The 113887-nt window shown below is 45.6% G+C and carries 114 protein-coding genes, 1 rRNA gene and 1 riboswitch (1 of these 116 cut by a window edge); of the genes, 63 read left to right on the forward strand and 52 right to left on the reverse strand.

Annotation, left to right across the window (positions count from 1 at the left end):
* Positions 1-67: ribosomal RNA gene (locus R7P72_RS04105) — 16S ribosomal RNA — on the reverse strand; the annotation flags it as partial.
* A 483-nt stretch (positions 68-550) separates the two neighbouring features.
* Positions 551-1075 carry a DUF3087 domain-containing protein gene (locus R7P72_RS04110; RefSeq protein ID WP_025768782.1) on the reverse strand — a complete coding sequence of 175 codons (525 nt, stop codon included), beginning with the start codon at positions 1073-1075 and terminating at the stop codon, positions 551-553.
* A gap of 160 nt (positions 1076-1235) precedes the next feature.
* Here R7P72_RS04110 and trmY point away from each other — a divergent pair, with 160 nt between their 5' ends.
* Entirely contained in the window at positions 1236-1835 is a 600-nt protein-coding gene (gene trmY / locus R7P72_RS04115) for a tRNA (pseudouridine(54)-N(1))-methyltransferase TrmY (protein ID WP_017634347.1), read from the forward strand.
* A gap of 77 nt (positions 1836-1912) precedes the next feature.
* Here trmY and R7P72_RS04120 read toward each other — a convergent pair whose 3' ends face one another.
* On the reverse strand, positions 1913-3256 hold the full coding sequence (locus tag R7P72_RS04120) for a TldD/PmbA family protein (RefSeq protein WP_025768781.1): 1344 nt from the start codon (positions 3254-3256) through the stop codon (positions 1913-1915).
* On the reverse strand, positions 3256-4641 hold the full coding sequence (locus R7P72_RS04125; protein ID WP_318110381.1) for a TldD/PmbA family protein: 1386 nt from the start codon (positions 4639-4641) through the stop codon (positions 3256-3258). The genes R7P72_RS04120 and R7P72_RS04125 overlap by 1 nt, the downstream gene beginning before the upstream one ends.
* 311 nt (positions 4642-4952) lie before the next feature.
* A riboswitch (TPP riboswitch) is annotated at positions 4953-5060 on the forward strand.
* A gap of 97 nt (positions 5061-5157) precedes the next feature.
* Between R7P72_RS04125 and thiD the strand changes: the two genes are divergently transcribed.
* The 8 genes from thiD (at position 5158) to R7P72_RS04165 (ending at position 11690) form a co-directional block, all read left to right on the forward strand.
* Positions 5158-6015, forward strand: coding sequence for a bifunctional hydroxymethylpyrimidine kinase/phosphomethylpyrimidine kinase (thiD, locus tag R7P72_RS04130; RefSeq protein WP_005383329.1), 858 nt, complete (start codon positions 5158-5160; stop codon positions 6013-6015).
* Positions 6005-6760, forward strand: coding sequence for an ABC transporter ATP-binding protein (locus R7P72_RS04135; RefSeq protein WP_318110382.1), 756 nt, complete (start codon positions 6005-6007; stop codon positions 6758-6760). The genes thiD and R7P72_RS04135 overlap by 11 nt, the downstream gene beginning before the upstream one ends.
* Positions 6753-7553, forward strand: a complete 801-nt coding sequence (locus R7P72_RS04140; RefSeq protein ID WP_009706843.1) for an ABC transporter permease — start codon at positions 6753-6755, stop codon at positions 7551-7553. The genes R7P72_RS04135 and R7P72_RS04140 overlap by 8 nt, the downstream gene beginning before the upstream one ends.
* Before the next feature lie 47 nt (positions 7554-7600).
* Positions 7601-8551, forward strand: coding sequence for an ABC transporter substrate-binding protein (locus R7P72_RS04145; protein ID WP_005374293.1), 951 nt, complete (start codon positions 7601-7603; stop codon positions 8549-8551).
* 54 nt (positions 8552-8605) lie between these two features.
* Complete coding sequence (tenA, locus tag R7P72_RS04150) at positions 8606-9274, forward strand: thiaminase II (RefSeq protein WP_005374294.1); 669 nt, start codon at positions 8606-8608, stop codon at positions 9272-9274.
* Positions 9275-9286: 12 nt separating this feature from the next.
* Complete coding sequence (thiM, locus tag R7P72_RS04155) at positions 9287-10078, forward strand: hydroxyethylthiazole kinase (protein ID WP_005374295.1); 792 nt, start codon at positions 9287-9289, stop codon at positions 10076-10078.
* Positions 10079-10139: 61 nt separating this feature from the next.
* Positions 10140-10754: a thiamine phosphate synthase gene (gene thiE, locus R7P72_RS04160; protein ID WP_238972335.1), complete on the forward strand. Its 615-nt coding sequence runs from the start codon at positions 10140-10142 to the stop codon at positions 10752-10754.
* 210 nt (positions 10755-10964) lie between these two features.
* A complete protein-coding gene (locus tag R7P72_RS04165) occupies positions 10965-11690 on the forward strand; it encodes a phosphatase PAP2 family protein (RefSeq protein WP_005374297.1) in 726 nt (241 codons plus the stop codon).
* 70 nt (positions 11691-11760) lie between these two features.
* On the opposite strand, the gene R7P72_RS04170 is transcribed toward R7P72_RS04165, so the two are convergent.
* Positions 11761-14208: a molybdopterin guanine dinucleotide-containing S/N-oxide reductase gene (locus R7P72_RS04170; RefSeq protein WP_005374299.1), complete on the reverse strand. Its 2448-nt coding sequence runs from the start codon at positions 14206-14208 to the stop codon at positions 11761-11763.
* 22 nt (positions 14209-14230) lie between these two features.
* Positions 14231-15325 carry a NapC/NirT family cytochrome c gene (locus R7P72_RS04175; protein ID WP_005374302.1) on the reverse strand — a complete coding sequence of 365 codons (1095 nt, stop codon included), beginning with the start codon at positions 15323-15325 and terminating at the stop codon, positions 14231-14233.
* A 270-nt stretch (positions 15326-15595) separates the two neighbouring features.
* Between R7P72_RS04175 and R7P72_RS04180 the strand changes: the two genes are divergently transcribed.
* The 5 genes from R7P72_RS04180 (at position 15596) to R7P72_RS04200 (ending at position 18472) form a co-directional block, all read left to right on the forward strand.
* Positions 15596-16111: a GNAT family N-acetyltransferase gene (locus R7P72_RS04180; RefSeq protein ID WP_005374306.1), complete on the forward strand. Its 516-nt coding sequence runs from the start codon at positions 15596-15598 to the stop codon at positions 16109-16111.
* A 9-nt stretch (positions 16112-16120) separates the two neighbouring features.
* The gene (locus tag R7P72_RS04185; RefSeq protein ID WP_005374308.1) at positions 16121-16852 is read left to right on the forward strand and encodes a glucose 1-dehydrogenase; all 732 of its coding nucleotides are present in this window, start codon (positions 16121-16123) and stop codon (positions 16850-16852) included.
* A gap of 1 nt (position 16853) precedes the next feature.
* Positions 16854-17324 (forward strand): GNAT family N-acetyltransferase, encoded by a 471-nt coding sequence (locus tag R7P72_RS04190; RefSeq protein ID WP_005374310.1) that lies wholly within the window; start codon positions 16854-16856, stop codon positions 17322-17324.
* Positions 17325-17443: 119 nt separating this feature from the next.
* Positions 17444-17911: an HAD family hydrolase gene (locus R7P72_RS04195; protein WP_005374312.1), complete on the forward strand. Its 468-nt coding sequence runs from the start codon at positions 17444-17446 to the stop codon at positions 17909-17911.
* Positions 17912-17944: 33 nt separating this feature from the next.
* The gene (locus R7P72_RS04200) at positions 17945-18472 is read left to right on the forward strand and encodes a GNAT family N-acetyltransferase (RefSeq protein WP_005374314.1); all 528 of its coding nucleotides are present in this window, start codon (positions 17945-17947) and stop codon (positions 18470-18472) included.
* A gap of 37 nt (positions 18473-18509) precedes the next feature.
* Here the strand turns inward: R7P72_RS04200 and R7P72_RS04205 are convergent, their stop codons facing one another.
* From R7P72_RS04205 to R7P72_RS04215, 3 genes are all read right to left on the reverse strand, one after another.
* The gene (locus R7P72_RS04205) at positions 18510-19100 is read right to left on the reverse strand and encodes a type II secretion system protein (RefSeq protein WP_225455765.1); all 591 of its coding nucleotides are present in this window, start codon (positions 19098-19100) and stop codon (positions 18510-18512) included.
* 153 nt (positions 19101-19253) lie between these two features.
* Complete coding sequence (locus tag R7P72_RS04210; RefSeq protein WP_005374318.1) at positions 19254-19541, reverse strand: hypothetical protein; 288 nt, start codon at positions 19539-19541, stop codon at positions 19254-19256.
* A gap of 66 nt (positions 19542-19607) precedes the next feature.
* The gene (locus tag R7P72_RS04215) at positions 19608-20507 is read right to left on the reverse strand and encodes a DMT family transporter (protein ID WP_138939344.1); all 900 of its coding nucleotides are present in this window, start codon (positions 20505-20507) and stop codon (positions 19608-19610) included.
* A gap of 92 nt (positions 20508-20599) precedes the next feature.
* Between R7P72_RS04215 and R7P72_RS04220 the strand changes: the two genes are divergently transcribed.
* Complete coding sequence (locus tag R7P72_RS04220; RefSeq protein WP_203345501.1) at positions 20600-22036, forward strand: PLP-dependent aminotransferase family protein; 1437 nt, start codon at positions 20600-20602, stop codon at positions 22034-22036.
* Positions 22037-22131: 95 nt separating this feature from the next.
* On the opposite strand, the gene R7P72_RS04225 is transcribed toward R7P72_RS04220, so the two are convergent.
* The 3 genes from R7P72_RS04225 to R7P72_RS04235 all read right to left on the reverse strand — a co-directional run bounded on the left by R7P72_RS04225 (position 22132) and on the right by R7P72_RS04235 (position 25938).
* Positions 22132-23268, reverse strand: a complete 1137-nt coding sequence (locus R7P72_RS04225; protein ID WP_042522351.1) for a glycerate kinase — start codon at positions 23266-23268, stop codon at positions 22132-22134.
* A gap of 16 nt (positions 23269-23284) precedes the next feature.
* Positions 23285-24637 carry a GntP family permease gene (locus R7P72_RS04230; protein ID WP_017634362.1) on the reverse strand — a complete coding sequence of 451 codons (1353 nt, stop codon included), beginning with the start codon at positions 24635-24637 and terminating at the stop codon, positions 23285-23287.
* 158 nt (positions 24638-24795) lie between these two features.
* The gene (locus R7P72_RS04235) at positions 24796-25938 is read right to left on the reverse strand and encodes a sugar diacid recognition domain-containing protein (RefSeq protein ID WP_005374330.1); all 1143 of its coding nucleotides are present in this window, start codon (positions 25936-25938) and stop codon (positions 24796-24798) included.
* Positions 25939-26172: 234 nt separating this feature from the next.
* On the opposite strand from R7P72_RS04235, the gene R7P72_RS04240 reads away from it, so the two are divergent.
* Entirely contained in the window at positions 26173-26346 is a 174-nt protein-coding gene (locus R7P72_RS04240) for a hypothetical protein (RefSeq protein WP_005374332.1), read from the forward strand.
* 70 nt (positions 26347-26416) lie between these two features.
* On the opposite strand, the gene R7P72_RS04245 is transcribed toward R7P72_RS04240, so the two are convergent.
* Entirely contained in the window at positions 26417-26779 is a 363-nt protein-coding gene (locus R7P72_RS04245; protein ID WP_213906986.1) for a hypothetical protein, read from the reverse strand.
* A gap of 276 nt (positions 26780-27055) precedes the next feature.
* Between R7P72_RS04245 and R7P72_RS04250 the strand changes: the two genes are divergently transcribed.
* The 5 genes from R7P72_RS04250 to R7P72_RS04270 all read left to right on the forward strand — a co-directional run bounded on the left by R7P72_RS04250 (position 27056) and on the right by R7P72_RS04270 (position 31087).
* Positions 27056-28903 (forward strand): M3 family metallopeptidase, encoded by a 1848-nt coding sequence (locus R7P72_RS04250; RefSeq protein WP_005374337.1) that lies wholly within the window; start codon positions 27056-27058, stop codon positions 28901-28903.
* Between the two features lie 69 nt (positions 28904-28972).
* Positions 28973-29509 carry a DUF924 family protein gene (locus R7P72_RS04255; RefSeq protein ID WP_005374339.1) on the forward strand — a complete coding sequence of 179 codons (537 nt, stop codon included), beginning with the start codon at positions 28973-28975 and terminating at the stop codon, positions 29507-29509.
* Between the two features lie 24 nt (positions 29510-29533).
* Positions 29534-29863 carry a DUF4144 domain-containing protein gene (locus R7P72_RS04260; RefSeq protein WP_005374342.1) on the forward strand — a complete coding sequence of 110 codons (330 nt, stop codon included), beginning with the start codon at positions 29534-29536 and terminating at the stop codon, positions 29861-29863.
* Positions 29864-30002: 139 nt separating this feature from the next.
* Positions 30003-30488, forward strand: coding sequence for a VOC family protein (locus R7P72_RS04265; RefSeq protein ID WP_005374344.1), 486 nt, complete (start codon positions 30003-30005; stop codon positions 30486-30488).
* Positions 30489-30661: 173 nt separating this feature from the next.
* A complete protein-coding gene (locus R7P72_RS04270) occupies positions 30662-31087 on the forward strand; it encodes a VOC family protein (RefSeq protein WP_005374346.1) in 426 nt (141 codons plus the stop codon).
* A gap of 77 nt (positions 31088-31164) precedes the next feature.
* Here R7P72_RS04270 and R7P72_RS04275 read toward each other — a convergent pair whose 3' ends face one another.
* Complete coding sequence (locus tag R7P72_RS04275; protein ID WP_031778856.1) at positions 31165-32301, reverse strand: MBL fold metallo-hydrolase; 1137 nt, start codon at positions 32299-32301, stop codon at positions 31165-31167.
* Between the two features lie 181 nt (positions 32302-32482).
* On the opposite strand from R7P72_RS04275, the gene R7P72_RS04280 reads away from it, so the two are divergent.
* The gene (locus R7P72_RS04280) at positions 32483-32728 is read left to right on the forward strand and encodes a Rho-binding antiterminator (RefSeq protein WP_005374351.1); all 246 of its coding nucleotides are present in this window, start codon (positions 32483-32485) and stop codon (positions 32726-32728) included.
* Positions 32729-32824: 96 nt separating this feature from the next.
* Here the strand turns inward: R7P72_RS04280 and R7P72_RS04285 are convergent, their stop codons facing one another.
* The 3 genes from R7P72_RS04285 to ompW form a co-directional block, all read right to left on the reverse strand.
* Positions 32825-34315, reverse strand: a complete 1491-nt coding sequence (locus R7P72_RS04285) for an MDR family MFS transporter (RefSeq protein WP_213904679.1) — start codon at positions 34313-34315, stop codon at positions 32825-32827.
* Positions 34312-35337, reverse strand: coding sequence for an HlyD family secretion protein (locus tag R7P72_RS04290; RefSeq protein ID WP_005374355.1), 1026 nt, complete (start codon positions 35335-35337; stop codon positions 34312-34314). The genes R7P72_RS04285 and R7P72_RS04290 overlap by 4 nt, the downstream gene beginning before the upstream one ends.
* A gap of 214 nt (positions 35338-35551) precedes the next feature.
* Positions 35552-36196, reverse strand: a complete 645-nt coding sequence (ompW, locus tag R7P72_RS04295) for an outer membrane protein OmpW (RefSeq protein ID WP_005374357.1) — start codon at positions 36194-36196, stop codon at positions 35552-35554.
* A 495-nt stretch (positions 36197-36691) separates the two neighbouring features.
* Between ompW and R7P72_RS04300 the strand changes: the two genes are divergently transcribed.
* From R7P72_RS04300 to R7P72_RS04310, 3 genes are read left to right on the forward strand one after another with little or no spacing between them, the layout of a single operon-like run.
* Positions 36692-37342: a Qnr family pentapeptide repeat protein gene (locus R7P72_RS04300; RefSeq protein ID WP_005374358.1), complete on the forward strand. Its 651-nt coding sequence runs from the start codon at positions 36692-36694 to the stop codon at positions 37340-37342.
* Between the two features lie 9 nt (positions 37343-37351).
* Positions 37352-37663 (forward strand): cupin domain-containing protein, encoded by a 312-nt coding sequence (locus R7P72_RS04305; protein WP_005374359.1) that lies wholly within the window; start codon positions 37352-37354, stop codon positions 37661-37663.
* A gap of 38 nt (positions 37664-37701) precedes the next feature.
* On the forward strand, positions 37702-38322 hold the full coding sequence (locus tag R7P72_RS04310) for an HAD-IB family hydrolase (RefSeq protein ID WP_031778857.1): 621 nt from the start codon (positions 37702-37704) through the stop codon (positions 38320-38322).
* 116 nt (positions 38323-38438) lie between these two features.
* On the opposite strand, the gene R7P72_RS04315 is transcribed toward R7P72_RS04310, so the two are convergent.
* Positions 38439-39617 (reverse strand): lytic polysaccharide monooxygenase, encoded by a 1179-nt coding sequence (locus tag R7P72_RS04315; protein ID WP_005374361.1) that lies wholly within the window; start codon positions 39615-39617, stop codon positions 38439-38441.
* 214 nt (positions 39618-39831) lie between these two features.
* Entirely contained in the window at positions 39832-40272 is a 441-nt protein-coding gene (locus tag R7P72_RS04320) for an Lrp/AsnC family transcriptional regulator (protein ID WP_005374369.1), read from the reverse strand.
* 114 nt (positions 40273-40386) lie between these two features.
* On the opposite strand from R7P72_RS04320, the gene R7P72_RS04325 reads away from it, so the two are divergent.
* Both R7P72_RS04325 and R7P72_RS04330 read left to right on the forward strand, forming a co-directional pair.
* The gene (locus R7P72_RS04325) at positions 40387-40971 is read left to right on the forward strand and encodes a LysE family translocator (protein ID WP_005374377.1); all 585 of its coding nucleotides are present in this window, start codon (positions 40387-40389) and stop codon (positions 40969-40971) included.
* Positions 40972-41149: 178 nt separating this feature from the next.
* A complete protein-coding gene (locus R7P72_RS04330; RefSeq protein ID WP_005374378.1) occupies positions 41150-41923 on the forward strand; it encodes a siderophore-interacting protein in 774 nt (257 codons plus the stop codon).
* A 99-nt stretch (positions 41924-42022) separates the two neighbouring features.
* Here the strand turns inward: R7P72_RS04330 and R7P72_RS04335 are convergent, their stop codons facing one another.
* Positions 42023-42895, reverse strand: coding sequence for a LysR family transcriptional regulator (locus tag R7P72_RS04335; protein WP_017633836.1), 873 nt, complete (start codon positions 42893-42895; stop codon positions 42023-42025).
* A gap of 80 nt (positions 42896-42975) precedes the next feature.
* Positions 42976-43782 (reverse strand): arylamine N-acetyltransferase family protein, encoded by an 807-nt coding sequence (locus R7P72_RS04340; protein ID WP_005374380.1) that lies wholly within the window; start codon positions 43780-43782, stop codon positions 42976-42978.
* Positions 43783-44075: 293 nt separating this feature from the next.
* Between R7P72_RS04340 and R7P72_RS04345 the strand changes: the two genes are divergently transcribed.
* From R7P72_RS04345 to R7P72_RS04365, 5 genes are all read left to right on the forward strand, one after another.
* The gene (locus R7P72_RS04345; RefSeq protein ID WP_005374381.1) at positions 44076-45224 is read left to right on the forward strand and encodes an S-(hydroxymethyl)glutathione dehydrogenase/class III alcohol dehydrogenase; all 1149 of its coding nucleotides are present in this window, start codon (positions 44076-44078) and stop codon (positions 45222-45224) included.
* A gap of 62 nt (positions 45225-45286) precedes the next feature.
* Positions 45287-46126: an S-formylglutathione hydrolase gene (gene fghA / locus R7P72_RS04350; protein WP_005374382.1), complete on the forward strand. Its 840-nt coding sequence runs from the start codon at positions 45287-45289 to the stop codon at positions 46124-46126.
* A 444-nt stretch (positions 46127-46570) separates the two neighbouring features.
* Entirely contained in the window at positions 46571-47026 is a 456-nt protein-coding gene (locus tag R7P72_RS04355; RefSeq protein WP_005374384.1) for a hypothetical protein, read from the forward strand.
* A 5-nt stretch (positions 47027-47031) separates the two neighbouring features.
* Entirely contained in the window at positions 47032-48129 is a 1098-nt protein-coding gene (locus R7P72_RS04360; RefSeq protein ID WP_053303994.1) for a GGDEF domain-containing protein, read from the forward strand.
* Positions 48130-48153: 24 nt separating this feature from the next.
* A complete protein-coding gene (locus R7P72_RS04365; protein ID WP_017633832.1) occupies positions 48154-48543 on the forward strand; it encodes a hypothetical protein in 390 nt (129 codons plus the stop codon).
* Positions 48544-48636: 93 nt separating this feature from the next.
* Here the strand turns inward: R7P72_RS04365 and R7P72_RS04370 are convergent, their stop codons facing one another.
* Both R7P72_RS04370 and R7P72_RS04375 read right to left on the reverse strand, forming a co-directional pair.
* Entirely contained in the window at positions 48637-49440 is an 804-nt protein-coding gene (locus R7P72_RS04370; protein WP_053303993.1) for a Cof-type HAD-IIB family hydrolase, read from the reverse strand.
* Positions 49441-49534: 94 nt separating this feature from the next.
* Positions 49535-50422 carry a LysR family transcriptional regulator gene (locus R7P72_RS04375; RefSeq protein WP_054702100.1) on the reverse strand — a complete coding sequence of 296 codons (888 nt, stop codon included), beginning with the start codon at positions 50420-50422 and terminating at the stop codon, positions 49535-49537.
* Positions 50423-50548: 126 nt separating this feature from the next.
* Between R7P72_RS04375 and R7P72_RS04380 the strand changes: the two genes are divergently transcribed.
* The 3 genes from R7P72_RS04380 to R7P72_RS04390 all read left to right on the forward strand — a co-directional run bounded on the left by R7P72_RS04380 (position 50549) and on the right by R7P72_RS04390 (position 53826).
* Positions 50549-51415 (forward strand): MBL fold metallo-hydrolase, encoded by an 867-nt coding sequence (locus R7P72_RS04380; protein WP_017633829.1) that lies wholly within the window; start codon positions 50549-50551, stop codon positions 51413-51415.
* Positions 51409-52029 (forward strand): DsbA family protein, encoded by a 621-nt coding sequence (locus R7P72_RS04385; RefSeq protein WP_017633828.1) that lies wholly within the window; start codon positions 51409-51411, stop codon positions 52027-52029. Before R7P72_RS04380 ends, R7P72_RS04385 begins: the two co-directional genes overlap by 7 nt.
* Positions 52030-52146: 117 nt before the next feature.
* A complete protein-coding gene (locus tag R7P72_RS04390) occupies positions 52147-53826 on the forward strand; it encodes an RluA family pseudouridine synthase (protein ID WP_215810138.1) in 1680 nt (559 codons plus the stop codon).
* A 97-nt stretch (positions 53827-53923) separates the two neighbouring features.
* Here R7P72_RS04390 and R7P72_RS04395 read toward each other — a convergent pair whose 3' ends face one another.
* Positions 53924-55264 carry an MATE family efflux transporter gene (locus R7P72_RS04395; RefSeq protein ID WP_025768746.1) on the reverse strand — a complete coding sequence of 447 codons (1341 nt, stop codon included), beginning with the start codon at positions 55262-55264 and terminating at the stop codon, positions 53924-53926.
* Between the two features lie 507 nt (positions 55265-55771).
* Here R7P72_RS04395 and R7P72_RS04400 point away from each other — a divergent pair.
* Complete coding sequence (locus R7P72_RS04400; protein WP_318110383.1) at positions 55772-56920, forward strand: GGDEF domain-containing protein; 1149 nt, start codon at positions 55772-55774, stop codon at positions 56918-56920.
* 3 nt (positions 56921-56923) lie between these two features.
* Here the strand turns inward: R7P72_RS04400 and R7P72_RS04405 are convergent, their stop codons facing one another.
* Entirely contained in the window at positions 56924-57205 is a 282-nt protein-coding gene (locus R7P72_RS04405) for a hypothetical protein (protein WP_005374405.1), read from the reverse strand.
* 132 nt (positions 57206-57337) lie between these two features.
* On the reverse strand, positions 57338-57622 hold the full coding sequence (locus R7P72_RS04410; protein ID WP_005383244.1) for a pyrimidine/purine nucleoside phosphorylase: 285 nt from the start codon (positions 57620-57622) through the stop codon (positions 57338-57340).
* 328 nt (positions 57623-57950) lie between these two features.
* Here R7P72_RS04410 and R7P72_RS04415 point away from each other — a divergent pair, with 328 nt between their 5' ends.
* Together R7P72_RS04415 and R7P72_RS04420 are read left to right on the forward strand one after the other, a co-directional pair.
* The gene (locus R7P72_RS04415; RefSeq protein WP_005374408.1) at positions 57951-58454 is read left to right on the forward strand and encodes a DUF2850 domain-containing protein; all 504 of its coding nucleotides are present in this window, start codon (positions 57951-57953) and stop codon (positions 58452-58454) included.
* 369 nt (positions 58455-58823) lie between these two features.
* Positions 58824-61370: a glycosyl hydrolase family 18 protein gene (locus tag R7P72_RS04420; RefSeq protein ID WP_213906981.1), complete on the forward strand. Its 2547-nt coding sequence runs from the start codon at positions 58824-58826 to the stop codon at positions 61368-61370.
* Between the two features lie 168 nt (positions 61371-61538).
* On the opposite strand, the gene R7P72_RS04425 is transcribed toward R7P72_RS04420, so the two are convergent.
* Both R7P72_RS04425 and R7P72_RS04430 read right to left on the reverse strand, forming a co-directional pair.
* Positions 61539-62396: an alpha/beta hydrolase gene (locus R7P72_RS04425; protein ID WP_017633823.1), complete on the reverse strand. Its 858-nt coding sequence runs from the start codon at positions 62394-62396 to the stop codon at positions 61539-61541.
* Positions 62397-62524: 128 nt separating this feature from the next.
* Positions 62525-63115, reverse strand: a complete 591-nt coding sequence (locus R7P72_RS04430; protein WP_005374416.1) for a TetR/AcrR family transcriptional regulator — start codon at positions 63113-63115, stop codon at positions 62525-62527.
* A 250-nt stretch (positions 63116-63365) separates the two neighbouring features.
* On the opposite strand from R7P72_RS04430, the gene R7P72_RS04435 reads away from it, so the two are divergent.
* The gene (locus tag R7P72_RS04435; RefSeq protein ID WP_005374418.1) at positions 63366-64391 is read left to right on the forward strand and encodes an acyltransferase; all 1026 of its coding nucleotides are present in this window, start codon (positions 63366-63368) and stop codon (positions 64389-64391) included.
* Positions 64392-64811: 420 nt separating this feature from the next.
* On the forward strand, positions 64812-66242 hold the full coding sequence (gene nhaD, locus R7P72_RS04440; protein ID WP_318110384.1) for a sodium:proton antiporter NhaD: 1431 nt from the start codon (positions 64812-64814) through the stop codon (positions 66240-66242).
* A 37-nt stretch (positions 66243-66279) separates the two neighbouring features.
* On the opposite strand, the gene R7P72_RS04445 is transcribed toward nhaD, so the two are convergent.
* Positions 66280-66675: a GFA family protein gene (locus R7P72_RS04445; RefSeq protein ID WP_005374424.1), complete on the reverse strand. Its 396-nt coding sequence runs from the start codon at positions 66673-66675 to the stop codon at positions 66280-66282.
* A gap of 201 nt (positions 66676-66876) precedes the next feature.
* Here R7P72_RS04445 and R7P72_RS04450 point away from each other — a divergent pair, with 201 nt between their 5' ends.
* Positions 66877-67485, forward strand: coding sequence for a YitT family protein (locus R7P72_RS04450; protein WP_005374427.1), 609 nt, complete (start codon positions 66877-66879; stop codon positions 67483-67485).
* A 72-nt stretch (positions 67486-67557) separates the two neighbouring features.
* Here the strand turns inward: R7P72_RS04450 and R7P72_RS04455 are convergent, their stop codons facing one another.
* From R7P72_RS04455 to R7P72_RS04465, 3 genes are all read right to left on the reverse strand, one after another.
* Positions 67558-68376 (reverse strand): hypothetical protein, encoded by an 819-nt coding sequence (locus tag R7P72_RS04455; protein WP_005374429.1) that lies wholly within the window; start codon positions 68374-68376, stop codon positions 67558-67560.
* A 100-nt stretch (positions 68377-68476) separates the two neighbouring features.
* Complete coding sequence (locus R7P72_RS04460) at positions 68477-68959, reverse strand: methylated-DNA--[protein]-cysteine S-methyltransferase (RefSeq protein ID WP_005374431.1); 483 nt, start codon at positions 68957-68959, stop codon at positions 68477-68479.
* Positions 68956-70323 carry an AlkA N-terminal domain-containing protein gene (locus R7P72_RS04465; protein WP_031780807.1) on the reverse strand — a complete coding sequence of 456 codons (1368 nt, stop codon included), beginning with the start codon at positions 70321-70323 and terminating at the stop codon, positions 68956-68958. Before R7P72_RS04465 ends, R7P72_RS04460 begins: the two co-directional genes overlap by 4 nt.
* Before the next feature lie 194 nt (positions 70324-70517).
* Between R7P72_RS04465 and R7P72_RS04470 the strand changes: the two genes are divergently transcribed.
* The 3 genes from R7P72_RS04470 (at position 70518) to R7P72_RS04480 (ending at position 72198) form a co-directional block, all read left to right on the forward strand.
* The gene (locus R7P72_RS04470) at positions 70518-70721 is read left to right on the forward strand and encodes a hypothetical protein (RefSeq protein ID WP_017633816.1); all 204 of its coding nucleotides are present in this window, start codon (positions 70518-70520) and stop codon (positions 70719-70721) included.
* A gap of 328 nt (positions 70722-71049) precedes the next feature.
* The gene (locus R7P72_RS04475; protein WP_005374434.1) at positions 71050-71493 is read left to right on the forward strand and encodes a DoxX family protein; all 444 of its coding nucleotides are present in this window, start codon (positions 71050-71052) and stop codon (positions 71491-71493) included.
* A 9-nt stretch (positions 71494-71502) separates the two neighbouring features.
* Positions 71503-72198 (forward strand): pirin family protein, encoded by a 696-nt coding sequence (locus R7P72_RS04480; RefSeq protein ID WP_213906980.1) that lies wholly within the window; start codon positions 71503-71505, stop codon positions 72196-72198.
* Between the two features lie 81 nt (positions 72199-72279).
* Here the strand turns inward: R7P72_RS04480 and R7P72_RS04485 are convergent, their stop codons facing one another.
* Positions 72280-73173 (reverse strand): LysR family transcriptional regulator, encoded by an 894-nt coding sequence (locus tag R7P72_RS04485; RefSeq protein WP_005374436.1) that lies wholly within the window; start codon positions 73171-73173, stop codon positions 72280-72282.
* 149 nt (positions 73174-73322) lie between these two features.
* Here R7P72_RS04485 and R7P72_RS04490 point away from each other — a divergent pair, with 149 nt between their 5' ends.
* A complete protein-coding gene (locus R7P72_RS04490; RefSeq protein ID WP_005374439.1) occupies positions 73323-73676 on the forward strand; it encodes a DUF413 domain-containing protein in 354 nt (117 codons plus the stop codon).
* A 147-nt stretch (positions 73677-73823) separates the two neighbouring features.
* Here R7P72_RS04490 and R7P72_RS04495 read toward each other — a convergent pair whose 3' ends face one another.
* Entirely contained in the window at positions 73824-74075 is a 252-nt protein-coding gene (locus R7P72_RS04495) for a DUF3081 domain-containing protein (RefSeq protein ID WP_005374440.1), read from the reverse strand.
* A gap of 374 nt (positions 74076-74449) precedes the next feature.
* Between R7P72_RS04495 and nagB the strand changes: the two genes are divergently transcribed.
* On the forward strand, positions 74450-75250 hold the full coding sequence (gene nagB / locus R7P72_RS04500) for a glucosamine-6-phosphate deaminase (RefSeq protein ID WP_005374441.1): 801 nt from the start codon (positions 74450-74452) through the stop codon (positions 75248-75250).
* Between the two features lie 90 nt (positions 75251-75340).
* Here the strand turns inward: nagB and R7P72_RS04505 are convergent, their stop codons facing one another.
* Together R7P72_RS04505 and gltS (R7P72_RS04510) are read right to left on the reverse strand one after the other, a co-directional pair.
* Positions 75341-76207 (reverse strand): hypothetical protein, encoded by an 867-nt coding sequence (locus tag R7P72_RS04505; RefSeq protein WP_005374442.1) that lies wholly within the window; start codon positions 76205-76207, stop codon positions 75341-75343.
* A 154-nt stretch (positions 76208-76361) separates the two neighbouring features.
* Complete coding sequence (gene gltS / locus R7P72_RS04510; RefSeq protein ID WP_213906979.1) at positions 76362-77588, reverse strand: sodium/glutamate symporter; 1227 nt, start codon at positions 77586-77588, stop codon at positions 76362-76364.
* A gap of 413 nt (positions 77589-78001) precedes the next feature.
* Here gltS (R7P72_RS04510) and R7P72_RS04515 point away from each other — a divergent pair, with 413 nt between their 5' ends.
* From R7P72_RS04515 to R7P72_RS04525, 3 genes are read left to right on the forward strand one after another with little or no spacing between them, the layout of a single operon-like run.
* Positions 78002-78373 carry a GntR family transcriptional regulator gene (locus tag R7P72_RS04515; RefSeq protein ID WP_005374444.1) on the forward strand — a complete coding sequence of 124 codons (372 nt, stop codon included), beginning with the start codon at positions 78002-78004 and terminating at the stop codon, positions 78371-78373.
* On the forward strand, positions 78370-79227 hold the full coding sequence (locus R7P72_RS04520) for an ABC transporter ATP-binding protein (protein WP_005374445.1): 858 nt from the start codon (positions 78370-78372) through the stop codon (positions 79225-79227). Before R7P72_RS04515 ends, R7P72_RS04520 begins: the two co-directional genes overlap by 4 nt.
* Positions 79227-80057: a hypothetical protein gene (locus tag R7P72_RS04525; RefSeq protein WP_005374446.1), complete on the forward strand. Its 831-nt coding sequence runs from the start codon at positions 79227-79229 to the stop codon at positions 80055-80057. The genes R7P72_RS04520 and R7P72_RS04525 overlap by 1 nt, the downstream gene beginning before the upstream one ends.
* A 99-nt stretch (positions 80058-80156) precedes the next feature.
* On the opposite strand, the gene gltS (R7P72_RS04530) is transcribed toward R7P72_RS04525, so the two are convergent.
* Positions 80157-81392 carry a sodium/glutamate symporter gene (gene gltS, locus R7P72_RS04530; RefSeq protein ID WP_005374448.1) on the reverse strand — a complete coding sequence of 412 codons (1236 nt, stop codon included), beginning with the start codon at positions 81390-81392 and terminating at the stop codon, positions 80157-80159.
* An 862-nt stretch (positions 81393-82254) separates the two neighbouring features.
* On the opposite strand from gltS (R7P72_RS04530), the gene R7P72_RS04535 reads away from it, so the two are divergent.
* The 4 genes from R7P72_RS04535 to R7P72_RS04550 all read left to right on the forward strand — a co-directional run bounded on the left by R7P72_RS04535 (position 82255) and on the right by R7P72_RS04550 (position 85913).
* Positions 82255-83049 carry a DUF4344 domain-containing metallopeptidase gene (locus tag R7P72_RS04535; protein WP_005374451.1) on the forward strand — a complete coding sequence of 265 codons (795 nt, stop codon included), beginning with the start codon at positions 82255-82257 and terminating at the stop codon, positions 83047-83049.
* A gap of 24 nt (positions 83050-83073) precedes the next feature.
* Positions 83074-83460, forward strand: coding sequence for a thiol-disulfide oxidoreductase DCC family protein (locus tag R7P72_RS04540; RefSeq protein WP_005374453.1), 387 nt, complete (start codon positions 83074-83076; stop codon positions 83458-83460).
* A 175-nt stretch (positions 83461-83635) separates the two neighbouring features.
* On the forward strand, positions 83636-85297 hold the full coding sequence (locus R7P72_RS04545) for a methyl-accepting chemotaxis protein (protein WP_025768726.1): 1662 nt from the start codon (positions 83636-83638) through the stop codon (positions 85295-85297).
* Between the two features lie 121 nt (positions 85298-85418).
* Positions 85419-85913 (forward strand): peptidylprolyl isomerase, encoded by a 495-nt coding sequence (locus R7P72_RS04550; RefSeq protein WP_005374458.1) that lies wholly within the window; start codon positions 85419-85421, stop codon positions 85911-85913.
* A 117-nt stretch (positions 85914-86030) separates the two neighbouring features.
* Here R7P72_RS04550 and R7P72_RS04555 read toward each other — a convergent pair whose 3' ends face one another.
* The 8 genes from R7P72_RS04555 to R7P72_RS04590 all read right to left on the reverse strand — a co-directional run bounded on the left by R7P72_RS04555 (position 86031) and on the right by R7P72_RS04590 (position 93367).
* The gene (locus R7P72_RS04555) at positions 86031-86666 is read right to left on the reverse strand and encodes a DUF2268 domain-containing putative Zn-dependent protease (RefSeq protein WP_005374466.1); all 636 of its coding nucleotides are present in this window, start codon (positions 86664-86666) and stop codon (positions 86031-86033) included.
* Between the two features lie 68 nt (positions 86667-86734).
* Complete coding sequence (locus R7P72_RS04560) at positions 86735-87526, reverse strand: LytR/AlgR family response regulator transcription factor (RefSeq protein WP_176311385.1); 792 nt, start codon at positions 87524-87526, stop codon at positions 86735-86737.
* 15 nt (positions 87527-87541) lie between these two features.
* Entirely contained in the window at positions 87542-88564 is a 1023-nt protein-coding gene (locus R7P72_RS04565; protein WP_005374473.1) for a sensor histidine kinase, read from the reverse strand.
* Positions 88565-89911 carry a hypothetical protein gene (locus R7P72_RS04570; RefSeq protein ID WP_318110385.1) on the reverse strand — a complete coding sequence of 449 codons (1347 nt, stop codon included), beginning with the start codon at positions 89909-89911 and terminating at the stop codon, positions 88565-88567.
* Between the two features lie 45 nt (positions 89912-89956).
* On the reverse strand, positions 89957-90742 hold the full coding sequence (locus R7P72_RS04575) for an outer membrane lipoprotein-sorting protein (protein ID WP_213906977.1): 786 nt from the start codon (positions 90740-90742) through the stop codon (positions 89957-89959).
* Complete coding sequence (locus R7P72_RS04580) at positions 90735-92003, reverse strand: ABC transporter permease (RefSeq protein WP_102388726.1); 1269 nt, start codon at positions 92001-92003, stop codon at positions 90735-90737. The genes R7P72_RS04575 and R7P72_RS04580 overlap by 8 nt, the downstream gene beginning before the upstream one ends.
* Entirely contained in the window at positions 91991-92689 is a 699-nt protein-coding gene (locus tag R7P72_RS04585) for an ABC transporter ATP-binding protein (RefSeq protein ID WP_213906976.1), read from the reverse strand. The genes R7P72_RS04580 and R7P72_RS04585 overlap by 13 nt, the downstream gene beginning before the upstream one ends.
* A 9-nt stretch (positions 92690-92698) precedes the next feature.
* Positions 92699-93367 carry a hypothetical protein gene (locus tag R7P72_RS04590; RefSeq protein WP_171345560.1) on the reverse strand — a complete coding sequence of 223 codons (669 nt, stop codon included), beginning with the start codon at positions 93365-93367 and terminating at the stop codon, positions 92699-92701.
* A gap of 392 nt (positions 93368-93759) precedes the next feature.
* On the opposite strand from R7P72_RS04590, the gene rodA reads away from it, so the two are divergent.
* Positions 93760-94842, forward strand: a complete 1083-nt coding sequence (rodA, locus tag R7P72_RS04595) for a rod shape-determining protein RodA (RefSeq protein WP_065275570.1) — start codon at positions 93760-93762, stop codon at positions 94840-94842.
* Positions 94843-94914: 72 nt separating this feature from the next.
* On the opposite strand, the gene R7P72_RS04600 is transcribed toward rodA, so the two are convergent.
* The 3 genes from R7P72_RS04600 to R7P72_RS04610 all read right to left on the reverse strand — a co-directional run bounded on the left by R7P72_RS04600 (position 94915) and on the right by R7P72_RS04610 (position 97975).
* Positions 94915-95631: a YebC/PmpR family DNA-binding transcriptional regulator gene (locus R7P72_RS04600; protein ID WP_005374482.1), complete on the reverse strand. Its 717-nt coding sequence runs from the start codon at positions 95629-95631 to the stop codon at positions 94915-94917.
* 135 nt (positions 95632-95766) lie between these two features.
* Positions 95767-95976 (reverse strand): DUF3283 family protein, encoded by a 210-nt coding sequence (locus R7P72_RS04605; RefSeq protein ID WP_005374484.1) that lies wholly within the window; start codon positions 95974-95976, stop codon positions 95767-95769.
* A gap of 100 nt (positions 95977-96076) precedes the next feature.
* A complete protein-coding gene (locus R7P72_RS04610) occupies positions 96077-97975 on the reverse strand; it encodes an ATP-binding protein (RefSeq protein WP_042522309.1) in 1899 nt (632 codons plus the stop codon).
* A gap of 68 nt (positions 97976-98043) precedes the next feature.
* Between R7P72_RS04610 and R7P72_RS04615 the strand changes: the two genes are divergently transcribed.
* Positions 98044-98799 carry a substrate-binding periplasmic protein gene (locus R7P72_RS04615; protein ID WP_213903355.1) on the forward strand — a complete coding sequence of 252 codons (756 nt, stop codon included), beginning with the start codon at positions 98044-98046 and terminating at the stop codon, positions 98797-98799.
* Positions 98800-98867: 68 nt separating this feature from the next.
* Here the strand turns inward: R7P72_RS04615 and ribA are convergent, their stop codons facing one another.
* Both ribA and R7P72_RS04625 read right to left on the reverse strand, forming a co-directional pair.
* Positions 98868-99929, reverse strand: a complete 1062-nt coding sequence (ribA, locus tag R7P72_RS04620; RefSeq protein WP_017635221.1) for a GTP cyclohydrolase II — start codon at positions 99927-99929, stop codon at positions 98868-98870.
* Positions 99930-100167: 238 nt separating this feature from the next.
* Complete coding sequence (locus R7P72_RS04625; RefSeq protein WP_005374493.1) at positions 100168-100365, reverse strand: PA3496 family putative envelope integrity protein; 198 nt, start codon at positions 100363-100365, stop codon at positions 100168-100170.
* 361 nt (positions 100366-100726) lie between these two features.
* On the opposite strand from R7P72_RS04625, the gene R7P72_RS04630 reads away from it, so the two are divergent.
* The 3 genes from R7P72_RS04630 to R7P72_RS04640 are packed head-to-tail and all read left to right on the forward strand — an operon-like array spanning position 100727 to position 102977.
* Positions 100727-101575 carry an ABC transporter ATP-binding protein gene (locus tag R7P72_RS04630; RefSeq protein WP_005374497.1) on the forward strand — a complete coding sequence of 283 codons (849 nt, stop codon included), beginning with the start codon at positions 100727-100729 and terminating at the stop codon, positions 101573-101575.
* 2 nt (positions 101576-101577) lie between these two features.
* Entirely contained in the window at positions 101578-102510 is a 933-nt protein-coding gene (locus R7P72_RS04635; protein WP_176311381.1) for an ATP-binding cassette domain-containing protein, read from the forward strand.
* Positions 102510-102977, forward strand: a complete 468-nt coding sequence (locus tag R7P72_RS04640; protein ID WP_047102478.1) for a hypothetical protein — start codon at positions 102510-102512, stop codon at positions 102975-102977. The genes R7P72_RS04635 and R7P72_RS04640 overlap by 1 nt, the downstream gene beginning before the upstream one ends.
* A 290-nt stretch (positions 102978-103267) precedes the next feature.
* Here R7P72_RS04640 and R7P72_RS04645 read toward each other — a convergent pair whose 3' ends face one another.
* Positions 103268-105238 carry a replication initiator protein RctB domain-containing protein gene (locus R7P72_RS04645; protein ID WP_017635223.1) on the reverse strand — a complete coding sequence of 657 codons (1971 nt, stop codon included), beginning with the start codon at positions 105236-105238 and terminating at the stop codon, positions 103268-103270.
* 1238 nt (positions 105239-106476) lie between these two features.
* Between R7P72_RS04645 and R7P72_RS04650 the strand changes: the two genes are divergently transcribed.
* The 4 genes from R7P72_RS04650 (at position 106477) to R7P72_RS04665 (ending at position 112740) form a co-directional block, all read left to right on the forward strand.
* The gene (locus R7P72_RS04650) at positions 106477-107694 is read left to right on the forward strand and encodes an AAA family ATPase (RefSeq protein WP_005374503.1); all 1218 of its coding nucleotides are present in this window, start codon (positions 106477-106479) and stop codon (positions 107692-107694) included.
* 7 nt (positions 107695-107701) lie between these two features.
* Entirely contained in the window at positions 107702-108676 is a 975-nt protein-coding gene (locus R7P72_RS04655) for a ParB/RepB/Spo0J family partition protein (RefSeq protein ID WP_005374504.1), read from the forward strand.
* A gap of 105 nt (positions 108677-108781) precedes the next feature.
* Positions 108782-110809, forward strand: a complete 2028-nt coding sequence (locus R7P72_RS04660) for a tRNA(Met) cytidine acetyltransferase TmcA (RefSeq protein WP_213906975.1) — start codon at positions 108782-108784, stop codon at positions 110807-110809.
* Positions 110810-111060: 251 nt separating this feature from the next.
* Positions 111061-112740 (forward strand): DUF342 domain-containing protein, encoded by a 1680-nt coding sequence (locus R7P72_RS04665; protein WP_213906974.1) that lies wholly within the window; start codon positions 111061-111063, stop codon positions 112738-112740.
* A 55-nt stretch (positions 112741-112795) separates the two neighbouring features.
* On the opposite strand, the gene catC is transcribed toward R7P72_RS04665, so the two are convergent.
* Complete coding sequence (gene catC, locus R7P72_RS04670) at positions 112796-113455, reverse strand: type C chloramphenicol O-acetyltransferase (protein WP_054575282.1); 660 nt, start codon at positions 113453-113455, stop codon at positions 112796-112798.
* 88 nt (positions 113456-113543) lie between these two features.
* On the opposite strand from catC, the gene R7P72_RS04675 reads away from it, so the two are divergent.
* On the forward strand, positions 113544-113887 hold the 5' end (the start) of the coding sequence (locus R7P72_RS04675) for a LysR family transcriptional regulator (protein WP_017635661.1). Its footprint extends 568 nt past the window's final position; only the first 344 of its 912 coding nucleotides appear in the window; the start codon lies at positions 113544-113546; its stop codon lies off the right edge, out of view.

The following is a 113887-nucleotide window of genomic DNA, read 5'->3' on the forward strand; positions in this document are numbered from 1 at the left end:
GCTCGACTTGCATGTGTTAGGCCTGCCGCCAGCGTTCAATCTGAGCCATGATCAAACTCTTCAATTTAAGATTTTGTTCGGCTCAATGAATACTGAACATTACATAAGTAATGTTTGAATTGACTGTGCTGAATCTTTCGATTCAATGGTCACTTCGTTTCATTGAAACCTAATTTGATACCGCTTTCCGTTAAGAAAGAAATATCTAATTGGATTATCATCAACGAGTGCCCACACAGATTGATAGGTCTATATTGTTAAAGAGCTTGCTTCGTAAGCTTTGCTATCGAAGCGGAGGCGTATTCTAAGGAATTAATTTTCAGTGTCAAACACTTTTTTAAATTAATTTTTAGAAGTTTTCTTTCGCCTTCTTGCCAACCGCTTTTGCGTTTCCGCTTTGCCCTGACAACGGAGGCGCATTATAGGGAGATGATTTTTCTTGGCAACCCCTTTTCAGAAAAAAAATCAAAAAAAAGCGTCGAATGATTAAATCTCACTCAAACGCTTATTTTTAGCACTCAGTTGTTAACTTCAAGTAGCAAATAGGCAATCAATATGTGTCTAGCCAAGACTCTTCAAAGCCTGTGATATCGAGACTCATTGATTGCGCCGCTTCGATTTGCTCGATAGCCTCCAATTCTTTATTTACACTGCTCATCGTCAGTGTGTTGTTGTCTAGCTCAAACACCTGACTTTGAGTCGTATAGTAGAACTTAAGGATCGTCAGCGCTTTTACATCGCCATTGTTCGCGGCTACTTTAATGCTTTTTAGTTTACGAAAGATCTTGTTGTGCAGCTGCTTGAGTTTCCAAACGTACAGCACTTCTTCCATGTATGGTCGAGTTTTAATTTGATTCAATAAAGAGAGGGAAGTTGCAACTGCGAGAACGACACCAATCAAATTCCAATGGAAATTGCCCGTTGATTGTTCTGGTACGACTTCAGTGTTGCCAAACAAAACAATCAACAAGGTACTAAAGGCAAGAGAGGAGATGGCGAGCAACGCAACAAAACCGCCAATCACAAGGTTTACTTTCTTTTTATAAATGTCTTTATTTATCTGTTTGATTTCCATATACCACTCCTAACAGGGTTGCCTCCTATTCTAGCCAGCACACCCAGCTCCACAATCGAAGCTTTGTAAGTAAGTTCACATTTGCTATTAAACTCGCATCCCTTCCCTGCTTGGGTATATACTTCCGCGCATTCACTCTTCCTATATAGAGGCTAAATTCATGCGCTCTTTTGTTTTACGAGCTCGCGCGGCGCCAACCACCAGCAAAGCACTGTTAGAAGGTGTTGGTAATGAAGCGCATACAGAGATTCTTGCTCATACCATGATGAACACGATGTTCGTTGCTCAATCACACCGTGAAGATGTGGTTGTTCACTTGGTTTTAGAAAGCACAAAAGATTTCTCACGCACCATTACTATTCGCTCCAACGACATCACCAACATTGGCGGCTTCCATGAGTCAACCTTGATTGCAGCAGTGGCTCGCGCTTTGGATGCTTCGGTTGGTATGGGTAAAGAGCAACTTCGTGAAGTCGAACCTGGTATTACCGTTCGTACAGTGAGCTTTGAACGCCTAGTACAAGAACTGGCAGAAGATCACCAACTATATATGCTGGATAAGAAAGGCGAATTTGTTCGTGATGCAGAAATTGGTGAAAATCCATGTTTCTTGCTAACTGACCATATACCGATGCCGAAAAAGTCTTTTAACAGCTTAAAGCGCCTTGGCACAGAGAAGATCAGCTTAGGTCCTAAGATGCTTTTCGCTTCTCAGTGTGTAGTATTGATCCACAATGAGTTGGACATACGCGAATTCTAGTTATTCGCGCACACGTTGCTAGATAATGAAAGAGGACTCTATTGAGTCCTCTTTTTGTTTCTATAGTAATGCTAAGTTTACTTACCACCAATGCTCAAACGAGCAAAACGAACGTCTGGCGAGAAGAAAGTTCGGCTATCGTTAATTAGCTGAGTATCACCTACTGCCTCAACTTCTTGCAGCATATTGTAGAAGTTACCCGCTACCGTGATCCCACGAACTGGTTGAATGCGCTTACCATCACGGCACAAGAAACCACTCGCGCCAAATGAGAAATCACCACTCACTGCATCCGCACCAGAATGGACACCTTGAAGTTCGACTAACTCTAGGTACTCACCCGCTTTTACTTCTGACGCACTGCTGTTACCCGTCGCAATAACTTTGTGATTCGCTGATACGTCTAGGCTCGATTTTGCACCGCGAGCGGCACTTGCTGTCGAGACTGCGCCCAAGTAACTTGCGGTCTGGCTGTTGTGTAGCAAGGTTTTCAACTCACCATTAGCAATCATGACATTATCTTGAGTAGCGAAGCCTTCACTATCAAAACTCGCGATTGCCATACCATTTGGCATGTAAGCCGTATCAGTAAAGGTAATTAAATCACTCGCAACACGTTGACCAAGCTTGTCACCCAGTGGCGTAATGCCTTTCATCGCGCTTACGCCAGAGAAAGCACTGCCGAAAGCACCGAATAAACTTGCTAGCGCATTGATGTGGAAAATAGCAGGGTAGTTACCTGTCGCAACCGGAGCGCCTTCCAGAAGATCACGAGCAAGGTTGTAGCCACCTTCTATACAGTAAGCTGGATTCAACTCATCAAAACGGCGACCAAGTGACATTCTACCCGCCATTGACTGTTTGCCGTCTTTTTCAAACAAGGTATACGCGTAACAAGTGAACGAGCGCTCGAAGTGTTGACACAATGTGCCTTGAGTATTGGCAATGATCAGTTGTGTTTCGCCATCGCTATAACCATTGTAAGGTGCGCTAGAAGCGTGAGGCAGAGCCACTACGCCTTGCTCAAGTGCGAGAGACAGTTCAATTTTTTCATCAACCGAAGTTGTGTCTTCTTGAGCAATCTCAGCCACGTCAGTCGTGATTTGGCTGTTCACACAACTAATGGTCTGATGTTCATCTTGCTTGGAAAAACGAGCGCTTTGCAGTGCATTAGTCAGCATCAAATCTAAGCTTGGTTGTTCTAACGACTCAGAGTAGCTTGTCGCAACGCGCGCATCTTTCACAACACGAACACCCAGAACTTGGCTTGAGCTTACTTTGTACTCATCCAGCTTTCCTTGGTACGCTTTCAAAGAAAAGCTACTGTTGCGGTTTACAATGACGTCCGCTTCTGCACCTTGGCGTTTTGCTTCTGATAGGACGTAATCAACCGCATTGAGAAGTTGTTGTTCTTGGCTCATTAGTTACCGCCTCCTACCAGAATGTTATCGACTTTCAGCGTTGGCTGACCGACTGTTGTTGGTACTGAACCACTTACTGAACCACACATGCCCGGCGCAAGCGCCATGTCTCTGCCGACCATGCTGATTTCTTTCAACACTTTTGGACCCGTGCTGATCAGCGTTGCTGTTTTCAGAGGTTTGGTGATTTTGCCATTTTCAATGAGGTAAGCTTCACGAACAGCAAAGTTAAACTCACCCGTACCCGGTTGAACCGAACCACCACCCATCTTCTTCGCATAGATACCACGCTCGATGCCTGCCAGCATGTCATCAAGTGAATGCTCGCCTTCTTCGATAAAGGTGTTACGCATACGCGAGGTTGGTGCAAACTTGTAGTTTTGACGACGACCAGACCCCGTAGGTTCGTAACCTGTCTTCATGCCACCCATTTTATCGACCATAAAGCTGGTTAGCTTACCGTCTTTGATCAACTGAGTGCGCTGAGTCTTCATACCTTCATCATCAACGTGAATCGAGCCCCATTCGTTGGTCATGGTGCCATCATCGACTGCGTTCACCGCGGTGTGAGCAACCATTTCGCCCATCTTGTCGTGGAATACTGAAGCTTTCTTCGCAACTGAAGTGGTTTCTAGCAAGTGACCACACGCTTCGTGGAAGATTACGCCGCCAAAGCCGTTACCAATTACCACTGGCATTTCACCCGATGGACAAGCATCCGTGCCAAGTTTTACCAACGCTTGTTGCGCGATAGTTTGACCTAGCTCTTTGGCATCAAGCTGTTCACTGAATTCCCAACCAGCAAGAGCGCCAGGACCTTCCATACCAGAAGACTGCTCATTACCTTTTTGAGCGACGGTATTACCAGCAACTCGGATGTAATGACGAGTATCGTCAACGTGTAGACCTTCTGAGTTGAAGATAGACACTTGTTGTTCACGCTGAAGCACGCTGCCAATAAACTGGCTGATATGCTCACTCTCAGCACGTGCGGCTTGGTCAACTTTCAATAGAAACGCGATTTTTGAATCTAGGTTAGCATCCTTACTTAGTGGCATGCGGCAACCATGTTGGATTGGGTAGCGGTTCAAATTCAAAGAACCCGCTGACGCGATTTGCTCACGCTTGTCTTTTGCAGCAAGCAGCGAGGTTACGCGCTTTAGTTCGGCTTCATCTGTGCTGTTGGTGTAACCGTAAAGCACCTTATGACCGAAAAAAAGACGAATACCGATACCAAAATCGATACCCGAGTTAACCTTATCCACTTCACCAGATGCGATCTGGACAGTGTTGGTTTGGTGATGTTCAACGAATAGTTCAGCGAAATCAGCCCCCAAAAAGAGCGCATGATCGATCACTGACTTCGCTGTTACAGAATTAAGCATGAAGTCTCCTTGCTCGATGATCGTCTTAGCCATCCTAATTAACTGTGAAAAAGTTCAACAAAGTTAAATTGGCAACACGTTAAATTTTAACAGTTTTTTAACCTTGTTTTGTGCTAATCCTTGCTTAACGAGACCACGATTATTTATTAAATATTCCAGGTTCTGCTCATTCACCAGAGCGTTGCACTAGTAAATTCCACCCAGCAAACCATTTAGGTGCTTACTTTATCACTCACCTCGCATAATTGAATACTCATTATAATTACGCTCAAAAAACGTATCCCTTCCGCAATGGTCCTGCTATCATCCGAACGAAATAGTCGGGGGGCCACACGACAAGTGTTGGCTGAGATCGAAATTCGAGACCCGTTGAACCTGATTCAGTTAGCACTGACGTAGGGAACTATGCACACTTTGCCTTTCGTCGCCCCTCTTAGGTAAGCGATAGCGATCGAAAAATCGATCTATCTGCAACGGTCAAAGTCAGTTCCTATACGTCTTGTAGTAGGAGCGACCATGACGCAGCAATCACAACCTCATTCACATCACACGCCAGCCTTGCCTACCCCTATCGTATTGACCATCGCGGGCTCAGACAGTGGTGGCGGTGCAGGTATTCAAGCCGACATCAAAGCGATGTCCGCAACCGGCAGTTTTGCTTGCTCGGTAATCACGGCGATTACTTCGCAAAATACCCAAGGCGTTTCTGCGATTTTCCCCATTCCTCTCGACCATGTAGAGAGCCAACTTGATGCAGTATTTACCGACCTCAACATCGTTGCAGTCAAAGTGGGCATGCTGGCAGATTCCAACATCATCAAAGTCGTTGCAGACAAAATTAAACAATACCAGCCAAAACACCTCGTGATTGACCCTGTGATGGTGGCCACCAGCGGCGATCTATTACTGGAACAGTCGGCAATCAGCACTTTAAAAGAAGAATTGATTCCGCTCGCAGACATCATTACCCCTAACCTACCCGAAGGCGCAGCATTGACGGGTAAGCCAATGCCTCAATCAGAATCTGAAATGAACGATATGATTACCGACCTTCGTGCGCTTGGCGCCAAAGCTATTCTGCTCAAAGGCGGTCACCTTGAAGAAAATGAAAACAGCAACGATCTGCTTATCATGCAAGACAGTGCCGAGTTAATTAGCGCCAAGCGATTTCCAACCAAAAACACTCATGGCACAGGCTGTACACTTTCTTCCGCCATTGCGTCTTATCTTGGCCAAGGCAACAACCTACACAAAGCGGTGCACCTGGGTAAGCAGTACATCAGCCAAGCTATCGCACACGCTGATGAATTGGATGTAGGTAAAGGCCATGGCCCTGTGAACCACTTTTTTGCGGGTCATACTTATGTTCGCTAACGCGATTGGCATTCAGCTTTCCGATGCTAGTCTGCGATACAAAGACAGCCAAACACCAACGCTAGCAGGGTTGAGTATGACTATTCATGCTAATCAATGGACAGTGTTACTTGGTCGCAGTGGCTGCGGGAAAACCACAATATTGCGTTACTTAGCTGGCCTACTGGATGACCAAGTTGACTGGCATGGCGAACTCATCACAACGGATGGCGCTGCACTGCATGACCGTATCGCTTACATGGCTCAGCAGGATTTATTGCTACCGTGGTTGAATGTGTTAGACAACGTCTGCCTCAGTTCTCGATTTTCTCAAGTGCAAGCACCAGAGCAAAATAGACAACGTGCACTGACTTTACTAAGCCAAGTGGGACTCGCCGATTACGCGGATGCTAAGCCAGCTCAGCTCTCTGGCGGCATGAGACAACGTGTTGCCCTTGCTCGCACTCTGATGCAAGACAAGCCTCTAGTTCTGATGGATGAGCCTTTCTCTGCACTGGACGCGGTTACTCGTCATAAGTTGCAAACCTTGTCTGCCGAATTGCTGAAAGATAAGACGGTTGTTCTGATTACCCACGACCCACAAGAAGCGGTGCGATTAGCTCACCAACTCTATGTGTTGCAAGGCACACCTGCGCAAGCTCAGCACTTGGTCGTTCCAGACTCCAAGCCGCCCCGAGTTCTCGATGGAGAGTGCGCGGCGTTACAACAAGCGATTTTGGATCAACTGGAGAAAGACTATGAGTGATATGACTCAGTACAACTCCGTTTCGGCACGCATTAGTAAAAAAGAACGCGTGACCCATCCGGCTCTGCGCTTGGTCATTAGCACAGCGGTGATCTTGGGATTGTGGCAGTTGGTTGTTGTGGTATTCGACATGCCAAGCTTCATCTTACCTTCACCAATTGAAGTGCTGGATAGATTGGTCACTCGTTACGATGTCTTGCTCAAACATACTTGGGTTACCGCGCAAGAGATTTTACTTGGTTTGGCGCTTGGATTATCAATGGGTTTGCTGTTCGCATTGCAAATGCTGATGTTCGAACCGCTGAAGCGTTGGTTACTGCCCATTCTGATTGCTAGCCAAGCGATCCCTGTGTTCGCCATCGCGCCAGTGCTCATGCTTTGGTTGGGTTACGGCATTGCTTCAAAAGTTGTTATGGCGGCAATCATCATCTTTTTCCCCGTCACGACATGTTGCTACGACGGCTTACGCAATACACCAACAGGTTACCTCGATCTTGCCAAGACCATGGGCGCGTCTAAATGGCAGCTACTTCGTCATATTCAATTGCCAGCCGCGCTACCAACGTTAGCTTCAGGTATTCGTGTTGCCGTCGTTATTGCGCCAATTGGAGCAGTGGTCGGTGAGTGGGTAGGTTCAAGTGAAGGCTTGGGTTATCTGATGCTCCAAGCTAACGCTCGCATGATCATTGACGAGATGTTTGCGGCGCTGTTTATCCTCGCCGTGCTGTCTATCTCACTCTACTTCATCACCGATAAATTATTGAAAAAAGCCATCCCTTGGGAAAGCAAGTAATTACAGAAAATAACCAAAGAAAATTGGGAAAGAAAAGGAAGAACCCCGTGAATAAAAACAAACTTATGAGCGCTGCTGCTCTACTCGCTTCAGTGGTATCAACCAACGTGCTTGCTGCTGAAAAAGAGATGACACTGATGTTGGATTGGTTCGTCAATCCAAACCATGGTCCTATCGTGATTGCCAAAGAGCGTGGTTACTTCAAAGAGCAAGGTTTGAAGGTCAACATTCAAGAGCCGGCAGATCCAAGTACACCTCCTAAGTTGGTCGCTGCTGGCAAGGTCGACATGGCGATTTCTTACCAACCAAGCCTAACTATCGATGTCGCGGCTGGTTTGCCACTAATCCGCTCTGCGACTCTGATTGCTACGCCACTCAACACGCTGATGGTGTTGGACAACGGTAAGAATGAAAACCTTGGCGACTTAAAAGGCAAGAAGATCGGTATTGCGATCGCAGGCAACGAAGAAGCGACAATCGGCACCATGCTTGCGCAAGAGAACGTGAAGTTTTCTGACGTACAAATCATCAACGTAGGTTGGGCGCTGTCTTCGTCTCTTGCGTCTGGCAAGGTGGATGCGATTTGGGGCGGTCTACGTAACTTCGAAACCAACCAACTGGCACTAGAAGGTTATAAAGCTAAGGCCTTCTTCCCTGAAGAACACGGCGTGCCAGCGTATGACGAGTTAGTCTTCGTAGCCAATGCAAAAAACTACGACAAAGAAGCCATCAAGGCATTCAACAAAGCACTAGAGCAAGCGACCACTTACATCGTTAACCATCCAAAAGAGTCGTGGAAAGAGTTCGTGGCTTATTCACCAGACACGCTCAACAACGAGCTTAACCAACGCGCTTGGAACGACACGCTAACTCGTTTCGCTCTTCGTCCATCCGCAGTAGATCTGAAACGCTACGATGATTATGCGCAGTTCATGTATTCACAAAACATCATCGAAACACTGCCAAAAGCGAAAGATTACGTACCGAGCTTTGACTAATTCTACTGACCTTAGGATCTAAGCCTAGGGTCTTTTGATAACGAGATACTCATAATGAAATACCAAGATTTGATCGACGCTTGCCGCCAAGATTGGCAAGAATACACTGAGCATGCTTTCGTGCAGCAATTGGCGCAAGGCACTCTGGCTCAGCCTTGTTTTCTGCATTACCTAAAGCAGGATTTTCTTTTCCTAAAGCAGTACGCACGAGCTTACGCATTAGCGATCTACAAAGCACGTACTTTGGATGACATGCGCCGTGCCCTACCAAGCGTACACGCATTGCTCGATTCTGAAATCGCCCACCACGTGACTTACTGTGAGCAATGGGGACTGACAGAATCCGACTTAGAAAACGAGCCAGAAGATTTCGGCACTGTGGCTTACACCCGTTACGTATTAGATGCTGGCATGACGGGCGATCTTGTTGATCTATACGCGGCACTAGCGCCATGCTCCATCGGTTATGCCGTAATCGGTAAGGTGCTGATTGAAGATGAAAAGACCGTAATCGAAGGCAACCCATATGCAAGTTGGATCAACCTCTACGGTGGTGAGGAATTCCAATCTGGTGTCGCAAAAGGGGCAGAACACTTTAATCAGTTGCTAGCAGAAATTGATATCAACAGCCAGCGCGGTCAAAACCTGATTCAGGTATTCAAAACCGCAACGCGTATGGAAGTAGCATTCTGGCAACAAGGTCTGAACGCTCAGCAAGATTAATCGGAGAGTCTCATGTTAATTGAACAAATCACCCAAGCATTAACCGCAGTACGCCAGCAAAAGCCGTTAGTCGTCAACATCACTAACTACGTGGTGATGAATAACACAGCAAACGCACTATTAGCGATCGGCGCTTCTCCAATCATGGCGCACTCCAAACAAGAGATGGCAGAGATGATGTCGTTCGCTGGCGCACTGGTTATCAACATCGGTACCCTAGACAGCGTTTGGACACCGCGCATGAGCTATGCCGTAGAGCAAGCCAATGCCAACGGTAAAATCGTTGTACTCGACCCTGTCGGTTGCGGAGCAAGCTCACTACGTACCGAGACATCACGTGAGATCGCACGCCTTGCCGACAAGTTGATCATTCGTGGTAACGCCTCAGAAATCATCGGTCTCGCTGGCGAACAAGCACAAAGCAAAGGCGTCGATGCGTTAGACAGCAGCGACGCAGCACTTGGCGCAGCGAACTTCTTAGTTTCAGAGTATGGTGCAAGTGTGGTGATTTCTGGCGAGACTGATTACATCATCACGAAAGAGCAAACTGTGCAGCTAAACAACGGTCACGAGATGATGCCATACGTAACCGGAATGGGCTGCACACTAACGGCACTGACGGGTGCTTTCGCTGCTGTTGGTGATCACTCCGGACTTGCTGCCGCGGCGGTACTGGGCGTTGTGGGTGAAATTGCGGCTGAGCAAGCGCGAGGGCCAGGCAGTCTGCAAATGAACCTGTTGGATGAGCTTTACCAACTGGATGAAGAAACACTGGCAAAACGCCTAAAACTCCAAGTGAGTTAAGCTTTCTCTAACAAATACCGGCCTCTCACTCCCTGTAGATGAGAGGCCCAAAGGAAACAAAATGAACGCCTATCGTTTATATTTGGTCACCGATGACCAACAAGATTTAACCACACTAAAGCGTGTTGTGAGAAAAGCCGTGGAAGGTGGCGTGACCATGGTACAAGTCCGCGAAAAACACGGCGATGTGCGTGCGTTTATCGAACGTGCTCAAGCCGTGAAAGACATCCTTAAAGATACCAATGTGCCTTTGATCATCAATGACCGCGTTGATGTTGCACTGGCAGTTGATGCCGATGGGGTTCACCTCGGGCAATCAGACATGCCCGCAACTATCGCTCGTGAGTTGATTGGACCAAACAAAATCCTCGGCTTATCCATCGAAAATGAAGAGCAGCTTGCAGAAGCGGACTCTCTTCCGATTGATTACATCGGCTTGAGCGCAATCTTCGCGACGCCGACCAAAACCAACACCAAGAAGTTCTGGGGTATTGATGGCTTGAAGATGGCGTTAGAGACGACTTCACTGCCGATTGTTGCCATTGGCGGCATTAACGAAAGTAACATTCCGCAACTCAGCGCCACTGGTGTTCATGGCTTAGCTTTGGTTTCAGCGATTTGCCACGCAGAAGATCCAAAAGCCGCATCGGAATATTTATTAGGGTTGATGAGCTAACCTTGCTCACGCCTGAACAAAGCGCTTATGGATGAGCGCGTTTGCCTTTCAGTACTTTCAACAACCTCTCCTTTCACAACGAAGAGCTGCAATGTCACTTTCACGCTCGAATTGACAGAGCGTTGATAAGTTTTTCACGCCAGATAACGTAAGATAAGCCCCTTATTTTCACGTGGTTGAATAACCCTCAATAAAAACAAAACGCTCTCAATGAAAACCAAAAAATATGGATTGATGATGCTCGCCTTGTTTGTTCTTGGCATCATCCCAATGTCGCTGTTTGGCTCTTATCACAATCTCACTTCACAGGTGCCGGAAAGTCTGGGTATTACTTTTACTTTGCTCACAGATTCTGCTGGTAGCAAAGGCTTTTTAATTACGTTAACACTGCTACTGCTTTCTTTATTTCGCTTTAAACCAAGTCGCATTGAGTGGATACAAAAACTCTCAATGTTAGGGTTGTTACTGGTGATTGGTTTTGCCAGCAAAACGGGGCTAAAACTGATGACAGAAAGCCCGCGTCCCTACACGGAATTGCTCGCAGCAGAACAATTGATTGAGCACCCAGACGCGTTTTATCAGTTGGATACAAAGCAGCAAGCCAACGTAATTAACCAGATTTCTGAACACGTCAGTGATTGGCGAACGCGCCATTGGCAAGGCGAGAAAGACTATTCTTTCCCATCCGGCCATACGATTTTCGTTTCGATTTGTTTGGCTTTCTTTGGCGGGTTGTTCTTACAGAACAAGTGCTATATCTCTGCACTGTCATTATGGATGTGGGGAATGAGCGTCGCATATAGCCGCTTATGGCTGGGGATGCATCGCCCTGAAGATTTAATAGGCTCAGTCTTGTTTGTCGCGATTGTATTTACTTTACTCCCGACATTTCAAATTAAGAAACAGATGCCATTTGTTTCTCTTGCTTCGCGCTAATGTGAACGATTACTAGATAAAAAAGAAGCCAGCGATTCGCTGGCTTCTTGCTTTAAAGCGCTACTTTTGTCTAGCCATTTTTTGGTGGTTCAAACGCTGTTAGTTCTAATTCTGGGCCAGTGTATTTTTCAATACGAACCAGTGCGGAGTTTGCCGCACAGCCGTTTGCAAGTCGAGAGGTCGGAATATCCAACGTTAACACGTTACAACCGCCGTTCTTACAAATGCCGCTTTTCGGATCCAGATCCGGCCAACCGCCTTCATGAACACACACTGAACCTTGCTTGATTCGGTCAGTCACTTCTGCGCCGACCAATACTTGGCCACGGTTGTTAAACGCACGAACTAGATCGCCCGTTTTAATACCACGCGCTTTCGCATCTTCAGGGTGAATCCAAATAGGTTCACGGTTTGCAATTGCGTACTCTTCGCGAATCTTCGCGTAGTTAAACTGGCTGTGTAGACGATGCGCGGCGTGCGCGGTCATTAGCTGCAACTCGCCATCTTTTGCATTGCCAGTGTACTCGGTTGGTGCCATCCACGTTGGGTGTGGAGGACAGTCTTCCAACTGATAACCTTCAATGGTTTTCGAGAAGATTTCGATCTTACCACTTGGTGTACCGAGTGGATTCATGATCGGGTCTTCACGGAAATCCGCGTAACGAACAAACTGTGCGTTCTTCTCGTTCCACTTCATCTCGATCAGTTGGTTATCTTCCCAGAACTTGCTGAAGTTCGGCATTGCTACGCGAGAGCCACGGCCACCTTGTTGCGCCGCCTTGTAGAAGCCGTACAGCCATTCCATTTCGGTTTTGCCTTCGGTGTATACGTCACGGCCACCCGGAGCTAGCATCTCTGCCATGTCCGCGAATACATCGAAATCATTACGCGCTTCACCTTGCGGCTCAACCACTTGCTTCATTGGCACCAAGTGTTGGTTACTGTAGTCACCCGTCATCGTTAAGTCGTTACGCTCGAACGATGTGGTGATTGGCAGAACAATGTCCGCATGCTTCGCAGCCGCCGTCCAGTAAGGCTCTGAAATCACGATCAGTTCAGGCTTTTGCCACGCTTTAATCAAACGGTTGGTGTCTTGGTGGTGAGTAAAGTTCGCACCACCGGCCCACCAAATCATCTTGATGTCCGGGAACGTCAGTTCATGACCGTTATGATGGTAGGATTGACCTGGGTTTTCCAACGCCTCAACAATACGTGCCACAGGGAAGCTTTGCACCGCGCCAGACACCGCCCAGTCGTTCCCCGCAGAAGAGCCGCCACCTAGCGATGCCGAAATCGCAGGAAGTACTCCAGCATCACGAGCAGGGTTACCACCGTTTGAGTAGTGGTAAGAGAAACCAAAACCACCGCCCGGTAAACCGATTTGACCCAACATCGTTGCCAGTGTAACCAGCATCCAGTGACGTTGCTCACCGTATTGTTGGCGCTGCATGCCCCAACCCGCCATCAGCATGGTGCGGTTTTTACTGAAGATGTCAGCCAGTAGCTCAAGTTGCTTCACAGGTACGCCACAGATTTGTGATGCCCATTCTGCTGATTTTTCTACGCCGTCTTCTTCGCCCATCAGGTACGCTTCAAACTTGTCGTAACCTGCGGTGTATTTATCGAGGAAGGCTTTATCGTGCTTACCTTGTTTCACCAAGGTGTGTGCGATACCCATCATCATTGCCACGTCGGTCATTGGGTGAGGAGCAATCCACTCCGCATTCTCGCCAAAGAACTCGATGGTTTCAGAACGAATTGGGTCAATCGCAATAACCGTCTTGCCTGATTTTTTCAATTGATGGAAGAATTCAAGACCAGCACAGTCTGTTGAGCTCCACGCGATTTTTAGAGTGTTGATTGGGTTTAAGCCCCAAAGCACAACCACATCGCTGTGCTCTAATACCACTGGGTACGTGGTTTGTTGCTCGTACACTTCGATAGAGCCCACAACGTGCGGCATGATGATCTGCGCAGCACCCGTTGAGTAGTCACCCAAGTGGCCTGAATAGCCACCCGCCATGCTCATGTAACGTTGCAGCAAGGTTTGTGCTTTGTGCAGCACGCCACTTGAACGCCAGCCGTAAGAGCCTGCAAACACAGAAGCCGGGCCATATTCTTTACGAATTCGCATGTGCTGTTTGTGGATTAGCTTGTAAGCTTCATCCCAAGACACCCGTACAAATTCATCGCTGCCGCGAACGCCTTCGGGAGCTAATGGGTTTGCCAAGTAACCTTTGCGAACCATTGGGTACTTAACACGCGCTTTAGTATGCACTTGGTCAGGACCGGTGCTTTGTAGGCTGTTTGATACCGTTTGTGGCAATGCATTCGTGGTTGAAACCAGCTTACCGTCTTGCACTTCACACAGCATTGGGCCCATGCGGCCCGCCGTTAGAATGCCTTTGCCGCGAGCATTAGAAGACGCAACAGACATAGGTGCAAATGAAGTGAATGCCATTGCACCAGCCGCCATACCAGTGCCTTTTAGAAATCCGCGACGGGTCATATTAGTCATAATCTTATCCTTCTATTTATCGTTAGTGACCAACCACATCTTTCGCGTGGTGCTGGAAGAACTTGGTTAGAATTTCTAGGTTCTCGGCTGAAATATCAGTTCGATCACCCATACTTTTCGCTACCGGTCCCCATGCATTCACTGTGAAGTGATTTGAAGGAATTTTCGCGTGACAAGTTGCACAGTAAACGTTGTCCAACTCTTCTGCGTATGACCATACTGGTTCAAGCGTGTCAACAACTGGAGAATCAATAGCGCCAGTTAGAGAAACCGCGCGCCATTCGTTGCCGTAAACATCTGCCTCAAATTCACCAGTTTCAAGCGCTTGTTGGCCTTGCTCTGTTAGCGTTGCAACGATGGCACGTTGACCTTCTCCCATGTAAAGCACTTGCTCTGCGCCTTTCATTTGGAATGCGTTCAACTTAACAGTGCGGTTGTCGCCTTCAGAGCTGATTACTTCCAACTTCGTCGTTGGGTTAATTTTACCCATCTCACCCATTGCGATTTCAGTCACAGGGTAAACAACCTTGGCATTAGGTGATGTTTTTGTGGTGAAGCTCATCAACGTTTCAAATGCCTTGCTGTCTAGCTCTGCTTCTGGTGCAAAGTGCGCCACACCTTTATGACAATCGATACACGTTTGATCGTTTGCTTTCGCGTAAGCGTGCATCTTCGCCGCATCACGTGATTGCTCAAACTCTTCCATTGCATCGAAATCATGACACGAACGACACGTCGCTGAATCATTTTCACGGAACTGAGCCCATACCGTTTCAGCCATATCTTTACGATGTGCTTCATATTTCTCTGGCGTGTCGATCTTACCTGTCACAAATTCATGGTAGATGTCTTTCGACGCGCGAATTTTGGTGATCAGGTAATCCATTGGTTCTTGAGGAATATGACAGTCAGAACATTCCGCGCGAATGCCTTTCGCATTACTGAAGTGCACTGAGCCTTGGTACTCTTTGTAAGGGGTTTCCATAGAGTGGCACGAGAGACAAAATTCAGTATCTGAGGTGTAATGCATTACTGCCGCACTCCCCCCCAAAGTTAACCAGCCCACACCAATGCCGGCAGCAACCAGCAGTGCAACATATCGTTTTTTTATTGACATAATTAGCAACACTTCCAAATAAAATGTAATTATAGGTCGCAAATTACTACTTTATGGGTAGTCCTCTCTTGATCCACATCATTTCCGTGTTGCTCTGTATGCCTCAAGTATGAAATTTTGTTATTTACATCTCAAAGATGAATATATGGCAATAATCCATTACCTAGCCAACTATTCACCACATAAATCACTTTTATGGATGCAACTATTTGATTAAACAGGTAAGAGGATGAGAGACTGAATCTCCACATTGATGCAGTAAGGACACGCATGTCCGTTTATATCGAGACGCACAGAAGCCAATTAAGACCCATCAAAGCCAGTGACTGGGAACTCTTTCAACGATTACTCTCCGAACAAGAGGTTATTGCGCTCTGTTTCGATCGTCCCAGCGAAACAGAAATAAGAGAAAAATTTGCTTCGCGATTATTACCATGGACCCCAAATTGCCAGCATTGGCTTTGCCTTGTAATACTCGATAAGCAATCTGAACAACCCATCGGCATCACTGGCTTTGCTATTGAAAACGGTAAGGCAGAGGTAGGTTACTTACTTTTGCCGGAATTTCATGGCCAACAGTTTGGAACAGAAACTCTTCAAGCGCTTCTATATTGGGCAACCTCGACACATAACATCAACCACTTTTCCGCGACGGTCACTGAAGGCAATATTGCGTCAGAGCGTGTCCTGATAAAATGTGGTTTCGAACTCATTGAGGTCATTCCAGACGCATACCAAATTGGTGGCAAACCCTACGCCGATAAAATCTACTCACTACATAAATAAGGACGTATTTTGAATAAAGTAGTCATCATTACCGGCGCAAGCCGAGGTATTGGAGCCGCAGCGGCGAAAAAGCTGGCCGAGCAAGGCTATCGCGTTTGCGTTAATTACCGCACTCAGCAAGAGGCCGCCGACCAAGTTGTGGCAGAAATACAAGCAAACGGTGGCAAAGCGATTGCCATCGCCGCAGACGTAGCCGATGAGAAGCAAGTGCTCTCCTTGTTTGATGAAACAGAACGTGAATTTGGTGCAGTGACGCACTTGGTCAACAACGTTGGCATCCTATTTACTCAATCGCCTTTGTCAGAAATTAGCTTGGAACGCTTTCAGAAAGTAATGAACACCAATGTGAATAGCTGTTTTCTCTGCTGTCGAGAAGCGGCGAGGCGATTCAGTGCAGGCGGTGCAATTGTGAATGTCTCCTCTGGAGCGTCGCGCTCAGGCGCGCCATTTGAGTATGTCGATTACGCCACATCAAAAGGCGCGATGGATACCTTAACTAAAGGGCTCTCGCTAGAGTTGGCAGAGCGCAATATTCGCGTCAATGGCGTTCGACCTGGTTTCATTTACACTGATATGCATGCCGACGGCGGAGAACCAAACCGAGTAGATAGACTCAGCCCTCAAATTCCTCTTAAACGCGGTGGCACGGTAGAAGAAGTAGCAAATGCGATCGCTTGGCTATTAAATGACGAAGCCTCTTATGTCACAGGATCATTTATCGATATTGCAGGGGGCAGATAGAATGCAAGTCCATATCCGACAAGCGATTCCCGATGATTTAGACGGAATTTTTCAGCTTAATTTTCAAATTAATTCACTGCATTTTGCGAATGCGCCAGAAGCCTTTGTTGCGCCATCAGAAGCTGATCGAGAATTTCTTGCACAAGCACTAGAGAACAAAGAGCGACTCTTTTTGATTGCCGAACGCGAACAGCAAATTCTCGGCTTCTTAACCGCGATGATCACCCAAAACGACACCGTCAGTTTTCTGATCAAAGACCCAATTTGTCGCGTGGGAACAATTGTTGTCGATGAAGCGCAAAAGCAGCAAGGAATCGGCCGCCAACTGCTCCAAGCCTGTGAGCAATGGGCGCGCGATGCCAATGCCACACAAGTTCGATTGGAAGTGATGGAATTCAATCAGCCAGCACAGCGCTTTTACGATAATCAAGGTTTTAAAACTAACTCACGCATTATGCTGAAACATTTGTAACGATAACGACAATTAAGCGCTTTTCACGACTAAACCCACCTAAATCGCATTTATCGATGCAATTTACCCCCCTGATTTTAGAAAAAGACGATATGATGTGCGGATAAGGAGATTCGAACATGATTTATCTTTTCGATTGGGGGAACACCTTGATGGTAGATTTCCCTCACGCACAAGGAAAAATGTGCGATTGGGAACACGTAGAAGCAGTTCCTCAAGCCAGAGAAACACTGGCAATACTTTCCCAAAATCATCCCATCTACATTGCGACCAGTGCATCTGATTCCAACATGGAAGAGGTTCAGCGTGCATTTGTTCGCGTCGACTTAGACCAATACTTAAATGGCTATTTTTGTTTTGCCAACCTCGGTATCGCTAAAAACCAACCTGAGTTTTATCTCGCCATCGCAAAACAGTTAGGGGTTAACGTGAGTGGAATAACCATGGTTGGCGATTTACCTCACAAAGATATTTACCCTGCGATGAAAGCGGGCGTAAACACAATTTGGTTTAACCCAACGGGCGCTGATGCACCAGCCGAAGCCATTCCTAACCAAATTCGTTGTTTATCTGAGCTTATCCCCTAACCGTTACTAACCTGCACTAATCAAGGAAGATGAATGCAAATCAGATCCATCAAGGTGAGCGATATCGCGCGCTTCACCGCGCTGTGGAATCGAGTGTACTCCGAAGGGGAATTTTTGATTTCTCCTGCACCCGATAACGCAACGCTTCGCAGAATCCTGCAACGTGTGGAAAACGAGTCCATCCCTCAGTTTGTCGCGTTTGACCGCCAAAAACTTATCGGTAGTGTTGAAATCTACCCAGCTGAGATGTGCGGTTACGAAAGAGGGCAACGCCTTCGCGTCGGTATTCTTGGTATTCACATCGACAAAAACTACCGAGGCAAAGGATTGGGGCGGAAACTATTGGCAGTCGCGATCGCACGTGGTTGGGAATTTGGTTACGACCAAATCGCACTCTACGTATACACAACCAACACACCAGCGATTGCTTTATATGAACGGTTTGGATTTGAACATCAGGGGGAACTTGGGGAAGTGACCTTGCCAAATGGTAAAGTCTTGATGAGTCAAAAAATGGTATTGTATAAAGCGCAAAGCCCTTCGAAAAACCCAGATTTGTAGAGTCACGATAACCGTTGTTCGCAACACTTATTCGGGGTTAACACCCTTGCGTCACATGCCCTCGAACAATTGAATCGTTAGAGGCTTGATTCACGTAGTAGAAATAGCATGCTTCTTCTGCCAGTGTGTAACCTTGCGGCCAAATGTACACCACGCGATCAACACCCGATTTATCTAAGAACTGATAATCAGGAATAGCGACAAAATGAGCACTGTTTGGGTGCTGCTGACCGATGATGCAAAAATCACTGCCTTTGCACGGCACGTCAATTTTCGAATAACCTCTGGCTGGTAGATCGATTTCTAACAAAGCTCGAATACTATCGGCACTCGCTTCTGGCATGCCTTTGCGTGTTTTGACATGTCGGTCAATGTAGTGAACGTGCTCTTGGCCGTAAGCGTTATCAATCACTGATTGAGCATGAAAGAATTTGAGAGCCGTACCCAAAGAAGACTGAGAACTGTGCAGCATCGCAGCGTATGCTTGGCGATGAATATCGAGTAGTACTGGTAAAGCAGCTAATGCGATGAAAGCCAAAGTGGTAAGCACTATGGTGATTTCCATCAGCGTAAATCCCTTTGATTTCACGTTTCTTATCTCAACTAGCCCAAGACAATAGCCCCACATCCATGTGAGACCGAGCCAATATATCGCCAATTTCTTACGATTAAAGGCTTAAGGGGTAAGAAGAGACAAACACCACTCAAACTTGAGAACAGCAGCCAAAGAGCAGTGTAACAAAACGACGCTATGTGTCAGATATTAGACGGTTTTTACTCTCTAGTTACTGAGTAAAGGCACATTATTTCGCACCAGACCACGACGAACATTCGTGCACATTTTGCCAAAACGACGAATCTCATCGAACTGCGGAACAATGCCGCGCTCCATGGCTGACTCCCAATAAGTGACTTCTGAATCGACCATTTCCAACAATTTCTTCGGACAGCCAATGCACTGCCCTTCTGGTCCACATACAAACGTTTCTGGTTCATAAATTGGTAGTTCCGCTTTTACTTGCTCGATGATGCTACGCATGGCGGTCATTCGATCTGGCTTTACCTTCATCATTCTGCTCCACGGATTAAGATGAAGCAGATTGTACCCACTGATACGCAAATGTCCCTACCCAATTTAGGTATATTCTGTTTGAATCGATTTCTTTATCGTCAGATCCGGCTTTTTAACCACCAAATACACCGCCGTAGCTGCCAGTACGAAACCAGAAATCCCCATCCAATCAAATGACTCTCCAAACGCGAGCCAAGCCTGAATCGCCGTCGTTGGCGGCACCAGGTAGAATACAGAAGCTACGCTCGATGCAGCACCGTTCTTAACCATGTACAGCAGCAGTAGAATAGCTACACAAGAGAGCACGACGACCAACCACAACACGGTCAAAATAAACTCCAGTTCCCACTGCACTTGCATGGTTTCAAACTGCATCGCAACGGGCAGAAACATGACGAGCGCGGCCAAATATTGCACCGTCGCACCACCCACCATATCCACTTTTTGGCAATGTTTTTTCTGATAAAGTGTCCCTAGCGTGATACCAACCAAAGCCAACAAACACAAACCAATGGCCAACACTTTATGCTGCTCGGATTGCCACTCCATTTTGCCCATCAACACCATAGCGATACCGACAAAACCAAGAGCCAAACCCAGCCATTGCGAGGGCTTAAACTCCTCACGAACAAACGCCACCAGCAAAGCCGCGGTTAAAATCGGTTGAATACCCACCAGCAACGAACTCAACCCAGCAGGCATACCCAAGGCGATAGCGAAATAAGTACCGCCCAGATAGAAACCGTGGATCAACGCACCAACCACACAGCTGTGCCAAAAATCTTTTCCTGTCGGCAACCTTCTACGCAATACCGCCACAAGAACCAAAAACAATAAGACATTGAATGCCATACGGATAGAAAGTAGTGTCGCTGGCTCGGCATATTGCAAACCAAAACGCGCACCAACGAATCCAGAAGCCCAAAGGATGACAAATACAAAAGGGATGGCTCGGATTAACATGATCGCCTCACTCACGCTTGTTTTATGTTTTGAGATACTGCTAATGTAATTAGGTACAGTGTTTTCAAAAAGTGACAGATGGAAGTGTTTTTATGGGTACAGATTTATTGGGAAGCGGTGAAGGGAATAAGTACCTCGTGGTGGAAAAACACCTCAAACAAGCCATCAATGGTGGCGTTTATCAGGCGGATGATCGACTGCCCTCCATTCGCTCGTTGAGCCAAGAATTAAACGTCAGTAAAAATACAGTGATTCGTGCGTATCAAGAGCTGGAAGCACAAAACTTGGTTTACTCGGTACCCAAATCGGGTTATCGAGTTAAAGTCGCCTTGCCGACCTCTCGCTCAATTCCGGATCCGACTCGCGTGGATTTGCTCTCGATCTGCAAAGAAATCCTTACTTATCCTGAATACCAAGAGCGTTTGCCTACCGGTTCTGCCCACCCAAACATTGACTCCCCCGCGATCAAAAGCTTGTACGCCGAGATCGGCCGCCACAGCCGCCAGCAAACGCATGTACCGAGCCATTACCAATTACCCCCCGGTGATCACCTCTTAATCAAACAACTGGCGAAAATCACGCAAGATTTGGGCACGCCAGCCAAGTTGGATGAGATCATGGTGACGCACGGCGCGCAACAAGCCATTAGCCTAGCGCTGCGCGCAACGACACAAAAAGGCGATATCGTCGCGGTGGAGTCCCCTTGCTATTTTGGCAACTTATTGATGCTCGAATCACTCGGCCTCAAAGCGGTGGAAATTCCGAGTTGCCCGCGCGACGGCATGTACCCCGAAGCCTTAGCAAAAGCAATGGCGACATGGGACATAAAAGCGATCATCGTAACGCCAAACTTCACCAATCCAACTGGTGCCATGATGCCGCTAGAAAAGCGCCAGCGATTGCTCTTGGCATCTGGCAATATTCCTATTATCGAAGACGATGTGTTTGGCGGGTTAAGCTATGACAAGCCGTTACCAAGCTTGAGATTGCTCGATGACAAGCAACGCGTAATTTACGTGAATTCGTTATCCAAAACGCTCGATTCGCGTTTGAGAATTGGTTGGATGTTGGCGGGGCGATATCGAGATCAAATTGAGCAATATCTACTGTGTGAGAACATGGGCAGTTTGAACCTGATGCAATCCGCCGTGGCAACGTTTCTAACGTCAGGCAAGTATCGAACGCATACTGCGCGAATGGGTCGGGTTTATCAAAACAACATGCGCCGATTTATCCAGATGCTTCATCAATACTTGGATGAATACGAACCTCTAAAAAATCGATACCAGATCAACGCCGTGCAAGGTTCGTTCTTGCTTTGGTTGCGACTGCCCGAAGACACGGACAGCTATGCGTTGTATCAAGCATGCAATAAGCACAGAATCAGCCTACTTCCCGGCACCGTATTTGGCACTCAAGGGCAATATCGGCATTGCGTACGCCTCAGCGTGGCAAACTTTGGTCATGAAACCGATTGGAGTCAAGCGATGCAAACACTGGCAAAATTGATAGCAAAGCATGCCTGTTAACTCGCTCTTGCTAAATGAACTTATGCCTACACACGCAAACAGGTAACAACAAAAAACTCCACGCAAAGGTGGAGTTTTTCATATCGTCATCGCCTTCAGTGCGACTTAATTTGCCACATTCTCGCGACGTTTTCGGCTAAGTTAGCAACGTTGACGTCGGCCTCTTTCATGGCCTCAGGTAAGCTCATCGCCCTTGGTACACAAGCAAACACCGCATCAATGCCGCACTCATAAACCGCCTGATAGTTGTCGCCCACACAGCCTGCTAATGCAATGACTGGTAAATTACACTGCTTGGCGACCTGAGCAACGCCCATCGGCGTTTTGCCATGTGCGGTTTGATGATCGATTCGACCCTCGCCTGTAAATACGATATCCGCATCCGCAACATGCTGAGCAAGTTTGACCGTTTCAAGCACAATCTCAATTCCCGGTTGCAAACGTGCTGGCGTGTACCCGAGCAAGGCCGCGCCCATACCACCAGCAGCACCCGCCCCTTCACGAGTCAGTACATGCTTACCCGTCGCTTGTTCCGTCAACTCGCCAAACTTGCGCAATGCGTTATCGAGCAGAGTGACGTCTGATACGGTCGCTCCCTTTTGCGGGCCAAAGATAGCCGACGCGCCTTTGTCACCACAGAGTGGGTTATCAACATCGCACGCTACCAACACTTCGCAAGTTGCTAAACGAGGGTCAAGACCAGAAATATCGATGGACGCAAGCGCCGCTAACCCGCCTCCATTTGGGGTAATTGCATGACCAGACTCATCAAGAAACGCCACCCCCAACGCGGTCAACATGCCCACGCCACCATCATTGGTAGCGCTGCCGCCCAAACCAATGATTAAGCGTTGAATGCCTCTGTCTAGCGCGTGTTTGATCAGCTGTCCAGTACCAATGCTACTGGTCAGTTTTGGGTCGCGAGCGTCACTCGGCACAAGGTGCAGCCCACTGGCCTCCGCCATTTCAATAACTGCGGTTTCGCCGTCGCCGAGGATGCCATAAAACGCTTCAACATCATTCCCTAATGGCGCGGTCACTGTTGTGAAGACTTGTTCGCCTTGAGTTGCATCTATCAAAGATTGAACCGTGCCTTCGCCACCGTCTGCGACCGGAACCGTAACAAACTCAGCATCATGCCATACGCGAGCAAGACCCGTTTTGATCGCCTCGCTCACTTGTTTGGCGGTTAAGCTTTCTTTAAATGAATCAGGTGCAATTACCACTTTCATACGTACTTCCAGAGACTTATAAGAGAACGAGGCTCAAAATGTACACCAATGCCATTGCCGTGACACCTTGAACGAGCGTAGCCATGGTTTGCGCGCGGTACGCTAAGCCCACCGACATGCGGCTAAACTGCGAAACTACCCAGAAGAAACTGTCGTTTGCATGAGAAACCGTCATCGCACCTGCACCGATCGCCATCACCGTTAATACGCGGCCCATTTCTGAATCGAGCCCCAATTGCGTAAGCATAGGCGCAACCAAAGCCGATGTGGTCACCAGTGCAACCGTTGACGAACCTTGCGCCGATTTTAGCGCAGCCGCAACGATAAATGGCATGAAAATACCCACGCCCAGCGCCGATAGCGTCGTACCCAAGTATTCACCTAGCGGCGTTGCTTTTAATACCGCGCCAAATGCGCCACCCGCACCGGTAATCAAAAGAATAGGCGCAGCAGCCGTAATACCTTGGCTGATTCGCTCGCCAAATTCTTCAATCTTGTTGTCTGACTTGAGTAGGCGAACAGAAAGGAACAGGCCAATCACCAATGCCGTTAGTGGCTGTCCTAAGAAAGTCAGAACATCAAACACAAAACCTTCGCCCAGCGGTAGGCTTGGGAATTTCGCGATAGAGCCAAAACAGATCAATAAGATAGGAACAAAAATAGGAGCGAATGCTTGGCTCGCCGTTGGCAATTTGCCGTAAGACGCTTTGAGTGCTTGCCAGTCTTGCTGAATTTCTTCTGCGGCTTCAATGCCATCTGGTTCAACATGTTGGAATCGGTTCGCCCACAACATCCCCGCTAACGCCGCAACCGCTGCAACAAACACACCCACACCAATCACTAAACCAAGGTTAGATTCCAGGCCTAAGTTACCCGCAGCGGCAATCGGGCCAGGAGTTGGCGGCACAAACGTGTGCGTTGCGTATAGGCCAGTTGCCAACGCCACACTCATCGCAACGCTTGAGGTTTTTAAACGCTTCGCGAGTGATTCTTTGAGCGAGTTCAGAATGACAAAGCCTGAATCACAAAATACCGGAACAGAAACGATGTAACCTATGATACTCATGGTCAATGTTGGGAAACGCTCACCCAACACTTTGATGACCGTATCGGCCATGGTGATCGCCGCACCACTTTTTTCCAAAATAACACCAATGATAGTACCTAAAACGATAACCAAACCAATGTAACCAAGGATGCCGCCAAAGCCAGAAGCAATGGTTTTGGCAATGCTATCTGCCGGTAAGCCGTAAGCAAATGCCGCAAGGAACGCCGCGATGATCAGCGCTAAAAAGGGATGTAATTTGAATTTGGTGGTCGTGAGCACAATAAATGCGATCACCCCGAGCAGGATTAATATAAGGTTCATGATAACTCCATTTATTCTTATTTTGCTGAGCGAGTCCGTGTTGGCTCACTCAACATGTAGGGACGCATGAATTATTAATCGTTTGCTTTAGAATTCCTTTAGGCGGAGTGACAAATGATGTGGTCAAAAAATGACGCGTATTGTGCAGATGCACAATATCACGACATTTTTGAGAGCCGAGTCGCAATATAAAGCTCCGCTAACCCCACAAAATTGGTAGTTGGTAGCCCTGTTATCTCGGTGATTTTCTCTAACCGATAGCGCAGAGTGTTCCGGTGAATAAACAGCATTTTAGAGCATTCTGTTACATTGCCATTGCATTCAAACAGTGCATCTAGGGTTTTCAATAATTGCCCAGATTTGTCTTTCTCTTTCAACCGTTTCACACCATCAATAATTTGTTCACCTTGCCAAATATCCGCCAACGGCGCTAACAAAACAGGCAAACGAAGTTCATCGAACAGGTACTTACGTTTCTCTGGGTAGAACTGCTTGCCAATGGCTAATACCTGCTTCGCGCTTTGGTATGACAACGCGACATCTTTAGGCTCATTAAACAGCTGCCCTAGCGCAATGTGAAACGTATGCGAATCGTGATCGCTTAAACGCGACATCAACTTATCAATGCGCTCACTTTCAACTTGGCTATCCCACTGCTTGGCGGAATGACACGGTTTCAACACCACAATTTCATTCACCGAGACAATCGCAACTAGGTTGTTACGCTCTGGGTATTCAAGCAGTTCAACAATATTGCGCACACTCTTCATGCTTTTTGAGGCCGACGGCGTCGAGACTTCAATCACCGTTGCCACCCGTGGTTGAGTAACATCGATAGAAAGACGCATCGCCCAATCTTTCAGCTCTTCATCGGTCAATTTCCCATTGATCCAAGCCAGAATAAACTCTTCGCGATGACGTCTGTCCCACTGAAATTTTTCCACCAGCGCGGCTTGCTCGATTGTCAATTCAGCGGTCATTTTAACCAGTTTGGCAAAATCTCGGATTTTCTCCGGCTCGCCTGTGACACCAACAATACCGACCACGTCACCATGCAATTTCAACAGCATATTGATACCGGGTTTGACACCCTGCAACGTCAAACATTGCTGCTCATTAAGCTCTAGCGAATCGCCATGATTCAGCGCCAGTACCGCGCCATCATGCACTTGCCCAACACGTTTAGGGTCGCCACTGCCAATGATGATGCCTGCCGAGTTCATCACATTCACATTGTGACCAATGATGGACATGGTTCGATCAACAATTTGTTGTGCTAAAGCGTGGTCGAGAATCACCATTTCGAGTTTCCAAATTGACCGTTTAATCACTCAATAAATCACAAATGGCAAACTATCGCGATGCTGCGGTTCTAAATAACGGAAGCAGCTCAAAGCATTATCCAATTACCCATATTTAAAAAGTGGATTAAACCTTCATTTTTAGCAGCGGGTTATATACTTAGAACAAAGGTTACCAATGCATTCTTCACTGTGCATTGATGCCACTCGTCTACCTACAGAGGAGAGATCAACATGGAGTTACGGAATAAATCGGGGGAAGTTGCAAATATTGCTGATAACCTCACTTTGAAGGAAATCACAGAAATGGGCTACACCGTAGATTTATGCGATGAAGCATTTGCTCCTGGAGAGCATTGGAAAGCGGAAGGTAAAACGCAAGGTATGGGCGAGTATCCAGAGGAGTAAACGTCCTGACGAACCAGCGTACAAAAGCGTTCCACAAACAGAAAAGCCGAGCGACTTAACGCTCGGTTTTTTACTTTTGAACTTCTTGAATAAACAAGCTCATCTCTTCAAGATAATTGCCGTTTGAGCATCCCCAGTCGGTGACCTCAATCAACTCTGTAACTAACTGTCCAGACTCATCATCTTGCACTCTCTGCATAAACGCTTCAAAACGTTCCAGTTGTACCTGACTCTTAACGCCATGCACGGCATATTCTACAAGCAAGCCGTTGTACGTCTGCCAGCGCTGATCGCCCGCAACATCATTGCTTAAAATCACAGAACACTTTTGTTGAATGCTTTCAACCGCATCATTTCTTGGTGGCGCGACTGTGGAACATCCAACTAAAATCGTACCTACCGCCAATAACGTAACTTTTGTCTTATTTATCATATCGTTTCCAACTGTATCGCCACGATATGGAAATCTTATTACACCTGATAAGGATCATCGATAGCGCACCGCAGATTAATTACTTAATAAACTGTAAACTCCATACCAGTCTTAACACTGCAAGCTCATAACTCCTATTAACTCACCCAAATGTAAACAAATAGTAAAATCACCTTTACGCGATGCAAAATCGACATATGAGATTAGCGTTCCTTTCTCGCGACCAAGCGTGCAATAATCAACTGTCTACATAACGAAACCATTTGAAGGATCAAAATGACCGCAACGGATTATCTCAACGACCTCAATCAACGTTACCTTGCGATTCACCGCACCAAAGAAGATTTCTTTTGGGAAACTTACATGGGGATCAGCGATGACCATGATGGCTCGACGCAAGCACAAACGGCATGGACAAGCTTTTTAAGCAACGCCGAGCAAATTACTGCCATCAAACAACAGCTTGAAGCCGCGGACTCAATTACCGACCCACAAGAGAAACAACAAACCATTACGGGTCTATCTGGTTGGCTGGCGATGTTTGAATCTCACGCTATCGAGGGCGAAAAAGCACAAGCGTTGAAAAATCAGCTCATTGCCTTTGAAGCTGAGCTCTTCGAGAAAAAACAGAACCACGTACAAACATTTACCGATGAGAACGGCGAGCAAGTAGAAGGTTCACTACCCGTATTAAGCTCAACCATTCGCACCAGCAATCATGAAGAAGTTCGCCAATCGGCTCATCAAGCGTTGCTGAACCTTGAACAATGGCTACTGCAAAACGGCTTTATAGAGCTGATCAAACTGCGCAACCAGTTCGCTCGCTCACTCGGTTATGCGACTTTCTTTGATTACTCCGTGCAAAAAACGGAAAAGATGAGCTCTGAACAGCTATTCGAGATTTTGGAAGATTTCGAACAACGCACGCGAGATGCGCATCTAAACAGCTTAGAAAACTTGGCGAAAGAGAAAGGCGCAAGCGCACTAGCAGGCTACAACTTTGTTTACTCATTCGCGGGTGACGTTATGCGTGACCTTGACCCATACGTGCCGTTCTCAAAATCTCTGAGACGCTGGGTAGAATCATTTGGTCGCCTAAATATTGATTACTCTGGTGCGACGCTAACGCTGGATTTACTAGATCGCAAAGGTAAGTACCCGAATGGGTTCTGCCACGGCCCTATTCCTTCTTTCTATAATCAAGGCGAGTGGGTCGCAGCGCAGGTGAACTTCACCAGTAATGCCAAACCAGACCAAGTGGGCAGCGGCTACGATGGCATTAACACGCTGTTCCACGAAGGCGGCCACGCAGCACACTTTGCGAACGTAAAAATGAACGCGCCTTGTTTCTCGCAGGAGTTTGCGCCGACGTCAATGGCTTATGCAGAAACTCAGTCGATGTTCTGTGATAGCCTGTTAACCGATGCCGATTGGCTAAAACAGTACGCACTGGATGATGAAGGGAATTCTGTGCCTGATGAGATTATTCAAGCAATGATCAACAGCCGTCAGCCATTCAAAGCTTATGAAGAACGTAGCATCTTGGTTGTGCCATATTTTGAGCGCGCGTTGTATCAATTGAGCGATGACGAGTTAACGCCAGAGCGCATCACTAAGCTCGCTCGCGATTGTGAAAAACAGATCCTTGGTTTGGAATGCAGCCCTCGCCCACTGATGGCGATTCCACATTTGCTATCCGACGAAGCGGCTTGTGCGTATCAAGGTTATCTACTCGCGCACATGGCGGTGTATCAGACCCGTGCATACTTCCTTGAGAAGTTTGGTTACCTGACGGATAACCCAGAAATTGGCCCACTGCTGGCAAAACACTACTGGCACGCAGGCAATCACTTGTCGCACAACGAAACCATTGTCAGCCTGACTGGCGAAGGCTTCAATGCCAAATACCTTGCAGACGTGTGTAACCTGTCGCCAGAACAGGCATGGGAAGTGCAGCAGAAGAAAATCGACTCACTTGCGACGCGAGAACGAGCATCAGTCGCTTCACTGAACGCCGCGATTAAAGTCGTCGACGGCAGTAAAGAGCTGGCAAGCAACACCATCTCTGACGAACAAATGTGTGACGATTTTGAACGTTACATCGTAGAGACTTACGGTCGATAACACGCAGAAAGCCAGGAGCTCGCCTTCTGGCTTTTTATTCTTTAGCTAATGCAATAGGAAGGAAGATCCATGTACCAAGAAGTCATCAAATTTTGGTTCGAGGAGCTATCGCCCCAAAATTGGTTTGAAAACAACCCAGAACTGGACAAGCGTATTGCATCGCGATTTGCCTCGGTATTAGAACAAGCCGCTCGTTGTGAACTGTTTAATTGGCGTGACAGCGCACAAGGACGATTGGCCGAAATCATCGTCCTCGACCAGTTTTCACGTAATGTGTATCGCAACACCCCAAAAGCGTTTGCACAAGACCCACTCGCATTAGCATTGGCTCAAGAGGCAATTCGGTTAGGTCACGACAAAGAATTAGCGCCTGAGCAGCTAAGTTTTTTGTACATGCCATTTATGCATAGCGAATCTCGCCTCATTCATGTCGAAGCTGAAAAATTGTTTCGCGCATCAGGGCTTGAAAATAACTACGATTTTGAGCTAAAACACAAAGCCATCATCGACCAGTTTGGGCGCTATCCTCATCGCAATGCGATACTGGGAAGAGAGAGCACTCCCGAAGAGTTAGCGTTTTTGCAACAACCTGGGTCAAGTTTCTAAATAACAATGAATAATGAGTTAACCATGAGAGACCACGCAGTATGCTGGCCATGCTTGCTAAAACTAGACGGCGACGATGAGCTGATCTATACGCATTCCCAGTCCGACTTAGACTCTGAATGCGAAGCCCTCATTTTTGGGCAAGATGATTACGTTATTGACTCAAATGGCAACACGTTCGAATTGAAAAACAATGGTTCGAACACCACTCTTTTACACCCAAAAGAACTAACGCTGTCCGTAGAAGAGGTTACGTCATTAATCCAATCGCATGAATTCAGCCTCGCGCAACGGTGCATTATCAAGATTCATTTCACCTCGGTGAGGCAAGCTGTTGAGGCCTTAGCTCACTAACTCAATCCCAACATGCATATCATTAAATAAAATTATCATTTTTATAATTTATGATAATTTCATGTAATCAACATCACGCCATATACTCTCCCACATCGAAACAAGACAACGTTCAAACACACATGTTGGGAGCAAACAAATGAAAATGAATCATGTCGGTATTATGGTCGGAGATATGGACAAAGCGGTTGAGTTTTACACGCAAGCGCTAGGTCTAAAAGTCGTTATGGGCAACACGAAAGTGATTGAAGAACGCGAAACGGCAATTGGCAGAATGTGTATTGCGGTCTTTGGGGAAGGCTTTAAAGGCTTCAACATTGCGCACCTTGTGACAAGTGATGGCATCGGCCTTGAGTTATTCGAAATGAAAGAGCGTCAAGAGCGCCATGAAGTGGATTTTTCTCGCATCGGTATCTTCCATTTCTGTTTGCAGACAGACGATTTTGAAGGTGCTATCAAACGCACCGAAGCACTAGGTGGCAAAGTTCGCATGGACATCATGCGTTACCACCCAGAAGACGATAATAAGCCTGCGAAAATGGTTTACCTAGAAGACCCATTCGGCAACCTATTCGAGCTTTACTCACACACTTACGAAGAAACTTACGCTTCTGATTACGAGTAATAGCCCCATCCATATTCCAAAAGGCTAGCAATACGCTAGCCTTTTTGTTTGCTTTGAGTTGCAGTGTTTCTGCACTCGCTCTAGCAAAAAAACATCTTGAATTTGATCATTTCTCTCACCACTTTTAAGGTCACTTTATACTTACCTCAACACAATGCAAAAAGGAGTGAAGCATGCCCACCAAAAATCCAATCGCCATCAAAGCGCTTGATCATGTTGTATTAAGGACCTGTAACCTCGATGCTATGTTGCATTTCTATCGAGACATTTTGGGCTGCCCTGTCGAACGCAAAGTAACGGAACTTGGTTTAACTCAACTTAGGGCAGGTAACGCATTGATTGATGTAGTGACGGTAGACAGCGAATTAGGCCAACTCGGCGGTAAGCCACCAGTTCAAAATGGTCGTAATATTGACCATTTTTGCCTGCAATTGGCGCCTTTTTCCGAGGATGAATTACTGGAATATTTGCGTTCGAACGGCATTGAAACCGAAGAGTTTGCGAAACGCTACGGCGCACAAGGATTCGGTCGCTCACTCTATATTCATGATCCGGAAGGAAATGTAGTCGAGTTAAAGCCTCAAGTGATTGATGAGTAAGCGAGTAAAAAACCTTGTTATATTCTGAAAATAACAAGGTTAATTTCTAAAATAATTATTGAAGTAAGATCATATTATTAAGTCAAAATTCTAGCTGGTTCACCTATTTCTTTTTCTCGCCACCATTGTTTATTTATATGTTCTTGATGAACGTAAAAACTCTCCCCCGGCATTGGCGTCAGCAGCGTTATATGTTCTTTTTGACAATGGGCAAGCAAATCTAAAATCGGTTCGTCCCAACGGTGAGTAAATAGCTCGTATGTAGCCCAATGTACGGGCAACAGTTTTTTCGCATTTAAATCGTGAAACGCTTGCACGGTATGGTGAGCCTGCATGTGTCCCCAGTTTTCGACCGGATAACCTTGGCCTTTCACATCGGCAGCCACTTCCAAACAGGCAATGTCGATTGGTCCACATCGCTTTGCGATCTCGGAAAAGTGCGAATCGTAAGCTGAATCGCCACTAAAATAGAGCGTCTCTTCTTTACCTTTGATGACCCAAGAAGCCCACAAGGTCGAGTTTTTATCGAAATAAGTACGACCAGAATTATGGTTAGCGGGCGTACAAATCAGTTCGATTCCGGCATAGTGCACGCTATCCCACCAATCGAATTCCACGATGTTGTCTGCGCAAACGCCCCACTTTATCAGATGCTTGCCAACCCCTAAGGGCACATAAAACGTCACGGATTTATCAGCGTAGAAACGTATGGTCGATGCTTCTAAGTGGTCGTAATGATCGTGCGAAATCACGATCATTTCAGGAATCGGCAAACAATCTCTGGCATGGGTATTGGGAATATTGCGTTCAAACCACGCTTTTGCGATGAACGGAGAAGCGTAATCAAATACCGGATCAGTCAGAATTCGAATGCCATCGACCTCCACCAGCATGGTGGAATGGCCCAGCCAAGTAACGCGCATCGATTCACTTCTCTGCGCAAACTGCGTAGGTTGAATTGGGAAATGTGGCAGATGTTCGTTAGGACTCAATGGCGTTCTACCACCAAGATAGCTCCAACACACCTGCCAGAATGATTGCGGGCTAGGGATATTTGGCATCTCGTTTTTAACGCGGCCGTTTTCAAATTGAGGCGAGTGGTGAACACGGTGCGCCAACTGCGCATGGTAGGTTTGAGGGGAAATCAGTGAACTTGGCTTTTGTGTCTTTTGTTCACTCGTTAGGTATGTGCGCTTAAGTATCGTTTCAGACATATCGTAGTTTTGTCTCGCTTGCGAACGCTCAACAGTAGGTTTATTAAAACGTGCGTGTATGTCTATTTCGTGACCAAAATGAGGTGTAAGATGAAGATTCAGTTTCAATCAAACGTTTTCTATATTAAGGAAGCGGTTCTCAAACCTTCTGAATACTGCGTCGGTTTGAAAGGAGAAAGCTATGGTGACTTGCAGCCAATACGATTTTATTGAAATCGCCTGTATGTTTAAGCTCCCTATCGAGATCACACTAAAAAATGGTGAAACTCATCAGGGCAACGCGTTCGACACAGGCTACGACATGCAGCGACAAGAGTGCTTGTTTTTAGATATGGATGGTGAGCACACCGCCTTCCCGACTGAACAATTAGTCGCAATGCGCGCGCTCAAAACCAATCCGCATTTTGACGAAGTGACATTTGAGTAAACGTCCTTCTTTCACTGGCACTGTCCAATAAAAAACGCCTCTCAAGCTGACACAACTTGAGAGGCGTTCTCTTACACTATTCACCGGAACTTCATGTTATTCACGCGACCGAATGAAAACCAGCATCGGCATCATGATCACGAACATCACTCCCACAAGCTGGAAGGTGTGCACAAACGCGACCATTTGCGATTGCTGCTGCAACATCTGTTGGTATTGGTCTAACGCAACCGGGTCGGTAATAGAAAGCCCCTGATTGGCCGCCCAGTCATGCAAGTTAGGATTATAAGGATTAATACCCTCTCCCAGCGCATGCCATTGCTGCTGACTATCACGATATTGGAACGTGGTTGCGATAGAGATACCAAACGAACTACCAATGGTACGGAACAGATTGTAAATACTCGCCGCCGCAACAGATTGCTCTTTCGGAATCGTTAAATACGCCAAGGTGGATAGCGTCGAGAAAGTTAAACCAAGCCCCATCCCCTGAATCATACTCGGCATCACAATCCAAAATGTATCGATCTGCAGTGAGTACTGCGTCATCAAATAGCTACCAATCCCGATGCAGCTCAAGCCAAAGACTATTTTGATTCTGGGATCGAATTGCGGATTGAGCTTAATCACCAAAATCAACATCGCCGCTGACGCCAACCCACGAGGTGCCATTAATAAGCCAGTGGTTGAGACCGGATAATCCAGCAAGCTTTCCAACAGCATTGGTTGTTGAGTCGTCAGACCAAACATCGCCATCGACACCACGGCAATCATCAATGACGAGACCATAAGGTTTCGGTCTTTCAGTAGCCACAATGGCGCTATTGGACTTTTGGTTTTCCAACTGCGATATATCCACATCACCAATCCCATGACTGCGAGCAATATCGCCGTCTGAATCATACGTGAGTCGAGCCAGTCGTCTTCATTCCCTTTATCCAACACAAACTGCAACGCGCCCACACCTAACGCCATGTAACCGATGATCCACCAGTCAAAGTTAGGTTTGGATTTGCTGTCGATATGGATATAGCGATAAATCAAAGAGGTACAGATCAAACCGAATGGCAAGTTGATGTAAAAAATCCAGCGCCAGTTAATGTTGTCGGTGATCACACCACCCACAACTGGGCCCAAAATAGGACCAAGCAAAATGCCGATGGAGAAAATCGCCATCGCTTTGCCTTTTTGCTCATACGGATAAATCTGCACTAACGTCGACTGCGCCAATGGAATCACCGACGCGCCGAAAGCGCCTTGGATAATGCGAAATAGCACCATCTCTTCAAGAGACTGTGCTTGCCCACAAAGCGCACTGGCAATCACAAAACCGATCACAGCAACCAACATGACTTTGCGTTCACCAAAACGCGACACCCAGAAACTGGTCATCGGAATGAAGATCGCTTCCGCCATGCTGTAACCCGTCAACACCCACGTAATTTGGTCTGCCGTTGCGCCCAACGCGCCCATCATGTGCGATAGCGACACGTTCGCAACGGTCATATCGATTAACACCATGATGGCAGAAAGCATCACGGCGACGGTGGCAATCCCCCGTTTGTCTGCCGTAATTTGATGGCTCATTGCACGCTACTTTGCAAATCAATGGTGACTTCTGAGCTCGCACCCACGCGAAGTTGCGGCGCATCGGCCGGTACTTCTAATGCCAAACGTACAGGGAAACGCTGTTTGATTTTAACCCAGTTACCCGTTGCGTTTTCTGGTGGCATCAAGGAGAACGATGTACCACTCGCAGGCGATAGTTGTTCTACCGTTGCTTTCCACACCACGTCTGGGTACATATCAATCACCACATCCGCATGCATGCCAGGTTTAATATGAGTAAGATCGGTTTCTTTAAAGTTCGCGCGTACCCAATAGCTGTCTTTTAAAATCACAGGGAACAACGTTTGACCCACGCTAACGACCGAGCCTACGTGCGTATTGATCTCACCGGCAATGCCATCCACTGGTGACGTAATGTCGGTGTAGCTCAAGTTCAGCTCTGCTTGCGCTAACTGTGCTCCCGCTTGTTGAACAACCGCAGCCTCTGCGCCTTCTTCACCACGGTTCGCAATGGCTTTTTCTACCGTCGCGCGCGCTTGCTCCAGGCTCGCTTGGGCATTGGCTAGTTTGTTTTTTGCCGTATCTAAATCTTGGTTCGACGCCAGTTTGCGTTTCACCAAGGAATCCGTACGTTTGTACTCCACTTGCGCTTCTATCAGGTTAGAGCGCGCCGCATCTAAGCCCGCAACAGCTTCAGTTACCTGCTTATCGGCAACGTCATGTTGCTGGACCGCCAATTGGTATGCCGCTTTTGCTTGCTTCACTGCCAACAAATATGGGCGTGAATCTATCTTCAGCAGTAGGTCACCTTTGTTAACAGATTGGAAGTCTTTGACATCCGCGGAAACCACTTGGCCTTTTACCTGAGGCGCTACCGACAAAATTTTTGCCCTAACGTAGGCATCTTCCGTGCTTGGATGACTGTCAGAATACTGCCAAGACCAATACATCGCACTAAATGCAATAACACAGAGAGTGAAGAAAAGAGTTTTTACCAGCTTAGATCTGGCGGAAGAATGCTTCGCGATGTCGTCGCTCATTTATATTGTCCACTTGTTCAATTATGTGATCAGTGTAGGACTTTTCGATCTTCGGACAATAAAATGATCTGCAAGGTAAAGATCCAATTTTGCATGTTGCTAAGTTGAGTAAATGATGTGCAATCAAAACGAGGATAAAAAAGAGGGGCAGTCCCCGTAACCGCCCCCAAAGTCATGCCAATAATAGTAATGTGCGTGTAACTACTGGTTTTTCTTAGAACTTGTAACCGCCGCTGATCATAAATACCCAAGGGTTAATTTTGACGTCGGTTTTTTGCTTCTCTCCACCTGCTTTGTAAGTTGCTTCTGTTTCAATGTTTGCGTACCACGCAGCAGCGTTGAGGAACCATTGATCGTTGATCATGTAGTCCACACCAATATTCGCTGCTAGACCGAATGAATCATCCAACTTAAGATCTGAAAGACCAGCGCCTTTACCCGTGCTATTGAAGCCCTCATCAAAGAACATGGTGTAGTTGAGACCTGCACCCACGTATGGACGGAACTTACTTTGTGGCTCGCCAAAGTAGTACTGCACCATAAGCGTTGGTGGAAGGTGTTTGGTGTCCGCGATATCACCAAGACCTAACAAGTCTGTTGAAATATCGTGGCTGAATGGTGTTGCTGCTAGAAGCTCTAAACTGATGTTGTCTGTAAACATGTAGCCAAACGTCAAACCAAGCTGCGTATTTGAGTCAACTTCTAACTCTTCTTGAGAACCAAGAATCTTATCACTGCTGTCATTTGGAACGACAGACGCCGCACCAACACGAAGAACGAAGTCACCTTGTTTATGAGCGAAAACACTTGGTGACACGAGTGCAGCAACCACTGCTAGACTGCAGATTGTTTTTTTCATTTTTATTTCCTTTCGTAGGGCTTCGTTATGTCGTACCCAAAGGGGTGCCTGCTAACTGATCTGAGATTTCAAGTAAACTCAGCGCCTTGAAGCACACGGGTATCTATATCTTTTTGAGCTGTGCGCAATCTAGCACATAGAAACCCTACTATTTTGATGGAAATCAATTTGTGAAAAATATAGGTTTTTTGTATGGAGAAACGCCATATTGATCAACAAATTATGCAAATAGGATACAATTCTGTAATGCAAACTGTGCGTGTGAGTTGCCATGCATACCCATAAATGCGAATCCTCTCGTTAAGGCTCGTAGCCAGCAAAAACTTTTTTCGTCCTCTACGTCTTCTATTTTCAAAAAACAACCCACTTAAAAAGCTCGTTTGACCCCTTAAAATCGCGATTTGAGGGGTTTGTAAAACACTGAAATACAAGAAGTTATTTTTCTGGAAAATCAGTCACTTGGAGTGCTAGTCTGCTCGCAACTAAGGAGAAGACATGTTAAAAACCGATCTCATTTTTGAACGAGAAAACTTTTCTCATCACGATTTTCAGAATGCTACCTTTAAAAACTGCCACTTTTATATGTGCTGTTTCGACCATGCCGATCTGCGCGATGCTAAGTTCATCGACTGTCGCTTTATCGAATCCAAAGCGCTAGAAGGGTGTAGTTTTCGCTTCGCGAACTTAAAAGACGCTAGCTTTACGAACTGCATGTTGGCGATGAGCCTGTTTAACGGCGCAAATTGTATGGGCTTGGAGCTACGTAAGTGCGATCTCAAAGGGGCAAACTTCCAAGGTGCGAACTTTGCTAATCGCGTCAGTAACACCATGTTTTTCTGTTCTGCTTTTATTACTGGCTGCAACCTCACCTACTGTAACTTCGAGCGAGTGTTACTAGAAAAATGTGACCTCTTTGAAAACCGTTGGAACGGTGCGAACCTCGCAGGGGCAACTCTCAAAGGCTCGGATTTATCTCGCTGCGAATTCTCGCCAGAACAATGGGGAACCTTTAACGTTGAGCAGTGTGATCTGACTCATGTCGAACTAGACGGGCTGGATGTTCGCCGCGTTTCTCTGTTTGGTGTTAAAATTTGTGATTGGCAACAAGAGCAATTGCTTGCGCCTTTTGGACTGATCATTCTCTAAGGAAAGGCCATGAACCTGTTTAAAGACTTACCGAATAACCTCGACGAGGAAGTGTTCGAAGACCTGCTGACCCACAAAAACCTGCGTATAGAACGCATTCTCTCAACGGGGCAAACCTCTCCCGAAAGTGGCTGGTACGATCAAGAAGAACATGAATGGGTCTTGGTTCTTAAAGGAGCAGGTGAGCTGACTTTTGAATCAGGTGTCGTGCAACGACTTGAGGCAGGCGATCACGTTACGATTCCAGCTCATACCAAACACAAAGTGAGCTGGACTGACCCAACGCAAGAAACCATCTGGTTGGCGGTGTTTTATCAATAAACACAAAACGATCTTAAACCAAAAAATAGGCGCTGAGTTTGCTCGATACTACTAAGCCGTCACTGGCACTGTTTGATTTTGATGGCACCATCACCCGAGAGGATATGTTTAGCCTTTTCCTCCACTATTCTGCTTATGGCCTGCGCAAACGAGTGGGAAAGGTCGCTATCATGCCATTTTATGCGCTGTACAAACTCGGAGTGTTACCCGCTCGTGTTATGCGTCCTCTCAGCAGTTTTATTGCATTTTCAGGGAAAGAAACGCAGAAAATTGAAGCGATTGGCGCTCAGTTTGCCCACGAAGTGATCCCGCTGTACTTACGGCCAGAAGCGATGGAAAGGTTGGCGTGGCATCAGCACAGAGGCGATACCATTGTGGTGGTGTCGGCATCACTCAATGCGTATCTCAAGCCTTGGTGTGAAGCGAACGGTTACCACTTGCTGTGCAGTGAACTGATCTCAGAACAGCCAAAACTGAGTGGCTTTTACCAGCAAGGTGATTGCAGTTTAGAAAAAAAAGTCTCGCGCGTTAGGGCCACGTTTTCGCTCGACGAATTTGCGTCTGTTTATGCCTACGGTGATACGCACGAAGACATTCCGATGCTCAAACTGGCAGACTACGCGATGCTCAACTGGAACGAGTGGAGAGCAAGCGAATAACGATATGTGCTCTGATTTTCAAGACAACCACTCGACCAAAGTGGTCGTTTTAGACTGAAAAAACAAACCCTTCTCACATGAGAAGGGTTTTATTGTTCAGGGCCCGAATAAATGGCTTAACGCCATACACCCCACTGACCCGTTGTGCCTGGTTCCTCACCAGACGTCCACCACTGGGCAGTCCATTCTTTACCGTTGTGCGTCACCACATCACCTTGGTTGTAAACGGCCGTCTTGTCCCACAAGTTGGTTGGTTCAACTGGTGGCGTGACATCCGCTTTGATCAGTGACAACGCATAACTGAAGTCTGCGCTTGGCGCTAATACTTGGTTCGCATTCACGTTCTTATTATCGAACATGTAGTGGTTCATCTCTTGATGCCAAATGCCCACATACCAATCGCCCGTTTGCTGCGCGTTAAATTGATCCGCAATTTCTGCCGCCCAAGTCGCCGTATTGTTTGCACTGATTGGTAGTGAAATATCGACAATTTCATTGCCTGTCGCATTAAACGTACGAAAACGGATGGTGTCACCCGCTTCTATTGGTCCGAAACCTTGCTGAACAAAGTAGCCCAGAGATGTCAGATTATTGCCCGGTTCGGTTGGATCAACAGGGTCAGTCGGTGGCGTCGTGCCCGTTCCGTTTAACGTAATGTCACTACAGTTGTAGAAACCTTCACCGGCAACATCAATACGCTGCCAACGAGTATAAAGCACCGCATCGCCCGAACGATCAGCAGGGAAAGTCACCTGAATACGGTAGCGTTTTTCCGCATCAACATACACATCACCTGCGGTGTCGATCAGCTCTAAATCACTCCAAGTAAGAGGTTTTGAATCATCATAAGTTGGCTTGGTGAGATAGAATTCCCAGTACGATGGGTTGTGCGGCGCTTTGCCGTAAAACACCAATTCAATCTGGTTATTTGCATCTGGCGTAACATTGGTGCGCTGCCAGTTTGGAGAAGGAATGTTCAAGCCTTTCTTAGCTGCATCGCCAGCAGAACATAGCTCACCGTCGCGAACCACGGCTTTCACATGCTCCATATCTCGGTAATTTGGTACGTTTGCTGCAATTTCGCTGCGTTGCACAAACGGGTACGCACCAGATTCTTCAAAAGCCGCTTTACACGCTTGGTTAGGGATCTCGTTGGTCCAAAAGCCACCGTCTAAATAACACGTATTTTGACGAGCACTTGGAAACTCTACCCAGCCGTGGGCGTTGACGTTAAATGAGCTCAATGCGGCAACAGCGCTTAAGCTCAAAAGAGGAAGTGTTACATGTGATTTCATCGTGCATCCTTAATTTTGCTGACTCGCCGCTCTGAAACACAAGCGGTTTAAGCAAAACTAGCAGGATGGGATTATTTAGAAGGTGAGAATAAATATGGAAATTGTCAGAGTGCCATCTGCTTTCCAGCATTTGTTGTGAACCATTCTCATACTCGACTGACTCTTTCGAGTCACTTCAAATTCATGTGCCACAAAAACTGTCACTCTCGTTTGGCTATCGCTCGTCTTTTGGTGTGTCCATCACCACCATCGTTGTGATCGACTTGACGTGTTCGCACTCACCCAACACATCAGCATGGAACGCTTTATAAGCGGCGAGATCTTGCGTCTCTACGCGTATGAGATATTCGTTAGATCCCGTAATGTTGTGACATTCCACCACCTCGTTTACAAAACGCACATGCTCTTCGAAACCCAGCTGTGCCTGCTTAGAGTGCGAGGCCAAACCAATCGACACATAAGCGACAAAACCCACGCCAAGTTGCTGATTATCCAGTACTGCTCGGTAGCCTTTGATCACGCCTTTACGCTCTAAATCTTGCACTCGGCGTAAGGTGGCAGATGGAGATAAACCAACACGTTCCGACAGCTCTACATTGGAGATTCTTCCGTCGCGTTTAAGCACTTGCAATATTCTTTCGTCAAATCTATCCATGATGATGTTTCATTGCTTATTTAGTTTCTAATCATCAAATAAAAGCACAATATTGACCTCAGTTCTACTTATAGTTGTTCTTTACTTATCGAGAACTGATTCAAGGAACAATCTATGGAATATCATCAACTGGGCGCTTTGGCGTTGTTCGCTTTTGTCTCCACTTTTACGCCGGGTCCCAATAACATTATGTTGATGACCTCAGGGGCAAATGTCGGCTTTAAACGCACTATCCCACATATGTTGGGCATTACCTTCGGCTTTGGTGCCATGCTAATTTTGGTGGGTATTGGCTTGATGAGCCTGTTCCACGCATATCCAATTACACACTCCATTTTGAAAGTGTTGAGCTTGAGTTATTTGCTGTACTTGACGTACAAAATCGCCACCAGCGACAAAACCGAAGCAAAATACGATTTTCGCCCAATGTCTTTTTTAGGGGCAGTGGCATTCCAATGGGTGAACCCAAAAGGTTGGTCGATGGCGTTGACGGCCATTACGGTATACAGCAGTGGCGGTTCTTGGCTCGAACTGACTTTTATCGCCGGTATCTTCTGTTTAGCCAACTTGCCATCGGTGACATTTTGGACGGCGGCAGGTATGCAATTGCAGCGTTGGTTGACCACCGATAAACGCGTTAAGGGGTTCAACTACAGCATGGCTGCGCTGTTGCTTTTGTCTACGATTCCAATGATATAAGTCCATTTATGGTTAAAAATGACTCACTTTACGTGGTTAGAGAAAGGATAGAGGTAATATTTTTCTTGAGGCTTTGGCGTTAATTCACAGTGTAAATTTGTTTAAAGACGCTACCCTCTTGTTAGGGAACTTGATAATCTTTAAATGAGAAAGAGAATAATTATCGAGTAAAGTAACAATGAAAAAGAAGCCTCAACCTAAAACGCTTGTTGTCACAGACACAGAAACCATCACTCCAAACATGCAGCGCATTACCTTGCAAGGTGAGGCGCTGAGCCACTTTCCTCGTGACTGCGAAGGCAGTTACATCAAATTACTGTTTAACGATATGGGTGGCTCGGATCTGAGCATCCTGTCAGAAGACGACCGACCAATCATGCGCACTTACACAATTCGACGCTTTCATCCAGAAACCAGTTCAATCGAAGTGGATTTCGTCCGACACGTAACGCAAGATCTGCAATGCGGATTTGCAGCGCGTTGGGCAATGGCCGCGCAAAAAGGCGACACGATCAGCATTGTTGGGCCAGGTAGCATCTCCAACTTAAATACTGAGGCGGATTGGTTCTTCATGGCTGCCGATATGACGGCACTTCCAGCACTTTCTGCGAAAATTCGTACGCTGCCAGAAGAGGCCAAAGGCTATGCAGTGATCAGCGTGATGTCTCCAGCCGACATTCAACCCCTAAACACGCCAGCCGGTATGGAGTTGATTTGGCTAACTGAACAGCAAAACTTGGCTGATAGCGTTCGCGAACTCGAGTGGTTAGATGGTAACGCTTCGGTATGGTGTGCGTGTGAGTTCGATTCAATGCGTACGCTGCGCCAATATTTCCGCAACGAAAAAGAAGTCGATCGCGAGAATATCTACATCAGCAGCTATTGGAAGCAAGGCGTGTCTGAAGATGGGCACAAAGTGATTAAACGTGAAGACGCGGAATCCAACCAATAGTGATTCATGTCTTTTCGATTCCAGCTCTCATCCTAATAAAAACGCCCGGCATCACCGGGCGTTTTAGCAACTTCAGTTGTATTAAAGTTCATGAAAACTCTAATCCGCTAGTTCCTGCGCTAAAAAGTCGATCAACAACCTCACTTTGGGCGATAAATTTCGGCTTTGTGGATACAGTGCCCAAATGCCTTCACGGTCGTCTCGGTAATCGGTCAGCACCTCGACTAGCTCACCGTTATCTAGGGCTTCTTGAACGTAATAGTCCGGCAACTGCACTAAACCCAAACCACGTTTGGCGGCGCCCATTAGCGCAAAACCACTATTGCATTTAATCCTCCCCGACACGCGCAAAGACTTATCGCGTTTATTTTCCTTAAAATGCCAATAATCGACCGAACCAACCAAGCACTGATGTCGAGCCAGTTCGGATAATGTGTGAGGCTCGCCAAATCGCTCCAAATACATAGGGCTAGCACACACGTAATTTTGACGCGACGAAAGACGCTTTGCGATCATGCTGGAATCTTGCAGGCGGCCAAGACGAATCGCCACGTCTACCCCTTGCTCTATCAAATCCAGTTTTTGATTGGTCAGAACTAAATCGAGATCCACACGCGGGTACTTCTCCAAAAACTGATGCAAGAGCGGTGCGAGGTTCATTTCCCCATAGGTCACAGGCGCTGTCACACGCAGCAAACCTCGCGGTTCGGTTTGCATTTGCGTTACAGCAAGCTCAGCCAGTTCTAGCCCTTCGACCAAGTGTTTGCACTGCTGATAATAAAGCTGTCCAGCTTCAGACAGAGAAACTTTTCGCGTCGTGCGATGCAGTAACTTAACCGCAAGACGCTCTTCAAGTGCCGATACGCGGCGACTGATTTGTGCCACTGACGTTTTCAGTTTAGCCGCGGCAGCTGTAAAGCTGTTAGTTTCCGCTACGGCAACAAACTCGCTGACTCCTTCCCAATTCGCCATGCTGTATTCCTGTCGACCTCTTCTAGACAAATAGTGATTACATTGTTCTCGTCGAGCTACGCTTTGAAAACGGGAAAACTTTACGCGTCAGGTAACGGACGAAGATCGTCGTATTGCGCATCAAGCTCAATACCAAAATATTCTTTCAACGCATCCAGGTAGGCTTGACCTGGCTCTAGCTCTATTTCTGTTAGCGCTTCATGATTTGTGCATCTGAGTGTGTAGTTAAGCAGCGTCACCAACCCACTTTCTGTCGCTCTAGCAGCGACCCTTGCGCTAGTAAAACGCGAATTAGGCGAAGTCGAGGTAAAGAAGTTGCTACATGCAATGTCACCAGCAAACACAAACTCTAGGTCAAAGCTGTATAGATTGTTCCACGTGTCCGTTCCATCGGTTGAAAGCACTTGGAGGAAATAACCAAACTGAGCATCTTTGACAAAACGGAAGGTTTGTAAATCCGTCTGAATCACTTGGTCAAGGATAAATGGCAATGGCGCTCGAGGGGTATTGGAGCCAAAACCCACATCGACAATCCATGTTTGTTCCTCTAACGTCACTAACGTGATTTGATGACTACGACCTGTTGGTGTACCAGACACATGTACACGCCCTAGCAAACTTCGCGCTTCAAACCCAAGAGTGTTGAGCACATCAAGCATTAAACCATTTAATTCAAAGCAGTAACCACCGCGAGAGTGGTACACGGTTTTTTGAATAATATCTTCAATCTCAACAGAGACGCCTCGCTGCAATGCGATGTCAAAATTCTCAAACGGCAGGCAACGATGCTGCGCCACGTGAATTCTGTGCAATGACTCCAAATCGGCGGGCAATTCACTAGGCAAGCCTAGCTTGGTTAAATAGGCACTCAGATCCGTCTTATTCATAATCACTCTTACTTAGCTGATGGTTTGACAGTTTTCTACTTTAGCCCCTCTATCTAACTTCAGGTCAATCACCTTTTCCATTTCCCTTCCGCTTTAAGGAGGCATCGCACTCTTTTTACACGCTCACCTTATCATTATTACGCATATGTAAAAATCATTTTCAAAATGGACGGATTATCATTTTTACTGAAACACCTAAAATGAGCACCAACAAAACGACGAAGCGCGGTAAGCAAACCTTAACTACGCTTATTACGTCACTCCATATACTGAAAATATAAAGGAAACATCCAATGTCGCTTGAAATCAAACCTGGTCAAACTCACATAAAATCAAAAGCAATGGTCGCTTGGGCTGCAAGTGAGCCGCTTAAAATGGAAGAAGTTGATGTACAACTTCCAAAAGCCGGCGAAGTGCTAGTACGCATCGTAGCAACTGGTGTTTGTCACACTGACGCATTCACACTATCAGGTGACGATCCAGAAGGTATCTTCCCTTCAATCCTTGGTCACGAAGGTGGCGGTATCGTTGAAATGGTTGGCGAAGGCGTAACAAGCGTTGAAGTTGGCGACCACGTTATCCCACTTTACACTGCTGAATGTGGTGAGTGTAAGTTCTGTAAATCTGGCAAAACGAACCTATGTCAGGCCGTTCGTGAAACGCAAGGTAAAGGCCTAATGCCAGATGGCACAAGCCGATTCTCTATCAACGGCGAAACTATCTTCCACTACATGGGTTGTTCTACTTTCTCTGAGTACACGGTTCTTCCAGAAATCTCACTAGCGAAAGTAAACAAAGAAGCACCACTTGAAGAAGTTTGTCTTCTAGGTTGTGGCGTAACCACTGGTATGGGTGCGGTATTAAACACAGCTAAAGTTGAAAAAGGCGACACAGTGGCAATCTTTGGTCTCGGCGGTATCGGTCTTTCTGCAATCATCGGTGCTCGCATGGCTGGTGCCAGCCGCATCATCGGTGTAGACATCAACGAAAGCAAATTCGACCTAGCGAAACAACTTGGTGCAACTGACGTAATCAACCCACAAAAATTCGACAAGCCAATTCAAGAAGTGATTGTTGAAATGACAGACGGTGGTGTTGACTACTCATTCGAATGTATCGGTAACGTAAACGTGATGCGCCAAGCACTTGAGTGCTGTCACAAAGGTTGGGGTGAGTCAGTCATCATTGGTGTTGCTGGTGCAGGTCAAGAGATCTCAACTCGTCCATTCCAACTGGTAACTGGTCGTGTATGGCGTGGCAGCGCTTTCGGTGGCGTTAAAGGTCGCTCTGAGCTTCCAGAAATCGTAAACCGTTACATGGCTGGTGAATTCGGCTTACAGGAGTTCATTACCCACACAATGGGATTAGCAGACGTCAACAAAGCGTTTGATCTGATGCATGAAGGTAAGAGCATCCGAACAGTTATCCATATGGATCAATAATGCTGCCTCAGGCTCTCCTTTTGGGGAGCCTGAATTCCTTCTGCTAATTAGAGAGTTTATTCATGACCATTGAAAATGTAAGCCAAGCCAAAGTGTTTGGCGGTTGGCACAAGCAATATACACACGAATCCAATGCCCTAAACTGCACCATGCGCTTCGCGATATTCTTGCCACCTAACGCAACGAAATCAAATCCCGTACCCGCGCTATACTGGCTCTCTGGTTTAACGTGTACCGATGAGAACTTTATGCAGAAAGCGGGCGCATTTCGTATGGCGGCCGAGCTTGGCATTGCGATCATTGCACCAGACACAAGTCCGAGAGGCGAAGGTATCGCTGACGACGAAAGCTATGACCTAGGAAAAGGAGCTGGCTTTTACCTTAATGCGACGCAAGCACCTTGGTCACTGCATTACTGTATGTACGACTATGTGACTGAGGAGTTGCCTGCGATCATCGAAAGTAACTTCCCAGTCTCTGACGTGAAGTCAATTTCCGGTCACAGTATGGGCGGCCACGGAGCGCTCACCATTGGTCTGAAAAATTCAGAACAGTACCGTTCTATTTCAGCGTTCAGTCCAATCAGTAACCCAATGCAATGCCCTTGGGGACAAAAAGCCTTTACTGCTTACTTAGGCAAGGAGCTTGAAAGCTGGAAGCAATACGATGCAAGTGAACTTCTAAAACAACAACAATCACCATTACCAATTTTGGTTGATCAAGGTGATGCTGATGGCTTCTTAAATGAGCAGCTTAGACCGGAAGCGCTGATTGCTGCGGCAAAAATACACGATTCAAACCTAACCTTGAGAATGCAACCAGGCTATGACCATAGCTATTACTTCATCTCAAGCTTTATTGAAGAGCACCTCAACTTCCATGCAAAATATTTGTTTGCATAGTTAATTTAAGTAAGCTCATGAAATAAAAAATAAAGTCACCAAAACTAGGTGACTTTATTTTCTTTACGTACTAACAAATACATATCTGAATATCGATGATTTAAATATGTAAAATAATGTAACTTAAGAACAAATTCGACGTCCATTTCTCGCCTTATTAAATTCTCATTTCCGACACAGTATCTTTATTAAAAATGAAACAAAGTTGCACTAAAAACCAATTAAATACCGCGAAATCATTACGAAACTCTACCATCATCCCAATACTCTGAGCTTTTAATTAAGAAGCAACTTAATAACCTTGACGTGACGTAAACCGACAGTTATTTTTGAAACATAACGTATTATAAAATCTCATCCGGTTGGCTCTATAATTATAAATAAATTACCGCTAGCACCTTTGTCCTAGCTAAGAAAAAAGAATAAAACTCAAAAGGGCATATGATGAAAAAGATAGTCGCGCTAGGTCTGTTTTTTGTTGCGCCATTCTTGTCTGCAAATACGATCGTATTTAGTAGTAGCCAGCAGCCTAGTGTCATACTGGAACTGGAAGAGATCCAAGCTTTACCTACCACTAGCTACACGATGACATTGCCTTGGCTTCCTGCCTCGTCAGAGTTTTTAGGCGTTAAACTCAGCACGCTTCTTACACACGTCTATGGAAAGGTACCAGAGCAGGTTGATATCAGCAGCTTAAACGACTACCACTCGACATTGTCCCGACAAGATATTCTTCGATATCAACCAATACTGGCTTATCAACAAGATCAGAACTACATAAAAGTCAGGAATAAAGGCCCTTTCTGGGTGATATATCCACTCAATCTCTATCCAGAGCTAAACTACAATAAATATCATGCGCAAATGGTATGGCAAGTAAATGAAATAAAAGAAAAATAATAAGAATGAAGTTATCAGAACCCTATTCTAAGAAACAAAGAATATTGCAATATTCTACCACCAGCAAAATGCTGCTGGTGGTGTTTGCCGTTTCTTTGCTTCTCGCGAATGTCGTGCTTTTACAGCAAACACGTTCACTCTCACAAAATTTTAATAACGAACAAAAACAAGCGACTTGGTTTTTATTCCAACTCTCCAAAGAACTATCAGAGCTTGTCGGCGAGGCCAGACGGTTAGATGAAAACGTATTGAATATTGACGGTGCAGAGCTTCAATACGAGTTAGCGTGGAGTCGCTTTGACTTATTGACCAGTAGCACGAAAGCCAATAAGTTCTTTTCTCGGAACAACATGCACCTTTACTTCATTAACCTTTTTGAAGAGTTCAAAGAGCTAGAAAAACAACTAGTAGAAGCTAGAACAGGTGATAGCCAAGCTGCTGCTGCATTTTATCGTTCAACTCAAACACTATATTTAGGCTTAATAGACTTCGTTAATCAAAACTTCCGTCTAAGTAGTAAAGCTTATGAAGCACAAAAAGGTCAAACCCAGCGCTTAATGCAAGCACAATATATGTTGTTTGCGACGTTCGTTTTGTCGATTATCTCTCTAACTTATTTCTTTTATCGTGAATCCCATTTTCATAGAAAATTGGCGCTAAGCGACCCTTTGACGAACCTAGGGAACCGCAATGCACTATTCATTACCCTAAACAAATTTACTCAAGAAAAAAGGCCCTTTTCTCTCTGGATTCTAGATTTAAATGGTTTTAAAGAAGTCAACGACACACACGGACACCAAGTTGGCGACACTGTACTGCGGGAAATCGCTAGGCGGCTTAATTCTATGACACTCAATGATTTTACTGTTTATCGCATGGGAGGAGATGAGTTCGCGGTTATACTTGAAGGTGAACATCTCAATGAAGAGAACGTACGTGAGCAGATAAATACCGTCTTTGATGCACAAATATTAAACTCCGATAAAGTCTCAACACTTTCAACGAGCATGGGCTTAGCGCAATACCCTAAAGACAGTGACAATGTTGACTTTCTTATCAGCATAGCGGATAAGCGCATGTACAAAATGAAATTTCAACGTTAAACGGTATATATGATGAGAAAGTTCATGCAAGTACTGCTTCTACTGGCAGTCATTGCGGCAGGTGTGTTGGCTTGGGTATTTATTCCATCGCACGAAACCATCGGGCAAAAAACGCTTGAGCAGGCACTCAACGACGACTACAGCCTAGTTGGGCATCGAATCTACTCAACCGATCCGGATGCTGGCAACCGATTCGGCTACTTCGTATTGGCAACGGGCCAGAGCATTGAAGAGCAAGAGCCGTTTTTGGTCACTTCGGATCAGTTTATTCGCATGGAACAAACGGGTGATAATACCTTGTCTGTGACCATAAATGGCCGTATTTACCATTATCATAACGACTTGTGGGTGCCAAAATCAGACGGGAAATTGCAACACTTTTTAGTCAGCGCAACCGCCAAGTACGTACGCTAAAACGGGAACCTTACTCCCCCCAAAAAAACAAAGCCCCGCAGTGTATGCGGGGCTTTTTACGTGAAGAAGAAAATAACATCGAAAAAATGAGCGTTACTTCGCTAACACTTTCTCTTTAATCACTTTGAGTACCCCAGCCTCTTGGTTGCTTGGCGCAGAATAACGAGCAATTTTCTTAATCTCTTCGTGCGCGTTGGCAACCGCGTACGAATGCTCACTGACTTGCAGCATTTCGAGGTCATTGAGGTAATCACCAAACGTCATGGTTTCTGCCGGAGTAAAATTCATCGTCTCTTGAAGATGCTGAATGGCCGCACCTTTAGAGGCCTCGGCATTCATCACATCCAGCCAGATTTTTGCACTCACCACGACTTTATGCGTTGCGCCAAACTTCGCGTTCATGGTCGGAAACAGGAGCTCTTCCGAACCGTCAAAGTGACAAATTGCTACCTTAATAAACTCGTCTTCGACCTCAAGCAAATCCGGCACATATTCACAGCGGTGGTAGTACTTTTGAAATTCTTCCAGCGATTGCTGATCATGCGTTTCGATGTACGCCGAGCGCTTGCCACACAATACGATGTTCGCCCCGTCAATCTCACGAGCCGCTTTCACAATCTCCAACACTTCCGCTTTAGGAATGGTACAACTGTAGAGCTCTTTGTCTTGGTACATCACTAAGGTGCCGTTTTCAGCCACATACAACAGTCTGTCTTTGATTGGCGCGAACGTGTCTCGCAGACTGTAATACTGACGACCAGACGCAGCGGAGAACAAAATACCTTGCTCTTCCAGTTGCAAAAACAGATCGAAAAACTCCGGATCCAAACGACCGTATTGGTCAAGCAATGTGCCATCCATATCGGAAGCAATAAATTTGATGCGAACTTGTGACATTAACTAAAACTCTAAATGACGCTGCGAAAATATATCCATGTAAGGTACAGGATCTTGTATGAATCTCAAGTCGGGATGACGACGCCTTTCGCTATTACCAAGGATGCTGTTTAAAGTAATCTTCACTGTGATCGATGAAAGCTCTCACCGCAGGAGACAAGTGTTTACGTGATGAATACAGCGCGTAAATGTTGAGACCATTTGGCTTCCAATCCGGCAACACCGACTCAAGCTGACCCGATTTGAGATAGATATTGCTCAAGTAAGTTGGCAACATCGAAATACCCATGCCTTGTAAAGCGCCATGCAATAACGCCGTGGCCTCATTGCTGGTTAGGCGACACTCAATTCCCACCGATTCGAACTGGTCGCCCTGAGACAAATGCCACACGTGACGCTCAAAGTTTTTGTATCCCAAACAGTCGTGTGAAGATAAATCTCGCGGATGCGCGATCGCGTGGTGAGTTTGTAAATATTGCGGTGATGCTACCAACACCGATTCGCACACCGCAATCGGCTTACCAATCAAAGAAGGATCGGGATCTGACGCAATTCGGATCGCCAGATCGATACGTTGTTCGGTTAGATCACTCACTGAATCTTGCAGATCTATGTCGATATGCACTTTGGGGTGCTTTTGCATAAAACGGTTTACTACGGGGATCAACTGTGAGAATCCAAATGAAGTACTAGACGCAAGACGGATTTTTCCGGACAGCTCACCATCAGCGGCAATGTTCGACGTTAATGTATCGGCCTGTTTTAACCAGCGCTCAATCTGAGGCAAGCTGCGCTCCCCTGCGGTGGTGAGGGACACCTTGCGCGTGGTGCGGTGTAATAAACGAGTTTGCAGCCAGTTCTCCATCGCCTCTACATAACGAGTCACCATTGGTCGAGACATGTCTAACCGTTCTGCGGTCGCGGTAAAACTGCCAGAATACACCACATCTACAAATACTTTTGCTGCCGTTACTCTATCCATACATTTGCTCGAAATAAGAAATAGTGATGCACATTATTGTGTATTTTTCCGAGCGTATCAATTTCCTAATATAGCTCCCGTTCCCAAGCCATCGTCGCTTGGCCCCAAATTCTTTAGGAGCTTATTATGAAAAAATTCACTTTGATTGCTGCATCCATTTTAATGGCAAGCCCTGTTCTAGCGGCAAACCACTCTCCCCTTACTCTTGAGGTTTACAACGCCGACGGTAACAGCTTCCACGTAAACTCAACCTTGGTATACGGTGAGACTGACGCCATGGTTATCGACACTGGCTTCACCAAAGCTGACGCGATGCGCATTGCCGCTAAAGTGCTGGACTCAGGCAAAACGCTTAAAACCATTTTTATCAGCCAAGCGGACCCAGACTACTACTTTGGCGCAGAGGCCTTACACCAACAGTTCCCTGATGCGCAGATCATCACAACGCCTGCGGTTCAAAAAATTATTAAAGAGAAATTGGCTGGAAAGCTGGCGTACTGGGGACCAAAGCTTGGCGCAAACGCACCGGTAAAACCAGTGATCCCTGTCGCGTACGATAAAGCATCATTAGAGCTAGAAGGTCATAAGATTGAAATTCGTGGTAACCATGGCACATCAGCACACCGCCCTTACCTATGGATTCCAGATAACAAAGCGATTCTAGGTAACGTAGCCGTGTACTCAAACGTACATTTGTGGATGGCAGATGCCGCTGACCAGACCGCCATCAATGCTTGGGAGCAGCAACTTAGCGAGATGCTTGCGCTTAAACCTCAAGTGGTCATTCCTGGTCACATGAAAGCAGGCACAAAGCTGAACGCAGACACCATTCGCTACTCGCAACAATACTTGCAGGATTTTCAGCAAGCGAAAAAACACAGCAATAACAGCGTTCAACTCATTGACACCATGTCTGCGAAATACCCAGAAGCTCAATTGCCAATCGCGCTAGAAATCGGTGCGAAAGTGCATACTGGTGAAATGTCATGGTAACCGTGCATTACTTCTTCGATCCCATGTGTGGTTGGTGCTACGGGGCATCACCACTCATCGAAGCCTTGATGGACACCTCTCAATTTAAGGTAGAGCTTCATCCCGGCGGTATGATTGAGAAACGCGCGATTGAACCTGAATTTCGTCAGCACATCATCAACAGTGACGCTCGTATTGCAACCGAAACCGGAGCGACGTTTGGTGAAGCATATCTGCAACGCGTGAAAAGCGAAGATGCGTTTGTTCTTGATTCTTATCTACCAACACAAGCGATCTTGAGTGCGGAAAAAATGGGGCTGAATCCATGGCACATGCTAAAGGCCATCCAATCTGCGCATTATCAGCTCGGGTTAAAAGTGAATGAAGCATCGACGCTCAAAGCCATTGCAGAATCGCTAGGTTTAGCAAGTGATGCGTGGGAGCAAAACATGGCGTTAAGCGAAGCCGAACTAGATGAGAGAATTCGCTCTAGCCGACAATTGATGCGACAGTTACACGTTGGTGGTTATCCAACCCTGATTGCAGAAGTAAATGGCGAGTACTTGACCTTGCCGCACTCGGCCTACTACGACAAACCGGCACAGTGGAAGCTTGCATTACAAAAACTGCGATAAGCTCTTCCCCACTCGCTCTTGTTCTTAATCCAAGAGCGAGTGCCAACACCGACATGGCAATCCTGACTCAAACAGGTACAATCCTCGCTCGATTTTTTACTCTCGCGGATACCCACCATGCACTCGCCTGAACATTGTTTTACTCGTTTTACTGCTGATATTTCTGGCTATGAATTGCCAACGCAGTTTACGTTTCCGTTCTACTACACGCCGCATCCTCTTTGCGTTATGGCCGCAAAGCAATTGCAACAGCACTTATTAGCGCAAACCGACTTCGAACACGATTTTGGTTTGGTTAATGAAGAAACGGGGCGAGGCAAAATGTTTGGCGTATTACTAGTAGAAAGCCCTCAAGGCGATCTCGGCTTTTTAAGTGCGTTTTCTGGCAAAATTGCTGACCAAAACTTGATTCCAGGATTTGTCCCTCCTGTGTACGACATGCTGACCGATGAAGGCTTCTTCCGCGCAGAAACGGATGCCATCAACGCCGCCAATGCGGAGTACAAAACCTGTGCCGCGAATCCGGAATTAGCGGATCTTAAAGCGCAAATCCAAGCCGACCGAGCCGCTTATCAGCAAGAGGAGCAAACACAGCGCCAAGTGATGATTGATGGCCGAGCAGCACGCAAGCGACAGCGCCAACAGGGCGAGCAAACGCTCAATGCCGATGACCTCAAAATCTTGTTGGATGAGTTGGGTAAACAAAGTGTCGCCGAGAAAAACGTTCTCAAATACTTAAAGCAAGCGTGGGATGAAAAGCTTGCAATCAAAGAAGCGCGATTGGCCGAGTTAGAGCAGCAACTTGCTCATCTGAAAGAGCAGCGCAAGACACTCTCCAACGCTTTGCAGCACAAACTGCATAAACAATACCGCTTTCTAAACAACCATGGCGAAGCACGCGACTTGGTGGACATTTTTGCGGACACCACAAACCCAGTCCCACCAGCAGGTGCGGGGGAATGTGCTGCGCCAAAACTGCTTCAATACGCGTTTAAACACGAATTCAAACCGCTGGCGCTGGCAGAATTTTGGTGGGGTGTGTCGCCAAAGTCTGAAGTTCGCCAACACAAAAAATTCTACCCATCGTGCAACAGCAAATGTCAGCCGATTTTAGGCCATATGATGCAAGGGCTGGACGTCGAACCCAACCCATTAGCGGAGAATTGGGCAGAAGACAAAGAGCTGGAGATAATCTACCAAGACGACGCTATGGTCGTCGTCAACAAGCCCTCGGGCTTACTTTCAGTGCCTGGTAAAACTATCAAGGACTCTGCTTATACGCGCCTACAAGCGATGTACCCTGATGTGGAAGGGCCGTTTGTGATTCATCGCCTCGACATGGCGACCTCTGGCATTTTGGTGTTTGCCTTAACCAAGCGCGCGAACAAAAGTCTGCAAAAACAGTTTATGGCTCGCGGCGTAAAAAAACGTTATATGGCAATGCTCGAAGGCGTATTAAACGAGCCTGAAGGGGAAATCTCACTGCCAATGCGTGGTGACCCTGACGACCGCCCACGTCAACTGGTGTGTTTTGAACACGGGAAACATGCAGAAACCTACTGGCAACTGATTGAAGTCAAAGATGGGCGCAGCAAGGTATACATGTATCCGAAAACCGGGCGTACTCACCAACTACGTGTACACAGTGCTCATCACATGGGGTTAAACATGCCGATGGTTGGTGATGGTTTATACGGCGAAAAAGCCAACCGCTTACACCTGCATGCTGAGATGCTAGAGCTGGATCATCCATACAGCAAAGAGCGCATGGTGTTCAAAGCTGAGTGCGAATTCTAACGTCTTCCCGATTTTAAATAACAAAAAGGCACTGACTAACAGTGCCTTTTTTGGTTTCTAACAACAGAATAGGCGTGATGCGCAATACCGAAAACCGTTAGCTCACCTTAAACTTGGTCCACACCTGAGAGCGCCAACGTCTTGCCATGATGATACCACGTACCCATTCATCGAGTGCGATTGCCATCCAAGCCCCTAAAACGCCATAACCCAAGTGGATGCCAAAGATGTAAGAGAAAAGCACGCCTAGTCCCCACATACTCAAAATCCCCATTTGCACTGGGAACTTGATGTCACCCGCGCCTTTGAGCCCCGCGATAAAAATCAGGTTAAACACACGTCCGGCCTCGAGCAAAATTGAGCCCATGACTAACGAACCTGCCAATGCGAGTATCTCTGGTTGATCGGTAAATACGCGCAGAATCTCTTCTCTAAACAGGTAAATCAGTGTGGTTGCCGCCGTTGATGCCACAAATCCCACTAAGAAGTAGATTTGTACGCGTTTTAAAATGCTGCTCACCCAACCTTTACCGATGTAGTAACCAGTCTGAATTTGCGCTGCCTGACCAATTGCCAACGCGAAAGCAAACGAGAAACGGGCAATGTTTTGTGCATAAGTGAAAGCCGCCAACGATGCCGTCCCCATTTGCACCACAAAATACACAATGCAGATTTGCGCCACGTTGTAAGACAGCACTTCACCCGCGTTCATGCCGCCGATTTTTAAGATCTTTTTGTAAATCTCTGCGGGCACTTGTTTCATGGTCGACATCGGTAGTTCAATGCTGCTGCGAGCGAGAATAAACCATAACATTAACGTACCGATGACTTGGCTGACGACGGTTGCTATTGCTACACCTTGCACACCATACACAGGTAAACCGAATGGCTGGTAAAGCGCAATATAGTTACCAATGATGTTGAACACACCCGAGATCAAATTCACCACCATTGGGGAACGTGAATAACCATGACTACGCAGAATAGTTGTAAAAACAACGCCAATCGTAACGTTAAACGTCATCGCACCGCTTATCAGCAAATATTCATGAGCGTACTGCTCAACTTGCGCTTCCAAGCCGTAATACGGGAGTAGGTATATCGCACCAAGCACGGCAATCACACTCAATAGCACACCGACGAGCACAGACAGCGCAATACTCGCAACACCAACGCTCACTGACTCTTGCTCGCGTCCAGCGCCATTGTATTGGGCAATCAAAATCCCCGTACCGCTACTGACAAACGTCGAAACGATGATTAAAAAGAAGGTAATCTGCGTGATCACACCAACAGCGGATACGGCTTTGTCTGAGTAGCCACTCAGCATGAACACGTCACTGGTTCCTAAAGCCGTCCGTAGCAAAATTTCGACAAGAATTGGCCAAGCTAATGCCACGATGGACATTCGTTGGTTGATGTTTTGGCTTTTAGGCATGCTTGTAACCTTTCCTACAACTAAAAACTGCCTCACAATATTTGTGAAGCAGTTTAAAAATAGTGACTCGAACGAAGCTCGATATGAGGTTGTGATTTAGCGCGGATTCTAGTCGCATATTGGTCATAACGACAACAATATTTCGCCCTGTTTCGGAAAAATATTTCTAATGCATTTTCGAAACGACATATGCCTTGACGATACGTAGAGCAGAGATTGGTGAACAATACTCTCAATCAACGAGCACCGAACAGAATCAGGATAATCAATAGAAATATCTCCAACTAGATACATTACTTTGAGTTATCAGTCCAACCATATAGAGCCATGAAGAACCGTCATGAAAACCTGCATGCGCCACCATTCCTCTTTGAACACTCGCACCAAATCACACTGATGGCTTTGCACTAAAAATGACTGATATCACATTTGGAAACTTTGTTGTTCTATTTATCGCGAAAATACCGCCTAGAATAAGCGTACACGTTAATTAAGCAAGGATACGTAATGTCGACATTGGCTGGGGCGCGCTTAGAAGAAATGGCGGACATCCGCTCAACAAGAAAAAAGAAAATTGTCTTTTTATGCTCCAGTATCGCCGCTGCCTGTTTAACTTATGGTTCCATTGCTCAATCACTTGAGAATAACTGGGGTTTAAGCTTTTTCCATGCTTTGTGTGCCTTGGCATGCTTAGCAACCAGTTATGTAATAAAAGTCCAGCGGCACCATCAATACGCCGACTTATGGCTAAGTGCTGTCTTAATGTTCGAAGGGTTATTGTTACTTCTGTATAACGATGCTCCGTCAGGCAAAATGTTATGGCTATATCCTATTGTCGCCACTCTGGTATTAATTAATGAGTTTAAGGTCGGTCTGTTGTTCAGTGGCACCTACATTTTACTGATCTTTTTTGGGGTCGCTTTTTTAGATCGACTGCCAGCAGCCACAGAAATCATAGAGCGGAGATTGATGCTGACCCTGATAGCGACCGCGTTTGTGTGTCACACGTTCTCGTATTACTACACGAAAGTCCTCAATTACATTCAAACACTGTATCGTGAGGGGATTGAGGAGTTAGCATATTTTGACCAGCTCACTGGGCTTGCCAATCGCTGGAGCTTTGAGACTTGGGCGCGCGCAAAGCTCGATAAAATCAAGCACTCATCTGATGACAGCATCACCGCATTGGTCTTTCTCGATATCGATAACTTCAAGCACATCAACGACACCTACGGGCACGATATTGGTGACCAAGTACTTCAAGCCTTCGCAACTCGATTAAAAAATAACATTCGCAACAAAGACAGAAAAACCGATAAACACGACTACTCCATCGCTCGATTTGCGGGCGACGAGTTTGTAATCATGCTTTACGATGTAAAAAGTAAAGATGACCTCGACAGCATCCTAAAACGGATCGTGAATCTGTTTCCGACAGGTTACCGAAGCTACGATATGATTAACGAGTTAACAATGAGTGTAGGTGCTGCTATCTATAAGCAAGATGCAAAGGATTTGTCTGAATTGACTCGATGTGCAGATAAAGCAATGTACGCAGCTAAACATACTGGTAAAAACCAGTACGCCTTTTATGAGCACTGCAATACGGAAGAACAGTCAACATCTGATGCACCAGCGGTACCAGAAGCTTGCTAATGACTAAGCGAACACATGCATCACCCAAAGCCCCACAACGAGGAATACGATTAACCACACTACTTGCAACGTTCTGTTCGGCTTGTCTTGCTGACGAGTGGGGTGATCTTTAAACGCACGGCCCTTCATTTTGCCCATTAAGCTCTTTCCTAGAGCACGTCGATAAAATTCACGTCTCTTATGAGCGGCATTGGCAACTTCGGTAAAGCGCTGTCTTTGCTCATTGGTGAGATCTTTGTCCTCGTAACGAGGAGGGAGATCAGAATGCTTGCGTTGTACTGCCATCACTTCCTCCCTGGTCGATGGGTACATTTTTATTAAGTATATACCCAAATAACCAAAAAGATGCGTTATAAGTGAAGCACATAGACGAAAAAACCACCCGAAGGTGGTTTTATGACGAGCAACAAATGAACGCTAGAAGTACTCACATAAATACGCAGTCGCTTCTTTCACTTGAAGCTCAAATGAAGAATTACCTTCCACTTCAAAAAACTCACCACTTTGATAAGTCGTCCAATCGCTCTCGCCAACACGCTTGACCACAAGCGCACCTTTTACAACCGTCATACGCTCTGGTGCTTGAGTACCAAACGTGTACTCACCAGGAAGCATCACACCAACGCTAACATCCTGATCTTTCTGGTTAAAGCCTAGTGATTTTACACTACCAGCAAAATAGCTATTTTCCTTAATATTCATTATTGGTTTCCTTATCAAAAGTCCGCTCTTTTTTACCTTGTTTCTTTCCGTTACTCAAGCTTTGAAAGCCATTAAACTCAACGTAATAACGCACATCCTTTGCTACTGAGCGAGAACCTCTTTTCGCGAGGATTAATCAGGCGACCTAAACCGAGCAAGAAAACCTGCGAAGTAATGAATGTGAGCAAACAACAAAACCATCAATAAGATGTGTATCTGAATGTAAAAGTGGACATTAGATCATAGTTTCGTCGTCTCAATGGCGGGATTGTTTGTTTTTAAAAAGGAAGGTTTCCACCATGTTAAAAAAGTGGAGAAAATTAGATCTATGACGGACTCGACTCGCCGAAGGCGAAAAGCACGACAAGAACCAAAACTTTCATTTTTGGCTCGCCACCAATCCAAAATCCTCAAGAGTACATTTGTCTGCTTCGGGATGGGTCTGTTGACGTTTTTTGGCTATCAAATCCACCTCTCCTATCAAGACCACATTGATCCGGAAAAGGTGTACGGCGAATGGATTGAGATTGGCGCGCCACCCTACCAAACAGAACGTCTCGTTTTCACTGAAGATGGGGTATACCGAAACCATCGACTTATTACGACGGAATTTGAATTCGATGGCAAGGTCATCACGTTGAATACCGGATTAGGAAAGACAGCGTATCAGATCTCAGGCTCTCATCTTTCACCTCAAATACGCCGTATTGAACCTCTTATTCCAGATCAGCGATTCATTCGTAAAGGATTTGAGCATACCGTTCAGGGCTCAGAAACCGGCGCAGCCTCTAAACGTCGTGCCGCGTTGAGTGAACACTTCAGCCGTGACTAGTACGTCTTCACGGCTATTTTTCCTTTCAATTCTCTTTCTATATCAATGAAACAAAACCTTAATAAACAACAAAATAAGGCCTTCATCGCATTTAACTAACTCGTTACTGAGTAAACAATAATTTTAGTTTCTGCTGAGATTTTATAAATTATTGACTCAGTCTGACACTTTCTGTGTAACAGAGTGCGAGTTTTAGTTAAGTTCTCTCAAGTGCCTCGAAAACCGTCTTAATTTTTTTTGACGAAAAAAAACTCTCTGAAATGCTGAGTGTGATGCTTTTGCACGTGGAGTAAATCCAATCATCTTATCTGGTGCAAGAGCAGCCTATGTTCTAGGTAGAACATGAATCCAAGGATTGAGAGAGAAGTTATGATTCGATTTAACCTATGTGCAGCTGGAGTTGCTTTAGCGCTATCAGGTGCTGCAGTTGCGGCTCCAACCGCACCAAGTATCGATATGTACGGTTCCAACAACCTTCAGTTTTCTAAAATTGAACTCGCGATGGAAACCACGTCAGGCTACTACGACATGGTGAAATACCATGAGCAAGCGAAGATCACTGTTAAATTTAACCAGTGGAGTGGCACACCTGGTGACACTTACAACGTCTATTTTGATGGTGTAAAAGTAGCAAGCGGCCCTATCACTGGTAGCCAAACGACAGCTTCGTTTGAATACGGCCAAGGTGGCTTATACCAAATGGAAATCGAAGCATGTGATGCGACAGGTTGTGCGAAAAGCGCACCAGCTGAAATCACGATTGCAGATACCGATGGTTCTCACCTGAAGCCATTAACGATGAATGTCGATCCAAACAACAAAACCTACAATACCGATCCAAGCGTCGTGATGGGTACGTATTTTGTTGAATGGGGCATCTATGGCCGTGACTACACAGTCGATAATATGCCGGTCGACAACTTGACTCACATCCTTTACGGTTTTATCCCAATTTGTGGCCCAAATGAGTCTGTGAAGTCTGTTGGCGGCAACAGTTTCAACGCGCTACAAACTGCTTGTACAGGTGTGCCTGATTATGAAGTCGTTATCCATGACCCTTGGGCTGCTTATCAGAAGAGCTTCCCACAAGCTGGTCATGAATACAGCACGCCTATCAAGGGTAACTACGCAATGCTAATGGCATTGAAACAACGTAACCCTGATCTAAAAATCATCCCATCGATCGGTGGTTGGACACTGTCTGACCCATTCTTCGATTTCGTGGACAAGAAAAACCGAGACACATTCGTCGCATCAGTTAAGAAGTTCCTGAAAACTTGGAAATTCTACGACGGTGTTGATATCGACTGGGAATTCCCTGGCGGCGGCGGTGCAGCAGCCGATAAGGGCGACCCTGTAAACGATGGCCCAGCATACATCGCACTGATGCGTGAACTGCGCGTAATGCTTGATGAATTAGAAGCTGAGACAGGCCGTACTTACGAGCTAACGTCCGCTATCGGTGTCGGTTACGACAAGATTGAAGACGTAGACTACGCAGATGCGGTTCAGTACATGGATTACATCTTCGCAATGACTTACGACTTCTACGGCGGTTGGAACAACGTTCCTGGTCACCAGACTGCGCTTTACTGTGGTTCATTCATGCGTCCTGGTCAGTGTGACGGTAGTGGCGTTGATGAGAACGGCGAACCGTACAAAGGTCCTGCTTACACAGCAGATAACGGCATCCAACTTCTTCTTGCTCAAGGCGTTCCTGCGAACAAGCTAGTACTTGGTACAGCAATGTACGGTCGTGGCTGGGAAGGCGTAACTCCAGATACGCTAACCGATCCAAACGACCCAATGACAGGTACTGCTACAGGTAAACTGAAGGGCAGCACAGCGCAAGGTGTTTGGGAAGATGGCGTAATTGACTACAAAGGCATTAAGTCATTCATGCTAGGTGCAAACAACACTGGTATTAACGGCTTCGAGTACGGCTACGATGCACAAGCAGAAGCACCATGGGTATGGAACCGTACTACGGGCGAGTTGATCACATTTGATGACCACCGTTCAGTGCTAGCAAAAGGTAGCTACGCGAAGTCTCTTGGTCTTGCTGGTCTATTCTCTTGGGAAATTGACGCGGATAACGGTGACATTCTAAACGCGATGCACGAAGGTATGGCTGGTGGTGTGGTTCCTCAACCAAACCGTAAACCAACCGCAGCCGCTGGCGCAGATCAATCGGTAACAGGTCCTGCAAATGTGGTTCTAGATGGCAGCCTGTCAAAAGACTCTGACGGCACCATCGCAAGCTACGCTTGGGAACAAGTATCTGGCACAGCAGTGGTACTAACAGGTGCAAACACAGCGAAAGCAAGCTTTGATGCAGCAGAAGTTAGTGTTGAAGAGCAATTAACTTTCAAGCTGACGGTGACTGATAACGAGGGTGCAGCGGCATCTGACCTCGTTGTAGTAACAGTGAAACCAGCAGGTGTTGTTGACCCAGTGAACAGCGCACCAGTAGCACAAGTTGTTGCTCCAGCAACAGCAAACGCTGGTGACGTTGTGGTTGTAGATGCATCTGCGTCTAGCGATGCAGACAACGATACCCTGACATTCAACTGGACTCTACCTCAAGGTCTGAATGCAACGGTTGAAGGCTCTAAAGTCACGCTCACTGCTGCGGAATACCCGCAAGACACAAGCTTAAGCTTCACTGTAAGTGTGAGCGACGGTAAAGCGTCTTCATCGGCAAGCGCGACAGTGGTTGTTGCACAGCACGCAACCGATCCGAACCCTGGTACTTGTGACAACGCATGGGATGCGAGCGCAGTGTACACAGGTGGTAACCAAGTGACTCACGCAGGTAAAACGTGGGAAGCGAAATGGTGGACTCAGGGTGACGATCCTAGCCAATCTGGCGAATGGGGCGTTTGGAAAGAAGTTGGCGTAGCTAACTGTAACTAATTTCAGCCTTGCAGACGTTCTGCTAAATAAACAAAGGACAGCTTCGGCTGTCCTTTTTGGATTTAACCTCTTAACGAGGAGAGCAACACCAGAGACGAAAAAATCTGAGGTGTTACTTTCAAATCGAATTAGCGCAAAACGGAGCGAATCAATCAGTAAAAGTAAGGGTTACCAAGCACTATCGAGCAAACGGTCAAAACTACTGAAGACTTGCTCACACTTCATCACTCGACCATGCCCCTGACCTTGTGTTGTCACTAACTCAACGTTTTTAATCTCTTCAGCCGCTTTTGCCGAGACACTGTATTTGGTGAACTTGTCTTGCTCATCATGAATAATAATGGTGTGAGACGGACGCTCAGACAAACGCTTCATCGGATCAATGGACTGTAACGGATAACCAAATTGGTCTTCAACTTCTGAAACCACAGCATTAAAAAGCTTCATCGAGTAACCGGAACGTGCAATGCTACCGAATAAGTTCTCTACGTAATTTAATACCGGAGCAATAAGCAGCAAAGGCTTGTTTTCTAACTTACTGTGCCTACACTCAAGAGCAGAAGCGGTGCCCATGCTGTGCCCAACTAGGCCAACAATATCCTCGACCGTATCCAACACATCTTCTAATCCTCTGACAAACCCCGGAATGTGCCCATACTGCCCCTCACTCTCACCATGTGCCGGATGATCGTACGCCAAAGCAGTAAACCCTTTCGACGCAATATGTTCCATCAGTGGATAAAACTGACTTGCCGTTCCAGACCAACCATGAGTTAGCACCCAAATAGGTCCAGATCCCAAAGTATAGGTTTTGATGATGCCTGCATGCCCTTTAATTTCACCTTTGATAAGCCCTTGAGGTTCAATATTTTTAGGTTGCGTACGAGCAGGTGTCAGAAGAAGCTTGCGCGCGGTCTTCTTTGCATGTGACGGGGCCAGTGTATGGTGTAACCGAGTACTAATGTTCACCAAACTGCGCTTAATACTGAAACGTTGCGATGTATTAAAGTAAATTTTTTCACTCATAATCATGTCCTTAACTATCAGCTTTGCACAAAATAGAACGGTCGTGCTTTTTACGCTAATAAGAAAGAGCGAACTCAGCCGCTCTTTGTGATTTTATGTCTACGAATCTGGGAAGCGAATAACCGATATTAGCCTTTCCAGCGAGAAAATAAGTTGTCGATCCCTTGCCAAAACAGACGCAAGCTTTCTTGCTCACCTTTAATTGAGTAAAAAACATGCGCACTCAAATAGAGACCGTACAAATCAAACGTTGCTTGGCGTGTATCTAAGTCTGCTGCAAATTCTTGCTTCTCTTTGCCTTTCGCTATTTGGATCTCCAAATAACTCAGCCAAGTGTCTATGGATTTACGCAGTCCGGCCTGAAGCGGGCAATCTTTATCTGCCGTATCATTCCAAGCGTCAAGAAACATACAACTTCCTTGGAATGCGTGATTCCAAGTCATCCAAGAGTCGAGCAACCCTCGAATTTTACGCTCGATATTGCCATCCCCGAGTTCTCGAGCAGGCTCAATAACCCGATCAGCGAACACTTTATTGGCGTGATCAAGCACCGATAGCTGTAAATTCAACTTCGAATTAAAGTGGGCAAACAGACCACTTTTCGACATACCGCATTGCTTGGCTAACTCTCCAATCGTAAGACTTTCTAATCCGTCTTCGCTGGCGATCTCAAAAGCCCGCTGCAGAATAAACTCTTTTGTCACTTTTCCTTTTTGCATAATCTTATTTTTAGCACGATCGTTCTTTTTTGCAATCTCGAGTTAACTGGTCTAACCATTATTCAGTGCTATTTTCGACTCACGAATCAGGTATTGATTGCGTTAATAGGTTAATAATTAAGAAGTTTGAAGTAAGTCTTAATTTTCAAAACAGCTTCAGTGTAAGCGCAAGTCTGTTGACTTTTTCACGTATTACTTCAGTAACAACCTGCTATTTTCACCTAAGTTTTTTATTTAGGTAAACAATGTAATGGCAAAGAAACAAAAAATAGCCAGCTTAGAGTTTGCACGTATCATTGCGATGCTTGCGATTGTGGGTTTGCATTGCCAGATGGCACTGACGTACTGGCAGTGGAATGGGATACCATGGGTTGGCTATATGCTCAACCAACTGGCTCGTTTTGCTGTTCCGCTGTTCTTTCTCATCTCGGGTTATCTAATCCAGCCGAAGTTGAGTCATTCACCTATCGATACTCTTAAGAACTACGCCAAACCGTTAATGAAGGTTTGGCTCATTTGGAGCATGATCAGTTTACTGATGCCATTCCAATGGCAGACGGTCGCTGAGGCTGGGTATCTCGCCGAAAGGCAAGGTTATTGGGGGTACCTAATGTCAACCCCGATCAATTCACTCATCGAAGGCGGACTCGTTCATCTGTGGTTTATTCCGGCTCTGGTCATTGCCGTAGCGTTAATTGCCTTTCTCGTGCATATCAATATGGCGCAACTGATACTGCCAACCGCAGTATTGCTATACATATACGGTGCCTTTGCTGGCAGTTACGCGACCATTACCGACCTGCCAGCGCCTTTCTTTACTCGTAACGGGCCTTTTTTCAGCACGTTGCTAGTTGCTCTAGGTTATTTCGCACGAGAAGTGCAGTGGCGGTGGTCGCGAAACAATACGGTTCGATGCATTATTCTTGGCATGGCACTGCATTTTGGTGAAGCTTACTGGCTGATGCAACATGACATCGCTTTCAACTCGCACGACTTCCTATTCGGTACCGTTATCTGGGCTGTAGGTGTCTTTATGTGGCTTTTGGCTCACCCTCATTTTGGCGACATGCCTTGGGTCTTCAAACTATCTCCTAGCGTGTTAGGAATATATGTTAGCCATCTGCTTATCATAATTGTCATGATGAATGTCGCTGAATTTATCGGGCTGCAACACCTCGCGAAAGATGTGTTTATTTATCCTGCAACGATTGTTGCAACCATACTGCTTGTGAAAGCAATTGACGCTTCACCGTTGAAAAAATGGCTCCTACGCTAAATGCATTCAGCTCTAGATATAGCTAGCTTTAACTCAAAAGGGTTAGAGCTAGCCAGTTAAAAATGAGATTTCTCTCTCACTGACCAATTTTTGACTTTCTAATCCTTCAGAATTTGCTTTCACTCACAAAAAACATTGTTCATTTCCTTTAAATTGGCTCGACTATTACAACATTGCTCATTAAACGGAGGCTGTATGTGGGCAGGTCAAGGACTCGTTCCTTTTTTAGAGATTAGTCACTGGTTAACTTACGGTTTATATGCCGCTGCGGTTTTATTCGGCGCAGCAAGCATTGCGTCACTCAGAAAATAGTGGCGCACACTATCATTTCCTAACTCCTACTGTTAATTCGAGCTCTCTCACAACTAACTCATTCATTTGTGGCTAATATTTCTCCAACCAGACAAAGGAGAAATGTCTATGCCAATCTATCCAATTGTGGCTTTCTGCTGTTTGTTGTTCTCTAGCGCCACCTTTGCTGCATCAACCAATGAACTGAACCTTGTTAATTCTGGTGTCGGTTACGCGGCTCTGATTATCTTTTCGATCGCTTACATACTGGTTATGTTGGAAGAGTATCTGAAAATGAGAAAATCCAAGCCAGTGCTGCTCGCTGCAGGATTAATTTGGATTCTGATTGGCTACACCTTTGCTCAACACAATCAGCCTGAAATCGCCAAATCCGCACTAGAACACAACTTGTTGGAATATGCCGAGTTGCTGCTGTTTTTGCTCGTGGCGATGACTTACATCAACGCAATGGAAGAACGCAAACTCTTCGATGCCTTACAGGCGTGGATGGTTGGTAAAGGTTTTGGATTCAAAAAGTTGTTCTGGCTGACGGGGTTTCTCGCTTTTGTCATTTCACCGATTGCCGATAACTTAACTACGGCCCTTTTGATGTGCGCTGTAGTGATGAAAGTCTCTGGTGATAATCCTAAGTTCGTCAATCTTGCTTGTATCAACATTGTTATCGCAGCCAACGCTGGCGGTGCATTCAGCCCATTTGGTGATATTACAACCCTGATGGTGTGGCAGGCCGGTCATGTCAGCTTTGCTGAGTTCATTCCGTTGTTTGTACCGTCATTGGTGAACTACTTGGTTCCCGCATTTTTGATGTCACTTTTTGTTCCAAACACAAAACCGAATACGATTCACCAACACGTTGAGCTAAAACGCGGGGCAAGGCGTATTGTCGCGTTGTTCATTTTGACGATTGCCACCGCAGTCTCTTTCCATGCTGTGCTGCACTTCCCACCCGTTATGGGCATGATGATGGGCTTGGCGTACTTACAGTTTTTCGGATATTTTTTGCGCCAAACTCTCAAACACTCACTCGCAAAAAAAGCAGCTATGGCAATTGCCAATGGCGATGATCAGGCATTGAAGCGCTTAGGCTCAGTGGTTCCGTTTGATGTGTTTCATCGTGTGTCTCGAGCCGAATGGGACACCTTGTTGTTCTTCTACGGTGTTGTAATGTGTGTTGGCGGTTTAAGTTTACTTGGCTACCTCGAACTGGTTTCAAACGTCATGTACACGCAATGGAACCCAGTCTGGGCAAACGTAATGGTTGGTGTCCTATCTGCAATCGTCGATAACATTCCGGTTATGTTTGCTGTACTGACCATGGAACCAAGCATGTCGATGGGCAACTGGCTACTGGTCACATTAACCGCAGGTGTCGGTGGCAGTTTGTTTTCCATTGGCTCCGCGGCAGGCGTCGCTTTAATGGGAGCCGCGCGTGGACAATACACCTTCTTTGGCCACCTAAAGTGGGCTCCCGTCATCGCCTTGGGTTATGCCGCCAGTATTGCGGTACACTTGTGGATGAATAGCGGTTTATTTACTTAAAAGCACCGACAATCAGGTGCTTAACTTACAACACAACCTAGCGGTCGGATGGATGGTTAACGCCATCCATCACTTCAATCGCTCCCAACTCATATGGGTTGACGCCCTCTAAGCAGCCGACATTATAGCCATACTCACTCGGGTCAGAACGACGCTGATGGTGCGTATAAATACCGCACTCGCCACAGAAAAAGTGCTTCGCAGTGTGTGTATTAAATTGATACTGCTTCAAGACGTCTTCGCCTTGCATAATACGAATACCGTTCAAAGGTACAGATGCTACAATCGCGCCACGACGTCGACACATAGAACAGTCACACCGTCTCGGCTTCTCAATACCATTGGGTAACGCCAGTTCCAGCTCAACTTTTCCACAGTGACAACTCAGTCGATGTAATGTGCTGATTTGGGTGTTGCCAACTTTCTTAATCATAACTTTTCCTTGGTGTTTTTCTATCTGTGTACATTATGTTAAACAGGTTAATATCATCATAATCTCGTCCAAAAACTCGACATCCATCACTTTTCGCGACATTTTATTGGCCGATTTGTTAGTTGCTATTTTGGCGACTGTCTATCGCGTCCGTGAGACGTGTTATCTCCGGCGCGGTTTTTAAACCAAGGAAATTAATTTATGGACAAAGATCATAGCCTAAGAGAGAACCTCTTGGCTCTGACGCTCGGCAGTGCGTTGGTGTCACTTGGGGTGATATTTTTTAGCAAAGTAGGATTGCTCACTGGCGGTACGGCTGGTTTGGCGATCTTCCTAACCAAAGTGAGTGACTTCAGTTTTGGTCAGATATTTTTCGCTCTTAACCTCCCTTTTTATATTTTATCTGTGATGCGCATGGGTTGGCGCTTCACTATCAATACCTTTATTGCGGTTTCGATTGTCTCTTTTGCGGTCGATCATCTGCATCATGTGATTGAGATTTCACGAATCGAACCTTTCTATGCGGCACTTTTGGGTGGTGGGCTGATTGGAATCGGTATGTTGGTAATTTTCCGTCACAAAATGAGTTTGGGTGGCTTTAACATTCTAGCGTTGTACCTTCAGGAACGTTTTGGAGTTCGAGCGGGTAAAGTTCAAATGGCGTTAGATTGTGCCATCGTGGTGATGTCACTGTTCATTGTAGATGTGCACCTTATCGCTCTATCTGTTCTAGGTGCCATCGCAACGAACTTGATTTTGGCGATGAACCATAAACCAGGACGATACCAAGCAAAAGCGCAAGCAGCATAATCATCGCTGCATAGTCAACAACCCTAAAGCCCCCAGCCAGTCGCTCGGGGCTTTTTTCATTCAACGCTAAGATCACGTCAACGAGCTCGTTTTGCAGTGCTGCTGCATCTCTTCATCCAATTTAGCTTTATATTTCTGGCTAAGATGGAAGTGTACTTGCATCAACAAGTCATGTGCGTGGAACAGCTCAAACGCGTCGCTACCATTTTGCTGACAAATAGCCTCACAGCGCTCAGCATGCACTTTGGCTTCTTGCGGTTTATCCGCTTTAAGCAAGCTCATCGCTAAGCGATACTCTGCGCGCTCTTCTTGCATCCACCCCCCTGCCACTTTCCAATAGTCTAGCGCGAGTGTCGCTGCTTCTAACATCTTCGATTTTTCCATGCACGTGCGCTCAGCCAGCGCTTCGTACTGACATGCTAAGTTGTTCGCAGTGATCGCGATAGTGCGCGCTAATGGCCCTTCTGCATCGTTCGGCGTCATTCCTAACGCTGCCTTCACCAACCATTGACTCGCCAGTTCAAGCTGAACAAGTGCAGAAAGTTCATTCGAAATCAAAGCGTAAACTCGGCGTTGTTCTTGCTCTTCCAATAATTCCATATTGTCAGTGCCATCTACGAAGTAGCGCGCAACGGCAATACTGCGTTGAAATGCCAAACTCTCGGCAACCTTGCGTTCATCAAAGTGATCTAAACAAGTAAGAAACTGTTCTGGGCACTGGAGGTGCCCAATAGCGGTATGCAGCATCAATGCGAATATTCGCTCGATTTGGGTAACGTCTTCCACCTCGCTCAGAGCCGTTTCTAGCTGAGTATAAATTTGTTCGGGATTTTCCTCGTGATGCTGCCAACACTCACTCATGAAGGCATCAAAATCCGTTTTGAAAGGCATGTCCTTATTGTCCTTTTTCTATTCGTATAACGAATATGAAACTCTACACTATCGTTACCCCTGTGTAGCACGCTTAATCCCAATATGAGAATCGCCTCACTTAAAGCGGTGTACCTTGCTCCAGCGCGAGCAAACGTTGTTTGCGCTCCACTCCACCTGCATACCCAGTCAGTTTTCCGCTTTTGCCAATAACACGATGACAAGGTACCACGATAGAAATCGGATTCTTCCCGTTTGCTAACCCAACAGCACGCACAGCTTTAGGGTTACCTATCGCATTCGCGAGATCTTGATAGCTCCACGTTTCCCCATATGGAATGGTCGTTAGTGCCTGCCAAACTTGATTTTGAAAATCAGTGCCTGTCGCTGCAAGGGGCAAGTCGAATTCGTTGCGCAGACCAGCAAAGTATTCATCCAGTTGGGTGACAGCTTGGCGCAAAACCGGATGCTGCTCGTCTCGCACTCCCAGCTCACTAGGCTTAGTGGTGCATGTTTCAAACCAAATGCCAAGCAAGCCCTCAGCGTTCGATTGGATAGTCACCGTTCCTAGTGGACTCGGCATTTCGGTATAAAATGTTTTCATGATTGATTCCATAAGTGAAACGTCGCGTAGCTTCCCCAAGGGGCCGCAGTGTGCGTATTCAGTGATGGGTAACGCTGCATCGCCTTTTTCACCACTAAGTCTTTATCTAGAAAGCAATCGGGTTGAGATTGCCCTCGCAGTTGAGCATAACTGACGGTCCAAGGTCCAATGCCTTTCAAAGCTAGCCACTGCTGGGGGTCAGCTTCTGAGTTGTCCTGCATAAACTGAGCGAAGCGCACTAGCGTCTCTTTACGACTTTGCGGCATGCGCAAAAAGCTCACGTCGGCGTTTGCAATATCACTGGGAGTCGGGAAAAAACGTTTTTCTGACTCACCACTAAGTGTGGCCACCAATAAGTTAAGTTGACCAATCGCAGCTTTAACCGACACTTGCTGGCCTAAAATCGCTCTAGCCCCTGCTTCCCATGCATTCCATACACCAGGAATACGAATACCTTTACTCGACACGAGCCCAGGCGCGACATACTCCAAATGCTGCTCAACAGTACAAATATCAGCGTCAAGATCGAACATACGACGAATGTCAGACACCAAGTTTTGCAGCTTCGTTACGTCTTCAATTTCAAACGCCAGTTCTAAGTATCCTTCACCTTTTGTCGCTTTAAACCAGGCTTTGCTGTCATCCAAAAAAACGTTGCGCTGATAACTCTCATCACTCACCAGCTCAACCCCCTCAACCGCTCGCAAACGATAGAAGTCCAACATGTGCGACCAATTCAACTCACCTCGATAAGGTAAGGCAATTCGATTGCAACCCGCACCATCAAACTCTTTACGGCGTACTTGAGAAGGCGTTAGTTTGAGAAACTTTTGAAAAGCATCGTTAAAGCGGCGCGTACTGTTAAAACCTGACGCAAACCCCACGTCGGTGACCGACATAGAGCTGGAGTGAAGCAACTGTTTGGCGAACATTAGTTGCTGATATTGCGCATACTGCTTGGGTGACATACCTAGATACTGCTCAAACAACATACGTAAGTAACGGTCAGAAATCCCAACACGCTCAGCCAACTCAGACACCGAATGGTGATGCAACTCCCCTCTATCAATTAACGAAATCGCTCGTTGAAAGGTCGTCTCGACACCTTTCCATGCCCAAGATCCAGGCGCGCTATCAGGTCGACAGCGTAAACACGGACGGTACCCTGCTTGAAGGGCTTGCGTCTTATCAGCGAAATACTCAACATTTTCTTCTTTAGGCAAATTTGCCGGGCAAATCGGACGACAAAAGATTCCCGTTGTTTTTACCGCCACATAAAATCGCCCATCAAAACGACTGTCTCGCGCGACTCGCGCCTTGTGACACTGCTCGAAGGTCAGTGAGGTATGGGGGTGAATAAACATAGTGCTTTCCTTGCTCATGCCTTTTGTCATTTATTGTTCATAGGCATCGTTCAATATAGTGTTATTGTAGCTTGCTTAAGCGCCCACAATTAGCCATTTTCGGAACTCAATATTGAGATTTATTGGCATTAGCGCTTTTGTACACTAAAGTTAGATCTAGAACATCACAACAACGTCGGCTAAAGGGAATTGGCATGGACTTACATACTTGCGTAATTGTATTAAGAAACCAAAAGGTTATTACCAGTAAATCCGTAGATCATTCTATTGGAATTATCGAACGAGACTCAGATAACGAGATCTCAGAAATTCAGATTAATGCGACGGATGGACGTAATATTCGAACTTATCACTACAACAATGTAGAGGAGTCATTAGAGAGCTTAATGAACCTCTGACGGTTTTCTTTAACACACCTTTCTCCCTTGTTAAAAGCGAAAGCAATAGAGCACAGTACATGTGCTCTTTTTTTTTTGTTTAACAGCAAAAATGTTTATCGAAAATAATGACAGACCTTGATTTAAAACAGACAATAATCGGCAAATAAACACCCAAATATAAAAATCAAGACATTGATTTAAATAAATAAAAACCAATCATTCAATTTTTTAGAACGAGTTTATCAAAATCCTCCCGTTATTTTTATGTTCGCCTCTACCTAAACTGTTCTCAACAGCACGGGAGCACACGCTTCCCACTCATTGAAAAGAGTCAGAGGACAGAATCATGAAAGCACTATTACAGAAAATTACCACATCAAACGCAGGTTACAGCGCACTATCACTTCGCGTTCCAATCGGCATTATCTTTATGGCGCACGGCGCACAAAAACTATTTGGCTGGTTTGGTGGCTACGGCCTAGAAGGCACAGGTCAGTGGATGGCATCTATCGGTTTAGGTCCTGGCGTACTCATGGCGTTACTTGCGGGCAGCGCAGAGTTCTTTGGCGGCTTGTTCATTTTACTTGGTCTGCTAACTCGACCAGCAGCGGTTGCTTTGGCGTTCACGATGGTGGTAGCGATATTCTCTGTCCACTTTGAAAATGGCCTATTCATGGCAAACAACGGTTACGAGTTTGGCTTAGCATTACTGGCAGCAAGCGTTTCTCTGGCGTTCTCTGGCGCAGGTAAAGCAGCGTTAGATAACTTTTTAAACAAAAAGCTCTCTTAAGGAGGCCTTATGATTACGGTAAGACATGCAGCAGACCGAGGTCGAGCAAACTTTGGCTGGCTTGATAGCAAACATACATTTTCTTTTGGTAGCTACTACGATCCTCAACATATGGGCTTTTCTGAGCTGAGAGTCATTAATGACGATGTAGTCAAGCCTGGCGCGGGTTTTGATACACATGGCCACCGTGATATGGAGATCATCAGCTATGTGTTGGAAGGTGTTATCGCACACAAAGACAGTGAAGGTAACGTCAAAACACTACCTGCAGGTGAATTCCAACTCATGTCGGCAGGGAAAGGGATTTACCACAGTGAGTACAATGCATCGAACCAAGATACGCTGCGGTTTCTACAGATTTGGATTCAACCGAACACATTTGGAACCAAACCAGGTTATCAGCAAAAAGATTTTGGTCGCAATCCTGGGTTAACGACTATCGCAACTCCAACTGGAGAAAACGGCACGCTACTTATTAAGCAAGATGCGACTTTGCATCAGTTAATTCTTGAGCCAAGTATCGAACTAAACTTTGAGATTGAGTCAGGCCGAAATCTATTCATCCATCAAGTGACTGGGAGCCTTAGTGTCGACAATACCACTTTGACGGCTGGCGACGGCGCGAAGATTGAACACCAGAGTAAGGTTGTTTTGCGCAATACATCAAACGAAAGCACAACAGCCCTGTTGTTTGACTTACCATAACTATCGATTCATCGAGATAAAAACAAAGCCGCCTTGATTTCTCAAGGCGGCTTTTTCGTTTTTCTGACTTTTCATTCAACGCTATTCGTCGGAAGTGCCAGAACCAATTTGCTGAAAACTGTAAGCGGTCAGTGGATCGATCTCTTTGACAATTTCTTCCACTTGCTTAATTGCGTCTACAGACGAGCTAGCTTTACGATAGCTCAAATAGATAGGGCGACACCAATCTTCTACTCCAGACACCTTGTGAAGCTGCCCATTAGCGATAAATGGCTCCACGAGAGAGATTGGTAAGTACGCGGCTCCACCCTTCTCTAAAATAAAGTCCAATGCGATACGCGCTGTTGAAGTGCGTAAATATGGAGCCGGAATCTTAGGGTGACGTTCAGAATGCTCCGAGGAGAAACGCGTCCCCCAGTCAACGTACACATATTTGTTTTCGAAAACGGTGTCTAAAGAATCTTTCTCAGTTGATACCAGAACGAGAACAACATCTGCCACTTTTTTACAGTTAAGCTCATCAGCTTTGATCTGATCGAACGCAAATGCCATATCTAACGTGCGCTCTAGCAAGCTACGACTGAGCATCTCACGTCCCATCACTTCTGCCATGAAGCCATAACCACCAAACGAATCTGTGACGACACTTAAACAATTCTGTAAATAAGCGTCCCAAATGTTTGGCGTGCCACCTAACGTTAGTTGCAGCGCTTTGCCATCTTCAAGCGATAATTCTAGCTTCGCTTGTTGCAATGTAGTGACCATTACCTCGGCATAGCTGATTAAGCGCTCACCTGCAGAGGTCAACTTTATGTTATTTCGATCACGAATAAACAATTGCGTATCGAAGTAACTTTCCAATTGTTTGATACGTGCGCTCACAGCGGCTTGGGTAATATAAAGGTTCTCAGCAGCACGTCCGAAGTGACGAACTCTTGCCAGCTCTAAAAATGTTCGAAAGACTTTTACATCCATAAACCATCTCCTGGTTAATATAAAACCAGATTAACAACTAATTAAAATCATGACGACAAAAAAGTTTTGTTTTTCTTTTGTTAGATTTAAGCCTAATTTTCGCCGTAAGTTCACTACATTCATCAATAACGGTTACAGAGGCTGTTGACATGTCTGACACTGAATTCCGTCATGGCAAAAAACGTTTTTACGATAACGTAAAATTCCCACGCGGCTTTGCAAAGTCTGGCGATTTTACTCTTTCAGAAGAGGAAATCCTAACAATTTATGGGGATACAATGCTTGGCTTAGAGTCAGGCGAATTAACACCTGAAAACAGCGAAGAGAAACACTTCATCAAGGTGTTAGAAAACCCGGGCAAAGCAAAAACAAAACTTGAGCGTACGTGGCTAAAGTACACCCAACTTGCTCGTGGTCGCAAGCGCTTCCATACGCTAAATGGTCGTAACAAGCCTGACGCCACAGAAGAATACATTGAAGAGAGTTTGGTTGAAGACGATTAATAACCAATAACCTAGTTCTCGCCTTTTTCTAGCAGTAGGCGAAAGCTCGTTTGACTTTACTGAGCGAGCAAGACAAGCTCATTTCTTCTCCTAAAGCCCAAGGGGGCATTCTCCCAAGGGCTTTTTTAATATTTGGGTGATGACCGTTTACTTGGCGAGCGTCGCAATCTTTTTCAGAAAGCTCTCTTTCAAATGCTCTTGGTCATATTCCAAGTGATAGGTGTTGTGGAAGCCAATTTTTAGCTCAACACCATTCCCTCTTAAGAAAACGTTGTACCCATCGTAGTCAGAAAACGCTTCTACACCTTCATACATTTTACCAAATTCGGTTGGCGTACCGTTGTTCATCACACATTCGTAAGCCTGTAGTACTTTGCTCGGATCTAACTCATTTTTCATACCGAATTCCTCACTGGTTTACACATTTCAATTATGGTTAAAGAATGAGCGCCATGCCATATCTAACCCATAATATTTGAAGTTCGTGTGCGATTTCGCACTCTGTAGGTTGTTAAAAAACAAGGTTAAGTGCGAAGGCAGAACTTAATTTAGATCATAAATTTTATCTATTGATTCGTCAGTTTCATAATGCAATTTCTTTGTAAAAAATCGTCTTATAAAAGCATTTAGATATAAAAATCGTCGACAAAACCAACATTGGTTAAAGAAAAAGCAAAATTTTGACCTAAAACAATAGCAGTTCGCCATTACTTATTTTATAATGCGAATTAATGTTTCAGTACATCGTCAATTCCAATAACTAGGGGCACAAAATGAGACTTATCCCGTTAACTCGAGCAGCACAAGTAGGTAAGTGGGCAGCTGCGCATATCGCTAAGCGTATCAACGACTTTAAACCTACTGCTGAGCGTCCATTCGTTCTGGGTCTACCAACTGGTGGCACTCCTCTAGCAACCTACAAAGCCCTAATCGAGCTTTACCAAGCCGGCGAAGTCAGCTTCAAAAACGTCGTGACTTTTAACATGGATGAGTACATTGGCATCCCTGCGGATCACCCAGAATCTTACCGCTCGTTCATGTACAACAACTTCTTTAATCACATTGATATTCAAGAAGAAAATATCAACCTACTGAACGGTAACACAGACGATCACGACGCAGAATGTAAGCGTTACGAAGACAAAATTAAGTCTTACGGCAAGATCAACCTGTTCATGGGCGGCGTGGGTAACGACGGTCACATCGCGTTCAACGAGCCAGCGTCATCTCTTTCTTCTCGTACTCGCATCAAGACCCTCACTGAAGACACTCGCATTGCGAACTCTCGCTTCTTTGACGGCGATATCAACCAAGTGCCTAAATACGCGCTGACTATCGGTGTTGGTACGCTTCTAGACTCAGAAGAAGTGATGATCTTGGTCACTGGCCATAACAAAGCTCAGGCACTTGAAGCAGCCGTGGAAGGTTGTGTAAACCACCTATGGACAGTTTCTGCTCTTCAACTTCACCCTAAAGCAGTGATCGTATGCGACGAACCAGCTCAACAAGAACTGAAAGTGAAGACAGTGAAGTACTTCTCTGAGCTAGAAGCAGAAAACATCAAAGGCTTTTAACCCATAGGATGGCAGCCTAGAAACACACTAAAAATACAAAACCCGTGTTGAACACGGGTTTTTTCTTATCTGAACAGCGGGCTTAAGTCGTCAATAAGCTTTAATACCAAACTGACGAAGACGCTTAGGAAGCACTTCATCCAACTTGTCTAGTTCACTTGGTTCGACTTCGATAAGGTTGAAATGATGCTGCTCATAAACAGTACGAATGGTCTCACGGTCGGCCTGAGCCATCTCCCCATCGTCACTTCCCCAAAATTGCAAATAGACTTTACCGCCTGGTAAGTAAAAATCGCTAGTGACATCTTGGTCAATCGGCAGCTGACGCTCATAAGCGTGCACTACACCAGCCAAGTACAGCCAGTTGTCAATGAGCAACTCACCCTTAGAGCGTACGTAATGCCCATCTAATGTTCGGTGCTTGGCTTCAAATTTTTGGCGAAAGCTTGAGTACGATTTATCCGTAGAATGTGACTCCGCGTCTTGCCCTAAAAACTCAATGACAGACTGCTTAAGACGCTTGTTACGCAGCACCACATCGTGCCATACGACAAAGGTATTTTGTGTTTCTTTATCGGTTCTTTGCTGTCCACCAGCGCGCACACCAGCTTCAGTGACACTCCATCCCTCTTCGGATTTGGTCAACCAACCCAGTTCACTCAAAAGCTGGTTCATGCGCTTCGCATTCAATTTCAGCTTTTCACCCAGTTGTGTCGCGCTCAATGTTTTCCCTGAGCTGGGAGTCAGCTCAATATGTAAGTTGGTCGGCCAGACGATGAACTGGCCAAATTTAGGGTGATCCACATACTCACCGCCAAACTTTGCCCCTTCTTCGGTCAAAATCCACTTTTCATCTTGGCGAACGATGTAGCCTGCACGTTTGAGATCGGCAAACAGCAGCTTAGCTTCTACCTTGCGCATTTTCGCTAATGCCGACGTCGATATTTTTTCAGACATGTGGGTACCTCATGCTGCTGCAAAATTGAACACTATGTCGTCATAGTAACGTATTGATTTCACGGCTTGAAGTCAGGCAAACAAGATTTCGTGTTACAAATAGCAAAGCCAGCGTATAGGTGCTGGCTTTGTTATTTCGGTAAAAAAGCGAATGTTATTTAATAAAAGCGATGCATCCTTGCAAAATCACTAAATTCACAATGTCGATGAAGAATGCACCGACAATTGGAACCACCATAAATGCTTGTGGTGATGGACCATATCGACTCACGATGGAGCCCATATTCATGACCGCAGTCGGTGTAGCACCTAACCCAAAACCGCAGTGTCCGCTAGCGATCACCGCCGCATCGTAGTTGCCTCCCATCATGCGGAATGTTACGTAGTAAGTGAACATCGCCAACACTGCCGACTGAATAGCAAGAATAATAATGAATGGGATCGCAAGATCGAAAATATTCCACAATTTCAAACTCATCAAGGCCATGGCAAGAAATAGAGATAGTGCAACTGTGCCAAGAATATCAACGGTTTCTAAATCAACCTTGCGCGCCTTCGTCACTTCCATGATGTTAGTGATAACAACACCAATAAACAGCGCATACACAAAATCGGGAATCATTAGCCACTTGATGTCAAAACTGCTTACCCAACTCTCCAGATACTTCGCGCCTGTCACGCAAAGTAAAATGATGGACAAGCTTTCAACGACTCTTTTCGCTGTGACACGATCTTCCTCATGTTCGTTGTACGTCACCAGTTCAGGGAAACTCTGATGACTTTGATTGGTGCGTCCGTATTCCGATTCCAAGTTGTGTTTGTTTAGTAGCTTTTGTGCAACAGGGCTGCCAATAATCCCGCCCATCACCAAGCCAAATGTAGCAGAAGCCATTGCCACCTCTAGAACATTATGCAAACCATACATTTCTTGAAAAGTTTGCGACCACGCAGCTCCAGTTCCATGTCCGCCAGAAAGCGTAATGGATCCGGCGATCAACCCCATGAGTGGATCTAACCCCAACGCTGTTGCTAAGGACACGCCGACCGCATTTTGGATAAGAATGTAGACCGATGCCACAACTAGGAAGATGAAAACCTTCGCACCGCCTTTAATCAGTTGGGTGTAATTTGCCGCTAAGCCAACGGTTGCAAAAAACATCAGCATAAAGACGTTTTGCAGTGGTAAATCAAAGGAGACATCCACACCGTTTAAGTGCATCGTCGTGATGACGCAAGCGACCACTAGACCACCAACAATTGGCTCTGGAATATTAAATTTTTTTAAGGTTGGTAACTTGGTATTGATGAACTGCCCTAAAAACAACACGCAAATTGCGACGAGGAACGACTCCTGTGGGCCGATAGATATTACCTGATTCATGAGACCTCTTTACTCTACTCTTTCTCATTCATTGAGCACGCGCTCAACGTGAGATAGGTGCCTAAGCCAGTCAGATTGCCTCTCGAAACTTTTGTTTTCTAGGCCTCTTTGACCATTGATTCTCATCAAGTAAGAAATAGGCAGACCTAAAATTATGCTAATTATCATTCAGTGAGAATATTGATTTAGAACAGGCGATAAGTGTATTGATGGGAAGAGAAAAACAACACTTCTCAACTTATGAGAAGCAATTAATTTCCATATAAAACAAAACCTCAAAACAACGACCACATAGGTGGATATTTAGAGCGAATGAGACAGGCGGATACACTAGGTTTTAAATTATTACTTTCTCTCTAACGCATTAGGTGTTATACATATATATAACACCATCTCAACCAAGAGATTCACTCATGACTAATTGGCATGATCGCCAACCGATATTTCGACAGTTGGCAGACCAGATCACGCAGCAAATACTGCAAGGTGTCTGGCAAGAAGGCGATGCTCTGCCCTCCGTCCGTAGCATCTCTGCAGATATGAAAATTAACCACCTCACCGTTATGAAAGGCTATCAATTGCTTGTTGATGACGGGCTAGTGGAGAAAAAACGCGGTCAAGGTATGTTTGTCGCTTCAGGAGCAAAGCTCAAATTACTCGCAGACGAGAAGGCACGTTTTCTTCAGCAACAAATTCCGCAGATAGCCGACACAATACAGCGTCTGGATATGTCACTCGACGAATTCATTCAACAACTAAAACCACACTTGAAAGGTGACCAATGAGCGCATTAGTCAGTGTAAACAACGTCTCCAAGCAATATCAGCAACAAGGAGAAGCACTGCATGAAGTGAGTTTCGACCTACATGCAGGACAAGTACTTGGCTTACTCGGCCATAATGGCGCAGGTAAATCAACGCTTATTAATGCCCTACTCGGTGCACATGAATATCAGGGCACTATTCGTATCAACGGATTTGAACCCATTATGCAACGCGACAAGATAATGCAGAGCTTATCCTACATCTCGGATGTCAACGTTCTGCCAGATTGGATGACCGTTGCTCAACTGCTTCACTATACCGAGGGTGTGCACCCAGGGTTCAATCGCGCCCAAGCAGATACACTGCTTCGTCAAACGGACATCAAACCTCGTGCGCGTATCAAATCTTTATCCAAAGGGATGAAGGTGCAATTACACCTCGCGATTGTGATCGCGACCAACACCCAAATCCTCATATTGGATGAACCGACACTCGGGTTAGATCTCGTGTATCGCGAGACGTTTTATCGTCACTTATTGGAATGGTTTCACGACGGCGAGCGCGTGTTGATCATCGCCAGTCATGAAGTATCAGAGATTGAGCACTTGCTGACAGATGTTCTGATTCTCAAGCATGGTCGCCCCGTTCTGCAAACCTCGATGGACAGTATCAGTGAAGACTATTTCATTCTTGAAGCCAACGACGAGCACCGCACACAAATTGAAGCGATGAACCCACTCTCGTCACAAAAAGGCCTCGGTTCAACGAAATGGTTACTCAAAGCCCAGTATGCCCAACAAGCAGAAACAATGGGGTCCATCCATGGGGTGAAGTTAGCGGATCTATTTTTAGCATTGCAGAAGGAGGCAGCGTAATGCGTTCAGTTGTCGCGATGTTGCAAAAAGAGTGGTTAGAGAACCCTCTTGTTTTACGTATTCCACTGTTTGTGTTGGCGTGTGGAGTTATTCTCTTTGTGAGTTTAATGAGTAACGACACTCTACAACACAATATGTTTTTCCAAATGAGCTTTGGTGGCGATGTCAGTGACATTCACAAAGAGCTTGGTGATGATGTCAATATGTTGATTACCGGAGGAGCAGGGCTGCTGTCTATCTTGTTAGCCGTTCAGTACTTCCCAAGAACGCTACGCAAAGAACGGGCGGAAGGCAGCATTATGTTTTGGCGCAGTATGCCTGTCAGTGACATAAAAACCCATTTAGTGAAGCTAGGATTTGGCTTATTGGTGATTCCGCTCGTCTGCTCGGTGCTCGTACTCGCTGCAAATTTAATGTTGTGGTTGCTGAACATCTCTACTGATCACCAATTGGCTTTATTGTACCGCCAAGCCTCGTTAGGTTACGTGCTGCTGCATTGGGGAGAGTTTTTAATCAGAATGTTGTTCGCCGGTATTCTGCTGTTACCGCTGGCATTAACTGTGATGGCTATTTCACAAAAAGTGAACTCACCACTGGTCATTTTGTTTATCGCCATTTATGCGCTGCGTTGGATGCCTATCGCACTTTTTGGTTTCTACGGGCTAGATCAGTTTTTCTCCGAAGTGCTTTACCTTCCGCTGCACGCCATTATTACACCAAACCCATTCAATGCCATTCCTCAAGCGGGTTGGTTAAACGTTGGCATTTACGCCTTCATTGGTATTCTTGGTTGGACAGCTAGCCTCAAGTTCAGCCGAACTATCCAATAATGCTTCGTTCAATAAACGACCAAACCAAGTCATAAAAAAACGGTCACAACCAGTGTTGTGACCGTTTTATTTCGCCTCTAGGAGCTCATCCACTTAACTTTAACCAAGGAATGAAATGTAGCCTTGCAAGATAATTAAGTTGACGATGTCGATAAAGAAAGCGCCCACAATTGGCACCACCATAAATGCTTGTGGCGACGGGCCAAATCGGTTAACGATTGAACCCATGTTCATTACGGCTGTTGGGGTTGCACCCAAGCCAAAACCGCAGTGCCCCCCTGCAATAACCGCAGCATCGTAGTTGCTTCCCATCACTTTGAACGTAACATAGTACGTAAAGATAGCTAAGACGACAGACTGCACAGCTAAAATAACCAAGAATGGAATCGCTAGATCAAAGATATTCCATAACTTCAAGCTCATCAGAGCCATCGCTAGGAATAGAGATAGCGATACCGTACCTAACATATCGACCGTTTCGGCATCTAACTTACGAATTTTGGTCACTTCCAAGAAATTCGTAATGATCACACCAATGAATAGCGCATATACGAAGTCTGGAATCATCAGCCATGAGATTTCATACGTGCTTACCCATTGCTCGACATACTTGGCCCCAGTAACACAAATCAGTAAGAAGAAGAGTTTCTCCACCACTTTTTTCGCCGTTACTTTATCTTCTTCGTATTCATTGTAAGTCACCAACTCCGGGAATTTCTCGTGAGTTTTGGCATCTCGACCACCACGACCATACTCAGACTCTATGCTGTTCTTTTCCACCAGACGCTGCGCTACAGGGCTACCAATGATACCGCCGATGATCAAACCAAAAGTCGCTGATGCCATTGCAATTTCTAAGACGTTATCCAATCCATACACGTCTTGAAAGGTTTGTGACCACGCAGCACCTGTACCATGACCACCAGACAGAGTAATCGAGCCAGCAATTAACCCCATCAAAGGATCTAAACCGAGCGCCGCCGCAAGTGAAACGCCAACGCCGTTTTGTATGATGATGTAAAACGATGCGACAGCTAAGAAGATAAAAACCTTCGCACCTCCTTTCATCAACTGAGTGTAATTTGCGGCCAAACCAACTGTCGCAAAAAACATTAACATAAACGTATTTTGTAATGGCAAGTCGAACTCTAAATCGATGCCGTTGAAATGAAGAGCAGTAATCATGCAGGCTACAATAAGACCACCTACAATCGGCTCAGGTATGTTGAATTTCTTTAAAATCGGTAGCTTAGCATTAATAAAATGCCCCAGGAAAAGCACACTAATTGCGACCAAGAAGGACTCCAGTGCACCTACAGATATTAAATGATTCATATCGCCTCTTATTATTGTTCTCTTCATTCTCCGTAATGAATGAGTGTTAGTTTAACCTTCGTTCAATAGCAAATTTTCTCGCTTTATTGTTTCGAAAATACTCAAAAAGTTGGTGTAGATGCGCCTTAGGCTAGTTTAAGGGGCGCTCCTTAAGCGATGTGTCAGTTTTTACGCTGTTAGCAAGCCCTTAAATGTGAAAGGAGCTGATACAGCTCCTTCAAATGGCCCCTCGCAATACCTGTGCGTTATCGCTTGGGGTGTTGTGTTGTGAGTAAATTCTGGGTGACACTTTCTGAACCACTTCGGGCTCCCTTACTTAAACAGAATGTGTCAATTACTATCAAACAAAGTTCCTTCCCGTTGTAACCGTTAAACGCCGAGAGCGCGTTCAAAACAATTGGGTTTGCCTGTTCCTGTCGTAGCTTTTCAACTCTGGCTCATGGTGTATAAACGAGCCGAATCCAAGGAAACTCTCAGGCTGCAACAAACGTTTTCGTCACAACGGAGCAGGATTATAACATATCGCTGATAATTTTCTTCAATTCAGTGACATTCACCAACCCCATGGTTAAACCTTGCAATGATTAACTGCCTATTATCATTTTCACAGATAAAGATCGAAGCACAGTTACTCAGTAAGCTTCTTAGAAAACGATGCATAGCCAATAACTTCACCGCCGTTCTTATCCAAGAGGTCTTGATAAACGCCCTAGAGAACCAAGCCGCCGAAATATGCGATGTTATCATGATTGCTTTTCGAGACCGATGCCCCGACTTTGGCTAATGAGTACAACCCCAACTATGCATCAGACAAAAACATGTATAATTTTTTATACAAGTTATTCAATAACAAGAGTCCCACATGAACATTCATTCGCTTTGCCCTGCGCTATTACTCAGCGTCGTCTCATCAGCTACAGCAGCTGAAAGCATTCGTATTCAATATTCTCCCGTAGAGACAACTCATGAAAAAATCGCCCAACAATCGATTCAAAGCAGCGATGTAAACACCATCTTTGTTGAGCTATCTCAGGTCTACTTTCCATTTGATAAAGCTCTCACGCTGGTTTACGGCGGAGAAGATGGTCCAATGTATGACCCTGATACACACACAATATACGTTCCTTACACTTTTTATTTGGAGTCGCTCAATTACTTCTCCAATAATCAGTATGAAGAACGCTTCGGAAAATCCCCAAAAACAGGGGCGCTAGATACGTTATTGCACACTTTACTTCATGAAGCTGGGCATGCTTACATCGAAGATCAAAGCATCCCTGTTCTCGGAAAAGAAGAAGATGCGGTCGATAATTTTGCCACCATTTTAATGATTGACTTCCTAGAAGATGGCGCAGATATGGCCATTAGCGCCGCCGACATGTTCGCATTCGAATCCGACGACAGACCGGACTACTACGATTTTGGCGAGTACATTGACGAACACAGCTTTGATTTGCAGCGTTACTTTTCAACGTTATGTCTGGTGTACGGTAGTGATCCTGAGCAATACAAAGCCTTACTCGATGAAGTAGAAAAAGACTACCTGCGTGATCGCAAAGAGTTCTGCCAATTCAATTACGGCAACATTCGCGACAATTGGCTGCATTACTTGCAAAACAATGAACCAAAAGAAAATTCGCCACGTAAAAGCGATTAGAAAATCTCAAACAAGAAGACCGCAATGACAAAACTCACCATATTTTATGACGGAACCTGCCCGCTTTGTGCCAAAGAGATGAAGGCGCTAAAACAACGCGATTCCAAGCAGCACATCAAAACCGTCGATATCTATAGTGATGCATTCACAGATTATCCTCAGATCGCTCCTGAACAAGCCAACACCATTTTGCACGCCCTCAACGAAAAGGGGGAGCTTCTGCTTGGGTTGGACGTGACTCATCGTGCGTGGCAATTAGTTGGTCGCGGTTGGCTCTACGCTCCACTGCGTTGGCGCCTCGTTAAACCTGTTGCTGACTGGCTTTACCTCAAATTCGCAAAGAATAGGTATCGCGTCTCATATTGGTTAACAGGGACTTCTCGTTGCAATAGTGGGTCGTGTTCACGTTAATTGTGATCCCGCTTAAAAATGCTACGACCTTCGTCTAGATTTACAAATTTCCAGTACTTCTGATTGAGTAACTCGGTTAATCTCTAAGCATTACAACAATAAGTATTAACACTTTTATCAGGCAAGCTTATTCAGCTTGTCACTTGTAACGCTGCGCCGAGAGAAGGACGTCTCTATGAATCTGACGATCAGAAAACGACTATATATCCTTTCAATAATTCCAATTCTAACTATGGCAATAGGCATGATGTGGTTCACCTACGTACAAACCACAGCCTACAACGAGCACGAGATTGAGCAAACTCGAAGTCGAATGATGGAGATGAAAAAAGCCGAACTCAAAAGCTACGTACAAATGGCGCGTTCCGCTGTCGAGCCGCTACTCGCACAAAATGCCCCACTGGAAGAGGCTCTGCCTATCTTGAAACAACTAGAGTTTGGTCAATCCGGCTACATCTTTGGTTATGATTCAAAAGGCGTTCGCGTCGTGGTGGGTAAAAACACCAAAGGCATCGGGGAAAACTTCTATAACTTGCAGGACAAGAAAGGCAATTACCTGATTCAGGATTTGTTAAAAAATGCCAAAACTGGCGAGTTCACGACTTATTACTTCCCGAAACTCGGTCAGAGTGAAGCACTACCGAAACTGAGCTACTCAGTCTTTATTCCTGAATGGGACTTGATGTTGGGAACGGGTTTCTACACGGACGATATCGACGCCATTGTGGCAGACATGGAAAAAGCCGCACACGAAGATCTCAACACCACACTGACGGCAATAGCCCTGTTTTGTGCCTCGATAACAGCGATAGTTGCAGTCTTTGCCGTATTTGTTAACCGCAGCATCATGAAACCTATTGAGCAGTTTGATGCTTCAATTCACTCTTTCGCACAAGGCGATGCAGATTTAACCGCGCGCATGGAAGAATCGAGCGTGCCGGAGTTCACGCAGCTGAGCCGCAACTTCAATATCTTCGTTGAAAGCCTGCAAGGCATCATCAAGAGTGTTAGCCATGTCGGACAAGAAGTGGTTTCAGAGACCAACGAGATGTCACAGCGTGCATCGCAAGTGGACGAGTTAGCTTCAGGTCAACGTGAAGAAACCGAACAGGTCGCTGCGGCAATGACCGAGATGACAGCAACGGCGCACGAGATTTCAAACAACGCTAACCAAGCAGCGCAATCAGCCAGAGACGCCGATGAAAACTCACAACAAGCAAAACACATTGTTGATTCAGCAGCGAACTCTGTCGAAGCGCTCGCGCTAGAAGTGTCAGAAGCCAGCACGGTGATTTCTCGTTTAGAGAGCGACGTAAAAAACATTTCTTCTTCGCTAGAGGTTATTCAAGACATCGCCGAACAAACTAACCTATTGGCACTGAACGCAGCCATTGAAGCAGCCCGTGCTGGTGAACAAGGTCGCGGCTTCGCAGTCGTTGCCGATGAAGTCCGTAAACTGGCAAGTCGCACTCAAGACAGCACAGGCGAAATTCACCAAATGATCGAGCAGTTGAAGTCTGGCTCGGATGCGGCAGTGAAAGCCATGGGTTCAAGCCAAGCGCGTGGTGAAGCAACGGTAGAAGAAGCACGAGCAGCCTCTGCCGCACTGCAAGAAATCCAAGCCGCAATTGCTAACATCATGGACATGAACACGCTTATCGCAACGGCAACTGAAGAGCAAAGCCAAGTTGGCCAAGAGATTTCACAACGTATCGAAGTCATCTCTCAACAAAGCAGCCAATCGGCACACCTTGCCAACCAAAACCGAGCAGGCAGTGGCAACCTTAACCACAAAGCCAACGAACTGTACGACTTGGTCGGTCGCTTTACGGTCTAGAGCTTTCCTCAAACACTCAACATGCAAACAGCGACGCCAAAACGTCGCTGTTTTTATTTCTGCTATCATAATGCGACTTAGCTATAATGCCGCCAACTTAGCACCCACAAGGGCAAACAAGATGATTATTATGACCACCAATTTCGGTGACATCGAAATTGAATTGAACCTAGAACGAGCGCCAGTTAGCTCAAAGAACTTCAAAAAATACTGTGAAGATGGCTTCTACGACGGCACCATTTTCCACCGCGTTATCGACGGCTTTATGATCCAAGGTGGCGGTCATACCGAAGACATGGCAGAAAAGCCAACACGCGCACCGATCGCGAACGAAGCAAACCGTGGTCTAAAGAATCTTGTTGGCACTATCGCAATGGCACGTACCGATGCACCGCACTCTGCAACGGCACAGTTCTTCATTAACTTGGAAGACAATGATTTCCTAGACCACACCGCAACGACCAACCTAGGCTGGGGCTACGCCGTGTTTGGTAAAGTGACCGCGGGTATGGATGTCGTAAACCGCATCGCGAAAGTAAAAACGACCTCTAAGCTTGGTCACGATGATGTGCCATGCGATCCAATCATTATCGAGAAAGTGACGATCAGCGAATAAACCCATTCGCCTCTGCAGAGAAATCGTCGCTATAAAACGAAGAAAGCGCCTAACGTCTGATGACTTAGGCGCTTTTTGTTTTTATGACTCAGCCGATTAGTTGGGCTTATAACGAAGTTATTGATAGAAAAGCTCAGCTTTGGCTCCAACCAAATCCAGTTCAGAGCCTTGAAAATCAGCCATATATTCAGCAACAAGGTTGTACCCAACCCAATACCCCATGTATTTCGGCCAGCGGCTTTCATCGCTGCCAAGAAAGTAAGCGTCGAAGTTGTAATCTAAGCTGGTCAACTTGCCTTTCATCTCAGCGTAGAAAGGGCGCCAATCTTGATCTTTGATTTGCTCAAACAAGCTCGGAGTGACGCCGCCATTCACCTTACGTTCGAAGTGACAAGCTAACCCTTCCATAATTAGTACATCACCAAGTGCAACGCCACTTTCTCCCGCTCGCATACGGAACAGGTGATGCAACTCATGCGCTAACACCGCAGCTAGTTCTTTCTCAATAACGTTTTTAATATCAGTACGTTGAGTATCAAGCAGAATCTCTACACGATAGGCACTTAAGCAATAGCCACCAATCCCCGTCTGCGGTACGTCATTGCGATCAAACGGGCTAATGGTGAGGTCAATGTTACTCAAATCAAAGTAACTAGAAAGTTGTGAGCTCAGATCATCAAGTTTCTGATGCAAATACTCAGAGATTGGAGACAGTTCTCCCGTCGCATTTAACAGGGTTACGCGATAACTCATTTATCTTCCTTGATAATGTGGGTTAAGAGCAGCGAGTTTACAGTGTAAAGAGTGAGCAGTTCTAGCAATTACATCCCTTTGAACAAACTTTGAGATGCACGGCTCACAGCGAGCTTAGTTTCTCCAACGTGAACAAACATTCTGCCAGCAAAGTCTTTGTTTACTTTGCTAATTTTGCACACTTGCACCACGCTTGAACGGTGCACTTGCCAGAACTGTTCTGGGTTAAGCTGCCCTATCAACTCTTTCAACGATGTGCGAATCAAATACTCCTGCACTTTGCCTTGTCCTTGTTGGGCATATACAGAAACGTATTTTTCTTCCGCTTTGAAATACAGCACATCAGACGTGGCGATCAGATGAATATCTTCCCTCTGCGTCGCTTTGATCCACTGAAGATATTGCGGCGTTTGTGGCGCGGATAATTGCTGCAACTGCTCTAATAGGCTGCTCATCTGCACATTACTGCTTTCTTGCTCTTGCTTAGCAAGGCGTGCTCTCACTCTTTCACACGTCGTCAGCAAGCGCTCATCCGAGATAGGCTTGAGCAAATAATCGGCGGCATTTTGCTCAAAAGCTTTGATGGCGTAATCATCGTACGCGGTGACAAATACAATCAAAGGTGGATTGGCGAGTTGATTGAGTTTTTGCGCTAATGTCATGCCATCCAAAACTGGCATACGAATATCAAGAAACGCAATGTCAGGTTGGCATTGCTCAATGGCTTGCAACGCTTGTTCACCATCGGCGACTTTAGCTATTACCTCTAACTCTGGCCACACTTCAGCTAGGCTTTTATCAAGATGACGCCTCAATAGCGGTTCATCATCAGCAATAATGGCAGTAAACCCTGTATTCATTCCTTTCTTCCTTGATTACGATTCCATCGGCCAGCTCAGGCGAACACAAACGCCACCCTGAGCAGACTCACTGATAGAGACCTCTCCTTGCCCTGCGAACAAAGCTTCAACTCGCTGCTTGAGATTACTTAGACCCACTCCAGAGCCCATGTGCCCACTAACGTGATTCAAGCCAACACCCGTGTCTCTGACTTCAATCAGCAAGTTCTGTTGTTTGCGCTTAATCAGCAAACAGACTTCACCGCCTTCTCGCTTCGGTTCAATACCATGGATGATGGCGTTTTCGATTAAAGGCTGGAGCATCATCGGCGGTAACTCGGTTCTGCCTAACCCCTCTTCCACCTCAATCTTGTAACTGAGTCGATCACCCAAACGAGTTTGTTGGATGCCTAAGTAAGCCTCAATTAACGCCGTTTCATTGTCTATGGTGGTGTGCTCTTCGCGTGAGCTTTTGAGCGTTGCACGCAGCAGCGCGGTTAACTGTTCTAGCATCAGCTTGGCTTTATCGACATCTTGCGACATGAGTGCACTGATATTCGCCAAGGTATTGAATAGGAAATGCGGTTCAATCTGGCTTTGCATCTGCTTAAGCTGACTCAGCAATAGCGCACGATCTTGCTCTGCTTTCTCGCGTTTGATGGCCTCTAACTCTCTTTGAGCGATTGCATGTTGCTCGCGTGAATAGAAATAGAAAAAGCACATGGCACTGAATAACAACCCCATGAGACCAACCGACAGCATACTTGAGATACCGAAGTATTCCCCAAGCCAAAGCTGAGCGTTCACCACACCAAACAATAGGCAAGCCGTCAGCGAAATAGCCACTTCCGCCAAACGAGGAATGGTAGGAAACAGGCGGTCGACAAGCCATGAGAAGAAGATAGCCGAATAGCCAAATCCAAAGCTAACCACCACATGAATGTAGAATGGACCGCCCCAAACCGAGAGCGTCATTGCTGCGATAAAGAGACAAAATGCCGTAGTCACTAATAAGCTACGCGGCCATCCACTTTTCACCACTGATTTTGCTGAACACATTTAGAATTTCCCTTTGATGTTAAATACAATCATATGCTTATCATTGATTTGTGCGTAAGCAGATTGGTCGTCTCCGGTTAAAAAGCGTGCGGCAACTTCCACTTCTACACTTTGATCGCCGGTATCAATCCATTGGTAGTTAAGCCACTGCGTGACGATCACACCACCATCTTGTGGCGACAGCATCACATCCAACGTAGGGGTTACATCACTTAGCCAGCCCATATCCGCTTCGCCGTTCCATGCAGCCCATGCTTCTACATCCCAACTCCAGTGCAGCATTACGTTATGCTGAACGATATTGGCATGCTGAAACCCTTGGGCGTAGCTTGTCGCAAGTAGAGCGCTGCTAGCCAACAGAGAGTTGTTAGGTTCAGGGAGCTGAGAGAGTAATTCGCCACGCTCCATTGCTTGTTGCCATTCGTTTTTCGACCATGCTCGGCTGTCGTACCAATATTCAGCAATCACGTTGTGTCCGGCTTGGTTTGCCCAGTTCAATCCAATCAAGGCTTGGAATGCGCTGCCCTGCTTCTCAACCGAAACAGGTTGGTAAAGATCGTCTTGCTGAAACTGATAGCCGACACTTTGCTTTTGCCACAGCATGGAACCGTGCATGGCGATGGATTCATCCCACACGGCAATGGCACTGGCTCCGAGCAAACCTCGGCGCACATCATCGTAATAACCAATAAGTTGATACTCGGTGTCACCCACCAGCGCATAACGACGAATACCAACACCTTGCTGCTCTGCGGCTTGATCAAGAGCACTCTGGTCTTGTTGCCCCCAGCTTGAATCGGTCGCAATGACGGTCCATTCGCCGGCCATATCGTAGTGTGAAAGTGAAAACACACCCGCACCTTCTTCTGCTACTAAGCCAACAGGATTTTGTCGATAAGGCTTAAACAGATCCAAAGGTCGGTAGCCATAACCCACGCCCCAATCCACGCGTAACTTACCCAAACTCACATCAAGAGTGGTATCACCGACTTGCCACTCCCCTAGCCAAGCCAGCTCTCTAATCAACAGTTGATTATCTGCTTCACTCCACCAGTCACTCTCTCCTTGTTGATTGAGGTACAAACCTTGGCTGTACAGAGCGAACAAGCCACTGAAGTTTTGATAGTTCACTTGCACATCCAACAGTGCATTAAGTGAATCACGAGAACTGCCCTGCGCCTGCATAAATGCGCTGTCACGCTGCTTGGCAGTCTCGTAACTGACAGCCCAATCCCACTCAAAACTCAGCTCATCATTGGCAAAAACTGGGGCTGCTGCGCCCACACACAACGACGCAGCAATCAACAAACTGGTGCTTTTGTTAACGTTAGGCTGGCGCGATTTCATGTGTCTTCCTTGCTCGTTTTCATGCTTCTATTTGCAAAGCTCAGACTAAAGCTGAGTCGTGTTGGCTTTCGGCAAATAACTTGGGTTGTAGAACTTGTTATCCAGTTGCCAAGGCACGATCTCTTGATACTCGATAACGGTCTTTTTGCTCGGCTGAATGCTATCAAGCAAGGTCATCTCACTGACGTAGTCTTCACCGTTGTCAGTTGCACGCCCATATTGCGCTTGCTTGGCGAGTTTGCCAGAGCGCAAGTAGAGATCGGCTTTGATAGGAAACGCATCTTGCTCAGACAACCACAAGTCGATCTTCTGATAGCTCGCCCCTTTGGTCTTCGCGGTTAGAGCAAGATGATAAGCCGCGACACTTTCTCCGTTCACCGAAACGGTTTCTGTCGCTTTCCATTCACCTTGATAATCTTGGCTCCACGTCAGGGTTGAGATGTCGCCGATAGACGCTTCACCAAGCAGCTTTTGCATTGGCGTAATGCGAATCGGACGGCGGCTCTTTGGCATTTGCAGCCAGTAGTTGTCGCCCATCATCAGCATCTTTTGCCCGGCTTCAACCGCCGATTTGAATACCACCAGCGATTCACGATTTGGACGCGTGTACACATGGTAAAGGCGGGTTTTATCTAACTCTTGGTCTTGATATAAGCGCACCAGTGACACCACTTTGGAGGAATCATCTTGCAAGCGGTAGCTGTCGGCTTTTTCAATCAATTGCGCAACTTGCTGTGCATCTAGCGCTGTTTCATTCGCACTGACATTCATGCTTGCAACGCCGATTGCCGTCAGCAATACAATTGGTAATAGTGATTTGAAATTAAACATAAATCAGTGCCTCCGTAATTGGCTTGTTCACCCCTTTGCGCGCCGAGAAAAACGCCGCAACCAAACAAATCATCAATACCGCGAATCCTGCTATAGCTACCAGCTCCCAAGAGAAGTAAATCGTTAATGGGTAACCTTCTGTGCGTCCTGGCGGTGGCGGCATTTGCACATCCACAACCATCAGTAAGACGGTGACTAGCGCCGTAAACAAAGCACCGATTAAGCTGCCAATCACTGCGAGTAAGCCTGCTTCGCGCAAGAACCCAGCAATGATTTCACGAGGGTAGCTACCAAGTGCTGACAAGGTGCCAATTTCACGGGTGCGTTCCGTTACCGACATGGTCATGGTGTTGAACAGGGCGACAAAGACCACCAGCGCCATTACTGCTCCCATGATGCCGAAGATACGGTCGTACAAATCTTTCACTTTGAGATAGAAGAACGCACGTTCTTGCCAAGGCGTAATTTCAATATCTTGATCACCAAAGTTCTGTTTTTGCTTACTCAGAACCGAAGCCACTTGTTGCTCGACTTGGCTCGTTAAACTGGTGTCGAACAGAAAGACAGATAAGGCACTGACTTTGTCTGAACCGAGCAGCGATTGCGCGCTGTTGATGTGTACGTAAAGCTGGCGTTTATCAAGCTCAGGCACGCCTGTTGAGTAGATGCCTCGTACTTTGAAGTCATACGCATTCAATGCGCCATCGGTAGTGGTCGCCAGCAAGGTAATCCAATCGCCAACGTGCACGCTTAGGTTGTTCGCTAAATCAACGCCAAGCATCACTTCTGGCTCTGCAGGGTCATAACGCGATGCATGAATGTTGGACAGCGTCTGCCCTTCACGCACGTCTAAAAACGGTCCTTTCATATCGAATTCGCGCTCGTTAACACCAATGCCGATAAAGATCGATGACTTGTTGCCGTTGGAAATCAAACCGCTGAACTCAACTCGTGGCTGCACGCCTCGCACTTCATTCAACCCAATCAATTGCTTGGTGATGTCGTCGGCGTGAGTTAAACCGTTACTCAGCGGCATCTCTTCTTCTTTGGCGAAGTAACCCGGCGTGGTTAACGTCAGATGCCCCGTGTCACGTGCTGTTGACTCTTTCAAACTGTCGTAGGTGTACAGACCAAAACCACCCGCACTGGTTAAGGCAAACACGGCAATGGCGATGATCAGCATCGACAACAAACTGCGGCGGCGATTACGTTGCAGGTTCAACCAAGCAAGGCGAACCGAAACGGGAATTAGCTTGCCCATGAAACCTCCTCCACACTCGCGTGCGTTTGGGTAATTTTGCCATCCACTAACTCAATGGTTCGATCGCAGCGAGATGCCATACGAGGGTCGTGTGTGGCGACGATAAAAGTGGTACCAAGCTCGTGTCCGAGCCCTTTCATAATGTCGATGACCTTGTTAGCAGTTTGACTATCAAGACTTGCGGTTGGCTCATCGGCAATCACCAATGCCGGTTTGTGCACTAAGGCGCGTGCAATTGCCACACGCTGCTGCTGGCCGCCTGATAGGTTGTCTGGCATGTGATGAATAAACTCGCCTAAGCCAACGTGCTCTAACATTTGTGTGGCGAGCTCGGTTTGTTCTACTTTTGAAAAGCCATTGAGATGTAGCGGATACGCCACGTTCTCTAGTGCCGTCATCACGGGAACAAGGTTGAATTTTTGGAACACAAAGCCAAGCTTTTCACGGCGCATTTTCGCAGCCTGCATTTGTCCGGTTGGGTATGGGCTGCCTGCAAATGTCACCTGACCTTGGTATAGAGTATCCAGCATGCCAAGCACGTTAAGTAGGGTGCTTTTGCCTGAACCAGACGGTCCGCATAATGCCACCATTTCGCCCGCAAACACTTCACCAGACACATCTCGCAATGCATGCACCGTTTGGCTGCCAAGGGCGTAATCGCGGCTAAGTTGATTAAAAACGATCATGACGCCTCCCTAATATTTCGCTAACAGCGCTTTCGCGGTTTGCGTTTCTAGATTGCTGTCGCCCAATTGCTCCATTTGCGCTAACCATGTTTTGGCTTGTTGAACATCTTCAGCACGCAGTGCTGCTTCAATGGCGTAGCGATAAATCCAAGACGTTGCCGCAAAAGGTTGCTGGCTAAAACTCGGCTCATCGAGCAGAGAAAGGTACAGCTCGTAGCCACGCTCAAAGTGATTGAACATGTCAGGTAGAGAAGTAAAAGTGGTGGCTGCCATGGCAGTGGCTAATTGATATTCCGGCAAGCCTTGTAAGCGTTGTTGCTCTTGTAGCGGCACTGGTTGATTCGCCATTAAATCCAAACCTTTTTGGATTGTGGCAAGACCGCGCTCGGTGAACTTCATCTTGTTCCAAGGCATAAACGCCTCACGACCTTGCAACGTTTCAGCACTACCTAAATACACCAAGGTCACCGGCGTTGCGCCCTGCTCTTCAAGTTGTTTGGATAATTCGCCGTAAACGGTATCAACTAAACCAGAGTCACCCTGCGCCGCTTGGTTGAATTGACTGAGTGTGCGCTCGCTTGGGTTAGCCAGAGTCAGATTGCTGCTGAGTGCAAATGCGGCGATAAAGGTACTTGCCAGTTTAAGAGCTTTGATTGAGCGAAATTGAGAAACCATCATGTACTGTCCTTAGTTGAACGTGATTTGATGGTTTCAGATTAAGGGAGAAGATCGCACGCTGCTTTTGCATGCGACCAATGGCAGTTATGCGGAGTGAATGGTATTGAGAGAGGATGAATGACATTCACTTAAACAGAAAATACAATTCCGTTCATTCGTAACGCTACATTTTTACGGCAGTCACAATAAAAACACTGGCTTAAAATCTGAGGCTAGTGTATTTATCCATCCCACAGCTACCCATAACAGACAGTGCGCACTCTCCTTTCTTACACACCTTTGCATGGTGTCTGTTGTTTCGAAATCGAGATTCTTAGCATCGGAATAGTTTGAACTCTTCGAGTTTTAGTTGTTTTCGCACTCAAAATAGGTGCGTTATTAGGTCGTTGAAAATGAATAAGCGTTATTTCCCAAGAGTTGATTTGCCACTACTCATGGCGATCATTCCGATCATGCTGTTAAGTTCGCTCACTCTCTGGAGTGCCAGTAGCTTTAATGAGGCGATGCTCTTCAAACATTTGGCGCGCTGCGGACTGACATTAGTTTGCATCTTGGTCATGTCCTCGATTCCAGCGTCCAGCTATCAGCGCTCAGCTCCATATCTCTACATTATTGCGGTTGCTCTGCTACTTGCTGTCGCTTTATTTGGTGATAGCACCAATGGCTCTCAACGTTGGCTCGATATCGGCTTCTTCCGCTTTCAACCGTCTGAGCTAATCAAGCTTTCCATTCCAATCATGATCGCCTGGATGCTTCATATTGAAGGAGGTCGACCAGACAGTCGGAAAATTGCGTTTTGCTTACTTATTACAATGATTCCTGCCGGGTTAATCGCGCTACAACCGGATTTAGACGGTGCAGTTTTTACCATCATTTATGCATTGTTCGTTTTGTTTTTGGCTGGCATGAGCTGGAAAATAATCTGCGGGTTTATTGCGAGCATTTTAACGTTAGCACCTATTTTATGGTTCTTCGTTATGGAAACCTATCAAAAGAGCCGTGTAACACAGTTCTTGCACCCTGAGTCCGATCCACTGGGTTCGGGCTACCAAATCATCCAATCTTTGATTGCGATTGGCTCAGGCGGTATGAAAGGCAAAGGCTGGATGAATGCAACGCAGGGAACACTTGGCTTTATTCCAGAAAGTCATACGGACTTTATTTTTTCGACATATGCAGAAGAATGGGGCTTTGTTGGCAGTTTAGTCTTACTCGCATTGTACTTGTTTATTACTGCACGCGTTATGTTGCTTGCATGTCAGTCTGACCACTTTTTTAGTCGGCTGGTAAGTGGCGCATTAGCGATGAGCTTTTTTCTGTATGCTTTTATCAATACGGGCATGGTGAGTGGCTTGTTGCCAGTAATGGGTAGCCCACTTCCCTTCTTTAGCTATGGCGGCACGGCGATGCTAACTCAAGGTATCTGTTTTGGTGTAATCATGTCGCTGTGTTATTCCAAATATCGTAACGCATAGCGTTGCTTGAGAAAAAGCGATCAAAAAAGGCTTCCCTAAAGAAGCCTTTTTACAACGATATGAGCGAATTAATTACAGCTCTGCGTTGTGGTAAACCTGCTGAACATCATCACAGTCATCTAGAAGATCTAGGAATTTCTGGAACTTCTCAGCATCTTCACCCGATACAGGCGTATGAGTTTGCGGAACGAATGTGATTTCTTCAACATCGATCGTTAGATCTGGGAATGCACCGTTAAGCGCAGTTTTTGTTTTGAAGAATTCTGTGTGAGGTGCGAATACAGTGATAACACCGTCTTCTAGCTCAACGTCAGTAACGTCTACGTCTTCCATCATTAGCGTTTCTAGGATGATTTCATCATCGTCGCCTTTGAACTGGAATACCGCTTGGTGATCGAACATGTGAGAAACCGAGCCCTCAACACCAATTTTCGCACCGACTTTCACAAAGCATTGGCGTACATCTTGGAAAGTACGGTTGCCGTTGTCTGTTAGACAGTCAACGATAACGCTAGTACCGCCAGGGCCGAAGCCTTCGTAACGTGCTGGAGTGTAGTCTTCACCACCGCCACCGTTCGCTTTGTCGATCGCTTTATCGATAACGTGCGCAGGAACTTGGTCTTTTTTCGCTTTTGCGATCAGGTGTTTCAAAGACAAGTTCATGTCTGGATCACCACCACCGTTTTTCGCGCACATGTAAATTTCTTTACCGTATTTGGAATAAACTTTAATTTTCGCGCCTGCAGTTTTCGCCATAGAGGCTTTGCGCACTTCAAAACTTCTTCCCATCGGGATGTCTCTCTAAATTCAAATTTAATGCGAAGGATTTTAGCAAAAAGCGAAACCTTTTCAATTTCGCTTAGCAAAGGAATAGGGAGGTTACCTCATTCGTCGCATTGGATTGAACCATTGCCACGGTTCGCGTTAAGCGACACCCATTACTCGTTTGTACTTTTCGACCGATTGCTGGAAAAACGCCTTTTCATCAGCATCGTTAATCTTGGACAACTGTTCTTCTATTGCTTCAGGACCAGATTTGGCCTCTCTGAGCTTCCAAACCAAAAACGACGCCTGCTTATCCAGTTCGATTTTGTTTTTTTCGTCAGGCGGCAATAGGGATAGATTAAACGACATTCACAGCCTCAAGGTACTTTAAATACTAGCCGGGCACTATATCACACAGAGTTACAATTACAGAATAGAAACGCACTTAACTTGATCGATTTCAAGTTAACTATTTAGGCACAGCGCTGATTTTCAGTGCTTTTGGTAAATGCTGTTCGAATATTTGTTGTAATCGAGTCTTGGTAACGGGTTTAGCCACGAACTCGTTCATCCCGACATCGAAGCAATGTTGCTGATCCTCTTTAATGACATTGGCACTTAGCGCAATAATTGGAACGTGTTTCCCCCACTCTCCCATTTTTCGAATTCGCTCCGTAGCAATAAACCCATCCATCACAGGCATTTGGCAGTCCATAAAAATCAAATCGAAAGGCTGCTGATCACACAGCTGCAATGCTTCTTCGCCATGGTTGGCGACACTCACTCGCACACCCAGTTTTTCTAACATGATGCGAACTACCTTCTGATTGACGATGGTATCTTCAACAACCAATACCCAAGGTTTATCATTATCTTGAGGGCTGATTTCGTTGTCTTCCGCTTTCCGGAAATCTAATACATTAAGTTGGTCGGTATAGGTCGATTGTGCATTTATTACAGCAACAGGAATCGAAAATTCAAAACAGCTTCCCAGCCCAAGCTCACTTGTTAGTTGTATTTCCCCTCCCATCAAGTTAACCAACTGTGCAGCTATCGCCAAACCAAGCCCTGTCCCACCATACTTTCTGGTGGTACTACCATCAGCTTGTTGGAAGCGTTCGAAGATTGCTTGTTGGTGCTCTTTCGCAATACCAATACCAGAATCCACAACTCGAAACCGGATATGAGCGGTCTCTCCATCAAGTCGAGATAACGCTACAAGAAGCTTCACATGGCCGCGCTCGGTAAATTTAATCGCGTTGCTCAACAAATTGTTCAGAACTTGTTTCAATCGTGTGGCATCACCTTGCACTTCCGTTGGCAAGTGAGGATCAATATCGCTGAGCAGCTGTAAGTTTTTCTGCTTGGCTTTGACACTATGTAAACTGATGACATCGTCAAGTAGCTCGCGAAGATCATAGCTCGTGTATTCTAGCTCTACTTTGCCAGCTTCAACTTTAGAGAAGTCCAAAATGTCGTCGATGATCGTCATTAGTGAGTGAGAAGAACTGTCAATGATCTCTACAAACTCTTTTTGCTGGGGATCGAGGTCGGTGTCATTGAGCAACGACGACACACCAATAATGCCATTCATCGGTGTGCGGATCTCATGACTCATAGTGGCAAGAAACTCACTTTTCTTACGATTAGCGACTTCTGCCCTATCGCGTTCAGCCTCTAACTCAGTCTGGTGCTCTTTCACTTTCTCAACACTTCGGTTGTATTTCTCTGCCAAAACACTCACTTCATCAAAGCACCATCGTTTAGGGAGAGTCACTTTACTCGGCACTGTACCGCCACGAAAATCGCTCACCGCACCAGACAGCAATTGTAACGGATTGACCAACAAGCGAAACGCCACCCAAAGAACACCAATGATGAGGACAAGAATTTTGATCGCTTCTGTCGTAAGTAGAAAAAAGAACTGCTGCCAAAGATCTTCATATATCGCGCTAAGATCCGATTGAACCGTTAATATCGCGAGATCATACGTTTTATCGCCGACCCGATACTGCATCGGCCAGCTTCTCTCGACAACATCCTCAGAAAGCGCCGAACCTAATTCAATGATAACTTCGTCTTCACTAGCAATACGTAAGTAGTCCACCGAGGGCATACGCATTGCACCTTGAGCTTGTGTCAGCAACAGCTCCCTATCCTCTACCCATAAACTCGCAGAAAAGCTCGATAAATAGCTAGACTCAACCTGCTTTAATTCAACATCTAAATGGGCTAAATCTTCGTGAAAAACTCGATATAAGCTCACTGTAGAAATGATGACCGTAAAGATTAAACTCAACGTTAATACCGCCAACATAAGTTGGTTGCCGATACTAAAACGACGTTGAGATCGCTCTTTTTCATCCATATGAAACCGCTCCGATAAACTTGCGCTACTCTAAATATAGCTACGCACAAATAATAATCGAGGATACGATGAAAAGACTTCTACTTAGATTGGCTTTTAGCTTAATTGTTGTAAGTTCTCATGTGACCGCAAATCAAGTGAACTATTACGTCATTGCTGAACAAGCTCGACCATTTCAAATTGAACAACAGGGACAAATGCACTCCGGAATTGTGACCGATATCGTCAGCGCTATCTTCGCGGAGTCGGATTACCAAGTGAATTATCATACTTATCCATTTAAACGTATGATTTCCATATTGGAAGAAGGCGCTGAGCCAAACTGGTTAACTTATGGCAGCCCGAACTGGGGCAAGGTGCAATCGGAAAATTTATCTAAGGAGCCCATTTACACTGTAAAACATGTACTGGTGTCGAGTAGCGAGAAGCCTTTAGAATTCAAAAATATGGATACCATGCATGGTCGTTCTATTGTGTTACTGCTGGGGTTTGATTATCCAAATTTAACACCGTTCTTTGAAAATGGCAGTGTCAATGAAATGCGAGTAAAAGACTACAACGCCGCATACCGAGTGATAAGCCGAACCCCTGGAGACACGGCTTTTGTCGAGATGGAATCCCGAGTCCTATACAACTTAAAGCGACTCAATTTGCCGTTAGAGAATTTTCAGATACAGCCTTTCAGCTCGGTTATTCCTGACTACTCAATCTACCTGGCTTTTTCTCCTCAAATGCAACCAGAAACTCAAAATTACATCAATACACGACTCGTTGAATTAAAAGCCTCAGGAGAAATTGATGAAATCATTCAAAAGTATCAATGAATCACCTCATTAACAAAAACGCCAACGATGATACGTTGGCGTTTTTGTTTCTGGGAAATCTGTAGCACTTACTTAGTGTGGTTAACAAACTTAGGATCAAACATGTGCCCCAATTTACTCGCCTTGGTTTGCAGGTAATGTTGATTACTTGGGTTATTCCCTTCTTGTAATGGCACTCGTTCAATGACGTTAATATCAACCGCTTTTAAGGCGGCGAGCTTGCGTGGGTTATTCGTCATTAGACGCACAGCGTCAATCCCCAAATGCTCTAGCATTCCTTTACAGAACGCGTAATCACGCATATCAGCGGCAAAACCTAAACGCTCATTTGCTTCCACGGTATCTGCGCCATCATCTTGTAAGTGATAGGCACGAATTTTATTAATCAAGCCGATTCCACGCCCTTCTTGACGTAAATAAAGCAGCACGCCACATCCCTCTTTGACGATGTTTTGTAGCGCTCTATTAAGCTGAAAACCACAGTCACAACGCGTGCTAAATAGAGCATCTCCGGTAAGACACTCCGAATGCAACCGAATAAGTGGTGCTGCACTTTTTGTTGGCTCGCCATAGACCAGAGCAAGATGCTCTTTATTTGTCGCGGCTTCAATAAAGCCGTACATCATAAATGTGCCCCACTGGGTGGGCAATTTGGCTTTATCGATAAACTTCACGAGATTGTAAGGCTCAACATGTCTCAGCTCTGCTCGAACATTCATCAGAATCTCTCCTAGATGATTTTCTCCTTTACCATCTCCCCCGTCTCCCCAAAAGGCATCTTTATGAGAATGCTCTGTTAGGCAAGCGTTACCCGTTCTCATTAATTGCTGCGCTAATGGTGGATTTTGTAGAAACTTTTCCCTAACGATGAAAGCCATAACAGCCAACTTTATATCGTCCCAATCGCTTCTGACAAAGTGTTCGTATTTACGGCTTAAAGCAAACGCTTCATCAGGGGTGCTTGCGTGCTGAATTTTACTTTGCAACTGAGCATCGAGAAACTTTTGGGCTTGGTAATAATGTTCGCTGGTGGGCCAAGTTTGGGAGGAGATATTGACTGGGGCATGGCAAAAATTTGAGAGAAAACCGTGGGGCTCATCGGGCTCATAAAAAAGGATTTGATCAACCATACTTGCGCTCCTTGCTTTGTGGTTGCGATAATCAACAAAAAGCATATCGCTACTGATATATCTAGTAACACAAGGTCAGATTGTCAAACTTCTTCGGGACGGGACGTGAGTGTGAAACTCGTGCTTTTGAGGCGCAAGACAGATAAATGGAGAGTTTGAATAAGAGAGTAATAGAGTGAAAAAATAAAAAGGGCAGTCCGTCGACTACCCTATGGGTTGCTAAACCAACCTGAGGCGATCAGTGTATCAAGCCAAGCTCCCTTGCTTCTTCAATGGTCAACCCACTTTCACGGATCTCACGTAACGCTTCAATGCGTCTTCTGGCTTCTGCTGATTTCACTGTTTTCTCTGGCTTCACAACGGTTTCCTCATCAGGTAATTCCCATTTGTGAGCGATGTTGGTCATCTCGTCATGGTCGATAGAATTAATGGACATATTTCCTCCGAACACACCATGTTTTCGATGCGTAATCTATAGCAAAACCGGAACAAGGTGGTAAGAAAAACTGTAGGGAAATGTGACCCCTCCCGCCCTTTCGTTAACTCCTTAATAGATTCATCATTTAAGTTTTGCCAAGGGACAAATTTACGATTAAATTTGAGTAATTCCCCCTACGAAAAGTGTGCTGATCTAGCTCTCAATTCTGCTCTTCTTTAGTTTTATCAACGACGCATTACACCACTTCCTGTTTCACCTAACTTTCGAGTCACTTCACTGATTCATGGTTTGATACTTTCTAAAAACCGCCACACCTGATAATGATAATAATTATCTTTTATATTGGTTAGGTGTTTATATGGATGGTATTAACTTAAGTCATGCATACCACAATGACCCGGTCATCCAGATCCGAGATTTGTGCGTCGATTACATCACTGATAATGGTGATTTTAATGCGGTAAAGTCCGTCAGCTTTGATATCGGCAAAGGCGAAGTATTTGGTCTTGCCGGTGAATCTGGATGTGGTAAAAGCACAATCGCATTCTCAATAAATCGTCTTCATAAGCCGCCAGCGTTCATTTCTGGCGGTAAAATATGGTTTGATGGCAAGGATATCCTTAGTATCTCAGACTCTGAACTGACCGCTCTAAGGTGGAGTGAAATCGCCATGGTGTTCCAGAGCGCGATGAACTCACTCAACCCTGTCTTAACGATACAAGAGCAATTTGCAGATGTGTTACGACACCATCAAGGCCTCACTAACGCTCAAGCAAAAGATAGAGCAGAAAAGTTGTTGGACTTGGTCAATATTCCTCGAGAACGCTTAGCAGAATATCCTCACCAATTTTCAGGAGGAATGCGTCAGCGGTTGGTGATAGCCATTGCTTTGTCTCTAAATCCAAAACTGATCATTATGGATGAACCCACAACAGCATTAGATGTAGTGGTACAGAGAGAAATTTTACAGCAAATTTATCAGCTTAGAGATGAGTTCGGTTTTTCAGTCCTCTTTATCACTCATGACCTGGCACTCATGAGCCAACTATGTGATCGAATTGCAATCATGCGTCACGGAGAAATCGTCGAAGTCAATCGAGCATACGATATACGCAATCATCCTCAACACCCCTACACGCAAAAGCTATGGGCTTCTTTCCCAAACATCCATGACGTCCACAAACAACCAGAGTTACAAGGAGCGTAACCATGAGCCAGCCTATCATCCAAATGAAAAATGTGATTAAAGAATTCAAAGTGGGCGGTGGTTTAGCGAAAGAGGAAACCTTTCGTGCGCTTCAAGGAGTGACTTTTGATCTGTACGCAGGAAAAACCTTGGCTTTGGTTGGAGAGTCAGGCTGCGGTAAGAGTACTTGCGCTCGCTTAATAACCAAAGTCTATCCTGCAACGGAAGGCGAGATCCTTTTCAATGGCACTGACATAAATGAGATCAAATCACGATCGGCTCTACAAGAATATCGCAGTAAAGTACAAATGGTGTTTCAAGATCCGTTTGGCTCTCTCAATCCAACTCATACCATTCGCCATCACCTAACACGTCCTTTAAAAATTCATAAACAAATCAAAAACGAGCGCGACATCCCAGCCCGCTTGGAAGAGCTTCTAAAGCTGGTGGAACTACCTGAAGAGACATTGAATAAGTTCCCTCACGAACTCAGTGGTGGGCAACGTCAGCGAGTAAACTTAGCAAGGGCTTTAGCGGTAGGTTCGCAAATCATTCTTGCGGATGAGCCTACGTCTATGCTGGATGTTTCTATTCGCTTGGGAGTGTTGAATTTAATGCAACGAATGAAGCAAGAGCTGGGAATTGGTTTTTTATACATCACTCATGATCTGGCGACTGCGCACTACATCGCGGAAGAAACCGCAGTAATGTACAAAGGGCAAATCGTTGAATGGGGCGACACTCATTCAATACTTAAGAATCCGCAGCATCCTTATACTAAGCTGTTGATTTCTGCCGTTCCTGATCCTGACCTACCTTTTGGTAACTTAGTGAAAAATGAGCCAAACTATTCGATAGATGCCGATGAAATTCGTCAACGTAGCAGCATAATTGTCGACGAATTTGATCAAATAGGGCCAAATCACTATGTAAAACAATGGACTGAGGCAGCGTAATGGATTTGAGTACTTGGCAAGATCAAATCGCCATGTGGTACGAACAGCGGAAACATGATCAAGTAGAAAAATTGGAAACGATCTTATATCAGGTGCCTGATGACGTGTTTGGACCCGAATTGAGCGATCTTCAAAGTAAAGCGATTGCTTGCTGGTTGGATGGATGTTTACGCGTGTTTCAACATGCAAGCTACCAAGACCCTCAGAAAGCATATCAAACCTTGCTTTATACGAGTGCAAAGCTTGAACAAGCAGCATGCCAAGTCTCGACTGATATTCTGATCAAAGATTGGTGTTTGAGACGACTTCAGCATCTCACCGTTGTGGCGTTAGAGTTTTGTAATCAGCAGTGTGATCAAAACAAGTGGCAGGAACAAGCCCATAGCTTAATCGAATCACATGTTGCGTTGATGCGTTCATTACATTGGAATGAACCCAAGAAGCATGATCAAGGTTTACCTCATTAGTCCGGAAAAATGATCAAGGCTTAATTAGCGGAATTTTAGGCAAAAAAAAAGCGAGTTTCCTGAGGAGAAACTCGCGAAGTCTATTCAGAATGAATGTAACAATATGAGCCAATCTATTAATCATCAGAAAGGACAAAAGGTTGTCTATTCGGGATAAATATTAGTATTAGGCTTGGCTTCTAATGTCAGTGGTTTGTAAGAGTTAAGTCTGTTTTTTATCATCGAAAGACATTGTTACATTTCAAACCGATACATCACACCTATAGCTTGATACACATCAAGCGACACTTTTAAATCGCCATTTCATCCAAGGCACGAAATACCATTTCATCCATGTGACCATCGAAGATTTGACGACAAACTTTCCGACGCACCGCTAACCCCGCAATCAGGCGCTCGATGGTAAGATGCTTAACATCGTTCTGGGTGTTAAACAGCTCGACGGTTTTACTTAATGTCTCATAAGGAATCGGCTCATCCCCTACCCTTAGCCAATCGAGCTTCTCTATGTAATCTGAGCACTCTTCTTTGATTGAGGCATACGAGTGCCCTGTCATCGCAGACAAAGCCGTTATACTGCGTTCTAGAGCCTCTGGTGAGGTATATTTAGATAGAGTAATGGTGATCTCATCAGCATTGATCTCTACCAAATGTTTTCTTTGCTTCACGCGTCGCCCTAAATTTCCTCTTGGAGACGGTGCTTTGCGTTGAATGGGCTCAAATTCGCCGTCTATGATGCCTGAGAGCTCCTCAAGCTGTTGTCGGGTTACCATCTCATTACGAAGTGGGTTTGGCAGCGTAGGCGCCATGTTACGCTTTCCTGCGTTGGTCGTTCGCGCTCGCGAGTAACGTAAGACCTCTTCGACATCACATTTGATGTCGATCTGGTAGTCCATCACTTTGTCATTTTCGATCATGGTTTCGATCGTCAGGTGATAACCCCACAAATTAACGACGAATAGATCATCATTCCCTTTTCCATCAGACAAACGCTTTAGTTCTCGGATCAGATCCATGGAGAAACGTCGCCATTCAATGTTACGTGCAAGTTTCTGGTTTAACTCACTCAGTAGCATGCAATCCGTGTGACGACGAACCATGCGACTACGGAAGAAAGAGTACAGTTGAAACACCAAAGTATGTTGTTTCAAGATCTCTGGCGGAAACAAGAAGAAATAATCGCGTGTTAACAACTCTTCATAAAACGAAGGTTCCCAAACTAAAATATATAAGTTTGGCTTGATACGAATTTCACCATCGCTTCCCTCCACAGGTGCCTCTTCAGAGGCCGTGATGGTTCGAGCAAGAAAACGAAAACGATCACTTTTGAAGCCCTCTGGCATGTTTTCACTTAGCCAACGTCCAGTAAGTTCATGGAGCTGAAAATCAGTGAATTCAATGCGATCAATGCTATCGCGAATGGAATCACGAGCTGGGCCACTGTCTTTTTTGCCTCTGAGCGACAAAATATCAGTGATGTATAGCGGCGTTTTGTTTGGTACGTGAGCCGCATCAAGCTGATACTGATCTTTGTGATGATCATGATATTGAACCGTTAACGTGAAGAGAGCGAACAGGGTCATGAGATCATCCACAGTCATGATATTTTTGGATGATCGCGTCTCGATAACGGCTTTTGTGCCAGAGATCGACACCATGGATTTCTGATAACTTTTTCGAGTTCTTGGTGGCGCAAGTGCTTGGTCAATGATCCCAGCCCAATTTGTTGGAGATACAACAAATTGATCGGCTTCATCTTTCATCGTGGGAGGTGTGTTTAACCCGTGCTCATTCAACAAACGTTTGTTTACTTGAGTCTGAGCCAATGCTTTCGAACGTTTTTGTTTCTCGTTCTGGCGAACTTTGTCGGTAACAAGACTTGTTGCTCCCAACACAGATATAAGCTGATTTGGATTCACAAATTTATGTAGCATCGTTTTACCAGCAAGTCCCTCTTCAAAACGCACTGGTGTTTGAGTAAATAAACCAATATTTACTGCTGCGCGCAAACGTTGTTGCAGAGCTGCACGTGTAAGTTGCCCATCTGTTGCTTCAACAATCTCTGTGGTTGAAACCAAACCATCCTTGCTGCTGAAGCCTCGTAATGAGATCAGATTAAGCAACTCTAAGATGCTTTTGGTCACCCCTTTGAAATGTTGGTACTGCTCTACCCAATCCGCAGAGGATTCATGTACCTCAAAAAGATGGCCATCTTTGTGGCTTCTCGGTGCTTTAATCAGAATTTTTTCATCAGCCGTCATTTTAGATCCAGATCACACTAGCCGTAGTTGTGCTATGGTTCCGAAGAATAAAGAAAAACAGATCATAAATAAAGAAAAAAGATTGTTTTTTAAATAACTGATCTTTTTGATTAATCTGATCTTAATTGATTATATGATCTAATGATCTGGCTTGAAATTTCTCGCTAAGCTTTTGTTCTATAAGACTATTATTTCCATGTGTTTCGGAACTATGATCATAAGAAGTCTGAAAGTATGATCAACAATAACCTGAAAGCATGATCATATTTATTCGTAAGCATGATCATTAAGGTTATGAAAAGATGATCAAAAGAGTCTTGAAACGCTGATCATGATGTTTTTACAGGTTATCCACAGATGCAGTATTTAATAATGATCTTCACGATGATTATATTGTGCATTGGTGATGTTATTTATACTCGGATCGATGATCAAGAGCCAATATATCTATCGTTCTGGCGCCCATATTGATGAGATATCACTCATCTGATTAAAATACATTCAAGTCGCTCATATTTAGAAGTAAATCCTAGTCTCTGCTTATTTACAGGAAGCATGATCATGAGAGCGTGATTTATCATAGCAACTTGAGCAATTTCATTGTTCCGGCTTCTATAACGTCAATTTCTGCTCAATCCCCCATTCTGTCTGCACTCAACCGTAAATCAGAGAAGAAAACTCATGCTTCCGAGAGATTCTAAGGCTTGATCATATTTCCGATTAATGGATCTTATTTTATTTGCGTGTTTACACCGTACTCTGCTCTATTTTTCCATGATCATGCTTTCGGATTTGCTTATTAACACGGAAGCATGATCATAAGCATACCTTGATCATACTTCCATAGATGTTTCGCTGGAACTGCCCTATTTTGCTCGGAGACATGATCAAGGTGTTCAGGTCTTTATTGTTCCGATATTACTTACTATTTATCGTTTAAATTAGGTTGGTCTAACATAACCCGTAATTTAGCTTAAGATTATAATCGTTCCGGTAGAAAATTGATTTACATTGTAAATGAGTGACGCTGTAACACTTTTTATTTTTAAGTTTAGGTGTCCACTTATGAGAAGATTATTTGATTAAAAATAGTTATCTTTTTGACCATAAATCATAAAAGCGTCGATTTGGGTGTTTTTTTATGTGATGGTAATTCAAAATGTTCGTGCACCTTTTTGTTGTTTTTGGTCTTTACTGCTGTACAATTGCAATTGTAAATCCTTCCAACGGAATTTGGCATGAAAAGAGAAAAAACGATTGAAAACCTTCTTGAGTTAGCGGAGCTGACTCAGCAGGTTCAAGCTGACCGTATTGAAATTGTTTTAGAAGAGCGAAGCGATAACTACTTCCCACCAATGTCGAAAGCGATGATGGAAACCCGTTCTGGTCTAACTCGCCGTAAGCTCGACGACGCGATTGGTAAAATGGAAGCCGCTGGGCATCAATTTACTAAAAACAACGCGAATCATTATTCAATTACGTTAGAAGAAGCACACATGCTCATGGATGCGGCTGAAGTGCCTAAATTTCATGAGCGTAAAAAGAATTCAGGTAACAAACCTTGGATTATTAATGTGCAGAACCAAAAGGGCGGTACAGGTAAATCAATGACCGCGGTTCATTTAGCGGCATGTTTAGCGCTAAATTTGGATAAACGATACCGTATTTGTTTAATCGACTTAGACCCACAAGGCTCGCTACGTTTATTCCTTAACCCGCAAATCAGCATGGCAGAGCATGATAATATCTATTCTGCGGTAGACATTATGTTGGGTAACGTGCCTGATGGTGTGGAAATTGACAGTGAATTTTTACGTAAAAACGTATTGCTGCCAACGCAATATCCGAACTTAAAGTCGATTTCAGCGTTTCCAGAAGACGCGATGTTTAATGCGGAAGCATGGCAAACGCTATCTGAAGACCCATCACTCGATATCGTCCGTCTGCTGAAAGAGCAACTGATTGATAAAATTGCTGATGACTTCGATATCATTATGATTGATACCGGTCCACACGTTGACCCATTAGTATGGAATGCTATGTATGCATCAAATGCCTTGCTAATTCCTTGTGCGGCTAAGCGTCTGGACTGGGCTTCAACAGTAAACTTCTTCCAGCATTTGCCTACGGTATATGAAATGTTCCCGGAGGACTGGAATGGTCTTGAGTTTGTTCGCTTGATGCCAACCATGTTTGAGGACGACAATAAGAAGCAAGTTTCTGTTTTAACTGAAATGAACTATCTTCTAGGTGACCAAGTTATGATGGCTACTATTCCTCGTAGCCGTGCGTTTGAAACCTGTGCCGATACCTACAGCACAGTATTTGATCTGACAGTAAGCGATTTTGAAGGCGGTAAGAAGACACTAGCTACCGCGCAAGACGCTGTTCATAAGAGCGCACTGGAATTAGAGCGTGTGCTGCACTCTAATTGGCCGTCATTGAATCAGGGGTAATAAGTAAATGGCTTTGAAAACGTCTGAATTAAACGCGAAATTATTTGGCAAAACGAATAAGCGTCGTGTTGTGACTCCGCAAGAGGCGCAAACTGCGGCAAAAGAGAAAGCTCAAACGATTGAACTAGCAGTTGCAGGTGAAAATATTGTTCAGTTTGAACTTGTGCGTATTCCTGCAAATAAAGTTGCGACAGAAACAACAGTATTTGTTGATAACGCTCGTGAGCAATCGTTCTTAAACGAACATGCGTTATCTGATGTTTTAGTCACACTCAAAGAGCGTGGCCAACAATATCCAGCAGTGGGTCGTAGAACTGAAGATGGCAAGATTGAAGTTTTAGATGGTAGCCGTCGTCGCATGTCTTGTATCCTCGCTGAACAAGACTTTTTGGTTTATGTTGCTGACAACATTAATACTGACCATGCTAAGTTTTTGTCTGATGTGGCAAATGCTCACAAGCCGCTCTCTTTATATGAAAAAGGGAAAGAGATGCAGGCTAAGCTTGATAGTGGTGAAGCTGAAGATCAGAAAGCATTGGCAAAAATGTTCCAGTGCAGTGAAGCGTTGGTAAGTGGCGCTTTAAAAGCCGCAGCATTACCGTTAGAACTGCTTCAAGCGTATCCGAATGTTGGCGATCTCGGTCGTCCAACTATCGTGAAACTGCACAAACAGTTTTCAACGCTGACGCCAGAGCAGCAGCAAGAGCTGTTAGATAAATGTCGCTCTAGCGAAGGGTTTTTATGGCAGCGAAGCACAGCTCAAGGCGTTGCTCGTCTGACAAAAGAAGTCACGGAAAGCATCGAAAATTGGATTACTGAACTTGCACCAGCAAAACCTGGCAAGAAGACGGAAAAAGTCGACTTAGTTAAAGGTCGAGCAAGCTATAGCCGAAAAGGTAGCAGCCTGGCGTTGAACTTGAAGAAAGTTGACGACAGCTTAATGGAAGAGATTCTTGCGTTTGTACAAACCAAACTGCAATAACAAATGATGATTGAATCAACCGCCTCCGGGCGGTTTTTTTATATCTGAGAAGCGTCAAATTAAAGATGTGATACCATTACGTCAGTTCAACGTTGGATAGACAAAATGCAGACACAATCTGATTTCCTTTCATCACTTCAACATCAAGCTCACCAATCTTTCCAAAGGATTGGTGTTGTCATTCAAGGCGAGGCTTCTTGGCAAAATGCGTTGATGTCAGAGTTCCATAAAACGCAGCGCCATCAACGTTGGTTTTCTGTTGGTGATTTTGGTTTGAAAAACGTATCCAGCGTTTCGTCTAAACAAGGGCACATGTTGCTAGGCAGAGAGTGTGACGTTCTATTGTTTGATACTCGAAATGGCTTTGATGCAAATAGTTTTACCGCCGCGCTTGGCTCATTGGTTGGCGGCGGTTTTCTTATTGTCATTACTGAGCTGCGACAAAATGCGAATTTTGCTCAGCAATGGATGCACAAACAATGGGAGAAGCTCGTTGTTATTGAGCAAGACAAACCATTGCCAACGGCTCCAGACATCAAGCAAGCAGAAAAAGAAAGCCACTACACGGAACAAGAACATGCCATTTCTCTAATTGAAAAGGTGGTAACTGGACATAGAAAGCGACCGTTAGTTTTGACCGCTGATCGTGGGCGCGGAAAAACAAGTGCCCTCGGCATTGCGTGTGCGAGCTTATTACAGCAGAAGCCACTTAGAATCTTAATTACGGCACCATCTATAAAAGCCGTTGAGCCTGTTTACCTGCATGCTTTGCGGCTACTTCCTAATGCGCAGCGTATTAGGAAGGACAGATTAGAATCAGGGCAGGGATCCATTCAATTCATTGCTCCAGATGAACTATTATTGAGTCGACCTGAATGTGATTTGTTACTTGTCGATGAAGCGGCTGCAATTCCAGTTCCTATGCTCAAAAGCATTACCGAACATTATCATCGACTCGTTTTTTCTACGACTATTCACGGTTATGAAGGTTGTGGCCGGGGCTTTACGATTAAATTTGTTGATTGGCTTCAGAAACAGCGTTCGGGAATGAAAACATGGCACATGACACAGCCCATCCGCTGGAGCATGAATGATGCGCTTGAATCATGGCTCTATGACGCGTTTTTGTTGGATGCGGAGTTAACGCACCATCAACTTAAACAGGTCGACTCAATTTCCCTTTCTAAAGCCGATAAGAACTATTTGATATCGCAGCCTAGTTTGCTGCGTGAGTGCTTCGCTCTTTTGGTGAATGCTCATTATCAGACCTCGCCGAATGATTTGATTCACCTTTTGCAAGACGACAACATTCAGCTCTATTTTGCTAAGCAAGATAATGCGGTTGTGGGGGTGATATTAGCGGTCGAAGAGGGGGGCCTTGACGATGAATTGATTGAAGAAATCCAGCTTGGTAAGCGTCGTCCTAAAGGACACTTAGCCCCCATTACGATTGCAAACCACCTAGGATTTCCGAATGTCGCGAATCTATCGACGCTACGAGTCATGAGAATTGCGGTTCATCCAGCATTGCAAGGAAAAGGCATTGGTCAAAAAATTCTGCAGCAACTTGAGCAAATGGCTGCTAAACACATTGCCTACTTATCCACGAGTTTTGGTGCGACGGAAGAGTTGCTCTATTTCTGGCGACAATCGAACTTCCGTACAATTCGCTTAGGGTCAATGCGCGATGCTGCTAGCGGTTGTTATTCAGTCTTGATGGTCAAACCTTGTGATTCCCAACAGACGGTTTGGGTCGACCAATCTCAGGCGCTATTTGAAGAAATGTTGTCTAACAATGTGGCTGACGTCTATCCAAAATTAGAAGCCTCTATTTTTCGAGCTCTATTACCGCAACCTTTGGGAATGAGTCCACTTCATCCCGCTAAGTTATTACTAATTGAATGCTATGCTGATGGTGGTAACAGTTATGAGTCCGTGTCTGCTTGGCTTCAGCAGTGGTTACTTAACTTAGGTTTGAACTCCGCTTCCGACTTGATGATCAGTAAGCTTTTTCTTAACCGTAGTTGGACTGAATGTGCTCAGCAATTTGGTTTACCTGGAAGAAGGCAAGTTGAGCAGCAGTTAAGGGACGAAGTAAGACACATTTGGAACGATTTACACTGTAAACACTAAAGGGAAATTTACACTGTAAATGAAATTATTAGGAGCTGATTTTACACTGTAAATCCAGCTCCTTTTTATTTCGGCGTGTATTTTGATTGAGCTTTAGGTTAAATCGAAATGCTCTCTTAATATCTGTTTAAGCGTTATTGATGGATTACTTTCTTTAGTGACGTGAGCCCTATAATAAGAAATGCGAGGTTTGTTCAGAAAACGGATTTGGGTAGACTGAAAGTGTTGATGGGAAGCAAAGTGGTAAGGGTATGTGGAAGCTGTGTCTTGAGTTATCTGAAGATAAGACCAAGGTGATAGCCCGTCTTCCGGGGGAAGTGGATCTCGGTGGTGAGCTAAATCAAAATGAATTAAACGAGCAGCTCGTCGTAATGAACGCTGAAAAGATGTTTATTGTAGAGGGGGAAGTCGTGAGATTCATTAACTGCGCCAAAGAACGTAAAGCTGAAGCTTACGAAGGCATCGTCATTGCAGAAAAACGCAACGCGCAAGTTGAGGTTGAATTATCGAATAATGACATGCTCGCCAGTATGAACGTTGTCGGTGCGTACGGAGGCCGAGGTTTACGTGGCCCCGAGATTGTTCAAGCTCTTGCTCAAGCGCGAGTTTCGAAAGGCATCAACAAACTGGCTTTGAAGAAAGTGTTGGTTGTCAGCACTCAGCTCAAACCTGGCGAAACTTTTTCTCAACCTGTAGCGGTTGGTAAGCAACCTATCAAAGGCAAAGACGCTCTTTTTACTCCTCTTGTTAAAGACATCACCAAACGCATCCTCAAACCCAAAGACGGCCAATCTGCTAGCGACAAAATTGATTTACGTAATCTCGGTGAAACTATCGCGGTTGACGTAGGCGATGAGGTGATGCGCCGCACGCCTGCGACCAAAGGTACGCCTGGTTTTACTGTTCAAGGGCGAGTGATTCCTCCACAAGCCGGAAAAGACAGCCCAATGAAGCCAGGCAAGGGCACCGAGATAAGCAAGCAAGACCCAAACCTATTGATTGCATCGGTATCCGGTACGCCTCTGATTAAAGACAAAACCATCGAAGTTGATAACGCACTCTGCCTCAATAGCGTTGGCGTGAATACAGGCCACGTGAAATTCAAAGGGAATGTGATTATCGGTGGCAACATTGAATCTGGCATGATTGTTAAAGCGACGGGTTCTATTACTGTAGGCGGCTTCATTGAATCGGCTGACGTACAAGCGCAAGACGACATCCAAGTTGGTAAAGGGATCATTGGCCACACCGTGAGTGATGGCCAGCCAAAGAGTTGTCACGTCAAAGCCAAAGGTTCGATTCGTGCCAGCTACGCCCAATATTGTGATTTGCAAGCCGGCGAAGATATTGAGTTGGCGGTGCACAGCATGAATAACGATATTGTTTGTGGGCGCAATCTGACGGTGCTAGACGCGAACGGTAGGAACGGCACGCTCAGCGGCGGAGATGCAAAAGTCGGTGGCAAAGTGGTGTGCTTACAATTGGGCGTAGAAGGCGACACCGCCACTAAGGTAGAAGCGTTCGCACGCTATTCTGCATTTAAGGAGCGATTAGCTGAGCTTAAAGAACAATACAAACGCGCTCAAGAAGGCACGATGGATGTGATTCGTAAAGAGCTCGAATTTAAGAAACGTCCTAAAGCCGAACGTACCGACGAAGAACAAGCTCAGATTGACGTGATGAAAACACAAAACAACGAGCAGCTTGAAGCGATAAAGCAAAAGCTAGAACAAACGGAACATGACTTTGAAGTCGCGTTAGAAGAAAATATTGTCGAAGCCAAAGAGCGTGTATTCACTCGCGTGACGGTGCAGTTTGGCGACGAACAAGTAACGACAAAGCGCACTCATGGCGGTTGTTCGTTCCGTTTCAATCAATACGAAATTAAAGTCTCGGCGAACTTGGAAGAAGAGGACGTCGCTGCGGTTTAAGCTTTCTTACTCACTGAGCCCACACGTCGCAACAAGATGTGTGGGCTTTTTTTATCTACAAATCGACAATGTGCTCTTGATAGTAGTCCGCAAGCGCACCCACTTGGCTGCTACACATTACTTTCATTGCTTGTTTAATGTGTTCTATTGGCCAGTTCCACCATTGGATATTGAGTAGAGTTTCAATCTCTTTATCGCTGAATCGTTGACGTACGACTTGGTTGTTTCCAACCACCACAGAATAAGGTTGCACGTCTTTCGTCACTACGGCGCGTGCTCCGACGACGGCTCCATCGCCGATGTTTACTCCGGGCATGATCATCGCCTCACTGCCAATCCAAACATCATTTCCCACCACTGTGTTTCCGGCACGCTCGAAACCGTCTTGTACGCCTTCTCCAAATTCTTCAGGAGAGAAGGGGAAGGTCGAAATCCAGTCAATGCGATGACCTTGGTTTCCTGCCATCATGAAGGTGGCTCCAGAAGCGATGGAACAAAACTTGCCAATGATTAATTTGTCGATGCTATCGGGTTCTCTACTTTGCCATTCTTGAAGTGTGACGGGGTCACCCAACAAGTAGCGTACCGCTTGCTCTTCGAAGCTTTTTTGATGATAGAAGCCCGAGTAATAGCTGTAATCGCCAACGATGATATTGGTATTAGTGATGTGATCTTTAATGACTTGACCTTTTAACCACGTGTCGAAAACACTCATAACTCATCCTTTCAAATTTAGGTTGTACAGAGTTTAGAGGCTTTCTATTATTTCCAGTAGTTTGATTTTAGAGATTCAGAATTACTGTATGGAAATAAAATGGCTCAGCTACGTACCACTTTACGTCGCTTTGTGCGAGGAGCGAAGTATTGCTGGCGCAGCAAAGCGCCTGAATTGTTCGAATGCGCATGTAAGTCGGCAACTTAAACAGCTTGAAGACATATTGTCGGTGCAGCTTATTCAGCGAACTACGCGCCAGTTTAATTTGACCTACGATGGTTTGCGGTTTTATCAGCAGGTAAAGCAACTGCTCGAAGGCGCTGAGCAGATCAATGAGCAAGTCATGGCAAACGAGATCGTATCGGGAAAATTGAGAATAGCGGCGTCTGCTTCTTTCGGAGCCGCGTTACTCAGCCAAACATTGATCGAGTT

The organism is Vibrio sp. Vb0888 (assembly GCF_033338835.1).
GTDB lineage: Bacteria > Pseudomonadota > Gammaproteobacteria > Enterobacterales > Vibrionaceae > Vibrio > Vibrio alginolyticus.

Coding starts and splice junctions, on each gene's coding strand:
- R7P72_RS04110 (WP_025768782.1), bottom strand. CDS start 1,075: ATGGAAATCAAACAGATAAATAAAGACATTTATAAAAAGAAAGTAAAC.
- trmY (WP_017634347.1), top strand. CDS start 1,236: ATGCGCTCTTTTGTTTTACGAGCTCGCGCGGCGCCAACCACCAGCAAA.
- R7P72_RS04120 (WP_025768781.1), bottom strand. CDS start 3,256: ATGAGCCAAGAACAACAACTTCTCAATGCGGTTGATTACGTCCTATCA.
- R7P72_RS04125 (WP_318110381.1), bottom strand. CDS start 4,641: ATGCTTAATTCTGTAACAGCGAAGTCAGTGATCGATCATGCGCTCTTT.
- thiD (WP_005383329.1), top strand. CDS start 5,158: ATGACGCAGCAATCACAACCTCATTCACATCACACGCCAGCCTTGCCT.
- R7P72_RS04135 (WP_318110382.1), top strand. CDS start 6,005: ATGTTCGCTAACGCGATTGGCATTCAGCTTTCCGATGCTAGTCTGCGA.
- R7P72_RS04140 (WP_009706843.1), top strand. CDS start 6,753: ATGAGTGATATGACTCAGTACAACTCCGTTTCGGCACGCATTAGTAAA.
- tenA (WP_005374294.1), top strand. CDS start 8,606: ATGAAATACCAAGATTTGATCGACGCTTGCCGCCAAGATTGGCAAGAA.
- thiM (WP_005374295.1), top strand. CDS start 9,287: ATGTTAATTGAACAAATCACCCAAGCATTAACCGCAGTACGCCAGCAA.
- thiE (WP_238972335.1), top strand. CDS start 10,140: ATGAACGCCTATCGTTTATATTTGGTCACCGATGACCAACAAGATTTA.
- R7P72_RS04165 (WP_005374297.1), top strand. CDS start 10,965: ATGAAAACCAAAAAATATGGATTGATGATGCTCGCCTTGTTTGTTCTT.
- R7P72_RS04170 (WP_005374299.1), bottom strand. CDS start 14,208: ATGACTAATATGACCCGTCGCGGATTTCTAAAAGGCACTGGTATGGCG.
- R7P72_RS04175 (WP_005374302.1), bottom strand. CDS start 15,325: ATGTCAATAAAAAAACGATATGTTGCACTGCTGGTTGCTGCCGGCATT.
- R7P72_RS04180 (WP_005374306.1), top strand. CDS start 15,596: ATGTCCGTTTATATCGAGACGCACAGAAGCCAATTAAGACCCATCAAA.
- R7P72_RS04190 (WP_005374310.1), top strand. CDS start 16,854: ATGCAAGTCCATATCCGACAAGCGATTCCCGATGATTTAGACGGAATT.
- R7P72_RS04195 (WP_005374312.1), top strand. CDS start 17,444: ATGATTTATCTTTTCGATTGGGGGAACACCTTGATGGTAGATTTCCCT.
- R7P72_RS04200 (WP_005374314.1), top strand. CDS start 17,945: ATGCAAATCAGATCCATCAAGGTGAGCGATATCGCGCGCTTCACCGCG.
- R7P72_RS04205 (WP_225455765.1), bottom strand. CDS start 19,100: ATGTGGGGCTATTGTCTTGGGCTAGTTGAGATAAGAAACGTGAAATCA.
- R7P72_RS04210 (WP_005374318.1), bottom strand. CDS start 19,541: ATGAAGGTAAAGCCAGATCGAATGACCGCCATGCGTAGCATCATCGAG.
- R7P72_RS04215 (WP_138939344.1), bottom strand. CDS start 20,507: ATGTTAATCCGAGCCATCCCTTTTGTATTTGTCATCCTTTGGGCTTCT.
- R7P72_RS04220 (WP_203345501.1), top strand. CDS start 20,600: ATGGGTACAGATTTATTGGGAAGCGGTGAAGGGAATAAGTACCTCGTG.
- R7P72_RS04225 (WP_042522351.1), bottom strand. CDS start 23,268: ATGAAAGTGGTAATTGCACCTGATTCATTTAAAGAAAGCTTAACCGCC.
- R7P72_RS04230 (WP_017634362.1), bottom strand. CDS start 24,637: ATGAACCTTATATTAATCCTGCTCGGGGTGATCGCATTTATTGTGCTC.
- R7P72_RS04235 (WP_005374330.1), bottom strand. CDS start 25,938: ATGGTGATTCTCGACCACGCTTTAGCACAACAAATTGTTGATCGAACC.
- R7P72_RS04240 (WP_005374332.1), top strand. CDS start 26,173: ATGGAGTTACGGAATAAATCGGGGGAAGTTGCAAATATTGCTGATAAC.
- R7P72_RS04245 (WP_213906986.1), bottom strand. CDS start 26,779: ATGATAAATAAGACAAAAGTTACGTTATTGGCGGTAGGTACGATTTTA.
- R7P72_RS04250 (WP_005374337.1), top strand. CDS start 27,056: ATGACCGCAACGGATTATCTCAACGACCTCAATCAACGTTACCTTGCG.
- R7P72_RS04255 (WP_005374339.1), top strand. CDS start 28,973: ATGTACCAAGAAGTCATCAAATTTTGGTTCGAGGAGCTATCGCCCCAA.
- R7P72_RS04260 (WP_005374342.1), top strand. CDS start 29,534: ATGAGAGACCACGCAGTATGCTGGCCATGCTTGCTAAAACTAGACGGC.
- R7P72_RS04265 (WP_005374344.1), top strand. CDS start 30,003: ATGAAAATGAATCATGTCGGTATTATGGTCGGAGATATGGACAAAGCG.
- R7P72_RS04270 (WP_005374346.1), top strand. CDS start 30,662: ATGCCCACCAAAAATCCAATCGCCATCAAAGCGCTTGATCATGTTGTA.
- R7P72_RS04275 (WP_031778856.1), bottom strand. CDS start 32,301: ATGTCTGAAACGATACTTAAGCGCACATACCTAACGAGTGAACAAAAG.
- R7P72_RS04280 (WP_005374351.1), top strand. CDS start 32,483: ATGGTGACTTGCAGCCAATACGATTTTATTGAAATCGCCTGTATGTTT.
- R7P72_RS04285 (WP_213904679.1), bottom strand. CDS start 34,315: ATGAGCCATCAAATTACGGCAGACAAACGGGGGATTGCCACCGTCGCC.
- R7P72_RS04290 (WP_005374355.1), bottom strand. CDS start 35,337: ATGAGCGACGACATCGCGAAGCATTCTTCCGCCAGATCTAAGCTGGTA.
- ompW (WP_005374357.1), bottom strand. CDS start 36,196: ATGAAAAAAACAATCTGCAGTCTAGCAGTGGTTGCTGCACTCGTGTCA.
- R7P72_RS04300 (WP_005374358.1), top strand. CDS start 36,692: ATGTTAAAAACCGATCTCATTTTTGAACGAGAAAACTTTTCTCATCAC.
- R7P72_RS04305 (WP_005374359.1), top strand. CDS start 37,352: ATGAACCTGTTTAAAGACTTACCGAATAACCTCGACGAGGAAGTGTTC.
- R7P72_RS04315 (WP_005374361.1), bottom strand. CDS start 39,617: ATGAAATCACATGTAACACTTCCTCTTTTGAGCTTAAGCGCTGTTGCC.
- R7P72_RS04320 (WP_005374369.1), bottom strand. CDS start 40,272: ATGGATAGATTTGACGAAAGAATATTGCAAGTGCTTAAACGCGACGGA.
- R7P72_RS04325 (WP_005374377.1), top strand. CDS start 40,387: ATGGAATATCATCAACTGGGCGCTTTGGCGTTGTTCGCTTTTGTCTCC.
- R7P72_RS04330 (WP_005374378.1), top strand. CDS start 41,150: ATGAAAAAGAAGCCTCAACCTAAAACGCTTGTTGTCACAGACACAGAA.
- R7P72_RS04335 (WP_017633836.1), bottom strand. CDS start 42,895: ATGGCGAATTGGGAAGGAGTCAGCGAGTTTGTTGCCGTAGCGGAAACT.
- R7P72_RS04340 (WP_005374380.1), bottom strand. CDS start 43,782: ATGAATAAGACGGATCTGAGTGCCTATTTAACCAAGCTAGGCTTGCCT.
- R7P72_RS04345 (WP_005374381.1), top strand. CDS start 44,076: ATGTCGCTTGAAATCAAACCTGGTCAAACTCACATAAAATCAAAAGCA.
- fghA (WP_005374382.1), top strand. CDS start 45,287: ATGACCATTGAAAATGTAAGCCAAGCCAAAGTGTTTGGCGGTTGGCAC.
- R7P72_RS04355 (WP_005374384.1), top strand. CDS start 46,571: ATGAAAAAGATAGTCGCGCTAGGTCTGTTTTTTGTTGCGCCATTCTTG.
- R7P72_RS04360 (WP_053303994.1), top strand. CDS start 47,032: ATGAAGTTATCAGAACCCTATTCTAAGAAACAAAGAATATTGCAATAT.
- R7P72_RS04365 (WP_017633832.1), top strand. CDS start 48,154: ATGCAAGTACTGCTTCTACTGGCAGTCATTGCGGCAGGTGTGTTGGCT.
- R7P72_RS04370 (WP_053303993.1), bottom strand. CDS start 49,440: ATGTCACAAGTTCGCATCAAATTTATTGCTTCCGATATGGATGGCACA.
- R7P72_RS04375 (WP_054702100.1), bottom strand. CDS start 50,422: ATGGATAGAGTAACGGCAGCAAAAGTATTTGTAGATGTGGTGTATTCT.
- R7P72_RS04380 (WP_017633829.1), top strand. CDS start 50,549: ATGAAAAAATTCACTTTGATTGCTGCATCCATTTTAATGGCAAGCCCT.
- R7P72_RS04385 (WP_017633828.1), top strand. CDS start 51,409: ATGGTAACCGTGCATTACTTCTTCGATCCCATGTGTGGTTGGTGCTAC.
- R7P72_RS04390 (WP_215810138.1), top strand. CDS start 52,147: ATGCACTCGCCTGAACATTGTTTTACTCGTTTTACTGCTGATATTTCT.
- R7P72_RS04395 (WP_025768746.1), bottom strand. CDS start 55,264: ATGCCTAAAAGCCAAAACATCAACCAACGAATGTCCATCGTGGCATTA.
- R7P72_RS04400 (WP_318110383.1), top strand. CDS start 55,772: ATGTCGACATTGGCTGGGGCGCGCTTAGAAGAAATGGCGGACATCCGC.
- R7P72_RS04405 (WP_005374405.1), bottom strand. CDS start 57,205: ATGGCAGTACAACGCAAGCATTCTGATCTCCCTCCTCGTTACGAGGAC.
- R7P72_RS04410 (WP_005383244.1), bottom strand. CDS start 57,622: ATGAATATTAAGGAAAATAGCTATTTTGCTGGTAGTGTAAAATCACTA.
- R7P72_RS04415 (WP_005374408.1), top strand. CDS start 57,951: ATGACGGACTCGACTCGCCGAAGGCGAAAAGCACGACAAGAACCAAAA.
- R7P72_RS04420 (WP_213906981.1), top strand. CDS start 58,824: ATGATTCGATTTAACCTATGTGCAGCTGGAGTTGCTTTAGCGCTATCA.
- R7P72_RS04425 (WP_017633823.1), bottom strand. CDS start 62,396: ATGAGTGAAAAAATTTACTTTAATACATCGCAACGTTTCAGTATTAAG.
- R7P72_RS04430 (WP_005374416.1), bottom strand. CDS start 63,115: ATGCAAAAAGGAAAAGTGACAAAAGAGTTTATTCTGCAGCGGGCTTTT.
- R7P72_RS04435 (WP_005374418.1), top strand. CDS start 63,366: ATGGCAAAGAAACAAAAAATAGCCAGCTTAGAGTTTGCACGTATCATT.
- nhaD (WP_318110384.1), top strand. CDS start 64,812: ATGCCAATCTATCCAATTGTGGCTTTCTGCTGTTTGTTGTTCTCTAGC.
- R7P72_RS04445 (WP_005374424.1), bottom strand. CDS start 66,675: ATGATTAAGAAAGTTGGCAACACCCAAATCAGCACATTACATCGACTG.
- R7P72_RS04450 (WP_005374427.1), top strand. CDS start 66,877: ATGGACAAAGATCATAGCCTAAGAGAGAACCTCTTGGCTCTGACGCTC.
- R7P72_RS04455 (WP_005374429.1), bottom strand. CDS start 68,376: ATGCCTTTCAAAACGGATTTTGATGCCTTCATGAGTGAGTGTTGGCAG.
- R7P72_RS04460 (WP_005374431.1), bottom strand. CDS start 68,959: ATGAAAACATTTTATACCGAAATGCCGAGTCCACTAGGAACGGTGACT.
- R7P72_RS04465 (WP_031780807.1), bottom strand. CDS start 70,323: ATGTTTATTCACCCCCATACCTCACTGACCTTCGAGCAGTGTCACAAG.
- R7P72_RS04470 (WP_017633816.1), top strand. CDS start 70,518: ATGGACTTACATACTTGCGTAATTGTATTAAGAAACCAAAAGGTTATT.
- R7P72_RS04475 (WP_005374434.1), top strand. CDS start 71,050: ATGAAAGCACTATTACAGAAAATTACCACATCAAACGCAGGTTACAGC.
- R7P72_RS04480 (WP_213906980.1), top strand. CDS start 71,503: ATGATTACGGTAAGACATGCAGCAGACCGAGGTCGAGCAAACTTTGGC.
- R7P72_RS04485 (WP_005374436.1), bottom strand. CDS start 73,173: ATGGATGTAAAAGTCTTTCGAACATTTTTAGAGCTGGCAAGAGTTCGT.
- R7P72_RS04490 (WP_005374439.1), top strand. CDS start 73,323: ATGTCTGACACTGAATTCCGTCATGGCAAAAAACGTTTTTACGATAAC.
- R7P72_RS04495 (WP_005374440.1), bottom strand. CDS start 74,075: ATGAAAAATGAGTTAGATCCGAGCAAAGTACTACAGGCTTACGAATGT.
- nagB (WP_005374441.1), top strand. CDS start 74,450: ATGAGACTTATCCCGTTAACTCGAGCAGCACAAGTAGGTAAGTGGGCA.
- R7P72_RS04505 (WP_005374442.1), bottom strand. CDS start 76,207: ATGTCTGAAAAAATATCGACGTCGGCATTAGCGAAAATGCGCAAGGTA.
- gltS (WP_213906979.1), bottom strand. CDS start 77,588: ATGAATCAGGTAATATCTATCGGCCCACAGGAGTCGTTCCTCGTCGCA.
- R7P72_RS04515 (WP_005374444.1), top strand. CDS start 78,002: ATGACTAATTGGCATGATCGCCAACCGATATTTCGACAGTTGGCAGAC.
- R7P72_RS04520 (WP_005374445.1), top strand. CDS start 78,370: ATGAGCGCATTAGTCAGTGTAAACAACGTCTCCAAGCAATATCAGCAA.
- R7P72_RS04525 (WP_005374446.1), top strand. CDS start 79,227: ATGCGTTCAGTTGTCGCGATGTTGCAAAAAGAGTGGTTAGAGAACCCT.
- gltS (WP_005374448.1), bottom strand. CDS start 81,392: ATGAATCATTTAATATCTGTAGGTGCACTGGAGTCCTTCTTGGTCGCA.
- R7P72_RS04535 (WP_005374451.1), top strand. CDS start 82,255: ATGAACATTCATTCGCTTTGCCCTGCGCTATTACTCAGCGTCGTCTCA.
- R7P72_RS04540 (WP_005374453.1), top strand. CDS start 83,074: ATGACAAAACTCACCATATTTTATGACGGAACCTGCCCGCTTTGTGCC.
- R7P72_RS04545 (WP_025768726.1), top strand. CDS start 83,636: ATGAATCTGACGATCAGAAAACGACTATATATCCTTTCAATAATTCCA.
- R7P72_RS04550 (WP_005374458.1), top strand. CDS start 85,419: ATGATTATTATGACCACCAATTTCGGTGACATCGAAATTGAATTGAAC.
- R7P72_RS04555 (WP_005374466.1), bottom strand. CDS start 86,666: ATGAGTTATCGCGTAACCCTGTTAAATGCGACGGGAGAACTGTCTCCA.
- R7P72_RS04560 (WP_176311385.1), bottom strand. CDS start 87,526: ATGAATACAGGGTTTACTGCCATTATTGCTGATGATGAACCGCTATTG.
- R7P72_RS04565 (WP_005374473.1), bottom strand. CDS start 88,564: ATGTGTTCAGCAAAATCAGTGGTGAAAAGTGGATGGCCGCGTAGCTTA.
- R7P72_RS04570 (WP_318110385.1), bottom strand. CDS start 89,911: ATGAAATCGCGCCAGCCTAACGTTAACAAAAGCACCAGTTTGTTGATT.
- R7P72_RS04575 (WP_213906977.1), bottom strand. CDS start 90,742: ATGTTTAATTTCAAATCACTATTACCAATTGTATTGCTGACGGCAATC.
- R7P72_RS04580 (WP_102388726.1), bottom strand. CDS start 92,003: ATGGGCAAGCTAATTCCCGTTTCGGTTCGCCTTGCTTGGTTGAACCTG.
- R7P72_RS04585 (WP_213906976.1), bottom strand. CDS start 92,689: ATGATCGTTTTTAATCAACTTAGCCGCGATTACGCCCTTGGCAGCCAA.
- R7P72_RS04590 (WP_171345560.1), bottom strand. CDS start 93,367: ATGATGGTTTCTCAATTTCGCTCAATCAAAGCTCTTAAACTGGCAAGT.
- rodA (WP_065275570.1), top strand. CDS start 93,760: ATGAATAAGCGTTATTTCCCAAGAGTTGATTTGCCACTACTCATGGCG.
- R7P72_RS04600 (WP_005374482.1), bottom strand. CDS start 95,631: ATGGGAAGAAGTTTTGAAGTGCGCAAAGCCTCTATGGCGAAAACTGCA.
- R7P72_RS04605 (WP_005374484.1), bottom strand. CDS start 95,976: ATGTCGTTTAATCTATCCCTATTGCCGCCTGACGAAAAAAACAAAATC.
- R7P72_RS04610 (WP_042522309.1), bottom strand. CDS start 97,975: ATGGATGAAAAAGAGCGATCTCAACGTCGTTTTAGTATCGGCAACCAA.
- R7P72_RS04615 (WP_213903355.1), top strand. CDS start 98,044: ATGAAAAGACTTCTACTTAGATTGGCTTTTAGCTTAATTGTTGTAAGT.
- ribA (WP_017635221.1), bottom strand. CDS start 99,929: ATGGTTGATCAAATCCTTTTTTATGAGCCCGATGAGCCCCACGGTTTT.
- R7P72_RS04625 (WP_005374493.1), bottom strand. CDS start 100,365: ATGTCCATTAATTCTATCGACCATGACGAGATGACCAACATCGCTCAC.
- R7P72_RS04630 (WP_005374497.1), top strand. CDS start 100,727: ATGGATGGTATTAACTTAAGTCATGCATACCACAATGACCCGGTCATC.
- R7P72_RS04635 (WP_176311381.1), top strand. CDS start 101,578: ATGAGCCAGCCTATCATCCAAATGAAAAATGTGATTAAAGAATTCAAA.
- R7P72_RS04640 (WP_047102478.1), top strand. CDS start 102,510: ATGGATTTGAGTACTTGGCAAGATCAAATCGCCATGTGGTACGAACAG.
- R7P72_RS04645 (WP_017635223.1), bottom strand. CDS start 105,238: ATGACGGCTGATGAAAAAATTCTGATTAAAGCACCGAGAAGCCACAAA.
- R7P72_RS04650 (WP_005374503.1), top strand. CDS start 106,477: ATGAAAAGAGAAAAAACGATTGAAAACCTTCTTGAGTTAGCGGAGCTG.
- R7P72_RS04655 (WP_005374504.1), top strand. CDS start 107,702: ATGGCTTTGAAAACGTCTGAATTAAACGCGAAATTATTTGGCAAAACG.
- R7P72_RS04660 (WP_213906975.1), top strand. CDS start 108,782: ATGCAGACACAATCTGATTTCCTTTCATCACTTCAACATCAAGCTCAC.
- R7P72_RS04665 (WP_213906974.1), top strand. CDS start 111,061: ATGTGGAAGCTGTGTCTTGAGTTATCTGAAGATAAGACCAAGGTGATA.
- catC (WP_054575282.1), bottom strand. CDS start 113,455: ATGAGTGTTTTCGACACGTGGTTAAAAGGTCAAGTCATTAAAGATCAC.